This window comes from Pseudomonas saponiphila (assembly GCF_900105185.1).
GTDB classification, from domain to species: Bacteria; Pseudomonadota; Gammaproteobacteria; order Pseudomonadales; family Pseudomonadaceae; genus Aquipseudomonas; species Aquipseudomonas saponiphila.
In genome coordinates this window covers 1437513-1532500 of sequence record NZ_FNTJ01000001.1, presented here as the reverse complement: position 1 = coordinate 1532500, position 94988 = coordinate 1437513, and the positions used below count along the sequence as shown (strand labels likewise).

The window sequence follows — 94988 nt, the reverse complement described above, 5'->3', positions numbered from 1 at the left end:
GATACAGGCGGCGACTATAAATAGGCAGAGAGAGGGGTACTCGGAGAAAAATGGTGTCCCAGGGCAGGTTCGAACTGCCAACCTTCCCCTTAGGAGGGGGATGCTCTATCCAATTGAGCTACTGAGACAAAACAGCAAACGCCCGACGATGCCAGGCGCAAAGAACGGCGAGCATGTTAACGGCCGAGGCCACGTTTGTCATGTCATCCACAGGGCTTTTTGCACAAACTGCCAGAAGCGACTTGTTAGCTAAAGATCCCAGCACGCACATTGCACCACCAAAAGCCATCCTTGCAAAATGCAATTGGCCGCGCGCTCATCACCAGGCCAAGCCTTTGCCTTTTAAAAACTCATATCGAGAGCTGCTTGAGTAAGCGGATGAGGACTGCGGAGATAAAGGCTGTACACAGCGCCCTGCTTCTATTGAGTATGATCGCCATCATCGTGCTTGCGACTTTTCACTTTTAACCAGCAGCCAACGCCACCTGATTACAAGCAAAGCCTTAAGCCGCACCTGGCGAGGCTTTCTGACAGCATCATCAGCAACCCAGCACCAAACAAAACATACGCTGGACTCTCTAAAAAGCTTCAGAAGCCTGCTTGGCGCCATTTCCGCCTTGCTACTACCTGACGACTCACTAGAAAATACTGCGCTGATTATCTGCGACTCAATGCTCGGCCTGTCCCTGCTAGCACTTCTCGCCGGACGCAAGATCAAGTTTGACCCGGCACTGGGTTGACACCCTGCTCACGGAGTATGGCTAACAGACGCACCAGAGTAGCCTCAAGCTCACCCGAATTATCCAAGCGTATGACACGCTCTTCATCCAGCCAGGTAGCACTGACAAACTGCTGGTTGCGCTGCAGACGACGCTCAATCTCCGGCAGGCTTTCCCTGGCACGACGCAGCAAACGCCGGCGCAGCACTTCGTTATCGACCGTCAGAACGATCGGAATCAAATCGGGATAGCGTTCTCGCGCCTGACGCAAATGCCCTCGGGAACCATTGACCAGAACATTTCGCCCCCGTGCCAGCCAAGTATCAATCTGCCTGGGAATGCCATAACCCAGACCGTTGGCACGCCAGAACAAAGCAAACTCCCCCAAAGTCACACGCCGCTCAAACTCCTCGAACGTAACTTCGAGCGCCTCCTCACCCACAGACTCAGCCGAGCGGGTGATCACTCTTTTTGCCACCTCACACCCCAATCTACGGATAGGCTGCCTGGCGGCATCAATCAAGCTATCCTTGCCAGCCCCAGAGGGCCCCATCAGATAAATCACTCTACCCGGCATAGGTCGCCGTCCTGGGCAGCCCAACTAGTAAATCGGCCATTTGCCACTATCCTCTAACAAGTAGGGATTACGCTTTCACCCGCATAGCATGCACGTTCGCCCGTGCACTGACACTCCCGTCGGATGAGAGAATGCGGCCCACAATGTGGAGTCGGCGATCTTTTCAAACCAGTCCGCATTTCTGATAATTGGTGCTGGCATAACGCCTTTATCCAGTTCAATATTTGTCACAGAATTGACGCCAAGGATCTGGCAATTTTGAGGCATGATGCGGGCCTCTTAACAATTCAGGTTGAACATTTGGCAATGCGGCTTGTCCTAAAAGACAGCTCGCGGCCAATTCCGAGAACCGCTCCCCTGAACTAACCGGTTAAAAATATGCGCCCATTGAAACAGGCAATTTATTCCAGCCGTACGGCTGACAAGTTCGTCGTACGTCTACCCGACGGGATGCGTGAACGCATTGCCGAGGTGGCTCGCAATCATCACCGCAGCATGAACTCCGAAATCATCGCGCGCCTGGAACAGAGTCTTATTCAGGAAGGCGCCTTGGGTGAAGAGCTGAGCATGCGCCTGGACAGCCCAGAGCTGTCCTTGCATGAGCGCGAACTGCTTCAACGTTTCCGCCAACTTTCACATCGCCAGCAAAACGCGCTGGTTTCACTGATAGCCCATGACGCTGAAATGGCCGCAGACGCCAACTGACTGCTCCCAGAATGCTCAAGCCAGCCTAGTTGCTGGCTTTTTTTTGCCTGCGATAAAAACAACGAAGCGCCATTAAAGGCGCTTCGCGGGGTTCCCCATATATAAAGGAGAGTCAAAGCAGGAAGATCGTCGCCAGACCGAGAAAGATAAAGAAACCGCCACTGTCGGTCATTGCCGTAATCATCACGCTGGCACCCATTGCCGGATCACGCCCCAGGCGCGCCAGAGTCATGGGAATCAGAACCCCCATCAAGGCTGCCAGCAACAGGTTCAAGGTCATCGCGGCAGTCATCACCACTCCCAGCGACCAACTCCCGTAGAGCATATAGGCAACCGCACCGATCACCCCTCCCCAGACCAGACCATTGATCAGAGCCACCGCCAGCTCCTTGCGCATCAGGCGCGACGTATTACCGGTACTCACCTGATCCAAGGCCATGGCCCGCACGATCATGGTGATGGTCTGATTACCCGAGTTGCCGCCAATACCGGCAACAATCGGCATCAAGGCTGCCAGGGCTACCAGTTTCTCGATGGAACCTTCAAACAGACCAATCACACGCGACGCAACGAACGCCGTGATCAGATTGATGGCCAACCAGGCCCAACGGTTGCGTAAGGATTTCCAGACCGAGGCGAAGATATCTTCCTCCTCGCGCAGACCCGCCATATTGAGGACTTCGGTTTCACTTTCCTCGCGAATCAAGTCGACCATTTCGTCGATGGTCAAACGGCCGATCAACTTGTCATTCTTATCGACCACAGGAGCAGAAATCAGGTCATAGCGCTCAAATGCCTGAGCCGCGTCATAGGCATCCTCATCAGGATGAAAGCTCACCGGATCGCTGGCCATGACCTCAGAGACTTGCTTATCCGGATCATTGACCAACAGGCGCTTGATCGGCAGCACCCCCTTGAGCACACCGTCGTAATCCACCACGAACAGCTTGTCGGTATGACTTGGCAGCTCCTTGAGCCGACGCAGGTAACGCAGCACCACTTCGAGACTGACATCCTCGCGGATCGTCACCATCTCGAAGTCCATCAACGCACCGACCTGCTCCTCGTCATAGGACAGCGCAGAGCGAACACGCTCACGCTGCTGACCATCGAGAGCCTCCATCAGCTCATGGACAACGTCTCGCGGCAGCTCGGGAGCCAGGTCAGCAAGTTCGTCAGCGTCCATCTCCTTGGCCGCAGCCAGGAGTTCATGATCATCCATGTCGGCGATCAGGGTTTCACGAACGGAATCGGATACTTCGAGAAGAATGTCGCCATCGCGCTCGGCCTTGACCAATTGCCAGACGGTCAGACGCTCTTCTAGCGGTAAGGCTTCAAGGATGTAAGCAACGTCGGCAGAGTGCAGATCATCAAGCTTGCGCTGCAACTCGACGAGATTTTGCCGATGAACCAGGTTCTCGACCCGATCGTGGTGGTGACCTTCCTGACGATGCGTCAGATCTTCGACCACCCGCTGGCGCTGCAGCAGCTCGACGACTTGAGCAAGACGGTCTTGCAGGCTTTCCTGCGTCTTCTTTACTTCTACTTCGGTCATAGGCGAACTCCACTCCCAGCAGAGGAGCACGCCGGAAGGATCAATCAGTCAGTTCATGATTGTGAAAACGGGATACTGAATAACTACTGGGTAAGTCCATGGAGGTATTCCACAAGCCCCGGCGGGGCTGACGGGCGCAATGATACACCCCTTGGCAGCTTTAAACGTTAAAAAATCGTGGCAAGAACAAGCGCTTGCGGCACAAACCTAAGCAGCGTCCGAATCTGTGAAACTGCGACGCCCCAGCAAAAAAAGAAAACACATGCCAACAGAAAAAACCTTTAGGCAGGCGCGTCATTCGACTGCCGGCGAAGCAAGCCGTTCCAGCCCCAAAAACCATAAGAAGAGAGATAGATGGATAAATCGCACAAAGCAAAAAGCCCGCATCTTTCGATGCGGGCTTTCTGTTGTATGGTGCACTCGACAGGATTCGAACCTGTGACCGCTCGGTTCGTAGCCGAGTACTCTATCCAGCTGAGCTACGAGTGCATTTTGTGTTTTTAGACCAGACCACAACTGGTTGAAGCGGAGTTAACTACATCACTGCAACTAACTCTTAAATGGTGCACTCGACAGGATTCGAACCTGTGACCGCTCGGTTCGTAGCCGAGTACTCTATCCAGCTGAGCTACGAGTGCATTTGTTGCCGCGCATTATAGGCCGTTAAATCTCTTTGTCAAGCACTTTTTCTAGTAATTTCAACAACTTACAGAAGAAGCCAGATTACAACGTACTAAGCAAATAATGGCGGAGAACGGGGGATTCGAACCCCCGACACCCTTTTGAGGTGTACTCCCTTAGCAGGGGAGCGCCTTCGGCCACTCGGCCAGCTCTCCGCAACACGGGGCGTATATTAACCAGCTTTCTCCCCGTTTGCAAACAAAAAAAACGATAAAAATTAATGGCTTGGTTCTTCGTCCTTCTCTTTCTTTATCCGCAGGTAAATTTCCTCACGGTGAACCGCCACTTCTTTGGGGGCGTTGACACCAATACGCACTTGATTACCTTTGACGCCGAGCACGGTCACAGTGATCTCGCCATCACCAATGATCAGGCTTTCTGCGCACCGACGAGTCAGAATCAGCATACCTATCTCCTCACGCATTACATTTTCAGGGACTACAGTCTGCAAAAAAAAGGGTGTCGGCCTACAACCATGGCGGCTGCAGTCCTACACGCCTAAGTATTGACTAGCACGGGCAAAAGAACAGTTTTCTCCCGTGCCGATCAAAAACACAAAGGGCGCGGTCAGACCGCGCCCCTTTCAAACACGCATCACTCGCCCTGTCGGGCCGGAGCGTCGAGCTCAAACGCAGTGTGCAGCGCACGTACCGCCAACTCCAGGTACTTCTCTTCAATCACCACCGACACCTTGATTTCGGAAGTGGAGATCATCTGGATGTTGATGCTTTCCTTCGCCAGGGCTTCAAACATCCGGCTGGCTACACCCGCATGAGAGCGCATGCCAACGCCAACGATCGAAACCTTGGCAATATCGGTATCACCGACCACTTCACGAGCACCGATCTCGCGTGCGGTGTTTTCCAGCACGGTCTGGGCAGCCAGGTAGTCGTTGCGGTGAACGGTGAAGGTGAAGTCGGTGGTGTTATCGTGCGAAACGTTCTGCACGATCATGTCGACTTCAATGTTCGACGCGCTGATCGGGCCGAGAATCTTGAAGGCCACGCCAGGATTGTCTGGCACGCCACGGATAGTCAGCTTGGCTTCATCGCGGTTGAAAGCGATGCCGGAAATGATCGGCTGTTCCATGGATTCCTCTTCATCAATAGTAATGAGGGTGCCCGGACCCTCCTGAAAGCTGTGCAACACGCGCAGCGGAACGTTGTACTTGCCAGCAAACTCGACCGCACGGATCTGCAACACCTTGGAACCGAGGCTGGCCATTTCCAGCATCTCTTCAAAGGTGATCTTGTCCAGGCGCTGAGCCTTGGGCACCACGCGCGGGTCAGTGGTGTAGACGCCGTCCACATCGGTATAGATCTGGCACTCATCAGCCTTCAGGGCCGCCGCCAGCGCCACGCCGGTGGTGTCGGAGCCGCCACGTCCCAAAGTGGTGATGTTGCCGTGCTCATCCACGCCCTGGAAACCGGCAACCACGACCACACGACCCGCCTTAAGATCGCTGCGAATCTTCTGATCATCAATCTGCAGGATTCGCGCTTTATTGTGAGCACTGTCGGTGAGGATACGCACCTGATTCCCGGTGTAAGACACCGCAGGAATACCGCGCTTGATCAATGCCATGGCCAGCAAAGCGATAGTCACTTGCTCGCCAGTGGACACGATCACATCCAGCTCACGGGGAACCGGTATGGCTTCGCCACTGATCTGCTTGGCCAGATCGATCAGGCGGTTGGTTTCGCCACTCATCGCCGACAGCACAATCACCAGGTCATCGCCGGCTTCGCGGAACTTCTTCACCTTGTCGGCGACCTGCTCGATCCGCTCCACAGAGCCGACCGAAGTGCCTCCAAATTTCTGTACGATCAAAGCCATTTTCTAAGCCGCCTCAGCCCGTAAAGGGGCGCCCGTTAAACAATCAAACTGCACAGCGCAAGGACCCGCCACTAGACGACGGGCCCGGTTCGGCGCCTTAAATGCCCTGCTCGACAAATGGCACGGTCAAGGCCAGCGCGGCATCCAGTGCAGCAGCATCAACACCACCACCCTGGGCCATGTCTGGACGACCGCCGCCCTTACCGCCCACTGCCGCAGCGGCTTGCTTCATCAAATCACCGGCTTTGAGTTGGCCAGTCAGGTCCTTGGTTACACCGGCAACCAGTACGACCTTTTCCTCATGGACACTGCCGAGCAGGATCACTGCGCGGCCGAGTTTGTTTTTCAACTGATCCACCAACGCCAGCAGCGCCTTGCCGTCCTGGCCGTCGAGGCGCGCAGCCAGCACCTTCACGCCCTTGACGTCTGCCGCCTGAGCGGACAGATCGTCACCGGCAGCGCTGGCAGCCTTGGCCTGCAACTGCTCAAGCTGCTTCTCCAGCAGACGATTGCGCTCCAGCACCGCCGACAGCTTGTCGATCAGGTTGTCACGGCTGCCCTTGACCAGGGTCGCCGCTTCCTTGAGTTGTTCTTCCGCAGCGTTCAGGTACGCCAGGGCCGCAGCACCGGTGACCGCTTCGATACGCCGCACACCGGAAGCCACGCCGCCTTCGCTGGTGATCTTCAGCAAGCCGATGTCGCCAGTACGATTGGCGTGGATACCACCGCACAGCTCCACCGAGAAGTCGCCGCCCATGCTCAGCACGCGCACGCTGTCGCCGTACTTCTCGCCGAACAGCGCCATGGCGCCCTTCTTCTTGGCGGTATCGATGTCGGTTTCTTCGGTTTCCACCGCCGTATTCTTGCGAATCTCGGCGTTGACGATGTCTTCCAGGGCCTTGATCTGCTCAGGCTTGATCGCTTCAAAGTGACTGAAGTCGAAACGCAGGCGCTGACTGTCCACCAGCGAGCCCTTTTGCTGAACGTGCTCGCCCAGTACCTGGCGCAGCGCGGCGTGCAGCAAGTGGGTGGCCGAGTGGTTCAGCGAAGTGGCGTGACGCACATCGGCGTCGACCTGGGTTTCAACTGGAGCGCCTACGATCAGGCTGCCCTTGGCCAGCACGCCGTGATGCAGGAAAGCACCGCCGGTCTTGGTGGTGTCGCGCACATCAAACCGTGCACTGCCGGCCTGCAGGTAACCGCAGTCGCCGATCTGACCGCCGGATTCAGCGTAGAACGGGGTCTGGTCAAGCACCACAACGCCTTCTTCGCCTTCATTAAGGATGTCTACCGACTGCCCTTCCTTATAGAGGGCAACCACTTTGGCCGAACCGCTGGTGGCCTGATAGCCGGTGAACTCGGTGGCTACATCAACCTTGACCAGGCTGTTGTAGTCCATGCCGAAGGAGCTGGCGGAGCGTGCACGCACGCGCTGAGCTTCCATTTCGCGCTCAAAACCTTCCTCGTCGAGGGTCAGGTTGCGCTCGCGGGCGATATCGCCAGTCAGGTCCATCGGGAAGCCGTAGGTGTCATACAGCTTGAACACCACGTCGCCCGGTACCACCGAGCCCTTGAGCTCGGCCAGGTCCTGCTCGAGAATCTTCAAGCCCTGCTCCAGGGTCTTGGCGAACTGCTCTTCCTCGGCCTTCAGCACGCGCTCGATATGCGCCTGCTGGGATTTCAGCTCAGGGAAGGCTTCACCCATCTCGGCCACCAGGGCGGCAACGATCTGATAGAAGAAGCTGCCCTTGGCCCCCAGCTTGTTGCCGTGGCGGCAAGCACGGCGAATGATTCGACGCAGCACATAACCGCGACCTTCATTGGACGGCAGCACACCATCGGCAATCAGGAAGCCGCAGGAGCGGATATGGTCGGCCACCACTTTCAGCGAGGCCTGGGCATCGTTGGTGCAGCCGATGGCCTTGGCCGCGGCATCCAGCAGGCTCTGGAACAGGTCGATTTCATAGTTCGAGTGCACGTGCTGCAGCACTGCGCTGATCCGCTCCAGGCCCATGCCGGTGTCCACCGACGGCGCAGGCAGCGGATGCAGAACGCCATCGGCGGTGCGGTTGAACTGCATGAACACGTTGTTCCAGATTTCGATGTAGCGGTCACCGTCCTCTTCCGGCGAGCCGGGTGGGCCACCCCAGATATCGGCGCCGTGATCGTAGAAAATCTCGGTACAAGGACCGCAAGGACCGGTATCACCCATGGTCCAGAAGTTGTCCGAAGCGTAAGGCGCGCCTTTGTTGTCTCCGATGCGCACCATGCGCTCGGCCGGCACCCCGACCTCTTTGGTCCAGATGTCATAGGCTTCGTCGTCGCTAGCGTAAACCGTGACCCAGAGTTTCTCTTTCGGCAGGTTCAGCCACTTCTCGGACGTCAGGAAGGTCCAGGCGAAGGTGATGGCATCGCGCTTGAAGTAGTCACCGAAGCTGAAGTTACCCAGCATTTCGAAGAAGGTGTGGTGGCGAGCGGTGTAACCGACGTTTTCCAGGTCGTTGTGCTTGCCACCGGCGCGGACGCACTTCTGGCTGCTGACAGCGCGGGTATAGGCGCGCTTTTCCTGGCCCAGGAAGCAGTCCTTGAACTGGTTCATCCCCGCGTTGGTGAACAGCAAGGTTGGGTCGTTGCCTGGGATCAAAGAGCTGGAGGCTACACGGGTGTGGCCTTGCTCTTCGAAGAAGCGAAGGAAGGCTTCACGGATTTCTGCGCTTTTCATTAGGATCTTCCACGGAGACTGCGGCCAAAGGCCTGTGCGCAACGTCAACAGACGAAACGACGGCAAAGGGCCGCATTATATCGGCGTTAATCACTTGGTACAGCGTGTTTGTACGATACAAACAGTCAATTGGACGGAGAACACTGTCAGTTACGGGAAAACTCGGCAAAAGTGCCCACCACCTGCTCGATTTGCCCGGCATCAACGTCCAGATGGGTCACCAGGCGCAAGCGTGACGCCGCACTGAGCCTGATCCCCCGCTCGGCGGCGAACGCCTTGAGGGCTTCGGCCCGCTCTCCCAGCTCTACGTACACCATGTTGGTCTGCACCGGCTCGACACTGTAGCCGGCCCGGCTCAACCCCTGAGCCAGCAACTGTGCATGCGCATGGTCATCCGCCAGTCGCTGCACCTGATGCTCCAGGGCATAGAGTCCCGCCGCCGCCAGCCCACCCGCCTGGCGCATCCCCCCTCCCAGCATCTTGCGCAGGCGCCGTGCCTTGCCGATCAGCGCTGCGGAGCCGCACAACACCGAACCCACAGGCGCGCCGAGCCCTTTGGACAGGCACACCGATACCGAGTCGAAGTGCTCGGCGATCACCCGGGCATCCACCCCCAACTTCACCGCCGCGTTGTACAGCCGCGCGCCGTCCAGGTGCAGGGCCAACCCCCGCTCACGGGTGAAGGCCCGGGCCCGGGCCAGGTAGGCCAGGGGCAGCACCTTGCCCTGCATGGTGTTCTCCAGGGCCAGCAAGCGCGTGCGGGCAAAATGAAAGTCGTCCGGCTTGATCGCCGCCGCCACCCGCTCCAGGTCAAGGGAGCCATCGGCCTGCAGCTCCAGCGGCTGGGGCTGGATCGAGCCCAATACCGCTGCGCCACCGCCTTCATATTTGTAGGTGTGGGCCTGCTGACCAACGATGTACTCGTCGCCCCGCTCACAGTGGGCCATCAATGCCAGCAGATTGCTCATGGTGCCGGAAGGCACGAACAGGGCCGCGGCAAACCCCAAGCGCCCGGCCAGTTCGGCCTCCAACTGATTGACCGTCGGGTCTTCACCGTAGACATCGTCTCCGGTACGGGCGCGCGCCATGGCATCGAGCATGCCCGGGGTCGGCTGGGTCACGGTGTCACTACGAAGATCGATCAGGCTCATCACATCAGGCTCCGGCTACAGGGGGACATCAGGGCCCTGGCTTGGACAGGGGGAATTCCCTGTCAAAGCGAATTACTGCGGCCCTGTGGACGATTAATCAAGCAGCAACTGTAGAAAACCTTGCGCCACAGGATGAAAAATCCGATGAACATTATCCAAAAGGCGCGATGCTTCCCCGCCAGATCTGTGTTAAAAACTCACCGCCCGAGAAAACCCTCGGGCAATCGTTCTCAGGGCGGGGTGCAATTCCCCACCGGCGGTAATTGCACGCAATGTGCATAGCCCGCGAGCGCTTGGTGACACCCGTGGCAAGTCCACAGGTGCCGACAAGGTCAGCAGACCCGGTGTGATCCCGGGGCCGACGGTCATAGTCCGGATGAAGAGAGAACGGGATTGGCGCCAAAGGGCCGTTGCCGGGCAGACGTGGATCATCCACGCGGGCTCTGCGCGTACCCTTAAATCCCATTCGATTCATATACGCCCTGTTTTTCATACAAACAGGAGTCAGAACAGATGCAACCCACCGCAATCGATAGCAAAGGCAAACACCACCCCAACGAGCGCGTCGCCTTCATCCAGGCTTGCTGGCACAAGGAGATCGTCGACCAGAGCCGTCAGGGCTTCGTCGCCGAAATGCTCGCTCAGGGTTACCAGGAATCCGATATCGACTTCTTCGAGGTCGGTGGCGCCTTCGAAATCCCCCTGCACGCCAAGCTGCTGGCCAAGACCGGTCGCTACAGCGGCATCGTGGCGGCGGGCCTGGTGGTGGACGGTGGTATCTACCGTCATGAGTTCGTCGCCCAGTCGGTGATCAGCGGCTTGATGCAGGTGCAACTGGAAACTGAAGTGCCCGTGTTTTCGGTAGTGCTGACCCCGCATCACTTCCATGCAGGTGAAGAGCATCAGAAGTTCTTCTTCGAGCACTTCGTGCACAAGGGCCAGGAAGCGGCGAAGACCTGCGCCGACACCCTGCACAAGCTGCGCGCCCTGCGCCGCAATGAGCAGCGCGCGGTCGCGGTTTAAGCGTTAGCCTCACCGACAAGCCGGTCCCTGCGAGGGGTCAGCTTGCCGGTGAACCTCAGGCCAGGCCGTCGGCCGTGGTCGGCACGATCAGAATCCCGGCACGCAAGCCGTTCTTGACCTTGGGGTTGGGAAAAATGATCCGCGCCCCCTTCTCCTCGATGACCCAGCGAGTCTGAGCAATATCCTCGGCCAGCAGGTAACCCACTTCCAGCTCGGAAAAGTTCTCGACGTCCGCCGGCAGGTGCAGGTGGAAGCTGTCGCTGTGCTTGATGACTTCCCGCGCCACGCTGAACAGTTGCAGGCCGTCGAGGCTGTCCTGCTCTTGCTCGGGTTCGCTGCCGTCGATGATCTGCTTGAGGCGGGTTTCCAGGCGCTCGACATTGACCCCCTGGTTCTGCCCGAACGGCCGTGCCTTGCCCAACTCCAGGGTGAAGGATTCGGCCCCCAACTGATCATAGGTGTAGGCGCTGAAGACAATGGATGGCTTGTTCTGCAACAGCACCGCTTGCATGCCGGCCGCTCGCAGGCGCGCCAGCTCACGCCGCGAATGCTGGCGGCCCTGCTTCCAGGGATACAGGGCGAACTGCTCGATCTTCGAACCACGGATCGCCGTGTGCAGGTCGTAGTGCAGGCGCTGGCGCTGCGGCAGACTGAAAAAACTTGCCGCCAGGCGCTCCAGTTCGCAGGCACGCAGGGCTTCGACACCACTGCTCGACTCATGTCGGCCATTGAACAGCCGGTTGACGTCCTGCTCGACAAAACGCTCGCCGCGGCGCATGGCCTCGGGGTTGCCGAACAGGAACAGGATACGGGCGCGGGGCTTCAGGTCGCCCCGGGCGATGTCGTGCAACAGACGGTCGAGCAGCTCGATGGGAGCCGTCTCGTTGCCATGGATGCCCGCTGACAGCAGCAGGTCCAGACCGTTGTCGCGAGCTTCGGGCGGCCGCACTTCCAGCGCGCCCTCGCTCAGCCAGCGCATGCGCACGCCGTCGACAGTCAGTTGAGTCTTCTCCGCCGGTTCACGGCCGGCGAGGGTCAGTTCAAGCAGTTTGCCGAGGGCGAGCATAAGGCGGCTTCCTTAGTGAGCGTGGCCGCAGTCGGGGCCATGCACGTGATCATCGTCACCGGCGTCGGCCGGCTCCATTTCCAGTTGCAGGCTGACCAGGTTGGTCGCCAGCGGGCGCAGCAGCAGGCTGGCGTATTCGTCGTCACCCTCCTCCACATCCACGCCGATCAGCAGTTGGCCGCGGCCGTCCTGTTGAATCCATACTTCCTTGCCCTGCCACAGCACCGCGAAACGGGTGCAGGAGGTTTGCAGTTGGGTGCCGTCGCTGTCTTCAAGGATCAGCTGCAGGGTATCGCTCATGGGGGTCGTTCTCGTCTGGGGTGAAGCGGCACGCCCGGCCGAGTAGGCCGGGCGTGGGCTTTCAATTGATCTGGAAGGGATAAACCGCGCCCAGTTTAAGGATTTGCGTCAGTTCATCCAGTGCCGTCCGGCATTCAAGCAGCAGTTGCGGGTCCGCCAGATCGCTTTCGCACAGACGGTCGCGGTAGTGCTTGCCAACCCATTGGGTCAGGGTGTCGTACAACGGCGCGGTCATGATAACCCCGGGATTGACCGCCGCCAGCTCGGTTTCATTGAGAGCCACCCGCAGGCGCAGGCAAGCCGGGCCACCGCCATTCTGCATGCTCTGCTTGAGATCGAAGACCTTCACTTCACGGATCAGCCCACCGGAGCTGGTGAGGCTTTGCAGGTACTGCCAGACACGCTCGTTGCCGCGGCACTCCTCGGGCACGATCAACAGCATCGAACCATCGGCGCGGGACAGCAGCTGGCTATTGAACAGGTAGGAACGCACAGCGTCTTCCACCGTCACCTGCGCGCGCGGCACGCAAATCGACTGGAAGTTGCCGCCGCGCTTGCCCAGCTTGCCCTGCAGTTCGGCCAGCATCTTGTCGGTCTCGAGGAATGCATCCTCGTGATAGAACAGCACCTCGCCATTGCCCACCGCGATCACATCGTTGTGGAACACGCCCTGGTCGATCACCGCCGGGTTCTGCTGGGCGTAGACCACGCCCTCCTCGCTCAGGCCATGCAGGCGAGCCACGGCTTGCGAGGCTTCCAGGGTCTGGCGTGCCGGGTATTTCTGCGGCGCCGGGTAACGGGTATCGAACGCGCTGCGACCGAAGACGAAGAACTCGACACCCGCCTCGCCATAGTCACGGCAGAAGCGCGTGTGGTTGGCCGCGCCCTCATCGCCAAACTGCGCCACCGCCGGCAAGGCCGCGTGATGAGCGAAGTGCTTCTGGTCGGCGAACATCGCGCCCAGCACGCGACTGGTGGTCGGGTGCTCGATGCTGCGGTGGTATTTGCAGTTCAGGTTGGCGGCGGTGAAGTGCACGCGACCGTCGGCGGTATCGGCACTCGGGCTGACCGTGGCGGCGTTGGCCACCCACATGCTCGACGCCGAGCAACTGGCGACCAGCAAGGGCATGGCCTGCTTGGCGGCTTGCTGGATGACCTGCGCGTCGCTCCCGGCAAAACCCAGGTTGCGCAGAGCCGCCACATCCGGGCGCTCTTGCGGGGCAAGCACACCTTGCTGGAAGCCCATGTCCATCAGCGCTTTCATTTTCGCCAGGCCTTGCAGCGCCGCTTCCTTGGGGTTGGAGCCCTGCTGGCTGTTGCTCTGGGAGGCCACGTTGCCGTAGGACAGGCCGCCATAGTTATGGGTCGGCCCCACTAAACCGTCAAAATTGACTTCATAGGATTTCATCAGCGAGGCTCCACGAATCTGTTTGTTATAGGCATCGATATCTACACAGGGCGAGCGTTTCGCGCTCGTTCGCCGGCCAGCCAACTCCTACCCAAATCTGTAGGAGCCGGCTTGCCGGCGAAAAGGCCCCGCAAATCAGGACAAGCGCACACCCGGCGTCAACGCGCTCGGCAGCACCAGGCTCGGGGTTTCCAGGGAAGCCACCGGGTACGCGCAGTAATCCGCCGCGTAATAGGCACTGGCCCGATGATTGCCCGAAGCGCCCACACCACCGAAAGGCGCGCTGCTGGCGGCGCCGGTCAGCTGCTTGTTCCAGTTGACGATGCCCGCCCGGCTTTCCAGCCAGAACTGCTGGTAACGCTCGGCGGAATCCGACAACAGGCCGGCAGCCAGGCCGTACTGAGTGTTGTTGGCCTCGGCGATCGCCGCATCGAAATCAGCGTAGCGGATCACCTGTAGCAGAGGCCCGAACAGCTCTTCATCGGGACGCTCAGCCACCGCCGTGACGTCCAGGATCCCCGGCGTCAGCAAGGCCGCCTGAGCCTGGGGCTGGGTCATTTCCAGCAAGGCCACGGCGCCATTGGCCAGCAGTTGCCGTTGCGCATCCATCAGCGCGCGAGCAGCGCCCAGAGAAATCACCGACCCCATGAACGGCGCCGGCTGCTGGTCATAGGCACCGACATCGATGCTCGCGCTGACCGCCACCAGGCGCGCCAGCAACGCATCACCCCAGGCGCCTTGCGGCACCAGCAGGCGGCGGGCGCAGGTGCAGCGCTGGCCGGCCGAAATGAAGGCCGACTGGATGATGGTGTACACCGCGGCGTCCAGATCAGCGACCTGATCCACCACCAGCGGGTTGTTGCCGCCCATTTCCAGGGCCAGGATCTTGTCCGGGCGCCCGGCGAACTGCTGGTGCAGATGATTGCCGGTACGGCTGGAACCGGTGAAGAACAACCCATCGATACCCGGATTGGCGGCCAGGGCGATGCCGGTTTCCCGGGCGCCTTGCAGCAGGTTGAGAACCCCTGCCGGCAAGCCGGCTTCGATCCAGCACTGCACCGTCAGCTCGGCGACTTTCGGCGTCAGCTCGCTGGGCTTGAACAGCACGCTGTTACCGGCCAGCAACGCGGGAACGATGTGCCCGTTGGGCAGATGCCCGGGGAAGTTATAAGGGCCGAACACCGCCACCACGCCGTGGGGCTTGTGTCGCAGCACAGCGGTGGCGTCGCCCAGCGGGCCGCTCTTCTCGCCGGTGCGCTCGCGGTAGCTCTGCACCGAGATGGCGATCTTGTTGACCATGCTGGTGACTTCGGTGGCGGCTTCCCACAGCGGTTTGCCGGTTTCCTCACCGATGCAGCGGGCCAGTTCGTCGGCCCGCGCCTTGAGACTGGCGGCAAAGGCTTCGAGCACGCCGATGCGCTCTTCCAGGGAACGCTTGGCCCAGGCTGGAAACGCTTGGCGGGCGGCCTGCACGGCGCTCTCCACTTGCGCGGCCGTAGCGCCGTTGCCGGACCAGATAACCGCCTGGGTCACCGGATTGACTGAGGTGAAGGCTTCACCCTGGCCTGCCAGCCATTGGCCAGCGATGTACAGCGTGCTCATTATTTCGACTCCCGAGAAGCAGACAGCGGAACCGCGCGGACCTGGTCGCCGGCGTTGAGTTGCAGGCGCTTGGCGGTCAGGGGATCGACCACCAGGGTGCCCGCGGCAAAACGTGCCGGCGCCGCGGTGATGCGGCAGTCCTCGCGCTTGCGGTTGTGGATCAGGAACGGCGTGGCGTCGTCGCCCGGGGTGCCGATGGCCAGCACCAGCGCCTGGCTGTCACGCACCGCGCGGATCTTGCTGGTTTCGCACTCCACCGCCGGACCGGCATCGAAGATGTCGACATAGCCCTGGTAACTGAAGCCTTCGCTCTTGAGCATGGCCAGCGCCGGCTCGGTGTCGGTGTGGACCTTGCCGATCACGTTGCGCGCATCCTCGGACAAAAAGCAGGTGTACAGCGGGAACTTGGGCATCAGCTCGGCGATGAACGCCTTGTTGCCAACCCCGGTCAGGTAGTCGGCCTGGCTGAACTCCATCTTGAAGAAGTGCCGGCCCAGGCTTTCCCAGAACGGCGAGCGGCCGTTCTCATCGGACATGCCACGCATCTCGGCAATGATCTTGTTGCCGAACAGTTGCGGGAACTCGGCGATGAACAGCATCCGCGCCTTGGCCAGCATGCGGCCGTTGAGGCCAGTGCGGTAATCGGCGTGAAGGAACAGCGAGCACAGCTCGGAGTTGCCGGTCAGGTCGTTGGCCAGGAACAGCGTGGGGATCTCGCGGTAGATGTTCAGCTCCTGGGAGGCGCTGACCGTCAGGCCGACCCGGAAGTTGTACCAGGGCTCGCGCAGCCCGACGGCACCGGCGATGGCGGAAATCCCCACCACCCGGCCGTTGTCGTCTTCCAGCACGAACAGATAGTCCGCATCGCCGCGCTCGGCTTCGCCGCGAAAGGTCTTTTCCGCCCAGCCGACCCTGTGGGTCAGGCGCTCTTCGTTGGCCGGCAAGGTGGTGAGGCCGGTGCCGGTGCTGCGGGCCAGGTCGATCAGCGCGGGTAAATCGCTGCTGCGTACGGGACGAACGATCATGCTATCTCCTCAGACGCAGGCCGCTGATGGCCTGCGCGAAACTCGCTGCTTTCCAGGCATGCTTTCCAGGTCGTGGAAGCAGGCTTTAAACCGCCACCAGACGCACGCTGGCACCTTCACCGACGCCCAGGGCTTCGGCCGTTTGCAGATCCAGGGTTACCGGTTTGCCCGGGGCGTAATCCAGCTCCAGCAGTACCGCGCGGTAATCCTGCAGTTGGCCGTTGGACACTAGGTACTGACGACCGCCGCCCTTGAGGGCCTCGCCGATCTTCACCGGCACCACGCGGCTCTGGGCAATCGAACGAATCCCCGAAACCCGTGCATGCAAGGTCGGGCCACCGTCGAAAATGTCGATGTAGTGATCGGTTTCAAAACCTTCGCGCATCAGGATGTCGAAGGTGATCTGCGCCCGCGGGTGCACCTGGCCCATGGCTTCCTGGGCCGCGTCCGGCAGCAGCGGCACGTAGATCGGGTAATGCGGCATCAGCTCGGCGAGAAAGGTCCGGCTCTTGAGGCCGCACAAGCGCTCGGCCTCGGCGTAGTTGAGGTCGAAGAAGTTGCGCCCGATGGCGTCCCAGAACGGCGAATCACCGTGTTCATCGCTATAGCCGACGATCTCGGTCACCACCGAATCGGCGAAACGCTCCGGGTGACTGGCGACGAACAGCAGGCGACCGCGGGAGTTGAGCTCCGACCAGGGTGAGCCCACCAGCTCCGGCACCACGTAGAAACTGGTCAACAGGCTGTTGCCGGTCAGGTCGTGGCACTGGGACAGGACATGAATCTTGTTGTGAATCTTCAGCTCGCGGGAGGCGTGGACGAAGGTTTCATTGCGGAAGCTGTAGAACGGCTCGGAATAACCGGCGGACGCGACGATGGCAGAACAGCCCACCAGCTTGCCGCTGTCGGTATCTTCGAGGACGAAGAAATAGCTTTCCTCACCGTTGAAGCTCACCTCGGCGGCAAACGAAGCCTCGCTCGCGGCGATCTTGTCGCGCAGGCGATCCACATCATCCGGCAAGGAGGTGACACCAATCGGGCTGTCTGCAGCCAGACGCTGTACCTCGCCCAGATCAGCCATTTGCGCGGGGCGCATCACCAGCATGGTGTCACTCCTTACTCTAAAACAGGTCGGAAACCGTCCGACGCAGGGAAAAAAATGCCGGGACAGCCCGGCACAGGAATTGGGCTCGACACCGGCTGCAAAAGCCGGCGCCGAGGAGTACTGCAACCTGGATCAGGCTTGAGTCAGTTTCGCCACGGCACGCTCGAAGCGATCCAGGCCCTCGTCGATATCGGCGTCTTCGATCACCAGGCTCGGAGCGAAGCGCACCACGTCCGGACCGGCCTGCAGGATCATCAGGCCTTCTTTCTCGGCGGCGTTGAACACGTCCTTGGCCTTGCCTTTCCAGGCTTCGCTGAGCACGCAACCGAGCAACAGGCCCAGGCCACGGACTTCGCTGAACAGGCCGTACTTCTCGCCGATCTGCAGCAGGCGAGTCTTGAAACGATCGTGCTTGGCTTTCACGCCATTGAGCACTTGCGGGGTGTTGATCACGTCGATCACCGCCTCGGCCACCGCACACGCCAGCGGGTTGCCGCCGTAGGTGGTGCCGTGGGTGCCGACCACCAGGTGCTTGGCCAGCGCTTCGGTGGTCAGCATCGCCGCGATCGGAAAACCGCCGCCCAGGCTCTTGGCGCTGGTGAGGATGTCCGGGGTCACGCCGTAATACTGGTAGGCGAACAGCTCGCCGCTGCGGCCCATGCCGGTCTGCACTTCGTCGAACACCAACAGCGCGTTGTGCTGATCGCACAGCTCGCGGGCGCCTTGCAGGTAGGCCAGTTCGGCCGGCAGCACGCCGCCCTCACCCTGGATCGGCTCCAGTACCACGGCGCAGGTCTTGTCAGAAACCGCGGTTTTCAGGGCTGCAAGGTCGTTGTACGGCACATGGGTAATGCCGGTGATTTTCGGGCCGAAGCCGTCGGAGTACTTCGACTGGCCGCCAACGTTCACGGTGAATAGGGTACGGCCGTGGAAGCTGTTGAGCGCGGCGATGATTTCGTACTTCTCGGCACCGAAACGATCGTGGGCCACGCGACGGGCCAGCTTGAAGGCGGCCTCGTTGGCTTCCGCACCGGAGTTACAGAAGAACGCGCGCTCAGCGAAGGTGGCGTCGATCAGCTTGTGGGCCAGGCGCAGGGCCGGCTCGTTGGTGAAGACGTTGGACACATGCCACAGCTTGTTGGCTTGCTCGGTCAGAGCTCCCACCAGTGCCGGATGGGCGTGGCCCAGTACGTTGACCGCGATGCCGCCGGCGAAGTCGATCAATTCCCGACCCGACTGATCCCAGACTCGGGACCCCGCGCCGCGCACAGGAATGAAGGCCGCAGGTGCGTAGTTGGGAACCATCACCTGGTCGAAATCGGCGCGTTGCACCGGAGCTTGCTCAACGGACATCGGAGTCTCCTGAAGAGGAACACCCGCCTGGAACTGGCGAGCGATGGAGGGATTGTAAGGACAGTTTTGTGCCCGGCCTTGTCGCCAAGCGACAACTTCTTATAGCGCCAACCCCGGTTTTACGCGGGTTTATGGCAATGCGACAAATAGCGTCGCAAAGGCGCAGTTTAAACTGCGCAGGGCTCTAGCGGCAGATTCAGCGGGCATTTCGCCCAAGGTAATTATCCAGGTAGTTAGACGGCAACCCGGCACCATTTCTGTAGCGGCTATCGAGATTTAGAAGGGCGTGGCGCACGGGCGCGCTGCACCGGGCATAACGAGCTGCCCGCGCGATTCGCCGGCAAGCCGGCTCCTACAGGGCCAGGTCAGCCGCGTTCGGAGGGAACCGATGAGAGTTCGAACGGGCTGCTGCTGCGCCGTTGATTGCGATCTTCACGCGGGGTAGCGCCAAAGAAGTTGCGGTAGGCGCTGGAGAAGTGCGGGCCGGAGGAGAAACCACAGGACAGGCCGATCTGAATGATCGACTTGCTGGTCTGCATCAGCATCTGCCGGGCCTTGTTCAGACGCAGCTCCAGGTAGTACTGGCTAGGCACGCGGTTCAGGTATTGCTTGAAGATCCGCTCCAACTGACGACGGGATACACAGACATGCTGGGCAATCTCGTCGGTGGTCAGCGGCTCCTCGATATTGGCTTCCATCAGCAACACCGCCTGAGTCAGCTTCGGATGGCTGGAGCCCAGGCGATTCTGCAGCGGGATGCGCTGGCGCTCGCCACCTTCGCGGATGCGCTCCACCACCAGCTCTTCCGACACAGCCCCCGCAAGCTCGGCGCCGTGATCACGCGCCAGCACCGCCAGCAACAGGTCCAGCACCGACATGCCACCGCACGCGGTCAGGCGATCACGATCCCAGTCGAACAGGTGACTGGTGGCGATGACCTTGGGAAAACGCTCGGCGAAATCATCCTGCCAGCGCCAGTGCACCGCCGCCCGATAACCATCGAGCAGACCCAGTTGCGCCAAGGGATAAACCCCGGCAGACAGCCCGCCAATCACACAGCCGGCACGCACCAGCTGCTTTAGCGCGCTGCTGAGGCCGGCGCTCATCGGCGCGGGCGGCTCGTCCGCCAGCAGGAACAGTTTCTGGCAGCCTTCCAGCTTGCCCGCCCAAGGCTCGCCCGGCAGTTGCCAGGCGCCTTCGGCCGGGGCTTCGGCCTGCAGGAACGCCAGCTCATAAACCACTTCCGGATGCACCCGCTGAGCAACACGCAAGGCCTCCTCGGCCAGCGCCAGCGTCAAGGCTTTAGTGCTGGGCCAAATCAGGAAACCAATTCGATGGGCAGTCATGGCGGGCAATCCGAAACGAAAACAGTGTTAGAAGCCAAGGGTGACAGCACCAAGTTAGATCATCTGGCGCGCGGTGCGCAGCATGACCTAATTTGGTGCACAACGGCAGTGATTACTTGAGGCTACCGGAGAGGAATTGTTGCAAACGTTCTGATTGCGGGTTCACCAGCACTTCCCGCGGGTTGCCGCTCTCTTCCACCACCCCCTTGTGCAGGAACACCAGCTGGTTGGAGACTTCACGGGCAAAGCCCATTTCGTGAGTCACCACCACCATGGTCCGGCCTTCCTGGGCCAGGGCCTGCATGACCTTCAACACGTCGCCCACCAGCTCCGGGTCCAGGGCTGAGGTCGGCTCGTCGAACAGCATGACTTCCGGCTCCATGGCCAGGGCCCGGGCAATGGCCACGCGCTGCTGCTCGCCGCCGGACATGTGCCCCGGGTAGGCATCCTTGCGGTGCGCCACACCCACCTTGGCCAGGTAATGCTCGGCCTTCTCGCGAGCTTCGGCCTTGGACACACCCAGCACGTGCACTGGCGCTTCCATGATGTTTTCAATCGCGGTCATGTGCGACCACAGGTTGAAATGCTGGAATACCATCGACAGGCGCGAACGCATGCGCTGCAACTGCTTGGGATCGGCAGCCTTGAGCGCGCCGTCCTTGTTGGCCACCAGCTTCAACTCTTCGTTGTTCAGCAGGATCTTGCCGGCATGGGGCTGCTCCAGCAGGTTGATGCAGCGCAAAAAGGTGCTCTTGCCCGAGCCACTGGAGCCGATGATGCTGATCACATCGCCGGCGGCGGCCTTCAGGGACACGCCCTTGAGCACTTCGTGACTGCCATAGCGCTTATGCAGGTCTTGGACTTCAAGTTTGTACATGCGGTCGGTTCTCACAAAAACAGTCAGTCGTTGAGCAAGCGCCCGTGACGCAGCGCTTCGCGCCCCGCCACCTTGGCCAGCCAGAAACCGGGTTGGGCATAACGCAGCCGCTCAACGGCGAACAACACGCCGCTGGTGCCAGCACACACCGTACTGACCCGATCGGATAGGGGATCAATCACTTCAAAAATCGGCTCGCCGACTTCCACCCAGCTCCCGGCCGGACGTAGAAAGCTCACCACGCCGGGGTGCGGCGCATACAGCCACTCGGTGCCTTCAAAGGGCATGGCCTCGCAGGCATCGCGCCCGGGTGCCGGCCACTCACCGGCAATCAGCCCCTGCTCGGCCAGGAACGCCAGAATGCCTTCGGCATGCGCCTGGGCCTCAACGCCCCCGGTATCCGCCTGACCGCCCAGTTCCAGCGTCGTGGCCAGGCAGGCCAGAGGAATCGCCGCCTCAGGGAACTGTTGCGACAGACGCAACCAGGGCAGCGAACAGGCTTCATCGAACGAACTGCCACCGGAATCCTCCGCCAGCAGGCCAACCTTCACATCCAGATGCGCAGCCAGCGAGCGCCACTGCGGCCAGTGCTGCGGCAAGGCATACATGTGCAGGGCCGCCTCGGTATCGCAATGCAGGTCCAGCACCACATCGGCCGTGCAGGCATGGCTCAGCAGCACCCGCTGCATGCCCTGCAACTGACTGGCAGCTGGGGGCAGCTCGGCCAGCACCGCGCTCATGGCCTGGCGGATCAAGCGCACGTTGGCGTGGGGGTCATCCCCCAGAGCGCCTGCCAGACGCTGGGCCACGGGCGCGCTCAACTCGACGAAATCACGGTTGAAATTCTTGCCGCTGCCGGCCTCGAAACGCCCCTGGTGATTGCCTTGCAGCAACTGCCCCAGACCCAACGGATTGGCCACGGGGACCAGCTCGACAACACCGTTGAGGGCGCCCTGGGCCTCCAGCTCGGCCAGGCGCTTTTTCAGCTCCCAGGCGGTGCGCATGCCCGGCAGTTCGTCAGCATGCAGGCTGGCCTGGATATAGGCCTTGCGCTCGCCGCTGCCGAAACGGAACACCGAGATGCTGCGCTCGCAGCCCAGATGGCTCCAGGGCAATGGATGATCGATACGCTGCATATCAGTGCTTCCGCGGTGCCAGGTAGCGCAGCCAGCGGCCTTCGGCCAGCTTGAACAGGCGCACCAGGATAAAGGTCAGGCACAGGTAGAACACGCCGGCAGTGATATAGGCCTCGAACGGCAGGTAGTACTGCGCGTTGACCGTGCGCGCCGCACCGGTGATGTCGATCAGGGTCACGATGGACGCCAGACTGGTGGTCTGCAGCATCATGATCACTTCGTTGCTGTACTGCGGCAGCGCACGGCGCAGGGCCGACGGCAGGAGAATCCGGCGGTACATCTTGTAGCGCGACATCCCCATGGCCTTGGCCGCCTCGATCTCGCCATTGGGCGTGGCCCGCAGGCTGCCGGCGATGATCTCCGCGGTGTAGGCGCTGGTATTGATGGCAAAGGCCAGGCAGGCGCAGAAGGTTGCGCTAGACAGCCAGGGCCAGAGGAAACTCTCGCGCACCGCCTCGAACTGGGCCAGGCCGTAGTAAATCAGGAACAGCTGCACCAGCATCGGCGTGCCGCGGATCACGTAGGTGTAGAGCCAGGCCGTCATGTTCACCAGCGGCTGCTTGGAAACCCGCATCAGCCCCAGAGGCAAGGCCACCAGCAAGCCGAAGAACAGCGACAGGGCCAGCAGTTTCAAGGTGGTCAGCAAGCCGCTGAAGTACAGCGGCAAGGCGTCATAGATGACGTTGTAGTCGAAGATCATAGATCAGCCGCCCTTACGCCTACCGAGTAGCGCTTCTCAAGGTGACGCAATGCCAGCAACGAGACACTGGTGATCACCAGGTACATGGCCGCCACTGCGAGGAAGAAGGTGAAAGGCTCACGGGTGGCATCCGCCGCCTGCTTGGCCTTGAACATCATGTCTTGCAGGCCCACCACCGAAATCAGCGCGGTGGCCTTGGTCAGCACCAGCCAGTTGTTGGTGAAGCCGGGAATCGCCAGGCGAATCATCTGCGGCACCATCACCCGGAAGAACACCTGGAAACTGCTCATGCCGTAAGCCATGCCGGCTTCCGCCTGCCCCTTGGGGATCGCCATGAAGGCGCCACGGAAGGTTTCCGACAGATAGGCACCGAAGATGAAGCCCAGGGTGCCGATACCGGCCGCCAGCGGATTGAGGTCGATGTAGTCGTCGTAGCCCAGCAGCGGCGCGACACGGTTCAACAAGTCCTGGCCGCCGTAGAAGATCAGCAGGATCAGCACCAGATCGGGAATGCCACGGATCACCGTGGAATACAGGTCGCCAAGCCAGGCCAGCCAGCGCACCGGCGAGAGACGCAGGGCGACCCCGATCAGACCCAGAACGATGGCCAGGGCCATGGACGACAAGGCGAGCTGAAGCGTCAGCCAAGCGCCATCGAGGATGACAGCCCCGTAGCCTTTCAACATGATTCAGGTCCTCGAAAATTGGGATGAAAAAATGGCGCAAACTTCAGAGATTCTGCTGCTTGCGCCATCTCGGACTGACTGTTTCGACGGTCTTACTTGCCGTAGATGTCGAAGTCGAAGTACTTGTCCTGGATTTGCTTGTACTTGCCATTCTCGCGAATGGCAGCGATGGCAGCGTTGATCTTGTCCAGCTCGGCCTTGTCGCCCTTGCGCACCGCGATTCCTATGCCGTCGCCGAAGTATTTGACGTCGGTGAACGACGGCCCCACGAAGGCGAAGCCCTTGCCAGCGTCGGTTTTCAGGAAGCCGTCACTCAACAGGGTAGCGTCCGCCACGGTGCCGTCGAGGCGGCCGGCGGCCACATCCAGGTAGATTTCGTTCTGCGAGCCGTAAGGCTTGATCTGTGCGCCCTGGGGAGCCAGCACTTCACGGGCGAAACGCTCATGGATCGAACCGCGCTGCACACCGATGTTCTTGCCCTTGAGCTCGGCCAGGCCGTCGCTGACCTGAGTACCGGCCTTCATCACCAGACGCGCCGGGGAGTTGTAGTACTTGTTGGTGAAATCCACGGATTTCTTGCGATCGTCGGTGATCGACATCGACGAGAGGATGGCGTCGATCTTGCGCACCTTCAGTGCCGGGATCAGGCCATCGAACTCTTGCTCGACCCACACGCACTTGACCTTCATCTCTTCGCACAGCGCGTTGCCGATGTCGTAGTCGAAACCGACGATGCTGCCATCCGGCGCTTTGGAGGCAAACGGAGGGTAGGCCGCTTCGATACCAATTTTCAGAGGCTTTTCATCGGCGAAAGTCGGCAGGGAGAGCACGGACAGTGCCAGGGCGCCAAGAAGCACGAGTTTCTTCATCTTAGAACTCCATCGGTAAAGGGCGAAAACGGCAGAGTGAGCGACAGCCCAATATGCGAATGGGTAAAACTGCAAAGACGGCGCTGCGTCCTGAGAAGCCCGGAAGAGGACTCACACACAGGCAACGACGAGCGAGTGACCGGCATTCTAACGACAGGCTGGAAGCCGATATTTCCTCAATGCGACAACAAATTACAGAAGCATCGAGAATACCGGGGGAGCACATTGACAGCTCTTCAAAACTATGCAAGAGCAAATGACAGGGAACCGATCTACGCTGCAAATTGCGGGCCTATTATTGGCAAAGCCTTCTATTCCGGCAAGCGCAGCGTGATGACTTATTTTTTATATGGATATAAACAGCCCTGAAATGGGGCTCGGCGTTTCCCATTGCCCCGAAAATGGGCGCCGGGTTACATCTTCAACGGCATCGGTAACATTCGAACCCGGCAGATGGATAAATCCGATATTTATTCGCTCGCCTGCAGCGGCAAGCGGGCCTCACAACTGGCCCGCGGAGGCTGTAGCGAGCGGCTTGCCGGCGAATCGCCCCGGCACAAAAAAGCCCCGCCCGGCGCAAGGCCGGGCGGGGCTGGGTGACTCGGAACCCGCCTCAGGCGACGTTCATGGTCTTGTGAGTGTCGATCAAGTGTTGCACCACGCTTGGGTCGGCCAAGGTAGAGATATCTCCCAGACCGTCGTACTCCGCAGTCGCGATCTTGCGCAGAATCCGCCGCATGATCTTCCCGGAACGGGTCTTCGGCAGTCCCGGCGCCCATTGGATGACATCCGGCGAGGCGATCGGACCGATTTCCTTGCGCACCCAGTTCTTCAGTTCCAGACGCAGGGCTTCGCTCGGCTCTTCGCCACCGTTGAGGGTTACGTAGACATAGATGCCCTGGCCCTTGATGTCGTGAGGCACGCCCACCACCGCCGCTTCGGCGACTTTCGGGTGCGCAACCATGGCGCTTTCGATCTCGGCGGTGCCCATGCGGTGCCCGGAAACGTTGAGCACGTCGTCCACCCGGCCGGTGATCCACCAGTAGCCGTCTTCGTCGCGACGAGCGCCGTCACCGGTGAAGTACATGCCACGGAACGTCTTGAAGTAGGTATCGACGAAGCGGTCGTGGTCGCCGTACAGCGTGCGCGCCTGACCTGGCCACGAATCGAGGATCACCAGGTTGCCTTCGGCGGCGCCCTCGATGATGTTGCCCAGGTTGTCCACCAGGGCCGGCACCACACCGAAGAACGGACGCGCGGCAGAACCCGGTTTCAGGGCGTGCGCCCCCGGCAGCGGGCTCATCAGGGTGGCGCCGGTTTCGGTCTGCCACCAGGTGTCGACGATCGGGCAACGGGATTGGCCGACGTTCTTGTAGTACCAGTCCCAGGCTTCCGGGTTGATCGGCTCGCCCACCGAACCCAGCAGGCGCAGGCTGCTGCCATCGGCGCCTTCGCAGGCTGCCGTGCCCGAGGCCATCATGGCGCGGATCGCGGTCGGCGCGGTGTAGAGGATATTGACCTTGTGCTTGTCGACGATCTTCGCCACCCGGGTCACGTCCGGATAGTTCGGCACGCCTTCGAACAGCACCGTGGTAGCGCCGTTGGCCAGCGGGCCATAGACGATATAAGTGTGGCCGGTGACCCAGCCGACGTCGGCGGTGCACCAGTAGACTTCACCCGGACGGTAGTCGAACACCCGCTCATGGGTCAGCGATGCATAGAGCAGGTAGCCGCCGGTGGTGTGCTGCACGCCCTTGGGCTTGCCGGTGGAGCCGGAGGTATAAAGGATGAACAGCGCTTCCTCGGCGCCCATCTCTTTCGGTGCGCAGACGCTGCCGGCGACCTTCATCAGGTCTTCGTACCAGATGTCGCGATGCTGGTTCCACTTGATGTTGCCACCGGTGCGCTTGCACACGATGACCTTCTGGATGCTGCTGGTTTCCGGGTTGGTCAGGGCATCGTCGACATTGGCCTTGAGCGGAACCTTTTTACCGGCACGGATGCCCTCGTCGGCGGTGATCACCACTTTCGAACGGCAGTCGATGATGCGCCCGGCCAAAGCTTCAGGGGAGAACCCGCCGAATACCACCGAGTGGATCGCACCGATACGGGTACAGGCCAGCATGGCCACCACCGCCTCGGGAATCATTGGCATATAGATAGTCACCACGTCGCCACGGTGCACGTCCTGGCCACGCAAGGCGTTGGCGAACTTGCAGACTTCTTCATGCAGCTCGCGGTAGGTGATGTTGCGGCTTTCGGAAGGATCGTCGCCCTCCCAGATGATCGCGATCTGATCGCCACGCTCGGCGAGATGTCGATCCAGGCAGTTATAGGAGACGTTCAAGGTGCCATCGGCAAACCACTTGATATCGACATGGTGATCGTCGAAGGAAGTCTGCTTCACCGTGGTAAAAGGCTTGATCCAGTCGAGACGCTTGGCCTGTTCACGCCAGAAACCGTCCGGGTTCACGACCGACTGCTGGTACATGGCCTTGTAGGTCGCCTCGTCAGTCAGCGTATTGGCCAAAACCTCGGGACGAACGGGATACAGAGAAGCCGCACTCATCTTTCTTACCTCGGTGACATAGTTGTTTTTGTATGACCCCGTTGTAGCCCGGGGGGCGCCTATAGAACCATTCGACGATGGTAGTAACAACCCCCTGCGAAATGCCCGGCTATTTGCCTCCCCCCTTCAAGAACGCTGGTTACAGCGACATTCACCCTCGGCAAAAATGCTCAAGCGGGCACCCGGCCAGGCCTTTTTCGGCGATTGTTACAAAAACTGTCAAAGGTGTTTATCAAAAGTGCACCTATATGAGCTGCCACCCCGGGCCTAAAATCTGTCTCGCCAAACAGGCAATCTGATTAACCAAGTTGCAGCCCCCACGAAGGCAGTTAATCAATCGTTTACTCAAGCTCCACACGCAGCCTCATAAAGGCTGCGTGACCCCACACGACCTTAGAAAGGTAAAACGCAAATGAAAGCTTTATTAGTTCTGGCCCTCAGCAGTCTGTGCGTTACCGCGATGGCTGATGAGATCCCGACTGATGTCGCACAGCAACAAGTACCGGTAGAGGAATACACTTACTCCACTGATCTGGATATCGCCAAAGTTATCTCCATGAGCGAAGTTCCAGAAGTCTGCGAAGTTGTACCAGCGCGTATGGAATATGAAGACTCCCACGGTCAACGACATATTCTTCAATACCGTGTAATGGGCAACGGTTGCTCTAACGGTTAATAGCCAAGTTCATTGCATAGACCTTGATGACTGCCGGCCGCAAGAAATCCCTCTTGCGGCAAAGATGCCTCGCCAGCTCCCGTTCGGGGTCCGGCCAGAAGCATCGCTCCCACGACGTGCGACCACGGCAATCGCACGCAACCTTTTCGCCGCCGCCGAGGCCGGTTCCCAGCCCCTTACCTGGCCCAATCCGGGTCGATTTGAGTTGTGTTCAAAACAGTGAAATGGCTTGCAAAAACACAACATCTAGTAAAATTGGCTATTTTTTGGCCATTTCCGGCTGATTTTTTCCAGCCCGAAAAAAAATCTTCCGCGGTCAAAGCCTTGTAAACCCGCGCTTTGCTCTGGGTCCCCTGCCTTCCTTGGCCCGCCTGCGCCCATCGGTCACCCCACGAGCCGGAAAATATCCTTATAATGCGTCCTCAAAACGGGCCTGCAACATTCCCTTACCGGATGAAAACGACCTGCTGATTCCCGCGCCGGAACCGAAAGCCTCAGTTCCGCCCGACAGCAGCCTCAAGGCACCCGGACACATATTTCTGTTTATTGCCTGCGTTCACAGCTGCAACAAACGATTTCTATTGATTTAACGCGGCCAGTAGCGCCGTGTGAAAAGCCAACCCTTTTGTTTTCACACGGGCATCTGGCCCTCGAGCAGGAGACGACACGTCATGCTGAGCTGGGACGAATTCGACAAAGAAGAAGGCGAAGTTGCAGTCAAAGGCGCCAACGCCGGCCACGCCACTGAAGCCAACATGGACCGCCTCGACAGCGCCGGTGGTGCCGCAGCTCTGGAAGCCCGCGCCGTGACCGCCAACGACTCCGCTGCCGTTGCCCGGGCCAAGGCGTCCCTGGACCAGCTCGACATCGCCGAGGGCCTGGCCGAGCTGGAAGGCTCTTCCGCCCGCGTCGCGGTTGACGAAAAGCGCATGATCAACTGCCGCGCCGACCTCAACCAGCTGGTGCCGTTCAAGTACGACTGGGCCTGGCAGAAGTACCTCGACGGTTGCGCCAACCACTGGATGCCGCAAGAGGTCAACATGACCGCCGACATCGCCCTGTGGAAAAACCCGGAAGGCCTGACCGACGACGAGCGCCGCATCGTCATGCGCAACCTGGGCTTCTTCTCCACCGCCGACTCCCTAGTTGCCAACAACCTGGTACTGGCCGTGTACCGCCTGATCACCAACCCGGAATGCCGCCAGTACATCCTGCGCCAGGCCTTCGAAGAGGCGATCCACACTCACGCCTACCAGTACTGCATCGAATCGCTGGCCATGGATGAAGGCGAGATCTTCAACATGTACCACGAGATTCCATCGGTCGCGAAGAAGGCCGCCTGGGGCCTGAAGTACACCCGTTCGATCTCCGATCCGAAGTTCGAAACCGGCACCGTCGACACCGACAAGGAACTGCTGCGCAACCTGATCGCCTACTACTGCGTGCTTGAAGGCATCTTCTTCTACTGCGGCTTCACCCAGATCCTGTCCATGGGCCGCCGCAACAAGATGACCGGCGTCGCCGAGCAGTTCCAGTACATCCTGCGCGACGAATCCATGCACCTGAACTTCGGCATCGACGTGATCAACCAGATCAAGATCGAAAACCCGCACCTGTGGGATGCCGAGATGAAGGAAGAAGCCACCCAGATGATCCTCCAGGGCACCCAACTGGAAATCGAATACGCTCGCGACACCATGCCTCGCGGCGTACTGGGCATGAACGCGGCGATGATGGAGGACTACCTCAAGTTCATCGCCAACCGTCGCCTGTCGCAGATCGGCCTGAAGGAAGAGTACCCAGGCACCACCAACCCGTTCCCATGGATGAGCGAGATCATGGACTTGAAGAAAGAGAAGAACTTCTTCGAGACTCGCGTGATCGAGTATCAAACTGGCGGTGCACTGAGCTGGGATTGATTCCCGGGTCAACGCAACCAATAAGAAGCCCTGACGTGTTCAGGGCTTTTTTATTGGCCGTGGAAACAGACAGCGCAGCCGGCCCATTAAATTGCGTGCAGGCTGCAAGAGCTGTGGTTATAAAGACCCCTCCCCCGCTTAAGGATCAAAGCGCTCATGAAATTCGATACCGCCTACTGCATCAGCCTCGACGACAAGTTGTCGATCTATGACGTGCGGGATCTGAATTTCGATGAAACCGTGGCTTTCGATTCCGCCCAGGAAAGCTTCCAGTGCCCCAACGATGAATGTCGCGCCGCCTTCGATGCCGCCAATCAGTTGGGCACCTTCAATGCCAAGAACGTCAATTACCTTCGCACCCCGCACTTCAAGAACCTGCCCGGCACGTTGCACATAGAAAGCTGCCCTTACCGACTCAGTAAAGGTGCCGGCAGCATCGAAGGCGCAGCCGCCGAGGATGAGCGCGAGGAACACTTCCCCTCGGAACTGCTGTTGACCCGCCGCGAGTACACACGCCGACCGAGCAGCCCGACCGCGGCGGTAGAAACACCCAGAGATAATCCGCCCGTTGCGCCAGCCGGCCTGCAAAACAACCACGCCGGGCGCGATAGCACTCCGGACAAGACCTGTGTCTTCGCCCACCCGGTGGAATGCTTCGTGTCGAACATCGACGACAAGGAACTGCTCAAGCGCATGCCGCTGAAAATCGGCGAGCACACCGCGTCCTACGCCTCGTTCTTCAAGAAGATCGAGTACCTGCTGGACAACAAGGGGCTGATCTACTGGGGCAAGATCAAGCAAATCAAGGACTACACCCAGAGCTTTCGCATCGATTTCGAGCAGAAGGTCTGGTTCAAGGCCGCTGACGAATCGAAGAAGAAGCCCTACTCGGTCAACGTCTACCTGAGCAAGAAGCTGGTCGACAACTATCGCAAGCGCAAAGCCTTCCTCGAAGAGATCAAGAGCGCCATCGACAGCCAGCGCGAGTTGTACTGCTTCTTCTACGGCGTCACCCCGACACTCCAGCAAGTACCGAGCAAGAAAAACCCCGAAGCGACCTTCGGGGTCTTCAGCGCCAACATCGAGAACCTGGACCACTTCGTGATCCGCGAGGCACCGGGGCTTCACGCACAGTAGCTGCAGCCTCCATCAACTCCTGCCCGAGCGATGCCTCTGTCACGTCAGGCACAGGCTGATCAGCACCGCCAGCAGCAGGCCGATATACACCCGCGCATGCACCCGATCCGGGATGCGACCGATCCAGGGCGTGGCCAGACGGATGCCCAGCAACGAGCCAAGGGACAATACCGAGAACGCCAGCAGGTCCACATAGCCGATGAACCCGGGGCCCAAATCGGATGGACTGAAGCGCGCCAGGGCCAGGTAGGTTGCGGTTCCGGCCAGGGCCACCGGTACGCTCAAGGGATTGGCCATGGAGGTGGCCTGGGTCATGCTCAGACCGCAACGACGTAACAGAGGTACTGTCATGACGCTGCCCCCCACCCCGAGAAAAGTCGCGATTACGCCTATTCCTACACCACCCAATAGCGTTTCGCCGGTCCCCAGGCGACGAGCATGACCCTGCTTCACCTGCTCAAGAAAGCCGCGCCGCAGCAGGCAATCGGCAATGGTGATGCCCAGGTAGGCAATGAAGGCATAGCGAATCACCTCGCCGCTGACCCAAATAGCCGCGGCCGCACCGAACATCGCCCCCAGGGCGATGTAGGCGCCCAGAGGCCACAGGTAATGGCGGACAAGATTGCCGGCCCGCTGATGCCGCCAGCTGGCCAACAGAGCGTTGACGATCATCACGCAAGTCGAAGTGGCCACAGCGACATGCATGGCCGAATGCCCCGCCGCCGAGTCCGGCCCCTGGCTACTCAGCAGCATCCAGTACAACAGCGGCACTACCACAAAACCGCCGCCGAAGCCGAACAGCACCGCACTGACGCCGGTCATGCAGCCAAAAAAAGCCAGCAGTAGATAGAACATCGAGCCGCATCCGTCCGAGAGAGAAGCTGCGGACAATAAGAGATCGAGCCCTGGCCGACTTCAGCATGCCAGCCAATAATGTTTGCGTTTACGCCAGCCAGGAATCTCGTCGCATGCGCAATATCTCCATCGACTCACTGGACCGGACACCGCGCCCGGTCGTGGCCATCGGCACCGACTATGCCGACGGCCAGTGCCTGCCGCGCCACAGTCATCGCCGGGCGCAACTGTTGTATGGCGCCACCGGAGTGATGCAGGTGGGCACCGCCCAGGGGAACTGGGTGGTGCCGCCGCAGCGGGCGGTGTGGATTCCGCCCGGGGTGGAACACGAGGTGCTGATGCTCGGGGTCAGCACCCGCAGTCTGTACATCGAACCCGCAGCAGCGCCTCTGGATAGCGACGGCTGCCAGGTGATCAGCGTCTCGCCCCTGTTGCGCCAGTTGCTTCTGGAAGCGGTGGAGCTTCCTCTGCAATACCCGCAACACGGGAGGGACGGACTGCTGATCGACCTGCTGCTGCATGAGTTGCAGCGCAGTCGCCCGCTACCGCTGCATATTCCCCTGCCGGCCGCCGGTGCACTGCTCGGGCTGTGCCAGGCCTTCCTCGCACGCCCGGATATTCACCAATCCCCGGAACACTGGGCAGGACAGCTGCATATCAGTTTGCGGACCTTCAACCGCAGCTTCCGCCAGCAGACGGGCATGAGCTTCATTCAGTGGCGACAACGGGCCTGCGTAGTCCTGGCCCTGGCCCGGCTGGCCGCGGCCGAACCGGTGACCCGCATCGCCCTGGACTTCGGCTATGAGAGCCCCGGGGCGTTCTCCACCATGTTCCGCCGGGTATTGGGGCAATCCCCCAGCACCTACCTGAATCAGGAGGCTGCGTTCCCAGGTAAAACCTTGTGACCAAAAGCTCGGGGGTTGGCAGTAATTGAATTTGATCAGCACGCAAAACAACTGTACAAATAAACAGTATCAAGTCAACGCGCTGCCTAACCTCCCGGAGAAAACCATGGCCTCTCTAGCGATGAAAATAACCCTGGAACGTATCGCCCTTTATCAGTTCACTCCGCAGCACTGTGCTCAGGCCCGCGACATGCTGGGCTGGGACATGGACCAGTTGTCCCGCGAGTCCAGCGTCTCGGTGCAAGCCATTCAGCGCTTTGAGGCCGGCTACGAGGTGCGCGACGTCACCCGGCTGGCCCTGGCGTTCTGCCTTGAGGCGCAAGGCCTGGTGTTCTTCCCCGGCTTCACCCCCGGCCGCGGCATGAACATCCGCGGAGCGACCCCCAATCCGATGGAGCGCCCTGACTACGCCATGATCGAATGATCGAGGGCCCCGGACAGTCACCGACATCGGACCGGCGCTCAAGGACGGGGTCCAAACCCGATGTATCAGGCAACTGGTCACCCTCGTGGCCAGTCCTGAAATTACGCGGACTCGATGCCCATCTGCTCCAGAACGCCATCCACCTCCAGCCACCAGGCGCTGCCCCGCTGAGGTTGCGCCAGGCTGAAGGCTTCGCCCATCTGCGGCGTGGTGATGTTGATGCTGCGTTCCCAGGCCAGGGCCAGGATACGGTCGAAGGGTTCATGCCAGGCATGCATGGCCAGGTCGAAGGTGCCGTTATGGATCGGCAGCAGCCAGCGGCCACGCAGATCGATATGGGCTTGCAGGGTTTGCTCCGGCTGCATGTGCACGTGGGGCCATTCGACGTTGTAGGCCCCGGTTTCCATCAGTGTCAGGTCGAAGGGACCGTACTGCTGGCCGATGCGCTTGAAGCCGTCGAAGTACCCGGTATCACCGCTGAAGAAGATCCGCGTCGGCCCATCGATCATCACCCAGGAAGCCCACAGGGTGCGGTTGCCGTCGAACAGGCCGCGACCGGAAAAATGCTGCGACGGCGTAGCGACAAAACGTATGCCGTCGACGTCGCACCCCTGCCACCAATCCAGCTGCCGCACCTTGCTCGCCGCTACGCCCCATTTGATCAGGGTGTCACCCACGCCCAGCGGAGTCAGGAAGTGTCGGGTCTTGTCCGCCAGGCTCAGCACCGTCTGGTGGTCCAGGTGGTCGTAATGATCGTGGGACAGGATCACCGCCTCGATCTCCGGCAGCGCCTCCAGGCTGATGGGCGGCTGATGAAAGCGCTTTGGTCCGGCCCATTGCACCGGTGAGGCCCGCTCTGCAAACACCGGGTCGGTGATCCAGAACTTGTCGCGCATCTTCAGCAACACGGTGGAGTGGCCCAGGCGAAACACGCTGTGATTGGGCGCTGCCAACAATTGTTCAAGGGTCAACGTCTGCACCGGGATCGCCCCTGCTGGACGGGTGTTGCGCGGTTTGTGGAACAGCATGTTCCAGAAGATCTGCAAGGTTTTGCCGAAGCCGGCACGACGCACCGGAGCATGGTTGCGAAAGGCGCCCTGCTCCTGACGAGAGGTTGGCTGACCAGAAGCGCGGGTCAGGCTGGACGAGACATTAGCCATGATTGAAAGGACTCCGTGGAACGCGGCAAGGTTCCGAGGTGGTTCTACGGGACGATCTACAGGCCAAGGCACGCAAGCATCAGCCGCCAATCATCGTTCTGAAGGAGAACTACACTACACAGTGTAGTTTCTAGATTGCAACAGGATTAAGACGAAGTAGACTGCCGATTGATTTAGCCGCCCACCCTGATCGAACCCAACTTATGACAGCTCCAAAGCGCCTCACCGACCTTAAACGCAATGCCATCATCCAGGCGGCGATCAGCGAATTCCGCACCAGCGGCTTCGACATCACCAGCATGGACAAGATTGCCGCCACGGCAGGTGTATCCAAGCGCACGGTGTACAACCACTTTCCGAGCAAGGAAGAGTTGTTCGCCGAGATCCTGCACAAGCTCTGGGCCAGCATCAGCGCTCAAGCGGAAGTCGCCTACCGCCACGACCAGCCCCTGCGCGGGCAACTGGAAGCACTGCTGCGGGCCAAGCTGCAACTGCTGGCCGACGACAATTTTCTTGACCTGGCCCGAGTGGCGATTGCTGCGGCCATCCACTCCCCCGAACGGGCTCAGGACATGGTGGCGCGGCTCGGTGAACGGGAAGAAGGCCTGACCCTGTGGATCCGCGGCGCCCTGGCCGACGGCCGCCTCAAGCCGCTGGACCCGGAGTTCGCAGCCCAACAGATGCACGGGCTGCTCAAGAGCTTCGCCTTCTGGCCGCAGATCACCCTGGGCCAACCGCCCCTGACAGCGGACCTGCAGACCCGGGTCATCGAATCGGCACTGGACATGTTTCTCTGCCACTACCAGGCCTGATTCAGGTCGATCTGCCAGCATGCCCTGCCCCTGCCACCGTGAAATGGCTTCGAAGGACACTGATTATTCCTAGTGGAATAAATGACAATATTCATCAGACTGATCCGATAAACGGCAATGCCGCAAAAACACCAAAAAGTGTTTCAGTGCAAAATCTGGTGCAGGAATTTATGGAAAACCAACGCGGCAAAGGGCTGTCATTTGCCCGACGCATCTATTGGCCAAGGATCATCGGCCTGGGCATCGGCGGCATCAGTGTCCTGGCGGCACTCGCTACCCTGGCACTGCCGGACTGGATATGGGGCCTGCTGTTGTTCAACGGCCTGATCTGGCCCCACCTGGCCTATCAACTGTCCGCCCGTTCGGCGTTTCCCTACCGGGCAGAACGCCGCAATCTGCTGTATGACTCGTTGCTGGGCGGTTTCTGGGCAGCGACCATGCAGTTCAACCCGCTGCCGGCGGTCACCATCCTCTCGATGATGGCCATGAACAACGTGGCCGCGGGTGGCCTGCGCCTGTTCATTCGCGGCACTCTGGCCCAATGCACCGGGGGGCTGCTGTCCTGGGCCCTGTTCGGGCCACACTTCACAACCCTGATCAACCCGCTGCAGATCTACGCCTGCCTACCCATGCTGACTCTCTATCCCCTGGCGGTGGGCATGGTCTGCTATCGCCTGGCAATCAAACTGTCCGAACACAAGCGCGCCCTGAGCGCCCTGAGTCGCACCGACAGCCTCACCGGCCTGCTCAACCACGGTTCCTGGAAGGACCTGCTGCATATCAAGTTCCACAAATGCCGACAGCAGCAGATGCACGCCTGCATCGCCCTGATCGACATCGACCACTTCAAGGCGATCAACGACACCTACGGCCACATCATTGGCGATACCGTCCTGCGTCACTTGAGCAACGAACTGCGACGCAACCTGCGCCACGATGACCTGGCCGGCCGCTACGGTGGCGACGAATTCTGCGTGATCCTACCGCGCATGAGCCAGCAGCAGGCGCTCGATATCATGGAGCGCCTGCGCCGGGTCTTCAGCCAGTACCGGCACCCACAAGTGAGCGAGTTGAATGTCAGCCTGAGTATTGGTCTGGCTGCCTTCGATGCCGGCTTCGAGGATCCGGCCACCTGGCTCAACGCCGCGGACCAAGCCCTGTACCAGGCGAAAAAAAACGGACGCAACCGGATAGCCAGCAACGACGCCAACGGCTACGTGCCACGATCGCAATTGGCATAAAACCGAAAAAACTTATACAAAAAGGAAGTAAAAAACATTTTTGTACAAGTTTATTTGGATTTATCCAGGCAGTTGCCATCATAATGCCGCCACTTCGTTGCAACGGATGCCCACAACCGCAACTGCCGCCACCGAAGCCAGTCACTCCAACCCAATCGATTCGCAGCCGCTACGTCTCCCTTGACGCGGCCACCGACGCGCGCCTGAAGCGTCCCCGTCGCATTGCTGCGAATGTATCTTCTGTCAGTCATGGAACGCTGACATTGAGCAGATAATGCCGAGCGCCGGGGAGCATTCGGCGTACCGGCGCACTCAATAGGGATCGACGCAACGTTTCTCCCACAGAGCACCTGCCCACATGCTATTCAACCGCCACAACAAGACCATCGACGCCCTGAACCGGACCGTTGCCGAACAATCGAGCTTGCTGGAAGCCATCGACCGCTCCATGGCGGTGATCGAGTTCGATCTGCAAGGCTGCGTATTGCGCGCCAACGACAATTTCCTCAAGACCCTGGGCTATCGCGAAGACCAGGTACTCGGCCAGTCGCACCGCCTGTTCTGTACCCCGGAGTACGCGCGCAGCAGCGACTATCAGCAATTGTGGGCACGCCTCAGAGAAGGTCAGTTCCAGTCCGGAACCTTTGAACGGGTCGGCAGTGCCGGGCAGAGCCTGTGGCTGGAAGCCAGCTACAACCCTATCCGCGACGCCTCGGGCGCGGTGTACAAGGTGGTCAAGTACGCCCTGGATGTCACCACTCGAATCCAGGAAGAAGCCGAGGCGCGCAACAAGCTGGATGCCATCGATCGGGCCATGGCGGTGATCGAGTTCAACCTCGATGGCAGCATCATCAGCGCCAACGCCAACTTCCTCGGTTGCATGGGCTACAGCCTGGCGCAGGTCCAGGGCAAGCATCATCGGATGTTCTGCAAGCCCGAACTGGTCAACAGCAGCGCCTACCAGGACTTCTGGAATCGCCTGAACAAGGGCGAGTTCTTCAGCGGTCGCTTCGAACGGATCGACAAGCACGGCCGCACGCTGTGGCTGGAAGCCAACTACAACCCGGTCTACGACGCCAGCGGACGCCTGTGCAAAGTGATCAAGTACGCCGCCGACGTCAGCCAGCAAGTGGAGAAACACGAGCAGGATGCCCAGAGCGCGAGCCAGGCTTATCACATCTCGGTGCAGACCCGGAAAGTCGCCGAGCAAGGCACCGGCGTGATCCAGCAAGCCGCCAGTGAAATGCGCCAGATCGCCCACAACATCGAGGACTCCTCCACCCTGATCGCCCGCCTTGGCGAACGTTCGGAACAGATCACCGCCATCGTCAACACCATCCGCGGGATTGCCGACCAGACCAACCTGCTGGCCCTCAATGCCGCCATCGAGGCCGCCCGGGCCGGCGAACAGGGGCGCGGCTTCGCCGTGGTGGCCGATGAAGTTCGCCAGTTGGCGGCGCGCACCAGCGGCTCGACCGCGGAAATCGCCAGCATGATCGACATGATCCAGAACGAAACCCTGCAAGCCATCAAGAGCATGGACGGCACCCGGGAACGGGCGGCCAAGGGCGTGCAACTGGCGGATCAGGCCGGCACCGTGATCCTGCAGATTCGCGATGGGGCCAGTGACGCGGTGCAAGCCGTGAGCATGTTCGCCAACGAACGTGATGCGCTGTAGGGGAGGGTTTTCCCGGCGTCGACAATGACGTCGGGGACAGCCTCGAGGACTATAGTGGCCAGACGTCCCAGTGCCTGGCGGAGGCCATCATGAGTTCCAGCGACACCCCCAAAGAAACCACCCCAGTCACCGATCACCTGCGCTTTCACCGCGCCCATGCCCACCTGGCCCCTACCTTCGGCAACGATGCCTTTGCCTTGAAGGCCGAGGCCTTTGCCCGTTTCTTCGGCACCCCGACCTTTCTCGGGGCACAGACCCTGATCGTGGCGATCTGGATCGCCCTCAACCTCAGCGGCGTCACTCAGTTCGACGTCTATCCCTTCATCCTTCTGAACCTGGCCTTCAGCCTGCAGGCAGCCTACGCCGCGCCGCTGATCCTGCTGGCCCAGACCCGCCAGGCCGCCCGCGACAAGGCCCAGTCCGACGCCGACGCCCAACACCGCGAGGCCCTGGCCATCGTCAACAGCGAACGCCAGGCCCAGGCCGCGCAAACCACCGGGCAACTGCTGGAGTTGCTGGAGCAGAACACCCGCCTCACGGAGATGACCAAGCAACTGAGCGAACGCATCGAAAACCTCACCAGCGAGATGCACGCGCACTTCGTCCGCAAGGAACCACCGGCGGCCTGAGGTATTCAGGGCCAGCGCAGATGACGCCCCAGTTCATCGAACAGCGTCACCACCGAGCGCAGGGCCCGACAGTCCGGGCGGGTCAACAGCCACAAGGCGGTTGCATGCTCCAGGGGCTCGCCCAGCGCCTCCAGGTCGCCACCGCCCAGGAGAAAGTCCGGCAACGCCGCCACCCCCAGGCCGGCCCGCACCAGCTCGGTCGCCGCCAGCATGCTGTTGCAGCGATAACTGGGCTGCACACCGGGCCACTGCTGACGGCGCCAGACCACCGTGGGGTGATCCGGCAGAAAGTCATCCGGGGCAATCCAGGCCACCCGTGCCAGATCGGTGCAATCCACCCGGTGCCGATACGCCGGGCTGGTGCATACCCGATACGCCACCGTCCCCAGGCAGCGCCCCACCAGATGCTCCGGAGGAGTCGCGGTGAGGCGCACGGCGATGTCCGCATCGCGACGGTTGAGGTTGGCGAAATCATTCGAGGTGCACAGTTCGATGACCAACGCGGGGTACTTGGGCATGAACTGCGCCAGGGCCGGTAGCAACAAGCCCTGCAATACCGAATCGGTACAGGTCAGGCGCACCGTACCGCTGATGACCTCGCCGCCCTGGGCCACACCGATCCGCGCCGCCTCCAGGGCCTGTTCCGCCTGTTCGGCCTGCAGTGCCAGGGCCTGGGCCAGGCTGGTGGGCAGGTAGCCGGCACGGCTCTTGTCGAACAGTTGCTGACCGAGCCCGGCTTCCAGGCGACGCACGGCACGAAACACCGTCGAAACATCCACCTTGAGCAGGGCCGCGGCACGGGCCAGGGAGCCGCCACGGACCAGGGCCAGGACCAGCGACAGATCGGGGTAGTCCAGCTGATAGTGCACTGCTGCATTGATCACTTGGGTAAACGCCAATATTGATTGCGTGGACGCCAATCTATAGTGGCCCCAGGCAATCGACAAGTCAGCGCCCTTACCGGAGAAGCCCATGCAAGCACCCGCCTCGACACCGCCCCTGCGCATCGCCCTGGTGGGGGATCACGACCCACTGATCACCGCGCACCAGGCCATTCCCCTGGCCCTGGATCGGGCCGCAGCCGACGCCGCAATCACCCTCGACGTGCAATGGCTGGCCACTGCCGATCTGACTCACGAGCACCTGTTGCAAGGCTTCGACGCCATCTGGTGCGTGCCCGGCAGCCCCTACCGGAACATCCACGGCGCGCTGCTGGCGATCCGCGTGGCCCGGGAGCAACAGCGCCCCTTCCTCGGCACCTGTGGCGGCTTTCAGCATGCGGTCCTGGAATACGCGCGCAACGTGCTGGGCTGGGCCGATGCCGAACACGGCGAGATCGCCCCCGATGCCGAGCGCGCACTGCTCACCCCTTTGAGCTGCGCCCTGGTGGAGGCCCGTGAGCGCATCGAACTGCAACACGGCAGTCGAATCGCCAAGGCCTATGGCACCCGGAGCATCGAGGAAGGCTATCGCTGCCGCTACGGCGTCAATCCAGACTTTGCCGGCCCCCTGCTCGCAGGCACCCTGCGCGCCAGCGGCCACGACAGCCTGGGAGATCTGCGCGCCGTGGAGCTCGCCGATCATCCATTTTTCGTCGCCACTCTGTTCCAGCCCGAACGCGCGGCTCTCAAGGGCCGCACGCCGCCCCTGGTCAGCGCCCTGCTCAATGCCTGCCTGGAGGCCCGAGGATGATCGGCCAGACACCCGCCCCGCCCTACTACGCGGTGATCTTCAGCTCCCAACGCGGTGCTGCGGACCCCGACTACGATCAGGCCGCCGAGCGCATGCTGGAACTGGCGCGTCGGCAACCGGGCTTTCTCGGGGTCGAATCGGCCCGGGGCGCGGACGGTTTCGGGATCACCGTGTCCTACTGGAGCAGCGAGGCGGCCATCCTGGCGTGGAAGCACCACGCCGAACACAGCGCCATCCGCGAGCGCGGACGCAAGGATTGGTACCAGTGCTTTCATACCCGGGTCGGCAAGGTCGAACGGGCCTATGCCTTCAGCCCTCAAGCCCAGGCCTGAACCGCGGGCCACAGCGGTTCAGGCCGGCCGCCGGATCAATCCTGAGCCGTCGGCAACAGACTGCGCACGGCCTGGATTTCCGGCAGATCGCTACGGCGCATATAGACCCGCAACGGTTCACTGATGTTGATCCGGTCGTCGATGTTCTGGTCCAGCAATAACTGGATCTGCTCGCGCTTGAGGCTCATGGCCTGATCGGACACCGGCGCCCAGACAAATTCGCTGGCCGGCACTATGGCGTCGTCGGCCACATCCATGCCGAAGGAGTCTTCGCTGAAACGCACGATGTAACGGCCGGTCTTGCGATTGAAGCCGACAAAACCCTTGAGCTGGTCAGCGGCCTGGCAGATGAGTTCAGAGGTGATGCTCATGGTAAACCTCACGGTAAGTCCCACGGGACTGGGTGATCGATGGTCTACACGCGAGGCAAGGAAAGGGCTGTTCTCAGGCTTCCCTCTGCTGGGGAAACTGCGCGGCCAAGAGTACTGCAAAGCGCCGGAAAAAAACCTGAATGATGCGCATGAGAAGGATTTATGTCGCCCTCGAGATAGCACAAGCGTCATTGTGTTGCTAAAAGATAGGTCCTTGCCCCCGCCTCCACGAAAGGATTTCGAGCATGCCAGCGACCTTCCCCCCTCGCGCCCTGATGTTGAGCCTGATGCTCGGTTGCGGCCTGGCCCAGGCCGCTGAACAGGCGGATCCGAATGCCCTGGCGGCGCGCCTGGGCATCCCCCAGCCCGCCGTGATCGCCCACCGTGGCGCCTCCTTCGATGCCCCCGAGTCCACAGCGGCGGCCTACCGGCTGGCCCGGGATCTGGGGGCGGACTACCTGGAACTGGACCTGCAGCGCAGCAAGGACGGCGTGCTCTTCGCCCTGCACGACAACAACCTGCTACGCACCACCGACGTGGCGCAGAAATTCCCCGAGCGCAAGGACAGCCCGCCCAACGCCTTCACCATGGCCGAGCTCAAGCGCCTCGACGCCGGCAGCTGGTTCAACCAGGCCCACCCGGATCGCGCCCGGCCGGGCTTTGCCGGCCTGAAGATCCTGACCCTGGACGAGATCATCGACATCGCCCAAGGCAGCACGCAGCACAAACCCGGGCTGTACATCGAAACCAAAGAGCCGCAGCTGTTCCCCGGCATCGAGCACGAACTCAAGGAAAAGCTCCAGGACCGCGGCTGGCTGAGCCCGGCGGGCTCAAAGCTGGCCAAGAGCGAGCTGGCCGTGGGCCAGGGCAAAGGCAAGGTGGTGCTGCAGACCTTCGACAGACACAGCCTGGAACTGCTGCACAAGGAAATGCCTCAGGTGCCCAAGGTGCTGCTGCTGTGGGTCGGGGCCGGCAGCATCGAACCGGCGTCCAGCGTCACCTTCGCCAACAGCGGCGAAACCGACAAGGCGGCCTTCTACGCCAAGCAGCAGCCCAAGGACCCGGGCGAATTCAAACGCTGGATCGGCTACGCCAAGGCCCAGGGCGCGATTGGCACCGGTCCCTCCACGGCGCTGGCAGCGGGCGGCGAGCAAAGCTACGCGGATCTGGTGCAACCCTGGATGAATCAGTACACCCACGATCAGGGCCTGCTGGTGCACGCCTACACCCTCGACGAGCCGGTGGACTTCAAGAAGGTCATGGACGCCGGGGTCGACGGTATCTTCACCAACCGCAGCGCCGAGCTGCTCAAGTACTTCAAGCGTCCGGCCAACGCCAGCGTGGCCCAACTGCTGGAGGCCGGCGGTTACTGAATGTCTGTCTCGCACTGGAGCGGCGAGCTCTGGCTGGGGCATGACTTCGGCCTGATTCAGGGAGCCATGGGGCGCACCGCGCCCCATGCCCACTACGCCCATCAATTGATCATCGCCCCCGAGCAAGCGGTGACGCTGGAACTCGACGGCAAGCGCCACAGCGGGCACTTCCTGGTGATCCAGGCGCTGCAGCGGCATGCCATTCTCCAGGCGCCCGACAACGCCTTCACGGTCTATGCCGAGCCATTGTCGATCGCGGCCGCAGACCTGCAGGCCTGTGTCCACAACCTGTGCCCCTCGTTGCCCGCACTGGAGGCGGCGCTGCGCGCCTGCCCGCGCCTGCCCCTGGCCGACCGGCGTGTGGCGCGGGCCCTGCAGGCCCTGGACGCAGCGCTCACAGGCAAGGTGGTGGCGAGCCAACTGGCGGCCCGGGCCCACCTGTCCCTGAGCCAGCTGGAGCGCCTGTTCGCCCGTGACGTAGGCTTGCCGGTGCGGCGCCTGGTGCTCTGGCGGCGTCTGCGCCTGGCCATGGCCCTGTTGCTCGACGGCCAGCCCGTGGCCCAGGCGGCCCACGGCGCCGGCTTTGCCGACAGCGCGCACTTCTCCCGCACCCTGAAAGCGTTGTTCGGGGTCACCGCCGGCCAGGCCCTGAAAACCCTCAGGCCTCGCCTGCTGGCTTGACTGGCCGGCGCAACGCGGCAGGCACCTTGGGCTCGGCGGCATAGCGCTGGACCTTGAACGGCTCCAGCAACTGCGACCAATACCCCAGCGGGTAGTCGGGACGGCTGCCGATACCCAGATCGCCCTGGCGCATCGGGTAGTCGTCCCGATAGAACCCGGTGCCCAACAGCCAGTCCCAGAGGTTGAAGAACAGCCCGAAGTTCACATCGCCGGCGCGGCCATACTTCATGTGATGAAAGCGATGCACCGGAGCCCAGGCAAACACCCGCCGCAGCGGCCCCATGCGCATATCGACGTTGGAATGCTGCAACAGCAAGGCAATCCCGATGGCCAGGGCCAGCAGTTGTGCCACCGGCAACGTAATGCCCAGCAGCACCAGCGGCAGCAATCCCGCCAAGGCCTCCAGCATCTGGTGCAGGGGGTGCTTGAGCAGTCCGTTGAAACCGTACAGGCGCTGCACACTGTGGTGCACCGCATGCAGGCGCCAGAGCCAGGCCCAGCGATGGCTGGCGTAATGGGCCAGGCTGATCCCGCCATCGGCGATCACTATCGCCAGCAGCAACTGCCCCCAGAGCGGCCAATCCCGAGGCCACAGGCCCTCGCCACCCAGCAGGGCCACCAGCCCCGGCAAGGCCAGCAGCCCCAGCGCATTCAGGCTTTCATTGACCAGCGCGTGCAGGCTATCGCGCAGCCGGTCGCCCTGGGAGCGGTTCCAGGCCGGCTCGTAGGGCAGCGCCCACTCCGCCAGGAACGACACCAGCAGCGCCCCGGCGAACAGCACGAGCAAACCCAGGGCCGAAGCCTGCCCGTCACTCATCCAACACAGCCCGCCGGCGATGAATCCGCCAAGCATCAAGGGGCCATACAACCACGCCAGCATGCGTTTCATTCATGGTGTCTCCGATAAAGGGAGAGGCCAGCTTGCCGGTGCCACCCGGCCCCCGGCTTGAACAAACGACGCAAACACTGCGCTGAATTAAGGGTGAATTAAGTTGCACTGGCTAACCTGTGCCCATCGAAAGCCATCACCTCAAGGAATCAACACCATGACCCGTTTCTCTGCACTGTTCGCCGCTGCCGCCCTGACCCTGACCGCGGGCCTCGCCCAGGCCGATGTCCGTCCGGACCTGATCCCGGGCCTGCTCAAGTCCGGCGCCATCATGGACCTGGAACAACTCAACCAGGCCGCCCTGGCCCAGCACCCCGGCACCACCGCCGCCAGCATCACCGACACCGAGCTGGAGCAGACCGCCAGCGGTGCCTACGTCTACCAGGTGGAACTGCGCGACAGCAAAGGCATCGAGTGGGACGTGGACCTGGACGCCAAGACCGGCAAGGTCCTGAGCAACAAGCAAGACAAGTAAGCCTGCGCACACAGCACAAGGCCGCGCCCCGTTACGGGAGCGCGGCCTTGTGCTTTTGGGCCCGCATACAGGGTGAGCGTTATCAGGCGCCGAGACGCGCCGTGACCTCGTTCAACTGTCCCGACAAGCCGTGCAAATTGCGGCTCGCCGCCTCGGTACGCTGGACATTGTCGAGATTGGTACTGGCAATCGAGGTGATCTCGGTCAGGTTGCGGGAAATGTCCTCGGCCACCGAGGTCTGCTCTTCGGCGGCGGTGGCGATCTGCCGGTTCATGTCGCGGATCGCCTCCACGGCCTCGGTGATGCGTTCGAGCATGGCCCCGGCCTCGGTCACCTGCTGCACACTCTGCTCGCTGCGGGACTGGCCGCTCTCGATGGCCTGGGCCGCGTCCACCGCGCCGGTCTGCACACTGTGGATGATCTGGTTGATCTCGATGATCGACGCCGCAGTGCGTTGCGCCAGGCTGCGCACTTCGTCGGCAACCACGGCGAATCCGCGCCCGGCCTCGCCGGCCCGGGCCGCTTCGATGGCGGCGTTGAGCGCCAGCAAGTTGGTCTGCTCGGCAATCCCCTGAATCACTTCCAGCACCTTGCCGATACGTCCGCTGTCGGCTTCCAGACGACGGATCACGGTGGCGGTGTTGGCAATCTCGCTGCGCATCTGGGTGATGCTGTGGATGGTGCTCTGCATCACCTGCTCGCCCTGCTGCGCCGACTGGTCGGCATCATCTGCGGCGCGCGCGGCGTCGGCGGCATGCCGTGCCACTTCCTGGGCGGTGGCGGACATTTCGTTCATCGCCGTGGCCACCTGATCGGTACGGCTGAACTGTTCGTTGGTGCCCTGGGACATCAGCGTGGCGATGGCATTGAGCTCGCCGCTGGAGCGGTCCAGGTCCGAGGCGCTGCGCTGCAGGCTGCTGAAGGTCTGGGCCAGGAAGTCGCGCAGGGTGTTGGCGGCGGCCGCCAGCTTGCCCAGTTCGTCCTGACGCTGGCTGGCTACCCGCTCGGCGAACTGGCCGCGGCTGAGCTGGGCGACGTAATCGATCAACTGGCGGATCGGCTCCACCAGGCTGCGGTTGACCAGCCACAGGCTGAGCAGGCCGATCAGCAGGCCGGACACCAGCATCACCAGGATTCCCATCCACACCGTGCGGTCGGCCGCGGTGCTGATCTCCCGGGACTGCTGTTCGCCGTGCTTGCGCAATTCGGTCACCAGTTCGCTCATCTGCTCGCTGGCGGCGCGGTCCACGCCCTTCACCGCGGCGTCACCGGCACTTGGATCGGCACCGCCAGCCACATAGGCATCGCGGCCCTTCTGATAGGCCGCCCCCAACTGCCGGTGCTCATCCGCCAGGCGCTGCACCCGGCTCTTGAGCGATGCATCCAGCCCGGGAGTCTGGGCCAGCTGGCCGAGAATGTTCTGCACATCCCGCTGACGGTCCTCGAACTGCTGCCAGTACTTGTTCAGTTCCTGGGGCTGCTTGCCCCGCAGCAGCACGTTCTTCCACTCCTGCACCTGGCTCTTGAACTGCAGGTTGGCCTCGTCGATCAGCTGTGAACTGCGCAGCGGCCCGTCGATCAGCTCGCGGTAGCTCTGCACGCCACCGGACAGCAATTGAAAACATGCCAGGGCGATCAACAGCATCGCCAGCAGGCTACCGCTCAGCAGGGCAAGAATTTGCGCTCTCAGGGATTTTTGCAAAAACATCGAGAAGATCTCATGACAGGGATAGAGCAGGCCCATTCAAGGGCATGCGTAGGTCCGAACTTCCCTGTCAGGCACATTCGAACCGGGTCGAATGCGTGTTGCATGTGAGCGTGATCGGCATTCGTGCTGCATTCTTGAGTGCCGCCGACCACCGGTAGAGCGCTGCGGATTGTGCACTTGCAAACGTCACAAAACTGTCAAAAAGCCTTGCCATGATGAGGCCCAAGTGAACCTGTGAAACCCGCGCCAGGCACTGTCCCTCCTGCGAGACTCCATGAACCACAGCCTTGACCAGATTCACCGCGATTCCGATCTGTTTGGCCTGCTCTACGGTTTCAGCTTTCGCCCCGGCGAACGCGGTCATGAACTGGATTCAGCCAAGGCCCTGCAAGCCCTGCAACACCCGAAGGACAGTGATGAGTTCCTCTGGCTGCACCTGAATCTGGCCCACGCCGCCTGCGAGCGCTGGATGAAGGCCCACCTGCAACTGCCCGAGGAGTTCTTCGAAGCCCTGCACGAAGGCTCGCGCTCGACCCGCATCGAACACGTCGACTCGGCCCTGCTGGCGGTGGTCAACGACGTGGTGTTCAACTTCAGCAGCATGGTGTCCTCGGACATCTCCACCCTGTGGGTCTGCGTGCGCAGCAACCTGATCATCAGTGCCCGCCTGCAGCCCCTGCATTCGGTGGACAAGCTGCGCTCCTCGGTCAAGGCCGGCGAACGCTTTCGCTCCCCCCTGGAGCTGCTGGTGCACCTGCTGCGCGACCAGGGCGAGGTACTGACCCAGATCGTGCGCAAGACCAGCCTCAGCGTCGACCAGATCGAGGACCAACTGCTGGCCGCCCGGGTGTCCAGCAACCGCGCCGAGCTGGGAGCCATGCGCCGAGTGCTGGTGCGCCTGCAACGCCTGCTGGCCCTGGAACCGGGCTCCTTGCTGCGCCTGCTCAACCGCCCGCCGCAATGGTTGCAGAAGGAAGACGTCAAGGAGCTGCGCAAATCCACCGAAGAGTTCGCCCTGATCATCAACGACCTCACGGCCCTGGGCGAGCGGATCAAACTGCTGCAGGAGGAGATCGCCGCCAACCTCAACGAACAGACCAACCGCACCCTGTTCACCCTGACGGTGGTCACGGTGCTGGCGCTGCCGATCAACATCATTGCCGGCTTCTTCGGCATGAACGTCGGCGGCATTCCGTTTTCCGGCGACCCGGAGGGTTTCTGGATCCTCGTGGCGCTAGTGGCCACCTTCACCCTGATCGCCGGGCGCTGGGCCTTCCGCAAGCGCCAGGACTACTGACCTCGCCTTTTGGGGAGCTGGCTTGACGGTGAAGGTGTCCGCCAAGGTCGGCGCTTGGCTTGAGGGCCTCTTCGCCGGCAAGCCGGCTCCTACGGGATGAGTGGGATGGCGGGATGGCGGGATGAGTACGCTGATGGCGCGGACTGGATCGGATCAACGGAACGCGTCAATCGCGCAAACCATGATCTGAGGCAGTCTGTCTGTAACATTTGGCTACGATCATGGGCGACATTCCTTTCCCGCAACAGGATTGTCCGGCAATGGCCACCCCGTCACTGACTGCCGCGTCTCCCAGCCCCGACGTCAAACCGCAACTGGATAAAAAACCCGGTGCCTTCACCCTGGTGATCTTCTTCGCCGTGCTGGCCATGGGCTTGCTGTTCACCGCCTACAGCCTGGTGCACGACATGCACGAGCTGGGCACCACGGTCACCACCTGGACCCCGTTCCTGCTGCTGGGCGTGGCCCTGCTGATCGCCCTGGGCTTCGAGTTCGTCAACGGTTTCCACGACACCGCCAACGCCGTGGCCACGGTGATCTACACCCACTCCCTGCCGCCGCAGTTCGCGGTGGTCTGGTCCGGCCTGTTCAACTTCCTTGGCGTGCTGCTGTCCAGCGGCGCGGTGGCCTTCGGCATCATCGCCCTGCTGCCGGTGGAACTGATCCTGCAAGTGGGCTCCTCCGCCGGCTTCGCGATGATCTTCGCCCTGCTGATCGCCGCCATCCTGTGGAACCTCGGCACCTGGTGGCTGGGGCTGCCGGCCTCTTCGTCCCACACCCTGATCGGCTCGATCATCGGCGTCGGCGTGGCCAACGCGCTGATGCACGGCCGCGACGGCACCAGCGGCGTGGACTGGAGCCAGGCGACCAAGGTCGGCTACGCCCTGCTGTTCTCGCCACTGATCGGCTTCGTGTTCGCCGCCCTGCTGCTGTTAGCCCTGCGCCTGTTCGTCAAGAACCGCGCCCTGTACAAGGCGCCCAAGGGTGACGCGCCACCGCCGTGGTGGATTCGCGGCCTGCTGATCCTGACCTGCACCGGGGTGTCCTTCGCCCACGGCTCCAACGATGGCCAGAAAGGCATGGGCCTGATCATGCTGATCCTGGTGGGCACCCTGCCCATGGCCTACGCGCTGAACCGCACCATGCCCGCCGACCAGTCGCTGCAGTTCGCCGCGGTGGCCGAAGTCACCCAGCAGGCCCTGGTCAAGAGCGCCCCGCAACCGGCGCCGGCCGATCCTCGCGCGGTGCTCTCGGAGTACATGCGCAGCAAGCAGGCGACCGCCGAACTGATCCCCGCCCTGGCCGCCCTGACCGGAGCCATCGGCAGTGAAGTGAAGGGCTACGGCTCCCTGGCCAAGGTGCCCGCCGAAGCCATGGGCAACGTGCGCAACGACATGTACCTGACCAGCGAAGCGATCCGTCTGATGGACAAGCACCAGGTCGGCCACTTCGACCAGGACACCCGGGACAAGCTGCAACTGTTCAAGCAGCAGATCGACAACGCCACCCGCTTCATCCCGCTGTGGGTGAAGATCGCCGTGGCCATCGCCCTCGGCCTGGGCACCATGGTCGGCTGGAAGCGCATCGTGGTGACCGTCGGCGAGAAAATCGGCAAGACCCACCTGACCTATGCCCAGGGCGCCTCGGCGGAAACCGTGGCGATGCTGACCATCGGCGCGGCGGACATGTTCGGCCTGCCGGTGTCGACCACCCACGTGCTGTCCTCGGGGGTGGCCGGGACCATGGTGGCCAATGGCGGCGGGTTGCAGATGCGCACCATCCGCAACCTGGCCATGGCCTGGATCCTGACCCTGCCGGCGGCGATCCTGCTGTCCGGCAGCCTGTACTGGCTGTTCACCCAACTGTTCTGAGCAACCAGGGCCTGCGCCGTCGCCCGCTCAGCCGGCGGCGGGCAGGCGCTGGTGCAAGCGAGCGGCGAGCCCGGCCTGCAAGGCAAACGCCAGGACCCCGGTCAGCGGCGCCGAGAAACTCGCCAGACCGCCCCCCGCCCACATCAGCATCAGGCCCAGGGCCGTGCCACCGAACCAGGCCGCCAGCCCCACCGGGTTGAAGGCCGCCACACGATCAATCGCCGCCACCTCGGTACGCCCCGAGAGAATCTGCGCCAGGGCCACGCCGACCCAGGCCACCACGAAGATCCCCTGATAGGCCAGGGCCTTGAGCAGGTAGGCGAACACGTCCGCCAGCATCAGGCCATAGACGATGATGCCCACCGCCACCGCCCACATCAGGTAGGAACCGCGCAAGCCGAAGCGGCCGAAGAACGCCTGCATGTTCAGGGTCGCCAGGTAGTAGTTGGCGGTGTTGATCCGGGTCTGGGTGGCCCAGACGAACAACAGGCCCCAGAGCCCCATCAACTGCAGAATGGCCATCACCACCGAGACTTCATTGAGCGCGCCCTCGTGGGGAATGCTGCTTACCAGGTAGATCCCCGCCGCGCCGTTGAGCAGGAAGGTCACCGCGTAGAACGGCATGCCGAAGTTCCAGCGACCGTGGTAGCCGGCGTCTTCGGGCTTGCCGAAGCGCGCGTAGTCGAAGGTGAACAGCATCAGGATCCACACTCCCATGTAGGCCACGAAGCAATCCCACCAGCCGCTGCCGCTGGGGCTGGCCGGGCCGAAATCCAGCCATTGCGGCTGATAGCCATAACGGGCGATCGACAGGCCCACGGCGAACAGCAAGCCTCCCAGGTACACCGGCAGCAGCACGCCGTTGAGCTTGTCCAGCCAGTGCTGCACGCTGCCCAGGATCAGCGGCACGCTGTACAGCACCACCAGCAGGGCCGCCAGCGGGTACAGCAGTTGCGGGTACAGGTGATTGAGCGCCACGGCAATCACCGAACCCTCGAACACCGCGTAGTAGATGGCCGTGGAGAAAAAGATCAGGGTCGCCAGGCAAGCCCCGGTGCTGCCGAACAGCAACCGCGAGAACAGCGCCACCGAGAGCCCGCTGCGCATGGCGAAGCGGCTGAGCACGCTGTTGACCAGGCCATAGCTGAGCACCGACAGGAGCATGCCGATCAAGGCATTGCGGGTGCCATAGGACAAAGCCAGGGAGGCGCCGACGACGATGTAGAACATCGCGCTGCACACCGCCCACCAGGCCATGGTCAGGGACAGTCGACCCATGCGGGCCTCGCTGGGAAGGGCCAGGTTGGCCGGGGTCTGCCCGGTTTGATTCGCTTGCGATAAAGCTGCCATGTGCGTGAACTCCAGAACCGATCAAGGGTTGAAGCGCGGGCAGCCGTCACCGCACCGAAGTGCGGCGTTGGCCTACCGTTTGGCATGGCCCGCGCGATGCGGCGGGCAGAATCAGGAAGGAAAGAGCTTGCTCAGACAGCTGAGCTTTTTCTTGTAGGAGCGCCGGGCCTCCAGCGCTTCTTCGAGGGTCACCGCGACAAAGCGGGCCTTCTGGTTGGGCTGCATCTGGCCGATCAGATCAAGGTCGGCGCTGATCACCGTGCCGATCATGGCGTAGCCGCCACCGGACACCGCGTCCCGGTGCAGGACAATGGGCTCCAGCCCCGCCGGCACCTGGATCGAGCCGATCGGGTAGCAGCTGTCGACGATGTTCGAAGGGTCGGAACCGGCGCCGAACGGCTGCTCCCGAGGCTGGAAGCTCAAGGCACTGCCACCCTTGAAGCGATAGCCGATGCGGTCCGCTTCCGAACCCACGGTCCAGGGTTCGGCAAAGAAGCTGGCCTTGGCCGCCTCGCTCAAGCGTTCGTAATACAGGCCCGGCACCACCCGCAGGGTGACTTCACCCCCCAGGGATTGGCGCAGCGCCATGGGCAGACTGGCGCCCGGACGGCCCTTGCCGCTGGCAACGCCCACCGGCAGTTCATCCCCGGCCGCCAGACGCCGCCCCTGGAAACCACCGAGGGCGCCCAGGGCGTAAGTCGAACGGCTGCCCAGCACCAGCGGCACATCGATGCCACCGGCCACTGCCAGGTAGGCCCGGGCCCCGGCCTTGGGAAAGTCGAAACGCAGCACTTGCCCGGCCTTGACCGCAAAGGCGGTGTCCAGGTGCATGTCCACGCCATCGAGCTTGGGGGTCATGTGTGCACCGCAGACCGCCACCAGGGCATCGCTGGCGAATTCCAGCTCCGGTCCGAGCAAGGTGCATTCCAGCCCGGCCACGCCTGCCGGGTTGCCCACCAAGTGGTTGGCCGCGCTCAGGGCGTACTGGTCGAGGGCGCCGGAGGGCGGAATCCCCAGGTGATAGAAACCTTCGCGTCCCAGATCCTGCACCGATGTGGCCAGGCCCGGTTTGATGACCTTGATCATGCCAGCACCTCCTGCAGCGATTTGGGATAGCCGACCGGGTCGGCGAGAAAGGCATCCAGGGAAAACTCCACCTCGCGGATGCGCAGGTCGAAGCGCCCGGCCTCGACCTCGGCCACCGCCAGGTCATAGGCCTCGCGGTCGATGGGCTTGAACTGCACGATGTCCCCCGGGCGGAAGAACACCATGTGCGCCTTGAGGTAAGCCAGTTGCTGCTGCGGGTCGTAGATCGGCGCCGGAGTGACGCCGAACATCTGGTAGCCACCGGCGCCGCGCACCGAGTAGATGCAGCCGAAGCAGCCGCCGTGACCCAGGGTCAGCCTTGGCGTATCGGTGCGTGGCCGCAGGTACTTGGGCACCTGCAACTGCCGCTGGCGCTCGACCATCTGGAACATGAACGGCAGCCCGGCGACGAAGCCCACCATGGAGACGAACCAGGGCGCGCCGCTGTGGGCGGCAATGAAGGCCTGGACGTCCGCCAGCCCATTGATCCGCGCCGCGTATTCAAGGTCGGTGGCGCTGGGGTCCTGGTGCCGGTCGCGAAAGCGCATCAGGGTTTCATGGGTCCAGGGGTCGTTGTACAGCACCGGGATCTCGATGATCCGCGTGTGCAGGCTGCGCTCGGCCACGGCCCCGGCCTCGGCCTGCTGCACCGCCTCCAGCAGGGCCTGCGGAGCGATGCGATCCGGGTCGAAACGGATCTGGAACGAGGCGTTGGCCAGGCACACATCCAACACCCCATCCAACTCCAGGCGCTGCACGGCGCGGGTCACCGCCATGCCCTTGAAGAAGGCTTCCAGGGACATGCTGTCGCTGACTTCGGCGAACAGGTGCTCGTCGGCACCAAAGCTGTAGCGGATCGGCTGGTTCATGCGACACCTCCGGCGCGGCGCGCGGCCAGCCAGGTTTCCAGGGTTCCCGTGTGAAAATCGGCCTGCTGCAACCAGGGTTCGGCCAGCAGTTCACGGTGCAGCGACAAGGTGCTGGCCATGCCGGTCAAGGTGGTCTGCTCCAGCGCCTGCCGTGCCCGGGCCAGGGCCTCGCCCCGGTCACGCCCGTGAACGATCAGCTTGGCCAGCAGCGAGTCGTAATAAGGCGGCACAGCATAGCCCGGGTAAAGATGGCTATCGACCCGCACCCCCGGCCCCTGCGGCCAGATCAGTTGCTCGACCTGGCCCGGACTGGGGAAGAAATCCCGCGCCGGGTCTTCGGCATTCAGGCGCATCTGCAAGGCCGCGCCGTTGAGTTGGATATCGCTCTGACGCAACCCCAGGGGCTCGCCCCCGGCAATCCTCAACATGGCCTGGACCAGATCGATACCAGTGATCAGCTCGCTGATGGGGTGCTCGACCTGGATCCGCGTGTTCATCTCGATGAAGAAGAACTCGCCGGTGCTGTCGTCATACAGGTATTCCAGGGTGCCGGCGCCCTGGTAACCCAGGGCTTGGGTCAGGCGCACGGCGCTGCTGCACAACTGCTCACGCTGGGCGGCGCTGAGCACCGGCGACGGCGCTTCCTCGAAGATCTTCTGCCGCCGCCGTTGCAGCGAGCACTCGCGCTCGAACAGGTGCACCGCGTGCTGGCCATCGCCCAACACCTGGACTTCGATGTGCCGCGCACGGCCAATGAAACGCTCCAGGTACACCGCGCCATTGCCGAACGCGGTCTGGGCTTCGCGTTGCGCCCGGGGGAATTCCTCGGCCAGTTGCGCCGCGTCCTGGGCCAGGCGGATCCCGCGCCCGCCGCCACCGGCGCTGGCCTTGATCAACAGCGGAAAGCCCACGCCTTCGGCAGCCTTGAGCGCGGCCTCCAGGTCGAAGAGTTCGCCCGCGGAACCCGGTACCACCGGCACCCCGGCCGCCTGGGCGGTGCGCCGGGCTTCGGCCTTGTCCCCCATGCGGCGGATGGTTTCGGCGCTGGGCCCGACGAAAATCGCCCCCGCCTCGACCACCGCCTCGGCGAAACCGGCGTTCTCGGAAAGAAAGCCATAGCCCGGGTGCACCGCATTGGCACCGCTGGCCTGCAAGGCGCCGAGCAGGGCCTGGACATTCAGGTAGCTCTTGTCGGCCCGGGCCGGGCCGATGATCTGCACTTCATCGGCCAGGCGCGCGGCCATGGAATCGGCATCCGCCTCGCTGCACGCGGCCACCGTGGGAATGCCCAGGGCCTTGGCCGCGCGAATGATACGCACGGCGATCTCGCCGCGGTTGGCCACCAGCAACTTGTTGATCGCTTGAGTCATGCCCCGGCCCTCACTGCTTGAGCGTCGCGACGACCTGACCCGGTTCCACCGGATCGCCATCTTCCACGGCAAAGGCGCTGACCTGACCCGCGCTCCCGGCGGTCAGTTCGGAGAACTGCTTCATGACTTCGATCAGGCCGATCACGGTATCGGCGCTGACGACATCGCCGACCTCGACAAAAGGCGCCGAATCGGGGGTGGCCTTGCGATAGAAGGTGCCCGGCAAAGGGGTGATAACACTGTGTTCGGCCATGTCTGTTCCTCTTGGAATAGTTGTAGAAAGGCAGGCAAAAATTCAAAACCCGGGTGAGGCCCGCGTCTGTGCGCGGTGCTTCTGGTCGATGTGATTGGCGTCGATGGGCTCAGCGCGGTGCGCGCACCTCGATGCCGGCCTGGTCCAGCGCGGTACGGGTGGCCTCGACCAGGTCCAGGGCACCGGGGGTGTCGCTGTGTAGGCAGATGGAATCGAATTCGATGTGCAGATCCTCGCCTTCAACGGTGCGCACCAGGCCGGTCTGGCAGGCGCGCAGCACCTTGGCCGCCACGACGCCCGGGTCCAGGGCCCTGACGTTGCGGGTAAACACGATGGAGCCGCTGAGGTCGTAGTCGCGGTCGGCGTAGAACTCGCGGATCACCGGCTGGCCCAGTTCCCGGGCCACCTGCCAGATCACCGAATTGGGCATGCAATACAGCAGCAGCTCGGGCTCCAGCAGGCGCAGGTTTGCCACCAGCAGTCGCGCCGCTTCTTCGTCCCGGGCCAGGTGCATGTAGAGCGCGCCGTGGGGCTTGATGTGTTGCAGCTTCACGCCTTGTACCCGGGCCAGTTCACGCAGGGCGCCTAGCTGATAGAGCATGTCGTCCACCAGTTCCTGGGCCGGGGCATTGATATGCCGGCGCCCGAAACCCACCAGGTCGCGAAACCCCGGGTGCGCACCGATGGCTACGCCCCGGCGCTTGGCCTGCTCGATGGTGCGGCGCATGGTGCCGGGGTCACCAGCATGAAAGCCGGTGGCGATGTTGGCCGAGCTGATGAAGCCCATCAGTTGGTCGTCGACACCATCGCCGATGGTCCAGGGGCCGAAGCTCTCGCCCATGTCCGAATTGAAATCCACTGCCTGCATCACTGTTGCTCCAACTCTCGTGACTTCGTGCAACGGAAATTAGAGCGGCCTTGACCCCTTGGGAAGATCTATTATCAGATAGATCTTCTTCTGAAAAACAGATAAAGCTAAAGAGCAATGCCGGATTTGGCGGCAGCGGCGTTCGCACCATCGCTTTCGCCGGCAAGCCGGCTCCTACAGGACAAGAGGGGAATGGGTCATGTCGTTGACCTTGCGCCAGGTGCGCTATTTCGTGGCCACGGCCGAGATCGGGCAGATCTCCCAGGCGGCGATTCACTTGAATATCTCGCAGTCGGCGGTGACCACGGCGATCAAGGAACTGGAGGCCATGCTCGCGGTGCAGTTGTTCGTGCGCTCGGCCCAGGGCATGAACCTGACCGATGCCGGGCGGCACTTTCTCAACCGCGCCTACGTGATCCTGCGCAGCGTCGAGGATGCCCTGAACAGCCCGTTGCCGGACTACCGGGCCAGCGGCGTGCTGCACCTGGCGGCCAGCTACACGGTGATCGGCTACTTCCTGCCGCACCACCTGCAGCGCCTGGAACACTGGCACCCGGACGTCACCATCGAGCTGCATGAACAGGAACGCCAGGCCATCGAACAAGGCTTGCTGGAAGGCCGCTTCGACATGGCGGTGGTGCTCACCGCCAACCTGACCCACCCGGACATCGTCTCGCAGACCCTGTTCAACTCCGAGCGCCGGCTATGGCTGCCGGCCCACCATCCGCTGTGCGAGCGCACCAGCATCAGCCTGGCGGACGTGGCCGCTGAGCCGTTCATCCTGCTCACCGTCGACGAAGCCGAACAGAGCGCCATGCGCTATTGGGAACAGGCCGGCCAGCAGCCCAACGTGCGGGTGCGCACCAGCTCGGTGGAAGCGGTGCGCAGCATGGTGGCCAACGGCAGCGGCGTGGCGATTCTTTCCGACCTGGTGCACCGGCCCTGGTCCCTGGAGGGCAAGCGCATCGAGACCCTGAGCCTGAGCGACGCGGTCACGCCGATGAGCGTGGGGCTGGCCTGGCATCGCGAACGCACCTTCACCCCGGCGATGCAGGCCTTGCGTGCCTACTTCCACGACGCCTTCCTCGCGCCCCAGCAACACCTGGCGCGACGCTGAGCCCCCTCGTAGCCGCTGCCGAGCCCCGGCGAGGCTGCGAAAAGGCCCACAGGGCCTTGCCTGGCGATCGCCTGCCAAACCAGCAGCGGCCTCAGGATTCTTGCGTCTGCTGCGTCGCAATGCCGCCTAAGCCGTTCGCCGCCTGCGGCAGCGGCTACAGGGCTGATTCAGGGGCAGGTCCAGCGCTGCGCGGCGGCGGCGATCTGCCCGGCCAACTGGGCGATGGCCTGCTGATGGGCCTGGACCAGGCTGCTCAGTTCGATACCCGCCGGCTGACGGATCTGGCTGCTGCAGGTCAGGTGGCGGGCCGGGCCGCCCTCGCCCCGTTGACGCAGGCTCCAGACCACATCGATCAATGCATAACGTCCGGGCAGGGATTCGAAACGCCGCACATCGGTCTGCAACGACAGCACCGGCCGCCCGGGCTGCTTGGGCAGCCCTTCAAGGTTGCGGGTGCCGAGTTTCTGCTCCATCTGGCTGGCCAGCGCATCGTGGAATTCGTCCACCAGCGGCGCGCTCCAGCGCTGGGTTTCGAGGATCGCCAGGCTGCCGCTGTCCTGGCGCACCACCAGTTGCGGCTGGTCCACCTGCACCGGAATGCGCACCGTGGACATCTCGAACTGCAGATTGCCGGTGCGCGCCGCAGCGCTGCCCTCGGGCACCGGCGGCAGCAAGGTGTAGTAGCGGGTGGGCGCGGAACTGCAGGCGGCCAGCCCCAGGGTCAGGCAGAGCAACAGGGCACGGGTTTTCATGGCTGAGCTTCCGGTACGGATTCGCGAACAGAGGAGGATGGCGACTGGTAGGCATCCGGTTGGTTGTCTTTGAGGCGCCCGCGGATCAGCGCCTCCGGATGACGCCCGAGGAAGTCGCTGAGCACCCGCACCGAACGCGCGGTGCGCTGCACTTCTTCCATGGCCTGGCTAAGCTTCTGCCGTTGTGGCGAGTCCTCGGAGAAACTCTCGTTGGCGCTGGCCAGGGTCTTCTTCGATTGCTCCAGGGTGTCGCGCATCTGCGGCAGCACTTCGCCGTTGACCTGCTTCAGGGTCTTCTGCATTTCCACCAGGCTGCCGTTGAGGTTAGCGGCAATCGAATCGATCGGCAGCTTGCTGATCTTGTCCACCACCGCCTGCAATTGCTCCTGCAACTTGTCCATGCTGCCCGGCACGGTGGGGATCTCCAGCGGTCGTGCCGCGGCGTCGAAAGCCACCGGCTTGGCATTGGCGACAAAGTCCAGGGAGATGTACAGCTGCCCGGTCAGCAGGTTGCCGCTGCGGGGCTGGGCCCGCAGGCCGTTCTTGACGAAGGCGCCAATCAGCTTGGCCGAGCGCGCATCGTCCTCGCCACCGGCCTGCTTCAGCAGTTTTTCGTGGGCCTTGCCCAGGCGGTCGGGATAGATCACCGCGCCGACCAGGGTCGGGAAATACTTGCGCTGCTCGTCGTAGTCCAGGTCCATGGACACCACCTTGCCGATGTTCACCCCGAGGAACTCCACCGGGGCATTCAGCGACAACCCGCGCAGGGCCTGGTCGAAACGCATGCGAATGTAATAGGGCGCGCCGTCCGGCGGGGCCAGGGCGGTGTCCTGGTCGCCGAACAGGGTGTACTCGGCATTCTCCTCGGCCGGCTGGGCATTGGGGCTGTACTTGGGCTCGACGAAGGCAATGCCGCCGGCGAGGATCGACGACACCGACTCGGTGTTGACCTTCAGGCCGTTGGCGCCGAGGGTCACGTCGACGCCGCTGGCGTTCCAGAAGCGAGTGTCGGTGGTGACGTACTTGTCGTTGGGCGCGTTGACGAAGATCTTCACGTCCACTCCCTTGCCGCTGTTGGCCAACTGGTAGGACACCACCTGCCCCACTTCGATGCGCCGGTAGTAGACCGGCGAACCGATATCCAGCGAGCCCAGGTCATCGGTGTGCAGGGTGAAGCGCTTGCCCTTCTGCCCATAGGTGATGGGCGGCGGGGTCTCCAGGCCCTTGAAGCTATCCTTGCGTTTTTCCGAGCGGCCGGCGTCGGCACCGATAAAGGCCCCGGACAGCAGGGTATCAACCCCGGAAACGCCATTGGCGCCGATCCGCGGGCGCACCACCCAGAACATCGAGTCGTCGGCGGTAAAGGGTTCGGCGGACTGATCCAGCTCGACCTTGGCCAGCACCTTCTTGCGGTCGTCGCTCAAGGCAATGGCGGTCACCTTGCCGATCACCACGTTCTTGTACTTGACCTGGGTCTTGTTGGCCTCAAGGCCCTCGGCGGTCTGGAAGCTGATGGTGATTTCCGGCCCCGCCGACAGCGACTTGTGCACCACCATCGACAACCCCACCAGGGCCGCGACGATCGGCACCAGCCACACCAGCGAGACATTGAAGCGCCGCGTGCGCAGCGCCGGAGCACCAGGCGCGGGCCGGGAATTTGCTGCGTTGGAACCTGGATGCTCAGACATCTTCAACCTCTGCGTCCCAGATAAGCCGGGGATCGAAACTCATGGCCGCCAACATCGTCAGCACCACCACCAAACCAAAAAACAGAATGCCCATGCGCGGATCGATGGAGCTCAGGGCTCGAAACTGCACCAGGGCCGCCACCAGGGCCACCACCAGCACGTCGAGCATCGACCAGTAGCCGATCAGCTCGATGAAGCGGTACAGCTTGGCCCGCTCGCGCTGGGCCCAGAGGCTGCGGCGCTGGCAGGTCACCAGCAGCGTGCCGAGGACAAAGAACTTGCTGCAGGGCACCACCACGCTGGCAATGAAGATCAGCAGGGCGATGTCCCAAGAGCCATGTTTCCAGAACTCCACCACGCCGCTCATGATGGTGTTTTCACTGGCGCTGCCAAAGATGCTGGTGTGCATCACCGGCAGCAGGTTGGCCGGGATGTAGAAGATCAGGCTGGCCAGGAGAAAGGCCCAGGTGCGCGCCAGGCTGTTGGGCTTGCGCGCATGCACCACGGCATCGCAGCGCGGGCAGCGGTGCTCGAAGTCCTGGCAGACCTGGCCGCAGGTATGGCACAGCATCAGTTGGTAATCCCGGGCGTAGGGCGGCGCACTCATCAGTAGCGGCCCTCCAGGTCATCCCAGAGGTAGCGGATGTCCTTGCCGGAAATCAGGATGATCAGCACCGTGAGCATCGCCAGGGCCCACAGCCCCATCCCCGGGTGCACATCGAGCATGCCCGCCAGCTTGACGATGGCCACCAGGATGCCCAGCAGGCACACCTCGAGCATGCTCCAGGGGCGCAGGTGTTCCAGGGCCCGCATGCAGGCCTTGAAGCCCGGCGCCGCGCGGCCGACGTTGGCAAAGCCCAGCACCCAGCACAGCAGGATGATCTGCAGGCACGGGGCGAGAATGATGGTCAGCCCGGTGATCGCCGCGATCAGGCTGATGCGGCCCTGGGCCAGGGCCTCCACCGATTGCCAGAGGGTCGCCTCGTTGCTCAGGCCTTCGAGGCTGATCTTGATCACCGGAAACAGGTTGGCGAAGACGAACAGCAACCCGGCGGTGATCGACAAGGCGAACAGCTGCTGCACGCTCAGGTGCCGGGCACGGGCCAGCAGCGCACCGCAGCGCGAGCATTGGGCGGCCTGGCCTTTGCCGAGCGGCACGGATTCGTACAGCGAATCGCAGTGCTCGCAGATGATCCAGTTGCGGGAAATAGTCATGGTCTTCAGATAGTCGGGAGGGCGGCAGGTTCAGTGACAGGAACCTGCTGACGCATATTTTCAGAAAAACCCCGGGACAGTGTCCAGTTTTCTCTGCTGCTGCGCCGCCGCTGTCCTAGCCATGATAGGCGCCCCGGAGATTTTCGCCGCCCGCAAGCCGAGGCGGTCGATCCCGGAGCGCCTTTGCGCTCAATGGGCCAGACGCGCTTGCAGCCACTTGTCCCGCAGCACGTCGTAGGCCCAGTGGTAGAGGTAGGTGTAGGGCAGGAAGAACAGCAACACGCCGATGTCCAGGATGAAAGCCTGCAACAGGCTGATATCCAGCCACCAGGCAATCAGCGGTACACAGAACGCCACCAGCCCGCCTTCGAACAGCAAGGCATGCAGGACCCGGGTCCTGGCGCTGTGTTCAAGCCCCAGGCGCTTGAGCAAACGATCGAACAGACCGTTGAACAGCACGTTCCAACCCAGGGCCAGAAGGCCGATGGCGAGGGTCACCAGGCCCATGTCGGCCATGGGCTTGTCCATGATCCAGGACAGCAACGGAGTACAGATCGACACCGCCAGCAGCTCGAAGGCTACCGCCTGGAAAATACGTTCGGTAAGGGATTTGGACAGGCTCATTGGCGTACTCCTGAAGTGAAGGTGCTGGCGATCATCCAGGAGCAGGCCGATACTTGATAATCAATAACCATCGATCAAGGCGATAGTCCATGGCCTCACATGAAGTACTCCTGGCGTTCGTCCAGGCCGCCACCCAGGGTTCGTTTTCCGCGGCCGCACGCAAGCTGGGCAAGAGCCAGTCCACCATCAGCGCGGCGGTGGCGAGCCTGGAGATCGACCTCGATGTACAGCTGTTCGACCGCAGCAGCCGCAAGCCCGGGCTGACCCCGGCCGGACATGTGCTGCTGCAGCGCGCCGAAGAAATCCTCGCCGCCACCAGCCGCCTAGAAATGGCCGCCAGCCAACTGTCCCGGGGGATCGAAGCGAAACTCACCATTGCCCTGTCCGACACCTACCAGTCGGATCGTTTTGAAAGCTGCCTCAGCGCCTTCGAGCAGCGCTACCCGGACCTGGAGCTGGAATGCCTGATCGCCGAATGCGATGACCTGATCGCCCTGGTGCAAAGCGGCCGGGCGCACATCGCCTTTGCCGAGAAGCAGGACCATTACCCGGCGGACCTGGAGCACCAGACCCTGGACGAACGGGGTGAAATCTCTCTCTACGTATCGCGCAAGCATCCCCTGGCGCAGTTGGATCTAGTCGATGAACAAGCCCTGCGCCAGCACCGGGAACTGCGCCTGGCGACCGTGCTCAACCCCTACGAGAGCCGCAGCCAGGGCCGGGTCTGGTCGGCCCCCAGCTACCTGATGCTGCTGGAGATGGCCCAGGGCGGCTTTGGCTGGGCGCCCCTGCCACGCTGGCTGGTGGAAGGCTTCGGCGCCGGCAGGTTGCAGGAGCTGCAGGTCCGTGGCTGGCCGCGCAGCGTGGCGGTGGATGCGCTCTGGTCGCGCCTGCATCCACCGGGTCCGGCGGGCAGCTGGTTGCTGGCGCGGATGCTGCAATGACCGCGCCTCGCCAGCCGCCCTGAATCGCCAGGGTCTAGCAGGCGCCGAGCTGGGCCAGGCGCTGTTCGAGAAAGCGCCGCTCGGGGTCTTGCCGGGCCAGGGCCAAGGCGTGCTGGTAGGATTCGCGCGCGGCGGCGATCTGCCCCAGTTGCCGGCAGAAATCGGCCCGCGCGGCATGGGCCAGGTGGTAGTCCTGCAAGTCGCCACGGTCCAGGATGGCTTGCACTTGCTCCAGCCCGGCAGCCGGCCCGTCGCGCTTGGCCAGGGCCACGGCGCGGTTGAGCTGGATCACCGGGGAAGGCTGCAAACGCAGCAGGACGTCATACAGACCGACGATCTGCGCCCAGTCGGTGTGTTCGGCACTCGCGGCTTCGGCATGCACCGCGGCAATCGCCGCCTGCAGGCAGTAAGGCCCAGCCTGGCCACTGCGCAGGCCGCGCTCCACCAGGGCGCAACCTTCCTCGATCAAGTCCTGCTGCCACAACGAACGGTCCTGCTCATCCAGCAGGATCAACTCGCCAGTGGCGGATATCCGTGCCGCGCGCCGTGACTCGTGCAGCAGCATCAGCGCCAGCAGGCCCATCACCTCTGCCTCGGGCAACAGCTCCAGCAACAGGTGGCCCAGGCGGATGGCTTCGCGGGTCAGCTCATCTCTGGTCAGTTCGGCGCCCATGGAGGCCGAGTAACCCTCGTTGAATACCAGATAGATCACCCGCAGCACGCTCTCCAGGCGCTCGGGCAATTCACTCAGTTGCGGCACCTGATAGGGAATCCCGGCGTCGCGGATCTTCGCCTTGGCGCGCACGATGCGCTGGGCGATGGTGGCCGGGGCGACCAGGAAGGCCCGAGCGATTTCCTCGGTGCTCAGGTCGCAGATCTCGCGCAGGGTCAACGGCACCTGGGCATCCGCCGCCAATGCCGGGTGGCAGCAGGTGAAGATCAGGCGCAGGCGGTCATCCTGCACATCCTCGACGCTCCAGTCGTCCTGTTCGAGCTGTTCCAACTGGCTGAGCAGCGCCGCCTGGGAAGCCGCGAAGCGCGCCCGTCGGCGCAGAGCGTCGATCGCCTTGAAGCGGCCGACCGACACCAGCCAGGCCCGGGGGTTGTCGGGCACGCCATCGGCTTGCCAGCGTTCGACGGCCACGAAGAAGGCCTCGTGCAGCGCCTCCTCGGCCAGGTCGAAGTCCCCCAGCAGGCGGATCAGGGTGGCGAGGATGCGCCGCGACTGCTCGCGATAGACCTGCGCCACCTGCCTCGCCAGCGCCTCCCGGTCCGGCTCGGCCATCAGTCCGGCAGGCCCTGGGTCACCAACGCCACCAGGCGCTCCAGGCTCTGCCCCCAACCGTCATGAAAGCCCATGGCTTCGTGAGCCTTGCGGTCGGCTTCGCTCCAATGCATGGCCCGGGCGGTGTAGAGGGTCTTGTCGCCCTGCTCCTCGAAGGTCACCTCAGCGGTCATGAACGGCTTGCCCGATGGGATCCAGCCCGGCAGGTAGGCATCGGTAAACACCAGCCGCGACGGGGCGTCGATCTCCAGGAACACCCCCATGGTGGGGTACTCGCTGCCGTCCGGAGCGCGCATCAGGGTGCGAAACCGGCCGCCGACCCACAGGTCCATTTCGCACTCAGGGGTGGTCATGCCATGGGGTCCCCACCACTGGGCCAGCAAGGCCGGCTCGGTCCAGGCGCGAAACACCTTGTTGCGCGGCGCGTCGATCAAGCGGCTGATCGACAGTTCATGCTCGGCGGGCCTGCGGCCCGCGGTTTGGAATGTCATCGCCAAACTCCTGTTTATCGTTGTTTTCAGGGATTCAACTCACGTACCGGACGCACTTCGACGCTGCCGACCCGGGCGGCCGGAATATGCCCGGCGACCTGGATCGCTTCATTCAGGTCCCGGGCTTCGATCAGGTAGAAACCCGCCAGCTGTTCCTTGGTTTCGGCGAACGGGCCATCGGTGATCGACAGCTTGCCGCCGCGCATGCGTACCGTGGTGGCGCACTGCACCGATTGCAGCGCCTCGGCGGCGAGCATCCGCCCACTGCCCTGCACCGACTCGGCATAGGCCAGGCATTCGGCGTCCTCGGGACTGTCGGGCAGGCTGTGCAGCAAGCGCTCGTCGCTGTAGACCAGGCATAGGTATTTCATGGGCACCTCCGGACTCGGGCTGAGCAACTATGGTCGCTGTTTGGCGCTTTGGCGAACCGCGCGCTGTTCAGGGTTGCAGGTCGAACAGGGTGGTCCCGGTGAGCATGTCGAACGGCGCCGACCAGTGTTCGTGCACCACCTGCCACTGGCCGTCGCGACGTTGATAGGCGGCGCTGACGCGCATCCAGCAGGCCTTGGTCACGCCCTCGGCGTCGGTGCCGCCGCAATGGGCCAGCCAGTGGGCGAAGGCCAAGGTTTCGTCGGCCCGCACCTGCAGTTGGTGAAACTCGAAAATGCCCGGGCCGGGGCAGACCTGCATGCACGCCTCCCAGTGCGCGCGATAGGCGGCCTTGCCCTTGAATTGCAGGGCACCGACCGCATCGAAGGAGGTGATGTCATCGGCGTAATAGCTGACGATGCGCTCGATATCCCGGGCCAGCACCGCCTGCTGCCAGTGATCGATCAGGCTACGCACCTGCGCTTCGTTGGATGAATTGAGCATGGCCAAACTCCTCAAGAGTGAAATCAACCGCGGTTGAACAGCCACTGCCCAGGTAGCCTTGACTGTTCGGTTCACCCCTAGTCGCCTGGCCATGGGCGCAATCGACACGCCACGGAAAAAATTTATCCGCTGGGCAAAATCGCTAGAATCCGCCCCCTCCTCCCGATCGGATCGCCCTGCCCGTGACCACACGCCTCGTGCCTTATGAACAGCTCGACAGTCACCAACATGCGCGCTTGCTGAAGCTTGAGGTGCGACCCGGGCAGAAGGCCTTCAGCGGCGACATTCACGGCGCGCTGCACACCCTGGCCAATGCGCCCCAAGGCGCGATCAAGGGCTTTGCCCTGCTCAACGACGAGTGGCCAGTGGCCTTTGTGCTGCTCAAGCGCCCGCCCTGCCTGCCGGCCTGGGCCGACGCCGACAGCGCCAGCCTGCACGCCCTGCAAGTGGACCAGCGGTTCCAGGGCCGGGGCTTCGGCCAGGCCTGCCTGCAAGCCATTCCCGCCGCCGCGCGCCTGCAGTGGCCCGGGCTCAAGGGCCTGAACCTGGCGGTGGACGACGACAACCAGCCAGCCCTCAAGCTGTACCGCAAGCTCGGCTGGGTGGAGAACGGCAAGGCCTGCAAGGGCCGGATCGGCTATGAGCGGCGGATGGTGCTGGCGTTCTGAGTCACCCGCATGGGCGCGCAAAGCCGCAGATCCGCCGCGTTGCGCTTCAGTAAACCAACGCTTTCAAGGCATCAGCGCGCAAGACTCAGCACCATCTCATGCCAGGCCATGCCGCCGTGGTCCGACTCCGACGCCTTGACGTAGACAAAACCAAAGCGCTGGTACAGCGCCACGTGGCGTTCCTTGCACATCAGGTGGATACGCGCCTTGCCCAGCTCGCCCATGCGCGCGATGAAGGCGTGCAGCAGTTGCCGGGACAGGCCCAGCCCCTGGAAGTCCGGGTGCACCACCACCGACATGATCACCACTTCGGAACCGGCCGGGTCGTGACCGATCAGCTCCTTGAAGGCTTCATCGGCCATCTGCACCTCGAAGGTGGCGCCGGAGTTGATGAAACCGGCCACCACGCCCTCCACCTCGGCGACGATAAAACCCTCGGGCCAGGTGGCGATGCGGGTGGCGATCTTCTCCCGGGTCGCGGCTTCATCGCCTTCGTAGGCCAGGGTTTCGATGGCGAAGCAGCGCTCCAGGTCGCAAGGCAGTACGGTGCGGATCAGCGGGGTCGGGGCAGTCATGGGGCGGCAACCTGAAGTCGGTGAAGGGGGGACGGATTCTAGCAAGAGTGGCGCCGCGCAGAGCCTGGCGTATGCAGCGCATAGGGATCATCGGGGGTGCCGTAAAGCTTTCATATAAACCCTGGCAAGCGCGGCGCCCAGGGATTATCTATCAGCTCCCCGACGCCTGCTGACCGGCCCTGTCGAGCCGGTCGGGCCGCGTCTTGCCCACAGGACCTTCCCCATGAGCAACATCCAGATCGGCCTGCTTCTGCTGTTCGGCATCGCCACCTTCGGCTGCATCACCCTGTACATCGACTTCGTGCATGAGCGGCGTCGCGGCGAAAAATCCCTGAGCGGCGCCACGCGCCGGGATCAGAGCCCCACCAGGCGATAACCCACCTGCAACTCGGTGATCAGATGCTGGGGCTGCGCCGGATCGGCCTCCAGCTTCTGCCGCAGATGGGCCATGTGCACCCGCAGGTAATGGGCGCGGTCGACATAGTCCAGGCCCCAGACCTCCAGCAGCAGCTGGCGATGGGTCAGGACCCGGCTCTGACCGCGGATCAGCGCACAGAGCAGGCGGTATTCGATGGGAGTCAGGTGCACCAGTTGCCCTTCGCGGCGCACTTCATGGGTCGCCAGGTCGACCTCGATCACCCCGAAGCTCACCTTGCTGGTGGCCGCTGCCGCGCCGCTCTGGCCATGACGGCGCAACTGCGCACGAATCCGCGCCAGCAACTCCGGCACACCGAACGGCTTGACCAGGTAGTCGTCGGCCCCGGCATCCAGGGCGGCGACTTTCTCGTCTTCGCGGTCCCGGGCCGAGAGCACCAGGATCGGCACCGCCAGCCAGCCACGCAGCTCGCTGATCAACTGCTTGCCGTCGCCGTCCGGCAGGCCCAGGTCGACGATCACCAGGTCCGGCTGACGACTGGCGGCATGGATCAGCGCGCGCTTGACGCTGTCGGCCTCGAACACCTGGAAGCCTTCGTCCTCCAGGGCTATGCCGACAAAGCGGCGGATGTTGGCTTCGTCCTCGACGATCAGGATGCGTGGGCTGCTCATAGGGCTTCCAGGGAAGGCGGTTGTCCCGCCGGCAAAGTGATGACAAAACTCAACCCGGCGTCGGCGTGAGGCTGGGCCTCGATGCGCCCGCCATGGGCTTCGACGATGCGTTTGGCCAGGGCCAGGCCCAGGCCGATGCCGGCCACGGCGGACTCCTGCTGGCCGCGGCTGAAGGCTTCGAACAGGCTGTCCGGGGAGCTGCCCTTGGGGCAGCCGGGGCCGGAATCGCTGACCTGCAAGATGATCTGCTGGTCGACCTGGCGGGCGCTGATCTGCACCAGGGTGCCGGCCGGAGTGTACTTGGCGGCGTTGTCCAAAAGGTTCACCAGCACCCGTTCCAGCAGCAGCGCGTCCACTTCCACCAGGGGCAACTGCGGCGCCATGGCCACTCGCAACTGATGCTTGGCCAGGGGCTCGCGCAACTGGCGCAGGGCGCTGCCGACAATTTCCTCCAGGGAGTTCCACTGGCGCTTGAGGCGCACGCCCCGCTCCTGCATGCGCGCCATGTCCAGCAGGTTCTCGATCAGGCGCTGCATGGACGAGGCCTGATCGTGGATACCCGCCAGCAGGTGCTTGAGCGGGCCCTCGGTGGCGTGGGGCAAGGCGGCGTCGGCGGCGCCGATGATGGTGGTCAAGGGCGTGCGCAGGTCGTGGGAAATGGCCGCCAGCAGGGTGTTGCGCATGCGTTCGCCTTCCATCTGCACCACGGTGCTCTGGGCCACTTCGACGTAATGCACGCGCTCCAAGGCAATCGCCAGCTGGCTCATGCAGGCTTCCAGCAGGCGCCGCTCCTCCGGTTCGGCCAGGCGTTCGGCATCCGCCAGTTCCAGCACCAGCACCCCGCGCACCCGCATCGGCGCCTTGAGCGGCAGGTAGCAGCCCTTGGCCGCCGCCAGGGTGTCGGTGCCACGCCCCGCCGGCTGGGCGTGGTCATAGGCCCACTGGGCGATGCTTTCGTCGATGGCCAGGGCATTGGCGCTCAAGGCCCGCACGCGATTGTCGGCATCCGGTAGCGCCAGCCCGACCCGGGCCTCGAACACCCCGCTGAAGGTGCGCAGGGCCACGGCGCAGATCTGCTCCTCGGTCAGCGCCGCCGACAGTTCCCGGGCCAGCCCGGCCAGGGAAGTGGCGCGGCGCTCGCCCTCGGCGGCGGTGCGCGCCTGGTGGCGCAGGCGCGCGGTGAGCTGGCCGGTGATCAGGGCAATACCGAGCATCAGGGCGAAGGTGAAGAAGTACTGGGTGTCGTTGACCGTGAACGACCACACCGGCTGGACGAAGAAAAAGTCGAAGCACAACACCGCCAGCATCGCCGCCCAGACGCCCGGGCCACGCCCAAAGCGCAAGGCCACCAGCACCACGGTGAGCAGGAACAGCATGACCACGTTGGCCGGGTCGAACACCTGGAGCAGCAGCGCCGCCACCGCGGTGGCGGCAAAGCACGCCAGGCTGGCCCACAGGTAGGCCGGTACGCGGCTCGGCGGCAGCCCGGCCTCGGGTTTGTCCGCAGCTACCGGACGCCGGCTCAAGGGGCCGTTGGCGATCACGATCTGATCGATTTCCGGGTGCTGGCGGCTGATCCGGTCGCTCACCGACTGGTGCCAGAATTGCCAGACCTTGCGCGGGTAATGGCCCAGCACCAGGCGGTTGGCATTGTGCTCGCGGGCACAGGCCACCAGTGCCTCGGCCACGTCCAGGCCCGGCAACGTCGCGGTTTCGGCGCCGAACTCGGCGGCCAGGGCCAGGGTCTTCATCGCCGCCGCATAACGGCTGGAGCCCTGGCCACGGCGCTGCGCCGAGGCCACGTGCACCACCATCCAGTCGGCTTCGAGCTTTTGCGCCAAGCGCGCCGCCTCACGCACCAGGCGTTCGTCCGCCGGATCACCGGCCACCCCCACCAACAGGCGCTCGCGGGCCGGCCACAGGGCATTGATCGAGCGTTCGCGGCGATAGTCGCGCATCTGCGCATCGACCCGGTCGGCGGTGCGGCGCAGGGTCAGTTCGCGCAGGGCCAGCAAGTTGCCCTTGCGAAAGAAATGCCGTGAAGCGCGCTCGGCCTGCGGCCCCATGTAGACCTTGCCGTCCTTGAGGCGACGCAGCAGGTCATCCGGCGGCAGGTCGATCACCAGCACTTCGTGGGCTTCATCGAACAGGTGATCGGGCACCGTCTCGCGCACACGGATGCCGATGATGCCGCTGACGATGTCGTTGAGGCTTTCCAGATGCTGGACGTTGAGGGTGGTCCAGACATCGATCCCGGCCCGCAGCAGTTCTTCCACGTCCTGCCAGCGTTTGGGGTGACGCGAGCCGGGGACGTTGCTGTGGGCCAGCTCGTCCACCAGCAGCACTGCGGGACGCCGCGCCAGGGCCGCGTCCAGGTCGAATTCGGGCAAGGCATAGTCGCGGTGCATCAAGCGGTGACGCTCCAGCACTTCCAGGCCTTGCAACAGCTCGGCGGTTTCCCGCCGGCCATGGGTTTCCACTACCCCGGCCACCACGTCGCGGCCCTGGGCCACTTCGCTGCGGGCGGCGGTGAGCATGGCGCAGGTCTTGCCGACCCCGGCGTTGGAACCGAAGTAGATCCGCAGCTTGCCGCGCTGGGCCGCCTGCTCTTCCTGTTGCAGCTTTTCCAGCAGCGCATCGGGGTCGGGGCGCCCGTCGCGGGACGGGGAACTCGCATCGAGCACAGTCATGAGCTTCCTTAAAATGAACAATGCGGCGCTCCGGGAAGCGCCGCATTGTCAGTCCTTGCCTCAGACCAGGCCAAGCCCGGCCAGCAGCATGTCGATCAGCTTGATCCCGGCAAAGGGCACCAGCACCCCGCCCAGGCCATAGATCAGCAGGTTGCGGTTGAGCAGGGCCGCGGCGCCGATGGACCGGTACTTCACCCCCTTGAGCGCCAGGGGGATGAGGAACACGATGATCAGCGCATTGAAGATCACCGCACTGAGAATCGCCGAGTTCGGGCTGCTCAAGTGCATCACGTTGAGCGCCGCCAACTGCGGGTAAGTGGCGACGAACGCGGCCGGTACGATAGCAAAATACTTGGCCACGTCGTTGGCCACGCTGAAGGTGGTCAGGGCGCCGCGGGTCATGAGCATCTGCTTGCCGACTTCCACCACCTCGATCAGCTTGGTCGGGTTGCTGTCCAGGTCGACCATGTTGCCCGCCTCTTTCGCCGCCTGGGTGCCGCTGTTCATCGCCACCGCGACGTCGGCCTGGGCCAGGGCGGGGGCGTCGTTGGTGCCGTCGCCGGTCATGGCCACCAGCCGGCCCTTGGCCTGGTAGTCGCGGATCAGTTGCAGCTTGTCCTCGGGACGGGCCTCGGCGAGGAAATCATCGACTCCGGCTTCCACGGCAATCGCCGCCGCGGTCAGGCGGTTGTCGCCGGTGATCATCACGGTCTTGATGCCCATGCGCCGCAGCTCGGCAAAGCGCTCCTTCATCCCGCCCTTGACCACGTCCTTGAGTTCCACCACGCCCAGGGCCTGGGCGCCGTCGCTGACCACCAGCGGCGTGCTGCCGCGCCGCGAGACTTCATCGACCTTGGCCTGCAAGGCCGGCGGGAAGCTGCCCCCCAGGGCTTCGATGTGCCGGCGAATGGCATCGGCGGCGCCCTTGCGGATGCTGCGGCCGTCCGGCAGGTCGACGCCGCTCATGCGGGTCTGCGCGGTGAAGGGCACGAAGCTGGCGCCCAGGGCCTGGATGTCGCGGCCACGGATGTCGAACTTCTGCTTGGCCAGCACCACGATGCTGCGGCCCTCGGGGGTTTCGTCCGCCAGGGAAGCCAGTTGCGCGGCGTCCGCCAGCTCGCTGTCCTTGATCCCCGGTGCCGGCACGAAGGCGCTGGCCTGGCGATTGCCCAGGGTAATGGTGCCGGTCTTGTCCAGCAGCAGCACGTCGACGTCGCCCGCCGCTTCCACAGCGCGCCCGGACGTGGCGATGACGTTGGCCGACATCATGCGGCTCATGCCCGCCACGCCGATGGCCGAGAGCAGGCCGCCGATAGTGGTGGGAATCAGGCACACCAGCAACGCCACCATCACCGTGGCGCTGATCACGCTGCCGGTGCCGCTCATGGCCACGGCGAAGATCGAGTACGGGCTCAGGGTCACGATCACCAGCAGGAACAGCAAGGTCAGGCCCACCAGGAGAATGGTCAGGGCCACCTCGTTGGGCGTCTTCTGGCGCTTGGCCGATTCCACCATGGAGATCATGCGGTCCAGGAACGACTCGCCGGGGTTGACGCTGATGCGCACCACCAGCCAGTCCGACAGCACCTTGGTGCCGCCGGTGACCGAGGAAAAGTCGCCCCCGGCCTCGCGGATCACCGGCGCCGACTCACCGGTAATGGCGCTCTCGTCCACCGTGGCCACGCCTTCGATGACCTCGCCATCCAGCGGCACCAGGTCGCCGGCTTCGATCAGCACCACCATGTCCTTGCGCAACTCGCTGGCAGCCATGGGCAGCCAGGCCGCGCCATGCCTGGGCTGCTGCAACAGCTTGGCCAGGGTCTGGCGCTTCATGCCCTTGAGGCTGGCGGCCTGGGCCCGGCTGCGGCCCTCGGCCAGGGCTTCGGCGAAGTTGGCGAACAGCACGGTGAACCACAGCCACAGGGTGATGCTGAGGATGAAGCCACTGGAGGCCTCGCCCGCACCGCCCAGGGACTGGAACCAGAGCAGGGTGGTGAGGATGCTGCCCAGGTAGACCACGAACATCACCGGGTTCTTCCACTGCGCCTGGGGCAACAGTTTCTTCACGGCATCCAGGCACGCGGTGAGCAATAGCCCACGGTCGAACAACGCTATACGAGGGTTGCTACTCATGATCGACGTCTCTTACTCACTGGCCGCAACGGGCGAGGAATGCAGGGGCGCTTGGGCATCCAGCGCCAGGTTGAGTTGCAGCACATTGACCCGGGGCTCGCCGAGCAGGCCGAAGGTGCGGCTTTCGCTGTGCGCCTGCAGCAGCGCCTGCAGCTCGGCCGGCGGCAGGTTGCGCAGGCGGGCCACCCGGTTCAATTGCAGCTGGGCGTTGGCCAGGGAGATGTGCGGGTCCAGGCCGGAGGCCGAAGCGGTCACCGCGTCCACCGGCACCGGGATGTCCGCCGCCAGGCCGTTGAGCTGGCGATAGGCGCTGACCCGCGCGGCCACGCTGTCCAGCAGCTTCTGGCTGGTGGGGCCCAGGTTGCTGGCACCGCTGGCCCCGGCGTTGTAGGGCTGGGGCACGCTCTTGCTCGGGTCCAGCGGATCGCTGCCCAGGGTCATGCTCGGGCGGCCCTGGAAATACTCCGGGCGATTGAAGGACTGGCCGATCAGCTTTGATCCCACCACCAGGCCGTCACGCTGCACCAGGCTGCCCTGGGCCTGGAACGGGAACAGCAGGTTGGCCAGCAGCGTGGTCGCCAGCGGATAGGCCAGCCCGGTGAGCAGCATGAAGAACACCGCCGACACCAGCACCGGGCGCAACAGGCCCTGGAACAGCACCACAGGGGTGTCTTGGGTTTGCATTTGCGTAGTCATCACAACCCCTTATTTGTAGGTCTGGCCGGCCAGCAACTGCAGTTGCTCCACCAGCGGGCCGAGCGCGAGGGCCGGCAGGAAAGTCAGGCCACCGACCACCAGCACCACGAACACCACCAGCAACATGAACAGCGGCGTGGCGGTGGGAATGGTGCCGGCACCGGCCGGGATGTTCTTTTTCGCCGCCAGGGAACCGGCCACGGCCAGCATCGGCAGCATGGTGAAGAAACGCCCCATGAGCATCGCCAGGCCGATGGTGGTGTTGAAGAACGGCGTGTTGGCATTGAGCCCGGCAAACGCCGAACCGTTGTTGGCGGTGCCCGAGGCGTAGGCGTAGAGCACCTCGCTGAAGCCATGGGGACCAAGGTTGTTGAGGCTGTTCATGGTGTCCGGCCACAGCGCTGCCAGGGCGGTGAAACCGAGGATGCAGATCGGGTGCGCGAGCACCGAGAGCATCACCAGCTTGATCTCCCGGGCCTCGATCTTCTTGCCGAGGAATTCCGGGCTGCGGCCGATCATCATGCCCACCAGGAACACCGTCAGCAGGGCGTACTGGATCAGGTTGATGAAGCCCACGCCGTCTCCGCCGAACACACAGTTGAGCATCATCTGCGCCAGAGGCACGAAGCCGCCCATGGGGGTCAGCGAGTCATGCATGGCATTCACCGAACCGGTGGTGGCACCGGTGGTGGTGGTGACGAACAGCGCAGTGTCGGCGATGCCGAAGCGCAGTTCCTTGCCTTCCATGTTGCCGCCGCTCTGGGTCGCCGACAGTTGCTGGTCGACACCAATCTGGGTCAACAGCGGATTGCCGCCCTGCTCCGCGCTGAAGACGATGGCCAGGAAGCCGACGAACATCACCAGGAAGGTGCCGAAGAACACCCAGCCCTGACGCCGGCGCAGCAGCATGCTGCCGAAGGCGTAGGTCAGCGCCGAAGGGATCAGCAACATGCTGAGGATGTGCAGGACGTTGGTCAGCGGCGTCGGGTTCTCGAACGGGTGGGCGGCGTTCATGCTGAAGAAGCCACCGCCGTTGGTGCCGATGTGCTTGATCGACTCGAAGCTGGCCACGGCGCCGACGATCAGCTGCTGCTGGGCGCCTTCCAGGGTGGTGGCCAGGGCCTCGGAATCGAGGGTCTGGGGCATGCCCTGCCAGACGTAGACCAGAGCCATGACCAGGCACAGCGGCAACATCACCCGGTACAGGGTGCGGGTGAAATCGACCCAGTAGTTGCCGATATCCGCCGAGCTGGAACGGCTCAGGCCGCGAATGAAACCGGCCGCCGCGACAACCCCGGCGGTGGCGCCGACGAACATCAGGAAGGTGATCACTGCCATCTGGCTGAAGTTCGACAGGCTGCTTTCCCCGGAATAGGCCTGCCAGTTGGTGTTGGTGATGAAGGACGCGGCGGTGTTGAACGCCAGGTCCGGGGTCTGCGCCGCCAGCCCCAGGGGGTTGAGGGGCATGACGCTTTGCAGGCGCAGCACCAGGTAGCCCAGGAGCATCATCGCCGCGTTGGACAGCAACAGCGCCGAGCCATAGCGGGCCCAGCCCATGGTTTCAGCGGGGTTGATCCCCAGCAGGCGATAGGTGGCCCGCTCCGGCAAGGCATGGCCACGGCCGCTGAAGACCCGGGCCAGCCATTGGCCCATGAGTACGGCGAGCCCGGTCATTACCCCGAGGATCACCGCGTATTCCAGCACAGTACTCAACATGTCGATGCTCCGTTCAAATCTTGCCCATGGCGACGATGACCAGGGCCGTCAGTACAAAGAACCCCAGGGACAGGCCCACGAAGATCAGGTCGTACATGGCTGGTTTCCTTTCTCGTAAATGCCCGGACGGGCGAATGAAAATGCCGGGGTAGCGCTGGGTGCGGTCATCAGAATTTCTCGGCACGGATCAGCGCGTAACCCAGGTAGACGAACAGCAGCACGGCGCAGAAAGCGCTGGCGCCGTAGATGAATTCCAGTGTCAGCAAGGCTTTTCCCCTCAATTCATTGAGGCGGCGCCGCAAGCGCAGCTAGCGGCCCGCAGCGCAACCGGTCAGAGCGCCCGGGAACGGGCGCCGGCAGGGAGTCGGGAACACCTCGTCCACCGCTCTCCTCTGCGCCACGCAGGTTAGGTGAGGGCGTATCAAGGTCGGGCACTGATTGCCGGGGGCGGTATTAAGACGGCGTATAGATTGCGCGGCAGGCGGGGAAAATCGGGGGCCGGACCGCGCCCCCGAGGGGATCATGCACTTTTGAGGGGCAACCAGACTTCCACCACGCCAGTGCCGGTGTCAGGGTTGAAATCGGCGCTGTAGCGCTCGAACTCCGGCGCATCGGCGGCCTCGCGGCCAGACTGGGGCAGCCAGGTGTTCCAGATGTAGTTGAAGGTCTGGGGCAATTCCTGCAGGGAACCACCATGCTCGAACACCGCGTAGTTCTGCGGCTGCACTTCGATCCAGCGATAGCGCTCGGGCAGATCATCGAGCTTGCTGATCTCGACCCCGGCCAGGTATTCGAAGCTGCCCTGGCCATCGGGGTTGCAGCAGACGCCGTAGGTCACCTCATCCACCTGCCCCGGCACCCGGCCGATGTGGGGGATGAAACGCTGCCACAGCTGGCCGATGTCCTGGCCGGCGCCTGGGGTAAACCGCTCGCTGAAGCCGGCGATCAGCAGAAAACGCTCTCTTTCGAAGCGCGGTTCGGGACCTGCGCCCTGTTTTTGCTCATCCATGAATGCCACTCCTGCCGCAGAAATGATGGGTTCGACAGCAAGTATAGAAGCCAATCGCCAGGGCCTGGATCAGAGCGCCGGAAGGTCGGTCACGCCGGCGCCGACGATGAACTCCTGATAACCGGATAGAATCACGTACACCGCGAAATAGCAGAAGATCGCCGCAGATGCCAGGTAGGAATAGCGCAGCAGCTTATCCCCCAAGAGCTTGCCGCCCTGGGTCGCGGCCAGGCACAGTCCCAGGGTCCAGAGCAGCCCGGCACAGAAGAAACCGGCGAGGAACAGCCCGGAATTGGCGATCCCGCCGCCCCCGGATCGGGCAATCAGGGTGCCACCCACGGCGGCGAACCAGAGGATCGCGCTGGGCGAGGACATGGCCAGGAAGATCCCGCGCAAGAACTCCTTGCGCGGCGAGCCGCGCTCCGCCTCCCCGGCCGTGGCCAGCACCGCGCTGTGGTGGAGCGCGGCGTAAATCATCTTCGCGGCGAAGTACACCAGCAGCGCCGAACCGCCGATCCACAGCACCCAGCGCACGCTTTCGTACTGCAGCAGCACGGTCATCCCGGCCAGGGCCAACAACGCGTAGATCAGGTCGCCGACGCAGGTCCCCAGGCCCAGGCAGAAGCCCTGGAAATAGCCGCGCTGCATGGCCAGGGTGATCATCGCGATATTGGCCACGCCGATGTCCAGACACAGTGAAAGGCTCAGCAAGAAGCCGCTGGTAAACTCCATCATTCATCCCGTTTGACGTTGTTGTTCGAAGAGCTGCCGAGGTCTGCCGAGCCCTTGAAAATCAAGCCGGCAGAGCTGGTTCGCAGCCCTTTCAGGCAAAAAGCGTGCACGTTATAGCGGCAAATCATCGGCCCTCGCAAATCCCCCCGGCGTCGCGAAAATAATTTTCCGCCCCTCTGGACAAGCCGCCGGCGCCGCCCTTATCGTCTGCCCCGCAGGCCACCGCAGTGGCCAACGTCGCTCGGACGGTTCCGGGCGCTTACGTCTTTCCGAGGCAACAATGGCCGAACAAGGTTCGCCGCGCCGCTTTGCGCGCATCGATCGTCTTCCCCCTTACGTTTTCAATATCACTGCCGAGCTGAAGATGGCTGCGCGTCGGCGCGGCGAAGACATCATCGACTTGAGCATGGGCAACCCCGACGGCGCGACTCCGCCGCACATCGTCGAAAAGCTGGTGACCGTTGCCCAGCGTGAGGACACCCACGGCTACTCCACCTCCAAAGGCATTCCACGGCTGCGCCGGGCGATTTCCCGCTGGTACAAGGACCGCTACGAGGTCGACATCGACCCGGAAAGCGAAGCCATCGTCACCATCGGCTCCAAGGAAGGCCTGGCGCACCTGATGCTGGCCACCCTGGACCAGGGCGACACCGTGCTGGTGCCCAACCCCAGCTACCCGATCCACATCTATGGCGCGGTGATCGCCGGCGCCCAGGTGCGCTCGGTGCCACTGGTGCCCGGGGTGGACTTCTTCGCCGAGCTGGAGCGGGCCATTCGCGGTTCGATCCCCAAGCCGAAGATGATGATCCTGGGTTTCCCCTCCAACCCCACCGCCCAATGCGTGGAGCTGGACTTCTTCGAACGGGTGATCGCCCTGGCCAAGCAGTACGACGTGCTGGTGATCCACGACCTGGCCTACGCCGACATCGTCTACGACGGCTGGAAAGCCCCGTCGATCATGCAGGTGCCGGGAGCCAAGGACATCGCGGTGGAGTTCTTCACCCTGTCCAAGAGCTACAACATGGCCGGCTGGCGCATCGGCTTCATGGTCGGCAACCCGGAGCTGGTCAGCGCCCTGGCGCGGATCAAGAGCTACCACGACTACGGCACCTTCACCCCGCTGCAGGTGGCGGCGATTGCCGCCCTGGAAGGCGACCAGCAGTGCGTGCTGGACATTGCCGAGCAGTACCGGCAGCGCCGCAACGTGCTGGTCAAGGGCCTGCATGAACTGGGCTGGATGGTGGAGAACCCCAAGGCCTCGATGTACGTCTGGGCCAAGATTCCCGAAGCCTATGCGCACCTGGGCTCCCTGGAGTTCGCCAAGAAGCTGCTGGCCGAGGCCAAGGTCTGCGTGTCGCCGGGAGTGGGTTTTGGTGAATACGGCGACGATCACGTGCGCTTCGCCCTGATCGAGAATCAGGACCGGATTCGCCAGGCGGTGCGCGGTATTCGCGGCATGTTCCGCGCCGATGGCCTGGTGCAGAAAAGCTGAGAGTCTTTCAGCCACAAAAAAACCGCAGAGATGCGGTTTTTTTGTGGCCGTGCTGGCGGTTTTTCGCGGGCAAGCCCGCTCCTACAGGCGAAGCTCTTAAACCACCAGCGACAACAGCAGGATAAAGATCAGGCCCACCACCGAGAGGATGGTTTCCATGGCCGTCCAGGTCTTGAAGGTTTCGGCCACGGTCATGTTGAAGTACTGCTTGACCAGCCAGAAACCGGCGTCGTTGACATGGGACAGGATCAAGGAGCCGGCACCGGTGGCCAGCACCAGCAGCTCGCGGTTGACCCCGGGGATCATCCCCACCACCGGCACCACGATGCCCGCGCCGGTAATGGTGGCCACGGTGGCCGAACCGGTGGCGATACGAATCACCGCCGCCACCAGCCAGGCCAGGAGGATCGGCGAGATCTGCGCGTTGACCGCCATGTGGCCGATCACATCACCCACGCCGCTGGTCACCAGCATCTGCTTGAAACCGCCGCCGGCACCGATGATCAGGATGATCGCCGCGGTCGGCGCCAGGCTGGCGTCGAGCAGGCCGAGAATCTGCTTGGAGCCGATGCCCTGCTTGTAGCCGAAGGTATACAGCGACAGCAGCAAGGCCAGCAGCAAGGCGCTGATCGGGTGGCCGATCATGTCCATCCACAGGCGGAAGAAGTGCCCGTCCGGCAACGCCACGTCGGCGAAGGTCTTGAGCAGCATCAGGAACACCGGCAGCAGCACGGTGAGCAGGGTCACGCCGAAGCTCGGCAGGTTCTGCGAGGTGTTTTCACGGGCCAGCTGGTCCACCAGCTCCTGGGACGGATGACCCGGGATGTACTTGGCAATGAAGGTGCCGTAGATCGGACCGGCAATGATGGCGGTCGGCAGGGCAACGATCAGGCCGTAGAGAATGGTCTTGCCGATGTCGGCGCCGAACACGCCGATGGCCAGCAGTGGCCCCGGATGCGGCGGCACCAGGCCGTGCACCGCCGACAGGCCGGCCAGCAGTGGAATGCCGATCTTGATCAGCGACACCCCGGTGCGCCGGGCGACGATGAACACCAGCGGGATCAGCAGCACGAAGCCGATCTCGAAGAACAGCGGGATGCCCACCAGGAAGGCGGCGAACATCATCGCCCATTGCACCCGCTCCTTGCCGAACGAGCGGATCAGGGTCTGGGCGATCTGATCGGCGCCGCCGGACTCGGCCATCATCTTGCCGAGCATGGTGCCCAGCGCCAGGATGATGCCGACAAAACCGAGCACGCCACCAAAGCCGTCCTGGAACGCCTTGATGATCTTGTCCACTGGCATGCCCGAGGTCAGGCCGAGGAACCCCGCGGCGATGGTCAGGGCAATGAAGGGATGCAGCTTGAATCGGGTGATCAACACGATCAGGCCGATGATAGTGACCACTGCATCAACCAGCAGATAGGTCTCTTGGGACATGCCAAACATGGGATTGCCTCCGGTTTGTTGTTTTTATTTAAGCGTTAAAAACAAGGGCCGAGTGGGATAGCGCTACCTATTTCGAACCGACGCTTAGCGCGAAGGTTCAAGGCCATGCTCCAGCCACCATTGGTTGGCCAGTTCGGCCAGGCGCTGGACGCTCAGGGTGCTGGCATCCAGGGCCAGGGTGAGCGGCTCCCCCACCGGGGATTCGAGGGTGGCGAACTGACTGTCGATCAGGGTCGAAGGCATGAAGTGCCCTGGCCGGTGTGCCACGCGATCGGCGGCGACTGCCGGCGTCAGTTCGAGAAAGATGAAACCCAGGCCGGGGGTGGCGGCGCGCAGGCGTTCACGGTATTTGCGCTTGAGCGCCGAGCAGGTCAGCACCGGACGCTGGCCGGCAGCCAGGGTACGGCGCAACTCCTCGCACAGGCTGTCGAGCCAGCCGGCGCGGTCTTCGTCGTCGAGGGGAATGCCGGCACTCATCTTGGCGATATTGGCGGCAGGGTGGAACGTATCGCCTTCAATGGCCGTGGCGCCGCTGCGCTGGCACAGGGCCTGGCTGACGCTGGATTTGCCACAGCCGGCAACACCCATGATGACCAGGGCGGTAATTGGTTGACTCATGTAACACCTCAGCGCGCAGACAGCGCTACCTTCGCTAGTTCTAGTTCTAGTACAAAAACAGTGTCTGCCGACGCCTTCTTGTCATTTTTGTGGGTTGCCGCGTATATAGTCCGCCAAACCAAAGAGCGAGGGTCAGGCACACCTCGCTCACGCATTGCAGCTGTTTCAGGACAGCGCTACCTTAGTGACTTGAATTTTGTTTGGCAAGCCGTCTGATGACCCCTCATAAAAACGATAAAAGCTCCCGTACCACGGGGCGCCCTACCCTCAACGAAGTGGCGCGACTGGCCGGTGTCAGTCCGATCACCGCCTCCCGGGCGCTGCGCGGCGTCAGCAGCGTGGCCACCGAGCTGGTGGAAAAAGTGCAGAAGGCCGCGCAGGAGCTGAACTACGTGGTCAACTCCGCCGCCCGCGCCCTGGCCTCGGCCCAGAGCCAGTCGGTGGTGGTGCTGGTGCCGTCGCTGTCCAACCTGCTGTTCATCGAAACCCTGGAAGCCATTCATCAGGTACTGCGCCCCAAGGGCTTCGAAGTGCTGATCGGCAACTATCACTATTCCCGGGACGAAGAAGAAAACCTGCTGCGCAACTACATGACCTACCAGCCGCGCGGGCTGCTGCTGACCGGTTTCGACCGCACCGAAAGCTCCCGGCGGATGATCGAGGCCAACAACATTCCCTGCGTCTACATGATGGATCTGGACTCCGGCGCCGGACTCAACTGCGTGGGCTTTTCCCAGTTGAACGCGGGGGAGACTGCGGCCCGGCACCTGATTTCCCGTGGCCGCAAGCACCTGGCCTACGTCGGCGCACAACTGGACCAGCGCACCCTGCTGCGCGGCGAAGGCTTCCGCCGCGCCCTGCAGGAAGCCGGGCTGTACAACCCCGACCTGGAACTGCTGACCCCGCGTCCGTCTTCGGTCGGCCTGGGCGGCGAACTGTTCCTGCAACTGATGCAGAGCCAGCCGCAAGTGGACGCCATCTTCTTCGGCAACGACGACCTGGCCCAGGGCGCCTTGCTCGAAGCCATGCGCTGCGGGATCAAGATCCCCGAGCAAGTGGCAGTGCTGGGTTTCAACGACCTGCCGTCCTCGGAACACATGGTGCCGCGCTTGAGCAGCATCAGCACCCCCAGGGAGGCCATCGGCCGCCGCGCCGCCGAGCAGATGCTGACCCTGCTGGCCGGCAACAGCGTGACCGAGCCCGTAGTGGACATGGGGTTCGAACTGCGGATCCGCGAAAGCACCTGAGGGTTCAGGGCTGCACGCCAAGCACACTGAGCAACAGCCCGAAGCCGATCAGTACCACCCCGAACAGCTGATCGATACGGCGCTTGTAGCCCAACAGCCGCTCGGCAATGGCCGGCGCCGAAAAAAACAGCGCCACGGCCACGAACCACAGCACGTGGGCCAGGACGATGATCGCCCCGTAGCCGATCTGTACCGCCAGCCCCGTACCCGGCTGGATCACCTGCATGAACAGGCTGAGGACGAAAATCATCGTCTTCGGATTCAGCGCATTGGTCAGGAAACCGCTGCGCAAGGCCGCCCAGGACGACACTTGGCCACGCCCCGCCACTTCCTGCGGCCCCTGGGCGGGACTGCGCAGTAAGCGAATGCCCAGGTAGATCAGATACAGCGCCCCGGCAAGCTTCAGCCCGGTGAACCACAGCGGCGACTGCTGCAACAGCAGCCCCACCCCCAGCAGGCTGTAGCCGATATGCAGCATGACCCCGAGCCCGATCCCCAGTGCGGTCAGCACGCCATGACGGCGCGAGAGCATCAGGCTGTTACGGGTGACCAGGGCAAAATCGGCCCCGGGGCTGAGTACCGCGAGAATGGTGATGGTGATTACGACTAACAGTTCTGTCACGTTGCCAACGCCTTGGTTATACAATCCGGCGCTACTGTATGGGGATCTTCTGGTTCAAGACCAACGATGAAAACTGACACTCTTGGTGATAAAAACTCACAGACACCGCGCCGACGCCTGCCCCCCCTCGGCGCCCTGCGCTGCTTCGAAGCGGCCGCTCGCCTGGAGAGCTTTACCCTGGCCGGCACCGCCCTGCATCTGACCCACGGCGCCATCAGCCGCGCCGTGCGCAGCCTGGAGGAAGACCTGGGCACCGCCCTGTTCGAGCGGCGCAGCCACCGGGTGTTTCTCACCGCGGCCGGGGCCGAACTGCTGCACAGCGTGACCCAGGCCCTGGACCTGATCGAAAACACCACGCGCCGCCTGCGAGCTCCGCCCCCTGGAGCTCCGCTGGTGCTGTCCTGTGAACCGACCCTGCTGATGCGCTGGCTGATTCCGCGCCTGCCGGCCTTCCAGGCCGCCCACCCCGACCTGTCCATCCAGTTGCTGGCCGGCGGCGGGCCCTTCTCGTTCAGCGCCGGCATCGACCTGGCGATCCGCCGCAATGATTTCGCCTGGAGCGACCAGATCCACGCCCACTGGCTGTTCGACGAAGCCATTGGCCCGGTGTGCCGTCCGGACCAACAGCCTGACTGGGCGCCGCAGTCAAACCAGCAGGCAGTCCTCGCGGACCACGCCCCGCGCCTGCACAGCGCGACCCGGCCGCAAGCCTGGGAACACTGGCTGCAGTTGCACCCGATGCCGCTGCCTCAGGCGTCTTCGGAGCAGGTCTTCGAACATTTCTACTTCAGCCTGCAAGCTGCGGTGGCGGGCTTGGGGCTGGCCATCGCCCCTTGGCAACTGGTGCGCGACGATCTGCGCGACGGACTGCTGTGCGCCCCTTTCGGCTTCGTCGCCGACGGCAGTGCCTACTACTTGCTCTCGGCCCAAGCGATCAGTGACGGCTCGGCGGCCGGTCTGTTGCTGCGCTGGTTGCGCCAGCAGGCCCTGGCCTAGAACCCAGGGCCGGGCCGCGGCCCCAACGCCGGATCTTCGCCACTGAGCAACTGCACCAGGGCCAGAGCGCCCTTCTGCAGCGGCCGGCTCTTGAGCCACACCGCATGCACCGGCAACGACAGGCCGTTGTCGAGATTCTTGAACTTCAGGCGCTGCAAGCGACCTGCCGCCAGCAGCGGCTGGATCACCGACAGCGGGAAATTGCCCCAGCCGATCCCGGCCTCCACCATGTGCAAGGCCATGGCCAGGCTGTCGGTGCGCCACCGCGACTCGCCCACCAGGGGCCGGGTATCGCTGATGGGCAGGTCGCGGCTGGCCACCACCACCTGGCGCACGCGGATCAACTCCTCCAGATACAGCGCCCCATCACTGGCCACAAACAGCGGATGCCGGGGTGAAATACAGGCAATGATCCGTTCGCTGCCGGCGTACTGGAAATATTCCAGGGCATTCACGCTCAGGCCGGCAAACGCCACGCCCACGCTGACCCGTCCGCTGTGCAGCAGTTGCAGCACGTCATCCTGAGGAGCGCTGAGCACTTCCACATCCAGCAGCGGATAGCGCTCGGCCAGCAGCTTGATGGCTGCTAGCAGCCGCTGCTTGTCGATGTCATCCACCACCGCGATCGAGAGTGTGCTCTCCAGCCCCAGGGACAGCTCGATGGCATGCACCTGCAACTGCTTGAGCTGGTCGGCAATCAGCCGGGCATGGGGCGCGAGCGACAAGGCCAGGGGCGTCGGCACCGGCTCGCGATGGCTGCGATCGAACAGGGCATAGCCCAGTTCGGCCTCAAGGTTGGCAATGCCCATGCTCACCGCCGAGGGCACCTTGCCCAGCGCGCGGGCCGCCGCAGAAAAGGAACCGCGCTCAAGCACGGCGAGAAACAACTGGATGCTGTCGCTGGAGAAATTCATGGGCACAACCTATCAGCAAAACTGAAAGCTTCCGACTTTTTCTGTCATCGACATTGAAGCTATCTTTCGCGCCCCGTGCCAGCCCAGCCCTGGCCACCTGTATTCAATACCGAGGAATTCCCATGCAAGGCGTGAAACGCAAACTGCTCTATGTATCCCTGTTCGAGGTGTTCGGCATGACCTTCTCGGCCCTCGGCCTGGCCCTGCTGTCCGGCACCTCGCCCAGCAGTACCGGCCCACTGGCGGTGGTGATCACCAGCATCGCGGTGACCTGGAACTTCATCTACACCAGCCTGTTCGAACGCTGGGAAAGCCGCCAGCCGTCACGCACCCGCACCGTCAAGCGACGCATCGCCCACGCCGTGGGCTTTCAATTGACCCTGATCGTGTTCCTGATCCCGCTGATCGCCTGGTGGATGGGCATCAGCCTGGTACAGGCCTTTCTCCTGGACCTGGCGCTGATCCTGTTCATCCCTTGCTACACCTTCGTCTTCAACTGGCTGTTCGACCGGGTCTTCGGCCTGCCGGCCTCGGCCTTGCCCGACCCGGCCTGAAGCGCGGACAAACATCCAGAGGCACATTGGCCATCGCCGAGGACCGGGCACACTGATAGATTCCCATGGCCCGCTTGAGCCACGAACAAGGAAGCATCATGGGAACCCCCTACAGAATTCTCGGCAAAGCCTCGTCCATCAACGTCAGAAAAGTCTTGTGGACCTGCGAGGAGCTTGGCCTTTCCTACCAACAGGAAGATTGGGGCAGCGGCTTCCAATCGACCCACACTCCCGAGTTCCTCGCCCTCAACCCCAATGCCCAGGTTCCGGTGCTGATCGATGCCGCCGGCGCCCTGTGGGAGTCCAACAGCATCTGCCGCTACCTGGCCAACCTGCATCCCGGCAGCGGCCTGTTGCCGATCGCTCCACGGGCCCGGGCCCTGGTGGAACAGTGGATGGACTGGCAGGCCTGCGAACTCAACCCGGCCTGGAGCTACGCCTTCATGGGCCTGGTGCGCCAGCATGCGGACTACCAGGACTCTCGGCGCATCGACGCCAGCCTGCGGGCCTGGAACGCCAAGATGGCGATACTCGAACAACAGCTGCAGCGCTCCGGAGCCTATGTCCTCGGGGAGCAGCCGAGCCTGGCGGACATCGTCCTCGGGCTCTCGGTCAACCGCTGGAAGATGACGCCCATGGAGCACCCTGATTTCCCCGCCATAGAGGCCTACTACGAACGCCTCAGCCTGCGTCCGGGCTTTCGCCTGCACGGACGCAATGGCACCCCCTAGCCTGAGCCACGCCCTTACCTGGCCACCGGAGATTGGACATGGATGGACTCAATGTATTGCTGACCGGCGCCTGTGGCCGGATCGGCAAGGTATTCTTCCAGGGCTCGCAGGAGCGCTACCGCTTCACCCTGACCGACCGCGTCGAACCGGACTTCGAGATCCCGGCGCCCCACCGCTTCGTGCGCCTGGATCTTGACGACCCGCAGACCATCGGCCGTCTCCTGCCGGGCATCGACGTCGTCGTCCACCTGGCCGGCATCCCCCATGCCAGCGCCAGTTTCGAGCAACTGCTGCCCAACAATATCCTCGCCACCACCTACCTGTTCGAGGCCGCCGTTAACGCCGGCTGCCGGCGCCTGGTGTTCGCCAGCAGCGCCCAGACCATGGAAGGCTACCCGGTGGATCGACAGATCACGGCGAACATGCCGGTGATGCCGGCCAACCTGTATGGGGTCAGCAAGTGCTATGGCGAGGCGCTGTGCGCCTTCTATGCCGCCAGACGCGGGCTGTCCTGCATTGCCCTGCGCATCGGCGCCTTCGAGTTCCCCGAGCATCATGAGCTGACCAGCACCCGCGACCTCAGCGCCTGGCTCAGCCCCCGAGACGCCCTGCAACTGCTGCAACGGGCCGTGGAAGCCCCCGGGGTGCAGCACTTCATCGGCCACGGTATCTCCAACAATCGCTTCAAGCGCCTGGACCTCAGCGAAACCACGCGGGTCCTCGGTTATGAGCCGGTGGACGATGCCTTCCAGGAGGACTTCGGCATACCCATCACCTACTGAGCGCGGCCCTCGGCAAACCCGGGCGGCGCTTGCCAGAAAGCGGCAAGACTTGTCCGCCCGCGGACCGCCCGGCAGCACTCGATGGCGTCAATCCATTGATATTAAAGGGTGATTTTATTAGGCATGGATCTTGCTGGAATACTCGCCTAGTTCTCTCACACAGGTTCCCGATCATGTTGGTCAACGCCCAGAAATCCGTTTCGGTGCAGCCCACCTCGCGCACCGATATGGACCCGACCACTGCAGCCGCCAGCGCGCTGTACAGCGGCATGCTGCAACAGGCCCAGAACTCCGTCACCGTGCCGACGTCCCAGTCCAGCCTGCAAGGCAATACCGTGGACGACAACGTCAATGCCGCGTTCGCCAAGACCCGTGTCCTGCTCCAGGCCACACCACCGACCGCCAGCACGCCACAGGCCAATAGCGCCACCGAATCCAGCGCGTTGAGCGAGTTCAAGGACTACATGAGCAAGACGCCCGAACAGCGTCTGCGCGACAACATCCTCAAGGATATGGGCCTGACCGAAGAAGACCTGAAAAACCTGCCGCCGGAACGCCAGCTGGCAATCAACCAGGAAATCGCCCAGCGCCTGAAAGACAAAATGCAACTGGCCAAGGAAGAGGCTGACACCAAGACCAGCGCCAAGCCGATCGACGAGAAATTCCTCGCCTCGCTGTAATGGCGCACGACGAAAAAGGGTTCCCAGCGGGAACCCTTTTTTGTGCCTGACGCAACCCGATCACTGCAACTGCAAGGTCGAGTTGAACTGGCTGATGGCATCCACCACATGTCGCGAGCCTTGCTGGATTTCCAGGATCACCTCCCCCGCCTCGTTGGCCAGTTCGACCCCGACGCCGGTGCGGCTCAGGCTCGATTGCATGCTGGTGACCGCGCTCATCGACAGGTCGTGGTTCTTGCGCACCACTTCGACGATTTCCACCGTGGCCTGACTGGTTCGCGCCGCTAGGCTGCGCACCTCGTCGGCCACCACCGCAAAGCCTCGCCCGTGCTCGCCGGCCCGAGCCGCCTCGATGGCCGCATTGAGCGCCAGCAGGTTGGTCTGGTCGGCGATTCCGCGAATGGTCTGGACGATGCTGCCGATGATCTCCGACTGCTTGCTCACGGCATCGATGCTGCGCGCCGCTTCGTTCAGGTCGTGAGAGATCTGCTGGATGATCTGCACCGTCTGCTGCACCACCTGCGAGCCCTTCTGGGCGCAGGCGTCGTTCTGTACCGAGGTGCTGTGGGCGGATTCGGCGGCGGACTGCAGGCTGGTCATCTGCTGGGTGATATCGCTGGCGAACTTGACCACCTTGTACAAGCGGCCCTTGGTGTCGAACAGGGGGTTGTACGAAGCTTCAAGGAACACCGTCTGGCCGTACTTGTTTTCCCGCTCGAAACGATGGGAGTGATACTCGCCACGGTTCAACGAAGCCCAGAACTGCTTGTACTCCGATGACTCGGCTTCAGCCCGGTGACAGAACATGCTGTGGTGCTGACCAAGGATTTCATTCAAGGGGTACTGCATAGTCTTGAGGAAGTTGTCGTTGGCCTTGAGGATCTTGCCGTCCGGACTGAACTCGATGATCGCCATGGAACGGCCGATGGCATTCAGCAGGCTCTGGTTTTCATGTTCGACATGGATGCGTTCGGAGATGTCCGAAGCCACCTTGATCACGCTCTTGACCCGGCGATCGGCATCGAACACCGGCATGTAGCTGGCTTCGAGCCAGATCTCTTCGCCGCGCTTGTTCAGCCGCAGGAAAGTGCCGCTGACCGGTTCGCCCCGCCCCAGGTCGCGCCAGAGCTTGGCGTATTCCTCGCTGCGGTAGAACTCTTCCTCGCAAAAGATCCGGTGATGCTTGCCACGTATCTCTTCAGCGGAATAACCCATGGTCTGGCAGAAGTTGTCGTTGGCATCGAGCACGATGCCATCGGGAGAAAACTCGATCATCGCCATGGAGCGGCTGATTGCCGCCAGCTTGGCGTTGGCCTCGGCCAGCGCACAATTGAAACGCTCGATCTCTTGCAGGTCAGCCTTGTGATGTAGGTTAAACATGGTTGTATCACCTTCAACGCTGTCTTTTGATTGACGGAAGTTCCTAGTCTTTCAACTGAGCCACTACAACGTTCGATAAAACACGGCAACCCCCCCCCTTCAATATGAGAGAGGAATTGTCAGGTGATCAATGATGTTCAATCGGAGAGTTCATATTGCAACGCTCTTATCAAGCCATCCTTTTCTTGATGCCCTATAAACGGGCCGACCTAACAAAGAAAAGAAACTCCATCTAATTAATTACTCCTGAACCTCTGGTGCCTCTAGTTGCGCACTCTCGTCTTTGTTCATGCTTTCGGTGCCGCCCTCGGGCAAACAATGTGCAAACAACCGGTACAAGGGCAAACATCAGGGGGTGAGAAACAGTACCGGACAGCGCAATCCATAGGTTTTTTCACAACTGAGCATAGACAGCCGCGCCCCCTATGCAAGGCCACCAGTCAGTCGGTTTTCACAACTTTCAAAATCATTGGAAGCATTCTCAAAAAGTACCCAACAAGACATTAAAGAATGTTCTGACTAACCTCCCTCAAGTATCTGCACGAACGCCTGAACCATACCGTTGCTCTCACGACCCGGTGCCGCTACCAGGGCAAACTGACGCTCGACGGGCCGACTCAACGGCAACACCCGCAACCCCTGGCGCTGCTCCGGCAGGGTGCTTTCCGGTACCAGGGTCACCCCCAGCCCTTCACGCACCAGACTGAATGCGCTGTTCCACTCCCGCACTTCGACTCGCACGTCCGCCAGTGGCAGGCCGGCGTCGGCAGCCAGACTGCGGGCGTTCACCGAGCAACCGCCAGTGGCCAGGACAAAGGGTTGGGCCAGCAAGCTCGCAAGATCGATGCTCGCCGCCCGCCAGGGGTGCTCCAGGGGCAATACCGCCACCCACGAGTCCAGCCCCAGCAACCACGAACGACGCCCGGCCGCGGGATTCAGCACCACCCCCAGGTCCACCAGTTGCGCCTCCAGCAGGGCTTCGACCTCATCGTCGCTGACCTCCAACTGCACCACCTCGATCCCCGGGTGCAACTGCCTGAAGCGTCGCAGCAAGGGTGGCAGAACCTGCGCCAGGACCATGGGAAACCCCGCCAGGCGCAGGCTGCCGTGGGGCATGCCCCGGGCCGCGTCGACCTGGCGCCGCACCTGGGCCAGCGCACCGAGCATCACCCGCGCCTGCTCCAGCACCTGCAGGCCGATAGCCGTAGGCAGCGCCTGACGACGCTCGCGGATGAACACCTGTACGCCAAGCATGTCCTCCATCTGCGCCAGAGCCTGGCTGGCCCCGGACTGGGTCATCCCCACTTGCTCGGCGGCACGGGTAATAGTGCCGCATTCGGCGATCGCCACCAGCAGGCGCCAGTGCATCAGATTCATCACGGCAGTAGCTATCCTTATGGCAGTTTTCTGAAAAATGAATTTTACCCATGCCCACAGCCTCGCCGACACTGCTTCGAACCTTCACTCGAGAGCCGCCGATGAAACTCTACTACGCCCCTCAAGCCTGCTCCCTGGCCTGCCATATCGTGCTGCGGGAATTGCAACTGCCATTCGAAGCGATCCGTGTCGACAATCGCAGCAAGCGCACGGCCGAAGGTGAGGATTTCCTCGCCATCAACCCCAAGGGCTACGTTGCCGCCCTGCAACTGGACAACGGTGAAGTGCTCACCGAGGGCCCGGCAATCCTGCAGTACCTCGCCGACCTCAAGCCCGAGGCCGGTCTGGCGGCACCACAGGGCAGTTGGCAGCGGGTACGGCTGCAGGAAACCCTGAACTTCATCACCAGCGAGGTTCACGGGATCATGGGCTGGCTGTTCAATTCAGCGCTGGATGACCAGGCCAAGGACCTGTTCCGGCAAAAGCTGTTTAAGCGTTTGGCTCTGCTGGAACAGATCCTGGAGCGACAGGACTACCTGCAGGGTGGACAGTTCAGCGTTGCCGATGCCTACCTGTTCACCGTGCTGCGCTGGACCGCGGTGTTTGCCATCGACCTGGCCGCCTGGCCAGCCTTGCTGAAATACCAGGCACGAATCGAGCAGCGCCCGACCGTGCGAGAAGCACTGGCGCTAGAGCTGGCATAGAGGAGCAGGAAAGACCCGGGGCGTGCTCAAGGGCAGACAAGACCAGGCCCGCCGTGCGGGCTTGGTCAAAGCGATCAATGGCCGAAGATGTTCACTTCGGTTTTCTTGGCCTTTTTCTCGGCGCGCTTCTCGTGCGCGCTCTTGGCCGGTTTCTTCTTGGCGTTTTTCTTGGCGTTCATACCTTTGGACATGACTGCGACTCCACTGATGCCGGATAAGCTTCAGGTATAGCACCTAGGGGCAGCCGGGGTTCCTCTATAATCCGCCGCGCCCAGTCACAACCCCGGAAACACCATGCCCTGCCTGCAGATCGGCCCGCTCGACGAGGCCTCTCGTCCCTTGCTGAACAAGTTCTACCGCCAGCACCGTTCGTCCATGCGCGCCTCGGCCGAGGGCCAGCTGTGGGTGATAAGAGAGGGCGAGATCATTGCCGGGATGAGCCTGACCCCGGTGGCTCAGGGGCATTGGCTGACGGGTTTGTTCGTCGCCCCATCGCTCCGTGGCCAGGGGCTGGCGGCGCAGTTGGTGCGGCAAGCCCGACAGGCAGTGCCAGGTCCGCTCTGGCTGTTCTGCCACCCGGACCTGGAAACTCTGTATCAACGCATGGGCTTCACCCGTGCCCCCCACCTGCCGGCGCCCCTGGCCGAGCGCTTGGCCCGCTACCAACGCAGCAAGCCTTTGCTGGCCATGGGCGCCCCGGCCTTCGACCAGACCCCGTGAGCCGGGGCCGCAAGATCAGTCGTCGGCGTTGGGATCGAGATCGGGAAACAGCACCTCAGTGAAGCCGAATTTGCTGAAATCACTGATCCGCGACGGATACAGCCGACCGATCAGGTGATCGCATTCATGCTGCACCACCCGGGCGTGAAAGCCCGACGCCACGCGCACCACCGGCTCGCCCTTGGGATCGAAGCCCTCGTAGCGAATATGCTGGTAGCGCTGCACCGCTCCCCGCAGACCGGGAACCGAGAGGCAGCCTTCCCAGCCTTCTTCCAGCACCGGGCTCAGCGGGGTGATCAGGGGATTGATGAGGATGGTCTGCGGGACCGCTTCGGCGTCCGGGTAACGTTCGCTGTGCTCGAAGCCGAAGATCACCAGCTGCAGGTCGACACCGATCTGCGGCGCCGCCAGCCCCACACCACCGACACTTTCCATGGTCTGGAACATATCGTCGATCAGCTCCCACAACTGCGGACTGTCGAACATCTCGGGCGGCACTGGCGGGGCAATACGCAGCAGGCGTTCATCGCCCATCTTGAGGATTTCACGGATCATGTTCAGGCTTCGTCAGTAGTGGGATGGCGCGAGTGGTCCCGGCCCAGTCCAGAAACGTGTTGTTTATCGCCGAGCCCGTCAAAGTCCTTTTCGCCAGGGTCCTTGCCTTCGGCCGACATGTGTTCGATCACCGCATTCATCTCCGCTCCCAGCAACAGCACGGCCGAAGAGATATAGAAGTACAGCAACAGCACGATGATCGCGCCGATACTGCCATACATGGCGTTGTAGTTAGCAAAGGTTTTCACGTAGTAGGCGAACCCCAGGGACGCGACGATCCACACCACCACCGCCAACACCGAACCGGGGGTGATAAAGCGGAATTTCTGCTTCACATCCGGCATCACGTAATACATCAGCGCCACGGCCACCATCATCAGCAGCACGATCACCGGCCAGCGCAGGATGGTCCACAAGGTGACGATGAACGCTTCCAAGCCCACCTGCCCGGCCAGCCAGGTCATCACCTGCGGCCCCAGCACCATCAGTGCCGCAGCGGCCAGGAGCATGCCGGCGATCCCCACGGTGTAGAAGATCGACAGCGGAAAACGCTTCCAGATCGGCCGCCCCTCGACCACATCGTAGGCCGCGTTCATCGCGCTCATCATCAGGCGCACGCCCGCCGAGGCGGTCCACAGCGCGATGACGATACCCACGGAAAGCAGCCCGCCCTTGGACTGCTGCAATTGGTCGATCACCGGATTGACCTGCTCCAGTGCCTGGGGCGGCAACACCAGTTCCGATTGCAGGCGCAGCCAGCTGAAAAAGTCCGGCAAGTGCAAGAAACCGATCAGGGCGATGAGAAACAGGATGAAGGGGAACAGCGAGAACAGCATCTGGTAGGCCAGTGCCGAGGCGTAAGTGGACATCTCGTCCGCGATGAATTCATGCACCGTGCGAATCAGCACACGATGCAAGGGCAAACCTTTGAGGTCCGGAAAAATCATAGCGTCTCCTTTCGCCGCAAAAAGGTTGAAGTCGAAAGCGACTCAGGGGGCGTTTTCTACAACAAATTAGCTCAGTTGGCGAACCGCAACCATGACAACACGTGGATTGGCTGATCGCTTCCCTGGGCCGGCACATGAAAACGGCCATCCTGGGATGGCCGCTGCCGTGCATCATCGATCCCGAGGTTTTCAGGCTTTGTCGATGGTTTTCTTCACCGCATCCTTGGCTTTGCCCAAGGCTTGCTGGGCCTCACCCTTCTTCTCCTGCAGCTTGCCTTCTACCTGCAGTTTGGTGTTGTCGGTGGCCTTGCCGATACCTTGCTTGACGTTGCCGATGGCTTCGTTGGCCAGACCTTTTGCCTTGTCCGCTGCGCTGCTCATGGTATTTCTCCGTTGAACATGGATTGATCGAACACAGTGAGTTGCATCGTTACCCAAGGTTGACCCGCGGCTTTCGCGCAGAGTTTCAATTTTTTTCGGCGGGCATTTCATCGCCGTTGCCAGGTTGCGCTTTATGTTTGCCGGGCAACCCGGGAGAATGCTCGACCTGTTCAGGCCAAGCACTGAAGATCCAATCCCCGTAGGAATGTTATGAAACTCGATAAAAAGCTGCGGATTTCGGTGAACGTGACCGAGCGTTTCGCTAATACGTGACCGGTGCTTCCACCCCGGTTGCGCGGGTTCTGGATTGTAATCGCATCGGTCACGATGCGGCTTGTTCCTCGGCTTTTTTTCGGCGCAGCGACTCGCCTTTCATCGTCAGTCGGTAGGCGTTGTGCACCAGGCGGTCGAGGATGGCATCGGCCAGGGTCGGGTCGTTGATCCAGCCGTGCCAGTGCTCGATGGGCAGTTGGCTCGTCAGGATGGTGGAGCGGCTGCCAGCGCGGTCGTCGATCACCTCCAGCAGGTCATGCCGGGCTCCTTCCTCCAGCGGGGCTAGCGCCCAGTCGTCCAGCACCAGGACGTCGACCTTTGCCAGCTGTTGCAGGGTACGGCCGAAGCTGCCGTCGCCATGAGCGATGCGCAGTTGTTCCAGCAGGCGCGGGGTGCGCAGGTACAGGGTGCTATAGCCCTGGCGGCAGGCCTGGTTGCCCAGGGCGCAGGCCAGCCAGGTTTTGCCGGCACCGGTCGGGCCGGTCAGCAGCAGGTTGTGCTGCTGGCGGATCCAGTCGCCACTGGCCAGGGTGGCGATCAGACGCTCGTCCAGGGCGCGTCCGGTGCGGCGGTCGAGATCTTCCAGGCAGGCGTTGGCGTACTTGAGCTTGGCCTTCTTGCGCAGCCGTACCAGGCGCTGGTTGTCACGCCAGGCCAGTTCGCGGTCGAGCAGTAGGCCGAGGCGTTCATCGAAGCTCAGGCTGTGGCTGGCCGGCAGCGTCCATTGCTCTTCCAGGGCGCGGGCCATGCCGTCCAGGCGTAGCTGGTGCAGTTGATTCAGGGTGTGTTGCGGCATCATCGAACAGCTCCTGTTGCGGGGGTTGGTAGTAGTCGGCGCCACGGACGTTCTCGTGGTCGCCGGGTAAGGTCGTTTCGGCGGCACGCTGGGGCAGCGGCTGTTGATCCAGGCCTTGCTGGAGCAGGTTGCGCACGCTGCGCCCGGTGAAGGCGCGCAGGTGTACGGCACGTTCGGCAGCGGCTTCCAGGCGTGCATTGCCATAGCGCCGGGCCAGCGAGAGCAGGCCGAGGCAGGCGCGGTAGCCCATCTCCGGGTGCGGCTTGTGGGTCAGTTGGTGATCGATCAGTTGGCGCGTGTAGGGGCCGATCCGCGCGCCCCAGTCGAGCAGGCGTTGTGGCGTCCATTCGCGATGCGCCTGGTGCGCCGCGGGCATGTGCTCGCGCTGGGTACTGTAAGCGCCGCGTCGCCCCAGCAGCAGGTGGCTGGCCACCCGCCGGTTGCCATGCAGCACTTCCAGGGTGTGTGCCGTCAGTCGCACGTCCACGTTCTGCCGGGCCAGGGCGGAGGGCACGCTGTAGAAGCTGCCATTGACCTCGATGTGGTAGTCGATGCTGACCTTGCAGCGCTTGAAGGTGGCGACCTCGTAGGGATGCACCGGCAGCGCTCGCAAGGCCGGGCGATCCAGGCGCTCGAACCAGTCGCGCCGGCAGCCATCGAGCCGCTTGAACGGGCGCCGATTCAGATCCTCCAGCAGCTCGGCGATGGCCTGGTTAAGCGCATGCAGGCTGAAGAACTGCCGATGGCGCAGCCGCGCCATGATCCAGCGCTCGACCACCTGCACCGCCACCTCGGCCTTGGCCTTGTCCTGAGGCTTGCGTGGCCGTGCCGGCAGGATCACCGTCTGGTAATGACGCGCGCACTCCAGCGTGGCCCGGTTCAGGCCCGGCTCGTAGCGATCCGGCTGGGCGACCAGGGCGCGCGGATTGTCCGGCACAACCATTTCCGGCACGCCGCCAAAGTAGGTCAGAGCCTGGCCCAGCGAGGTCAGCCAGTCCACCTGGGTTTCGCCTGGCGTCGCGCAGGCATAGGTGTAATTCGAGGCGCCCAGGGCGGCGACGAAGATGTGCGCCCGGCGCACTTCGCCGGTGGCCGGGTCGACCACCGGCAGCGTCGGCCCGGCATAGTCGATGAATAGCTTCTCGCCCGCACGGTGCAGCTGACGCATCGAACGTTTGAGCGTCTGGGCGTAGCGCCGGTAGTGCTCGACGAACTGGGTGTAGCGGTAGGTCGGCTGGCCCGCATGCGCGGCGAGATATTCCTCCCACAGCAGCTGCAAGGTCACGCCCTTGCGTCGCAACTCGCGGTGGATGCTCAGCACATCGGGCAGCACTCGCTCACCGCGCGGCTTGTTCGTCGACGTCGGTGCAAACAAGGCGGCCGCCAGCGCGGCCTCGTCCATGGCCACCAGCGCCGGCCAGTCCAGCCCGGCCACCCGCGCCGCCGCGATGTACTTGCTAACCACGCCCTTGGACAGCTGCAAGGCACGGGCAATCTTCTCGTGGGACAAGCCGGCCTCAAACTTGAGGCGCAGACATTCTTTGATGTTTCGCATGGCTACTCGCGGCGCCGCCATCTTCCTCTCCCGAAATCGGTCGAGGATGGCGGCGCATCAGGTCATGCGCAACGAAGGGGAAGGCTTTCGCTAAGTCGTGACCGGCGATTTCGGTAAGCCGTGACCACCTGTTTCGGAACAGGCGGAAAATCGGTCACGTTGCTACCGAAATGAGCGGTCACGCGTTAGCGAAATGACCGGTCACGATCAACCGAAACGGCCGGTCACGGTGCTCCGAAATCCGCAAAAAAGCAGGCCATCGCCCGCAGAAACCAGGAACTGGGCGGTGCGGTGCTGGGCGTCAACAACTGCCATTTCGCGGAGCTGAACCGCAATCGCAACATCTGGTGGTTCGATATCCTGGTCACCCGCCTGGCCATCGGTCAGTACGAATGGGTCCACCTGCTGCTGCACACCCCGGACACCGACCAGTTGCTGCACCTGAAAGTGCCGACGGTGTTCCTGCGGGAAAAACTCGAAGGCCTGGTGATCCGCAACCAAGGCAAGCGCAAGGCCGCCCTGAGCCTGGAGCTGAGCGCCGACAAGGACTCCTTCCTCAAGGACGTGCGCCCCGCCGGCACTGGCGTGAGCTTTGCCCAGTTCCAGCAGTAAGCCGCTCCTGGCGCGCGCCCATGAAAAAGCCCCGCACTGGCGGGGCTTTTTTTTGGACGCTGCGGCCTACTTCTTCACGCCGAGCTTCTTCAACTCTTCGTCACGCAGTTCGCGGCGCAGGATCTTGCCAACGTTGGTGGTCGGCAGGGCATCGCGGAACTCCACGGCCTTGGGCACCTTGTAGCCGGTGACATTGGCGCGCATGTGCTCCATCACCTGCTCCTTGGTCAGGTTCACCCCTGGCTTGGCGACGATGAAGATCTTGATGATCTCGCCGGATTTTTCATCCGGTATGCCGATTGCCGCGCACTGCAGCACGCCCGGCAGCGAGGCCAGCACATCTTCCAGTTCGTTGGGGTAAACGTTGAAGCCCGACACCAGGATCATGTCCTTCTTGCGGTCGACGATGCGGATAT

The 94988-nt window shown here is 62.8% G+C and carries 94 protein-coding genes, 4 tRNA genes, 4 pseudogenes and 1 riboswitch (1 of these 103 only partly in view); of the genes and pseudogenes, 33 read left to right on the top strand and 69 right to left on the bottom strand.

The genetic code is table 11. The annotated features are described in order from the left end of the window. Positions 1 to 51 precede the first annotated feature (51 nt). Positions 52 to 128, bottom strand: a tRNA-Arg gene (locus tag BLV47_RS07355). 586 nt (positions 129 to 714) lie between these two features. Beyond that, the gene (gene phnN / locus BLV47_RS07350) at positions 715 to 1296 is read right to left on the bottom strand and encodes a phosphonate metabolism protein/1,5-bisphosphokinase (PRPP-forming) PhnN (RefSeq protein WP_092311627.1); all 582 of its coding nucleotides are present in this window, start codon (positions 1294 to 1296) and stop codon (positions 715 to 717) included. A gap of 378 nt (positions 1297 to 1674) precedes the next feature. Here phnN and BLV47_RS07340 point away from each other — a divergent pair, with 378 nt between their 5' ends. Then, on the top strand, positions 1675 to 2001 hold the full coding sequence (locus BLV47_RS07340) for an Arc family DNA-binding protein (RefSeq protein WP_016968184.1): 327 nt from the start codon (positions 1675 to 1677) through the stop codon (positions 1999 to 2001). 112 nt (positions 2002 to 2113) lie between these two features. Here BLV47_RS07340 and mgtE read toward each other — a convergent pair whose 3' ends face one another. The 8 genes from mgtE to ltaE form a co-directional block, all read right to left on the bottom strand. After that, complete coding sequence (mgtE, locus tag BLV47_RS07335; protein ID WP_092311621.1) at positions 2114 to 3556, bottom strand: magnesium transporter; 1443 nt, start codon at positions 3554 to 3556, stop codon at positions 2114 to 2116. Between the two features lie 412 nt (positions 3557 to 3968). Next, positions 3969 to 4045 (bottom strand) — tRNA-Arg (locus tag BLV47_RS07330). Positions 4046 to 4117: 72 nt separating this feature from the next. Continuing rightward, positions 4118 to 4194 (bottom strand) — tRNA-Arg (locus BLV47_RS07325). Between the two features lie 107 nt (positions 4195 to 4301). Continuing rightward, positions 4302 to 4392, bottom strand: a tRNA-Ser gene (locus BLV47_RS07320). A gap of 62 nt (positions 4393 to 4454) precedes the next feature. Beyond that, a complete protein-coding gene (csrA, locus tag BLV47_RS07315) occupies positions 4455 to 4643 on the bottom strand; it encodes a carbon storage regulator CsrA (protein ID WP_002554426.1) in 189 nt (62 codons plus the stop codon). A 188-nt stretch (positions 4644 to 4831) separates the two neighbouring features. Next, a complete protein-coding gene (locus BLV47_RS07310; RefSeq protein WP_016968182.1) occupies positions 4832 to 6073 on the bottom strand; it encodes an aspartate kinase in 1242 nt (413 codons plus the stop codon). Between the two features lie 97 nt (positions 6074 to 6170). Then, positions 6171 to 8795 carry an alanine--tRNA ligase gene (gene alaS, locus BLV47_RS07305; RefSeq protein WP_092311617.1) on the bottom strand — a complete coding sequence of 875 codons (2625 nt, stop codon included), beginning with the start codon at positions 8793 to 8795 and terminating at the stop codon, positions 6171 to 6173. Positions 8796 to 8941: 146 nt separating this feature from the next. Continuing rightward, positions 8942 to 9946: a low-specificity L-threonine aldolase gene (ltaE, locus tag BLV47_RS07300; RefSeq protein ID WP_092311614.1), complete on the bottom strand. Its 1005-nt coding sequence runs from the start codon at positions 9944 to 9946 to the stop codon at positions 8942 to 8944. A 222-nt stretch (positions 9947 to 10168) separates the two neighbouring features. Then, a riboswitch (FMN riboswitch) is annotated at positions 10169 to 10339 on the top strand. A 120-nt stretch (positions 10340 to 10459) separates the two neighbouring features. Between ltaE and BLV47_RS07295 the strand changes: the two genes are divergently transcribed. Beyond that, a complete protein-coding gene (locus BLV47_RS07295; protein ID WP_016968180.1) occupies positions 10460 to 10969 on the top strand; it encodes a 6,7-dimethyl-8-ribityllumazine synthase in 510 nt (169 codons plus the stop codon). A 55-nt stretch (positions 10970 to 11024) separates the two neighbouring features. On the opposite strand, the gene astE is transcribed toward BLV47_RS07295, so the two are convergent. From astE to acs, 14 genes are all read right to left on the bottom strand, one after another. Beyond that, complete coding sequence (astE, locus tag BLV47_RS07290; RefSeq protein ID WP_092311611.1) at positions 11025 to 12035, bottom strand: succinylglutamate desuccinylase; 1011 nt, start codon at positions 12033 to 12035, stop codon at positions 11025 to 11027. A 12-nt stretch (positions 12036 to 12047) separates the two neighbouring features. Continuing rightward, complete coding sequence (locus BLV47_RS07285; protein ID WP_016968178.1) at positions 12048 to 12335, bottom strand: hypothetical protein; 288 nt, start codon at positions 12333 to 12335, stop codon at positions 12048 to 12050. 61 nt (positions 12336 to 12396) lie between these two features. After that, complete coding sequence (astB, locus tag BLV47_RS07280) at positions 12397 to 13743, bottom strand: N-succinylarginine dihydrolase (protein WP_092311608.1); 1347 nt, start codon at positions 13741 to 13743, stop codon at positions 12397 to 12399. 135 nt (positions 13744 to 13878) lie between these two features. Next, a complete protein-coding gene (astD, locus tag BLV47_RS07275; protein WP_167365685.1) occupies positions 13879 to 15348 on the bottom strand; it encodes a succinylglutamate-semialdehyde dehydrogenase in 1470 nt (489 codons plus the stop codon). Next, positions 15345 to 16370 (bottom strand): arginine N-succinyltransferase, encoded by a 1026-nt coding sequence (astA, locus tag BLV47_RS07270; RefSeq protein WP_016968175.1) that lies wholly within the window; start codon positions 16368 to 16370, stop codon positions 15345 to 15347. The genes astD and astA overlap by 4 nt, the downstream gene beginning before the upstream one ends. 85 nt (positions 16371 to 16455) lie before the next feature. Beyond that, positions 16456 to 17475 (bottom strand): arginine/ornithine succinyltransferase subunit alpha, encoded by a 1020-nt coding sequence (aruF, locus tag BLV47_RS07265; protein WP_092311601.1) that lies wholly within the window; start codon positions 17473 to 17475, stop codon positions 16456 to 16458. A gap of 132 nt (positions 17476 to 17607) precedes the next feature. Continuing rightward, positions 17608 to 18828, bottom strand: a complete 1221-nt coding sequence (locus tag BLV47_RS07260; RefSeq protein ID WP_092311599.1) for an aspartate aminotransferase family protein — start codon at positions 18826 to 18828, stop codon at positions 17608 to 17610. A 365-nt stretch (positions 18829 to 19193) separates the two neighbouring features. Continuing rightward, positions 19194 to 20174 (bottom strand): transcriptional regulator ArgR, encoded by a 981-nt coding sequence (gene argR, locus BLV47_RS07255; RefSeq protein WP_092311596.1) that lies wholly within the window; start codon positions 20172 to 20174, stop codon positions 19194 to 19196. Between the two features lie 112 nt (positions 20175 to 20286). Then, the gene (locus tag BLV47_RS07250) at positions 20287 to 21051 is read right to left on the bottom strand and encodes an ABC transporter ATP-binding protein (RefSeq protein WP_011062773.1); all 765 of its coding nucleotides are present in this window, start codon (positions 21049 to 21051) and stop codon (positions 20287 to 20289) included. A 23-nt stretch (positions 21052 to 21074) separates the two neighbouring features. After that, the gene (locus BLV47_RS07245) at positions 21075 to 22187 is read right to left on the bottom strand and encodes a succinylglutamate desuccinylase/aspartoacylase family protein (RefSeq protein ID WP_092311593.1); all 1113 of its coding nucleotides are present in this window, start codon (positions 22185 to 22187) and stop codon (positions 21075 to 21077) included. A 1-nt stretch (position 22188) separates the two neighbouring features. Continuing rightward, on the bottom strand, positions 22189 to 22887 hold the full coding sequence (locus BLV47_RS07240; protein WP_016968103.1) for an ABC transporter permease: 699 nt from the start codon (positions 22885 to 22887) through the stop codon (positions 22189 to 22191). After that, positions 22884 to 23573 (bottom strand): ABC transporter permease, encoded by a 690-nt coding sequence (locus BLV47_RS07235; protein WP_016968104.1) that lies wholly within the window; start codon positions 23571 to 23573, stop codon positions 22884 to 22886. The genes BLV47_RS07240 and BLV47_RS07235 overlap by 4 nt, the downstream gene beginning before the upstream one ends. A gap of 92 nt (positions 23574 to 23665) precedes the next feature. Further along, complete coding sequence (locus BLV47_RS07230; RefSeq protein WP_092311590.1) at positions 23666 to 24442, bottom strand: ABC transporter substrate-binding protein; 777 nt, start codon at positions 24440 to 24442, stop codon at positions 23666 to 23668. Positions 24443 to 25055: 613 nt separating this feature from the next. After that, positions 25056 to 27011: an acetate--CoA ligase gene (gene acs / locus BLV47_RS07225; RefSeq protein WP_092311587.1), complete on the bottom strand. Its 1956-nt coding sequence runs from the start codon at positions 27009 to 27011 to the stop codon at positions 25056 to 25058. A gap of 412 nt (positions 27012 to 27423) precedes the next feature. On the opposite strand from acs, the gene BLV47_RS07220 reads away from it, so the two are divergent. From BLV47_RS07220 to BLV47_RS07210, 3 genes are all read left to right on the top strand, one after another. Beyond that, positions 27424 to 27687 carry a DUF2790 domain-containing protein gene (locus BLV47_RS07220; RefSeq protein ID WP_016968107.1) on the top strand — a complete coding sequence of 88 codons (264 nt, stop codon included), beginning with the start codon at positions 27424 to 27426 and terminating at the stop codon, positions 27685 to 27687. A 671-nt stretch (positions 27688 to 28358) separates the two neighbouring features. After that, positions 28359 to 29606: a ribonucleotide-diphosphate reductase subunit beta gene (locus BLV47_RS07215; RefSeq protein ID WP_060840605.1), complete on the top strand. Its 1248-nt coding sequence runs from the start codon at positions 28359 to 28361 to the stop codon at positions 29604 to 29606. Positions 29607 to 29762: 156 nt separating this feature from the next. Beyond that, a complete protein-coding gene (locus tag BLV47_RS07210) occupies positions 29763 to 30743 on the top strand; it encodes a hypothetical protein (protein ID WP_092311584.1) in 981 nt (326 codons plus the stop codon). Positions 30744 to 30782: 39 nt separating this feature from the next. Here BLV47_RS07210 and BLV47_RS07205 read toward each other — a convergent pair whose 3' ends face one another. Then, positions 30783 to 31598 (bottom strand): sulfite exporter TauE/SafE family protein, encoded by an 816-nt coding sequence (locus BLV47_RS07205; protein ID WP_092311580.1) that lies wholly within the window; start codon positions 31596 to 31598, stop codon positions 30783 to 30785. 113 nt (positions 31599 to 31711) lie between these two features. On the opposite strand from BLV47_RS07205, the gene BLV47_RS07200 reads away from it, so the two are divergent. Continuing rightward, entirely contained in the window at positions 31712 to 32503 is a 792-nt protein-coding gene (locus BLV47_RS07200; RefSeq protein WP_092311577.1) for an AraC family transcriptional regulator, read from the top strand. Between the two features lie 106 nt (positions 32504 to 32609). Further along, complete coding sequence (locus BLV47_RS07195) at positions 32610 to 32927, top strand: helix-turn-helix domain-containing protein (RefSeq protein ID WP_092311574.1); 318 nt, start codon at positions 32610 to 32612, stop codon at positions 32925 to 32927. A gap of 101 nt (positions 32928 to 33028) precedes the next feature. On the opposite strand, the gene BLV47_RS07190 is transcribed toward BLV47_RS07195, so the two are convergent. Further along, entirely contained in the window at positions 33029 to 34087 is a 1059-nt protein-coding gene (locus tag BLV47_RS07190; RefSeq protein WP_092311571.1) for an MBL fold metallo-hydrolase, read from the bottom strand. Positions 34088 to 34290: 203 nt separating this feature from the next. On the opposite strand from BLV47_RS07190, the gene BLV47_RS07185 reads away from it, so the two are divergent. From BLV47_RS07185 to BLV47_RS07170, 5 genes and pseudogenes are all read left to right on the top strand, one after another. After that, complete coding sequence (locus BLV47_RS07185; protein ID WP_092311568.1) at positions 34291 to 34899, top strand: TetR/AcrR family transcriptional regulator; 609 nt, start codon at positions 34291 to 34293, stop codon at positions 34897 to 34899. Positions 34900 to 35069: 170 nt separating this feature from the next. Further along, complete coding sequence (locus BLV47_RS07180) at positions 35070 to 36140, top strand: diguanylate cyclase (RefSeq protein ID WP_092311565.1); 1071 nt, start codon at positions 35070 to 35072, stop codon at positions 36138 to 36140. A gap of 358 nt (positions 36141 to 36498) precedes the next feature. Further along, positions 36499 to 37272 (top strand): annotated as a pseudogene (locus BLV47_RS36950) (PAS domain-containing protein); the annotation flags it as partial. After that, positions 37270 to 37818 carry a methyl-accepting chemotaxis protein gene (locus BLV47_RS36945; protein WP_371920248.1) on the top strand — a complete coding sequence of 183 codons (549 nt, stop codon included), beginning with the start codon at positions 37270 to 37272 and terminating at the stop codon, positions 37816 to 37818. The pseudogene BLV47_RS36950 and the gene BLV47_RS36945, both read left to right, overlap by 3 nt. A gap of 89 nt (positions 37819 to 37907) precedes the next feature. After that, positions 37908 to 38447, top strand: coding sequence for a DUF1003 domain-containing protein (locus BLV47_RS07170; protein WP_092311558.1), 540 nt, complete (start codon positions 37908 to 37910; stop codon positions 38445 to 38447). 5 nt (positions 38448 to 38452) lie between these two features. On the opposite strand, the gene BLV47_RS07165 is transcribed toward BLV47_RS07170, so the two are convergent. After that, positions 38453 to 39421 (bottom strand): LysR family transcriptional regulator, encoded by a 969-nt coding sequence (locus tag BLV47_RS07165; RefSeq protein ID WP_208605249.1) that lies wholly within the window; start codon positions 39419 to 39421, stop codon positions 38453 to 38455. On the opposite strand from BLV47_RS07165, the gene BLV47_RS07160 reads away from it, so the two are divergent. Continuing rightward, positions 39420 to 40139 carry a CTP synthase C-terminal region-related (seleno)protein gene (locus tag BLV47_RS07160; RefSeq protein WP_092311555.1) on the top strand — a complete coding sequence of 240 codons (720 nt, stop codon included), beginning with the start codon at positions 39420 to 39422 and terminating at the stop codon, positions 40137 to 40139. The genes BLV47_RS07165 and BLV47_RS07160 overlap by 2 nt on opposite strands. Next, positions 40136 to 40471: an antibiotic biosynthesis monooxygenase family protein gene (locus BLV47_RS07155; RefSeq protein WP_092311552.1), complete on the top strand. Its 336-nt coding sequence runs from the start codon at positions 40136 to 40138 to the stop codon at positions 40469 to 40471. Before BLV47_RS07160 ends, BLV47_RS07155 begins: the two co-directional genes overlap by 4 nt. A 35-nt stretch (positions 40472 to 40506) precedes the next feature. Here the strand turns inward: BLV47_RS07155 and BLV47_RS07150 are convergent, their stop codons facing one another. After that, positions 40507 to 40842 (bottom strand): DUF2025 family protein, encoded by a 336-nt coding sequence (locus BLV47_RS07150; RefSeq protein WP_016968120.1) that lies wholly within the window; start codon positions 40840 to 40842, stop codon positions 40507 to 40509. A 245-nt stretch (positions 40843 to 41087) separates the two neighbouring features. Between BLV47_RS07150 and BLV47_RS07145 the strand changes: the two genes are divergently transcribed. Further along, a complete protein-coding gene (locus BLV47_RS07145) occupies positions 41088 to 42215 on the top strand; it encodes a glycerophosphodiester phosphodiesterase (protein WP_092311549.1) in 1128 nt (375 codons plus the stop codon). After that, positions 42216 to 42896, top strand: coding sequence for an AraC family transcriptional regulator (locus BLV47_RS07140; RefSeq protein WP_092311546.1), 681 nt, complete (start codon positions 42216 to 42218; stop codon positions 42894 to 42896). Here BLV47_RS07140 and BLV47_RS07135 read toward each other — a convergent pair. Then, entirely contained in the window at positions 42874 to 43785 is a 912-nt protein-coding gene (locus BLV47_RS07135) for a sterol desaturase family protein (protein WP_092311543.1), read from the bottom strand. The genes BLV47_RS07140 and BLV47_RS07135 overlap by 23 nt on opposite strands. Before the next feature lie 157 nt (positions 43786 to 43942). On the opposite strand from BLV47_RS07135, the gene BLV47_RS07130 reads away from it, so the two are divergent. Next, positions 43943 to 44260, top strand: a complete 318-nt coding sequence (locus BLV47_RS07130) for a PepSY domain-containing protein (protein ID WP_092311540.1) — start codon at positions 43943 to 43945, stop codon at positions 44258 to 44260. A gap of 82 nt (positions 44261 to 44342) precedes the next feature. Here the strand turns inward: BLV47_RS07130 and BLV47_RS36940 are convergent, their stop codons facing one another. Together BLV47_RS36940 and BLV47_RS36935 are read right to left on the bottom strand one after the other, a co-directional pair. Beyond that, entirely contained in the window at positions 44343 to 45047 is a 705-nt protein-coding gene (locus BLV47_RS36940; protein ID WP_425272166.1) for a methyl-accepting chemotaxis protein, read from the bottom strand. Positions 45048 to 45275: 228 nt separating this feature from the next. Next, positions 45276 to 45386: pseudogene (locus BLV47_RS36935) on the bottom strand (hypothetical protein); the annotation flags it as partial. 856 nt (positions 45387 to 46242) lie between these two features. Between BLV47_RS36935 and BLV47_RS07120 the strand changes: the two are divergent. Together BLV47_RS07120 and BLV47_RS07115 are read left to right on the top strand one after the other, a co-directional pair. Next, positions 46243 to 47265, top strand: a complete 1023-nt coding sequence (locus BLV47_RS07120; RefSeq protein WP_092311538.1) for a transporter — start codon at positions 46243 to 46245, stop codon at positions 47263 to 47265. Between the two features lie 260 nt (positions 47266 to 47525). Beyond that, positions 47526 to 49136 (top strand): inorganic phosphate transporter, encoded by a 1611-nt coding sequence (locus tag BLV47_RS07115; protein WP_092311535.1) that lies wholly within the window; start codon positions 47526 to 47528, stop codon positions 49134 to 49136. A gap of 27 nt (positions 49137 to 49163) precedes the next feature. Here the strand turns inward: BLV47_RS07115 and BLV47_RS07110 are convergent, their stop codons facing one another. From BLV47_RS07110 to BLV47_RS07085, 6 genes are all read right to left on the bottom strand, one after another. Then, positions 49164 to 50486, bottom strand: coding sequence for a purine-cytosine permease family protein (locus BLV47_RS07110; protein ID WP_092311532.1), 1323 nt, complete (start codon positions 50484 to 50486; stop codon positions 49164 to 49166). Between the two features lie 111 nt (positions 50487 to 50597). Further along, a complete protein-coding gene (locus BLV47_RS07105) occupies positions 50598 to 51572 on the bottom strand; it encodes a 5-oxoprolinase subunit C family protein (RefSeq protein WP_092311529.1) in 975 nt (324 codons plus the stop codon). Then, on the bottom strand, positions 51569 to 52441 hold the full coding sequence (locus BLV47_RS07100; protein ID WP_092311527.1) for a 5-oxoprolinase subunit B family protein: 873 nt from the start codon (positions 52439 to 52441) through the stop codon (positions 51569 to 51571). Before BLV47_RS07100 ends, BLV47_RS07105 begins: the two co-directional genes overlap by 4 nt. After that, positions 52438 to 53811: an acetyl-CoA carboxylase biotin carboxylase subunit gene (locus tag BLV47_RS07095; protein WP_092311524.1), complete on the bottom strand. Its 1374-nt coding sequence runs from the start codon at positions 53809 to 53811 to the stop codon at positions 52438 to 52440. The genes BLV47_RS07100 and BLV47_RS07095 overlap by 4 nt, the downstream gene beginning before the upstream one ends. 10 nt (positions 53812 to 53821) lie before the next feature. After that, positions 53822 to 54064 (bottom strand): acetyl-CoA carboxylase, encoded by a 243-nt coding sequence (locus BLV47_RS07090; protein WP_092311521.1) that lies wholly within the window; start codon positions 54062 to 54064, stop codon positions 53822 to 53824. A gap of 109 nt (positions 54065 to 54173) precedes the next feature. Then, the gene (locus BLV47_RS07085) at positions 54174 to 54932 is read right to left on the bottom strand and encodes a 5-oxoprolinase subunit PxpA (protein WP_092311519.1); all 759 of its coding nucleotides are present in this window, start codon (positions 54930 to 54932) and stop codon (positions 54174 to 54176) included. 199 nt (positions 54933 to 55131) lie between these two features. Between BLV47_RS07085 and BLV47_RS07080 the strand changes: the two genes are divergently transcribed. Then, on the top strand, positions 55132 to 56049 hold the full coding sequence (locus tag BLV47_RS07080) for a LysR family transcriptional regulator (protein WP_092311516.1): 918 nt from the start codon (positions 55132 to 55134) through the stop codon (positions 56047 to 56049). A gap of 167 nt (positions 56050 to 56216) precedes the next feature. On the opposite strand, the gene BLV47_RS07075 is transcribed toward BLV47_RS07080, so the two are convergent. The 5 genes from BLV47_RS07075 to BLV47_RS07055 all read right to left on the bottom strand — a co-directional run bounded on the left by BLV47_RS07075 (position 56217) and on the right by BLV47_RS07055 (position 60328). Next, entirely contained in the window at positions 56217 to 56801 is a 585-nt protein-coding gene (locus tag BLV47_RS07075; protein ID WP_092311513.1) for a PqiC family protein, read from the bottom strand. After that, positions 56798 to 58489 (bottom strand): PqiB family protein, encoded by a 1692-nt coding sequence (locus BLV47_RS07070; protein WP_092311510.1) that lies wholly within the window; start codon positions 58487 to 58489, stop codon positions 56798 to 56800. The genes BLV47_RS07075 and BLV47_RS07070 overlap by 4 nt, the downstream gene beginning before the upstream one ends. Continuing rightward, on the bottom strand, positions 58482 to 59096 hold the full coding sequence (locus BLV47_RS07065; RefSeq protein ID WP_060840632.1) for a paraquat-inducible protein A: 615 nt from the start codon (positions 59094 to 59096) through the stop codon (positions 58482 to 58484). Before BLV47_RS07065 ends, BLV47_RS07070 begins: the two co-directional genes overlap by 8 nt. Next, positions 59096 to 59704, bottom strand: a complete 609-nt coding sequence (locus BLV47_RS07060) for a paraquat-inducible protein A (protein WP_092311507.1) — start codon at positions 59702 to 59704, stop codon at positions 59096 to 59098. The genes BLV47_RS07065 and BLV47_RS07060 overlap by 1 nt, the downstream gene beginning before the upstream one ends. Before the next feature lie 189 nt (positions 59705 to 59893). Further along, positions 59894 to 60328, bottom strand: a complete 435-nt coding sequence (locus BLV47_RS07055; protein WP_092311504.1) for a multidrug/biocide efflux PACE transporter — start codon at positions 60326 to 60328, stop codon at positions 59894 to 59896. A gap of 89 nt (positions 60329 to 60417) precedes the next feature. Between BLV47_RS07055 and BLV47_RS07050 the strand changes: the two genes are divergently transcribed. Continuing rightward, positions 60418 to 61272 carry a LysR family transcriptional regulator gene (locus BLV47_RS07050; protein WP_092311501.1) on the top strand — a complete coding sequence of 285 codons (855 nt, stop codon included), beginning with the start codon at positions 60418 to 60420 and terminating at the stop codon, positions 61270 to 61272. A gap of 34 nt (positions 61273 to 61306) precedes the next feature. Here the strand turns inward: BLV47_RS07050 and BLV47_RS07045 are convergent, their stop codons facing one another. The 4 genes from BLV47_RS07045 to BLV47_RS07030 form a co-directional block, all read right to left on the bottom strand. Then, positions 61307 to 62557 (bottom strand): RNA polymerase sigma factor, encoded by a 1251-nt coding sequence (locus tag BLV47_RS07045; protein ID WP_092311497.1) that lies wholly within the window; start codon positions 62555 to 62557, stop codon positions 61307 to 61309. Beyond that, positions 62557 to 63048 (bottom strand): SRPBCC family protein, encoded by a 492-nt coding sequence (locus BLV47_RS07040; protein WP_092311494.1) that lies wholly within the window; start codon positions 63046 to 63048, stop codon positions 62557 to 62559. The genes BLV47_RS07045 and BLV47_RS07040 overlap by 1 nt, the downstream gene beginning before the upstream one ends. A 26-nt stretch (positions 63049 to 63074) precedes the next feature. After that, complete coding sequence (locus BLV47_RS07035) at positions 63075 to 63419, bottom strand: YciI family protein (RefSeq protein WP_016968142.1); 345 nt, start codon at positions 63417 to 63419, stop codon at positions 63075 to 63077. Positions 63420 to 63486: 67 nt separating this feature from the next. Beyond that, complete coding sequence (locus BLV47_RS07030; RefSeq protein WP_092311491.1) at positions 63487 to 63921, bottom strand: YybH family protein; 435 nt, start codon at positions 63919 to 63921, stop codon at positions 63487 to 63489. 182 nt (positions 63922 to 64103) lie between these two features. Here BLV47_RS07030 and BLV47_RS07025 point away from each other — a divergent pair, with 182 nt between their 5' ends. Continuing rightward, the gene (locus BLV47_RS07025) at positions 64104 to 64589 is read left to right on the top strand and encodes a GNAT family N-acetyltransferase (RefSeq protein ID WP_092311488.1); all 486 of its coding nucleotides are present in this window, start codon (positions 64104 to 64106) and stop codon (positions 64587 to 64589) included. Positions 64590 to 64660: 71 nt separating this feature from the next. Here the strand turns inward: BLV47_RS07025 and BLV47_RS07020 are convergent, their stop codons facing one another. After that, positions 64661 to 65164 carry a GNAT family N-acetyltransferase gene (locus BLV47_RS07020; protein WP_092311485.1) on the bottom strand — a complete coding sequence of 168 codons (504 nt, stop codon included), beginning with the start codon at positions 65162 to 65164 and terminating at the stop codon, positions 64661 to 64663. A 223-nt stretch (positions 65165 to 65387) separates the two neighbouring features. Here BLV47_RS07020 and BLV47_RS36090 point away from each other — a divergent pair, with 223 nt between their 5' ends. After that, positions 65388 to 65540, top strand: coding sequence for a hypothetical protein (locus BLV47_RS36090; protein ID WP_167365627.1), 153 nt, complete (start codon positions 65388 to 65390; stop codon positions 65538 to 65540). On the opposite strand, the gene BLV47_RS07015 is transcribed toward BLV47_RS36090, so the two are convergent. From BLV47_RS07015 to BLV47_RS06980, 9 genes are all read right to left on the bottom strand, one after another. Beyond that, entirely contained in the window at positions 65519 to 66211 is a 693-nt protein-coding gene (locus BLV47_RS07015; protein WP_092311482.1) for a response regulator, read from the bottom strand. The genes BLV47_RS36090 and BLV47_RS07015 overlap by 22 nt on opposite strands. Next, the gene (locus BLV47_RS07010) at positions 66208 to 68901 is read right to left on the bottom strand and encodes a sensor histidine kinase (RefSeq protein ID WP_092311479.1); all 2694 of its coding nucleotides are present in this window, start codon (positions 68899 to 68901) and stop codon (positions 66208 to 66210) included. Before BLV47_RS07010 ends, BLV47_RS07015 begins: the two co-directional genes overlap by 4 nt. Positions 68902 to 68961: 60 nt before the next feature. Further along, positions 68962 to 71034, bottom strand: a complete 2073-nt coding sequence (gene kdpB / locus BLV47_RS07005; RefSeq protein ID WP_092311476.1) for a potassium-transporting ATPase subunit KdpB — start codon at positions 71032 to 71034, stop codon at positions 68962 to 68964. Positions 71035 to 71046: 12 nt separating this feature from the next. Further along, positions 71047 to 71730, bottom strand: a complete 684-nt coding sequence (gene kdpC / locus BLV47_RS07000; protein ID WP_092311473.1) for a potassium-transporting ATPase subunit KdpC — start codon at positions 71728 to 71730, stop codon at positions 71047 to 71049. 9 nt (positions 71731 to 71739) lie between these two features. Continuing rightward, positions 71740 to 73446 (bottom strand): potassium-transporting ATPase subunit KdpA, encoded by a 1707-nt coding sequence (gene kdpA / locus BLV47_RS06995; protein ID WP_092311470.1) that lies wholly within the window; start codon positions 73444 to 73446, stop codon positions 71740 to 71742. Between the two features lie 13 nt (positions 73447 to 73459). Next, positions 73460 to 73630 carry a hypothetical protein gene (locus BLV47_RS36085; protein ID WP_167365626.1) on the bottom strand — a complete coding sequence of 57 codons (171 nt, stop codon included), beginning with the start codon at positions 73628 to 73630 and terminating at the stop codon, positions 73460 to 73462. Further along, positions 73614 to 73712: a K(+)-transporting ATPase subunit F gene (gene kdpF, locus BLV47_RS06990; protein ID WP_092311467.1), complete on the bottom strand. Its 99-nt coding sequence runs from the start codon at positions 73710 to 73712 to the stop codon at positions 73614 to 73616. Before kdpF ends, BLV47_RS36085 begins: the two co-directional genes overlap by 17 nt. Positions 73713 to 73966: 254 nt before the next feature. Then, positions 73967 to 74455 carry a GyrI-like domain-containing protein gene (locus BLV47_RS06985; RefSeq protein ID WP_092311464.1) on the bottom strand — a complete coding sequence of 163 codons (489 nt, stop codon included), beginning with the start codon at positions 74453 to 74455 and terminating at the stop codon, positions 73967 to 73969. Between the two features lie 69 nt (positions 74456 to 74524). Beyond that, entirely contained in the window at positions 74525 to 75187 is a 663-nt protein-coding gene (locus tag BLV47_RS06980; protein ID WP_092311461.1) for a LysE family translocator, read from the bottom strand. A 280-nt stretch (positions 75188 to 75467) separates the two neighbouring features. On the opposite strand from BLV47_RS06980, the gene alaC reads away from it, so the two are divergent. Beyond that, complete coding sequence (gene alaC, locus BLV47_RS06975; RefSeq protein ID WP_092311458.1) at positions 75468 to 76679, top strand: alanine transaminase; 1212 nt, start codon at positions 75468 to 75470, stop codon at positions 76677 to 76679. Positions 76680 to 76775: 96 nt separating this feature from the next. On the opposite strand, the gene BLV47_RS06970 is transcribed toward alaC, so the two are convergent. Together BLV47_RS06970 and BLV47_RS06965 are read right to left on the bottom strand one after the other, a co-directional pair. Next, positions 76776 to 78128 carry a GntP family permease gene (locus BLV47_RS06970; protein ID WP_092311455.1) on the bottom strand — a complete coding sequence of 451 codons (1353 nt, stop codon included), beginning with the start codon at positions 78126 to 78128 and terminating at the stop codon, positions 76776 to 76778. An 84-nt stretch (positions 78129 to 78212) separates the two neighbouring features. Continuing rightward, a complete protein-coding gene (locus BLV47_RS06965) occupies positions 78213 to 78746 on the bottom strand; it encodes a gluconokinase (protein WP_092311452.1) in 534 nt (177 codons plus the stop codon). Positions 78747 to 78961: 215 nt separating this feature from the next. Here BLV47_RS06965 and gntR point away from each other — a divergent pair, with 215 nt between their 5' ends. Continuing rightward, positions 78962 to 79993, top strand: coding sequence for an HTH-type transcriptional regulator GntR (gene gntR, locus BLV47_RS06960; RefSeq protein ID WP_060844403.1), 1032 nt, complete (start codon positions 78962 to 78964; stop codon positions 79991 to 79993). Positions 79994 to 79997: 4 nt separating this feature from the next. On the opposite strand, the gene BLV47_RS06955 is transcribed toward gntR, so the two are convergent. Continuing rightward, positions 79998 to 80615 carry a LysE family transporter gene (locus tag BLV47_RS06955; RefSeq protein ID WP_092317080.1) on the bottom strand — a complete coding sequence of 206 codons (618 nt, stop codon included), beginning with the start codon at positions 80613 to 80615 and terminating at the stop codon, positions 79998 to 80000. A 66-nt stretch (positions 80616 to 80681) separates the two neighbouring features. Here BLV47_RS06955 and BLV47_RS06950 point away from each other — a divergent pair, with 66 nt between their 5' ends. Then, complete coding sequence (locus BLV47_RS06950) at positions 80682 to 81611, top strand: LysR family transcriptional regulator (protein WP_092311449.1); 930 nt, start codon at positions 80682 to 80684, stop codon at positions 81609 to 81611. Here the strand turns inward: BLV47_RS06950 and BLV47_RS06945 are convergent. Continuing rightward, entirely contained in the window at positions 81608 to 82525 is a 918-nt protein-coding gene (locus tag BLV47_RS06945) for a LysR family transcriptional regulator (protein WP_092311446.1), read from the bottom strand. The genes BLV47_RS06950 and BLV47_RS06945 overlap by 4 nt on opposite strands. Positions 82526 to 82647: 122 nt before the next feature. Here BLV47_RS06945 and BLV47_RS06940 point away from each other — a divergent pair, with 122 nt between their 5' ends. The 4 genes from BLV47_RS06940 to BLV47_RS06925 all read left to right on the top strand — a co-directional run bounded on the left by BLV47_RS06940 (position 82648) and on the right by BLV47_RS06925 (position 85272). Continuing rightward, complete coding sequence (locus BLV47_RS06940; protein ID WP_016967280.1) at positions 82648 to 83079, top strand: PACE efflux transporter; 432 nt, start codon at positions 82648 to 82650, stop codon at positions 83077 to 83079. Between the two features lie 98 nt (positions 83080 to 83177). After that, positions 83178 to 83810, top strand: coding sequence for a glutathione S-transferase family protein (locus BLV47_RS06935; protein ID WP_092311443.1), 633 nt, complete (start codon positions 83178 to 83180; stop codon positions 83808 to 83810). 38 nt (positions 83811 to 83848) lie between these two features. Then, on the top strand, positions 83849 to 84592 hold the full coding sequence (locus BLV47_RS06930; protein ID WP_092311440.1) for an NAD-dependent epimerase/dehydratase family protein: 744 nt from the start codon (positions 83849 to 83851) through the stop codon (positions 84590 to 84592). Between the two features lie 173 nt (positions 84593 to 84765). Continuing rightward, on the top strand, positions 84766 to 85272 hold the full coding sequence (locus BLV47_RS06925; protein ID WP_092311437.1) for a hypothetical protein: 507 nt from the start codon (positions 84766 to 84768) through the stop codon (positions 85270 to 85272). 60 nt (positions 85273 to 85332) lie between these two features. On the opposite strand, the pseudogene BLV47_RS36930 reads toward BLV47_RS06925, so the two are convergent. The 3 genes and pseudogenes from BLV47_RS36930 to BLV47_RS06915 form a co-directional block, all read right to left on the bottom strand. Then, positions 85333 to 85761: pseudogene (locus tag BLV47_RS36930) on the bottom strand (methyl-accepting chemotaxis protein); the annotation flags it as partial. Between the two features lie 123 nt (positions 85762 to 85884). After that, positions 85885 to 86652 (bottom strand): annotated as a pseudogene (locus BLV47_RS36925) (PAS domain-containing protein); the annotation flags it as partial. 519 nt (positions 86653 to 87171) lie between these two features. Next, positions 87172 to 88032 carry a LysR family transcriptional regulator gene (locus BLV47_RS06915; RefSeq protein ID WP_092311430.1) on the bottom strand — a complete coding sequence of 287 codons (861 nt, stop codon included), beginning with the start codon at positions 88030 to 88032 and terminating at the stop codon, positions 87172 to 87174. 98 nt (positions 88033 to 88130) lie between these two features. Between BLV47_RS06915 and gstA the strand changes: the two genes are divergently transcribed. Together gstA and BLV47_RS06905 are read left to right on the top strand one after the other, a co-directional pair. Beyond that, positions 88131 to 88733: a glutathione transferase GstA gene (gene gstA / locus BLV47_RS06910; RefSeq protein WP_092311427.1), complete on the top strand. Its 603-nt coding sequence runs from the start codon at positions 88131 to 88133 to the stop codon at positions 88731 to 88733. 294 nt (positions 88734 to 89027) lie between these two features. Further along, a complete protein-coding gene (locus tag BLV47_RS06905) occupies positions 89028 to 89453 on the top strand; it encodes a GNAT family N-acetyltransferase (RefSeq protein ID WP_092311424.1) in 426 nt (141 codons plus the stop codon). A 15-nt stretch (positions 89454 to 89468) separates the two neighbouring features. On the opposite strand, the gene def is transcribed toward BLV47_RS06905, so the two are convergent. From def to istA, 5 genes are all read right to left on the bottom strand, one after another. Next, the gene (gene def / locus BLV47_RS06900) at positions 89469 to 90008 is read right to left on the bottom strand and encodes a peptide deformylase (protein WP_047305712.1); all 540 of its coding nucleotides are present in this window, start codon (positions 90006 to 90008) and stop codon (positions 89469 to 89471) included. Between the two features lie 2 nt (positions 90009 to 90010). After that, entirely contained in the window at positions 90011 to 90955 is a 945-nt protein-coding gene (locus tag BLV47_RS06895; protein WP_092311421.1) for a YihY/virulence factor BrkB family protein, read from the bottom strand. A gap of 189 nt (positions 90956 to 91144) precedes the next feature. Beyond that, positions 91145 to 91336 carry a CsbD family protein gene (locus BLV47_RS06890; protein WP_092311418.1) on the bottom strand — a complete coding sequence of 64 codons (192 nt, stop codon included), beginning with the start codon at positions 91334 to 91336 and terminating at the stop codon, positions 91145 to 91147. 322 nt (positions 91337 to 91658) lie between these two features. Continuing rightward, positions 91659 to 92408: an IS21-like element IS1474 family helper ATPase IstB gene (gene istB / locus BLV47_RS06885; RefSeq protein WP_062838242.1), complete on the bottom strand. Its 750-nt coding sequence runs from the start codon at positions 92406 to 92408 to the stop codon at positions 91659 to 91661. Then, on the bottom strand, positions 92296 to 93981 hold the full coding sequence (istA, locus tag BLV47_RS06880) for an IS21 family transposase (RefSeq protein WP_062838241.1): 1686 nt from the start codon (positions 93979 to 93981) through the stop codon (positions 92296 to 92298). Before istA ends, istB begins: the two co-directional genes overlap by 113 nt. 237 nt (positions 93982 to 94218) lie before the next feature. On the opposite strand from istA, the gene BLV47_RS06875 reads away from it, so the two are divergent. Then, positions 94219 to 94572 carry a hypothetical protein gene (locus BLV47_RS06875; RefSeq protein WP_092311415.1) on the top strand — a complete coding sequence of 118 codons (354 nt, stop codon included), beginning with the start codon at positions 94219 to 94221 and terminating at the stop codon, positions 94570 to 94572. 66 nt (positions 94573 to 94638) lie between these two features. Here BLV47_RS06875 and fadD1 read toward each other — a convergent pair whose 3' ends face one another. Further along, positions 94639 to 94988, bottom strand: the end of a protein-coding gene (gene fadD1, locus BLV47_RS06870; RefSeq protein ID WP_092311412.1) for a long-chain-fatty-acid--CoA ligase FadD1. 1342 nt of this gene lie beyond the right edge of the window; only the last 350 of its 1692 coding nucleotides appear in the window; its start codon lies off the right edge, out of view; it ends in the stop codon at positions 94639 to 94641.

Bases quoted from the DNA above. Each gene is read 5' to 3' on its own strand.
- BLV47_RS07140 (WP_092311546.1), top strand. From the start codon at position 42,216: ATGTCTGTCTCGCACTGGAGCGGCGAGCTCTGGCTGGGGCATGACTTC.
- BLV47_RS07035 (WP_016968142.1), bottom strand. From the start codon at position 63,419: ATGAAATACCTATGCCTGGTCTACAGCGACGAGCGCTTGCTGCACAGC.
- gstA (WP_092311427.1), top strand. From the start codon at position 88,131: ATGAAACTCTACTACGCCCCTCAAGCCTGCTCCCTGGCCTGCCATATC.
- BLV47_RS07205 (WP_092311580.1), bottom strand. From the start codon at position 31,598: ATGTTCTATCTACTGCTGGCTTTTTTTGGCTGCATGACCGGCGTCAGT.
- BLV47_RS07060 (WP_092311507.1), bottom strand. From the start codon at position 59,704: ATGACTATTTCCCGCAACTGGATCATCTGCGAGCACTGCGATTCGCTG.
- BLV47_RS06895 (WP_092311421.1), bottom strand. From the start codon at position 90,955: ATGATTTTTCCGGACCTCAAAGGTTTGCCCTTGCATCGTGTGCTGATT.
- BLV47_RS07135 (WP_092311543.1), bottom strand. From the start codon at position 43,785: ATGAAACGCATGCTGGCGTGGTTGTATGGCCCCTTGATGCTTGGCGGA.
- BLV47_RS06930 (WP_092311440.1), top strand. From the start codon at position 83,849: ATGGATGGACTCAATGTATTGCTGACCGGCGCCTGTGGCCGGATCGGC.
- BLV47_RS07080 (WP_092311516.1), top strand. From the start codon at position 55,132: ATGTCGTTGACCTTGCGCCAGGTGCGCTATTTCGTGGCCACGGCCGAG.
- BLV47_RS07145 (WP_092311549.1), top strand. From the start codon at position 41,088: ATGCCAGCGACCTTCCCCCCTCGCGCCCTGATGTTGAGCCTGATGCTC.
- BLV47_RS07090 (WP_092311521.1), bottom strand. From the start codon at position 54,064: ATGGCCGAACACAGTGTTATCACCCCTTTGCCGGGCACCTTCTATCGC.
- BLV47_RS07245 (WP_092311593.1), bottom strand. From the start codon at position 22,187: ATGCAGCGTATCGATCATCCATTGCCCTGGAGCCATCTGGGCTGCGAG.
- BLV47_RS07260 (WP_092311599.1), bottom strand. From the start codon at position 18,828: ATGTCCGTTGAGCAAGCTCCGGTGCAACGCGCCGATTTCGACCAGGTG.
- kdpC (WP_092311473.1), bottom strand. From the start codon at position 71,730: ATGACTACGCAAATGCAAACCCAAGACACCCCTGTGGTGCTGTTCCAG.
- alaC (WP_092311458.1), top strand. From the start codon at position 75,468: ATGGCCGAACAAGGTTCGCCGCGCCGCTTTGCGCGCATCGATCGTCTT.
- BLV47_RS07050 (WP_092311501.1), top strand. From the start codon at position 60,418: ATGGCCTCACATGAAGTACTCCTGGCGTTCGTCCAGGCCGCCACCCAG.
- BLV47_RS07095 (WP_092311524.1), bottom strand. From the start codon at position 53,811: ATGACTCAAGCGATCAACAAGTTGCTGGTGGCCAACCGCGGCGAGATC.
- BLV47_RS07170 (WP_092311558.1), top strand. From the start codon at position 37,908: ATGAGTTCCAGCGACACCCCCAAAGAAACCACCCCAGTCACCGATCAC.
- BLV47_RS07075 (WP_092311513.1), bottom strand. From the start codon at position 56,801: ATGAAAACCCGTGCCCTGTTGCTCTGCCTGACCCTGGGGCTGGCCGCC.
- BLV47_RS06950 (WP_092311449.1), top strand. From the start codon at position 80,682: ATGAAAACTGACACTCTTGGTGATAAAAACTCACAGACACCGCGCCGA.
- BLV47_RS07190 (WP_092311571.1), bottom strand. From the start codon at position 34,087: ATGGCTAATGTCTCGTCCAGCCTGACCCGCGCTTCTGGTCAGCCAACC.
- BLV47_RS06965 (WP_092311452.1), bottom strand. From the start codon at position 78,746: ATGAGTCAACCAATTACCGCCCTGGTCATCATGGGTGTTGCCGGCTGT.
- BLV47_RS07210 (WP_092311584.1), top strand. From the start codon at position 29,763: ATGAAATTCGATACCGCCTACTGCATCAGCCTCGACGACAAGTTGTCG.
- alaS (WP_092311617.1), bottom strand. From the start codon at position 8,795: ATGAAAAGCGCAGAAATCCGTGAAGCCTTCCTTCGCTTCTTCGAAGAG.
- aruF (WP_092311601.1), bottom strand. From the start codon at position 17,475: ATGCTGGTGATGCGCCCCGCGCAAATGGCTGATCTGGGCGAGGTACAG.
- kdpA (WP_092311470.1), bottom strand. From the start codon at position 73,446: ATGTTGAGTACTGTGCTGGAATACGCGGTGATCCTCGGGGTAATGACC.
- BLV47_RS06970 (WP_092311455.1), bottom strand. From the start codon at position 78,128: ATGTTTGGCATGTCCCAAGAGACCTATCTGCTGGTTGATGCAGTGGTC.
- BLV47_RS07015 (WP_092311482.1), bottom strand. From the start codon at position 66,211: ATGAGCAGCCCACGCATCCTGATCGTCGAGGACGAAGCCAACATCCGC.
- astB (WP_092311608.1), bottom strand. From the start codon at position 13,743: ATGAAATCCTATGAAGTCAATTTTGACGGTTTAGTGGGGCCGACCCAT.
- BLV47_RS06980 (WP_092311461.1), bottom strand. From the start codon at position 75,187: ATGGAGTTTACCAGCGGCTTCTTGCTGAGCCTTTCACTGTGTCTGGAC.
- BLV47_RS07235 (WP_016968104.1), bottom strand. From the start codon at position 23,573: ATGTTGAAAGGCTACGGGGCTGTCATCCTCGATGGCGCTTGGCTGACG.
- istA (WP_062838241.1), bottom strand. From the start codon at position 93,981: ATGGCGGCGCCGCGAGTAGCCATGCGAAACATCAAAGAATGTCTGCGC.
- BLV47_RS07105 (WP_092311529.1), bottom strand. From the start codon at position 51,572: ATGATCAAGGTCATCAAACCGGGCCTGGCCACATCGGTGCAGGATCTG.
- BLV47_RS06940 (WP_016967280.1), top strand. From the start codon at position 82,648: ATGCAAGGCGTGAAACGCAAACTGCTCTATGTATCCCTGTTCGAGGTG.
- istB (WP_062838242.1), bottom strand. From the start codon at position 92,408: ATGATGCCGCAACACACCCTGAATCAACTGCACCAGCTACGCCTGGAC.
- BLV47_RS07250 (WP_011062773.1), bottom strand. From the start codon at position 21,051: ATGTACAAACTTGAAGTCCAAGACCTGCATAAGCGCTATGGCAGTCAC.
- BLV47_RS06905 (WP_092311424.1), top strand. From the start codon at position 89,028: ATGCCCTGCCTGCAGATCGGCCCGCTCGACGAGGCCTCTCGTCCCTTG.
- BLV47_RS07340 (WP_016968184.1), top strand. From the start codon at position 1,675: ATGCGCCCATTGAAACAGGCAATTTATTCCAGCCGTACGGCTGACAAG.
- kdpB (WP_092311476.1), bottom strand. From the start codon at position 71,034: ATGAGTAGCAACCCTCGTATAGCGTTGTTCGACCGTGGGCTATTGCTC.
- BLV47_RS07110 (WP_092311532.1), bottom strand. From the start codon at position 50,486: ATGGCAGCTTTATCGCAAGCGAATCAAACCGGGCAGACCCCGGCCAAC.
- BLV47_RS07030 (WP_092311491.1), bottom strand. From the start codon at position 63,921: ATGCTCAATTCATCCAACGAAGCGCAGGTGCGTAGCCTGATCGATCAC.
- BLV47_RS07285 (WP_016968178.1), bottom strand. From the start codon at position 12,335: ATGAGCGATACCCTGCAGCTGATCCTTGAAGACAGCGACGGCACCCAA.
- BLV47_RS06890 (WP_092311418.1), bottom strand. From the start codon at position 91,336: ATGAGCAGCGCAGCGGACAAGGCAAAAGGTCTGGCCAACGAAGCCATC.
- BLV47_RS07230 (WP_092311590.1), bottom strand. From the start codon at position 24,442: ATGAAGAAACTCGTGCTTCTTGGCGCCCTGGCACTGTCCGTGCTCTCC.
- BLV47_RS07185 (WP_092311568.1), top strand. From the start codon at position 34,291: ATGACAGCTCCAAAGCGCCTCACCGACCTTAAACGCAATGCCATCATC.
- BLV47_RS07070 (WP_092311510.1), bottom strand. From the start codon at position 58,489: ATGTCTGAGCATCCAGGTTCCAACGCAGCAAATTCCCGGCCCGCGCCT.
- astA (WP_016968175.1), bottom strand. From the start codon at position 16,370: ATGATCGTTCGTCCCGTACGCAGCAGCGATTTACCCGCGCTGATCGAC.
- BLV47_RS07115 (WP_092311535.1), top strand. From the start codon at position 47,526: ATGGCCACCCCGTCACTGACTGCCGCGTCTCCCAGCCCCGACGTCAAA.
- BLV47_RS07195 (WP_092311574.1), top strand. From the start codon at position 32,610: ATGGCCTCTCTAGCGATGAAAATAACCCTGGAACGTATCGCCCTTTAT.
- BLV47_RS07295 (WP_016968180.1), top strand. From the start codon at position 10,460: ATGCAACCCACCGCAATCGATAGCAAAGGCAAACACCACCCCAACGAG.
- BLV47_RS06935 (WP_092311443.1), top strand. From the start codon at position 83,178: ATGGGAACCCCCTACAGAATTCTCGGCAAAGCCTCGTCCATCAACGTC.
- BLV47_RS07215 (WP_060840605.1), top strand. From the start codon at position 28,359: ATGCTGAGCTGGGACGAATTCGACAAAGAAGAAGGCGAAGTTGCAGTC.
- BLV47_RS07065 (WP_060840632.1), bottom strand. From the start codon at position 59,096: ATGAGTGCGCCGCCCTACGCCCGGGATTACCAACTGATGCTGTGCCAT.
- astE (WP_092311611.1), bottom strand. From the start codon at position 12,035: ATGCTCGCCCTCGGCAAACTGCTTGAACTGACCCTCGCCGGCCGTGAA.
- BLV47_RS07150 (WP_016968120.1), bottom strand. From the start codon at position 40,842: ATGAGCATCACCTCTGAACTCATCTGCCAGGCCGCTGACCAGCTCAAG.
- BLV47_RS07165 (WP_208605249.1), bottom strand. From the start codon at position 39,421: ATGGGCTTCTCCGGTAAGGGCGCTGACTTGTCGATTGCCTGGGGCCAC.
- BLV47_RS07055 (WP_092311504.1), bottom strand. From the start codon at position 60,328: ATGAGCCTGTCCAAATCCCTTACCGAACGTATTTTCCAGGCGGTAGCC.
- def (WP_047305712.1), bottom strand. From the start codon at position 90,008: ATGATCCGTGAAATCCTCAAGATGGGCGATGAACGCCTGCTGCGTATT.
- gntR (WP_060844403.1), top strand. From the start codon at position 78,962: ATGACCCCTCATAAAAACGATAAAAGCTCCCGTACCACGGGGCGCCCT.
- BLV47_RS07180 (WP_092311565.1), top strand. From the start codon at position 35,070: ATGGAAAACCAACGCGGCAAAGGGCTGTCATTTGCCCGACGCATCTAT.
- acs (WP_092311587.1), bottom strand. From the start codon at position 27,011: ATGAGTGCGGCTTCTCTGTATCCCGTTCGTCCCGAGGTTTTGGCCAAT.
- BLV47_RS07220 (WP_016968107.1), top strand. From the start codon at position 27,424: ATGAAAGCTTTATTAGTTCTGGCCCTCAGCAGTCTGTGCGTTACCGCG.
- mgtE (WP_092311621.1), bottom strand. From the start codon at position 3,556: ATGACCGAAGTAGAAGTAAAGAAGACGCAGGAAAGCCTGCAAGACCGT.
- BLV47_RS07045 (WP_092311497.1), bottom strand. From the start codon at position 62,557: ATGGCCGAGCCGGACCGGGAGGCGCTGGCGAGGCAGGTGGCGCAGGTC.
- BLV47_RS36940 (WP_425272166.1), bottom strand. From the start codon at position 45,047: ATGTCCGCCACCGCCCAGGAAGTGGCACGGCATGCCGCCGACGCCGCG.
- BLV47_RS07130 (WP_092311540.1), top strand. From the start codon at position 43,943: ATGACCCGTTTCTCTGCACTGTTCGCCGCTGCCGCCCTGACCCTGACC.
- BLV47_RS07310 (WP_016968182.1), bottom strand. From the start codon at position 6,073: ATGGCTTTGATCGTACAGAAATTTGGAGGCACTTCGGTCGGCTCTGTG.
- BLV47_RS07020 (WP_092311485.1), bottom strand. From the start codon at position 65,164: ATGACTGCCCCGACCCCGCTGATCCGCACCGTACTGCCTTGCGACCTG.
- ltaE (WP_092311614.1), bottom strand. From the start codon at position 9,946: ATGAGCCTGATCGATCTTCGTAGTGACACCGTGACCCAGCCGACCCCG.
- argR (WP_092311596.1), bottom strand. From the start codon at position 20,174: ATGACTGCCCATCGAATTGGTTTCCTGATTTGGCCCAGCACTAAAGCC.
- BLV47_RS07085 (WP_092311519.1), bottom strand. From the start codon at position 54,932: ATGCAGGCAGTGGATTTCAATTCGGACATGGGCGAGAGCTTCGGCCCC.
- BLV47_RS07155 (WP_092311552.1), top strand. From the start codon at position 40,136: ATGATCGGCCAGACACCCGCCCCGCCCTACTACGCGGTGATCTTCAGC.
- BLV47_RS07240 (WP_016968103.1), bottom strand. From the start codon at position 22,887: ATGATCTTCGACTACAACGTCATCTATGACGCCTTGCCGCTGTACTTC.
- BLV47_RS07120 (WP_092311538.1), top strand. From the start codon at position 46,243: ATGAACCACAGCCTTGACCAGATTCACCGCGATTCCGATCTGTTTGGC.
- BLV47_RS06945 (WP_092311446.1), bottom strand. From the start codon at position 82,525: ATGAATTTCTCCAGCGACAGCATCCAGTTGTTTCTCGCCGTGCTTGAG.
- BLV47_RS07100 (WP_092311527.1), bottom strand. From the start codon at position 52,441: ATGAACCAGCCGATCCGCTACAGCTTTGGTGCCGACGAGCACCTGTTC.
- BLV47_RS36090 (WP_167365627.1), top strand. From the start codon at position 65,388: ATGAGCAACATCCAGATCGGCCTGCTTCTGCTGTTCGGCATCGCCACC.
- BLV47_RS07040 (WP_092311494.1), bottom strand. From the start codon at position 63,048: ATGACATTCCAAACCGCGGGCCGCAGGCCCGCCGAGCATGAACTGTCG.
- BLV47_RS07010 (WP_092311479.1), bottom strand. From the start codon at position 68,901: ATGACTGTGCTCGATGCGAGTTCCCCGTCCCGCGACGGGCGCCCCGAC.
- phnN (WP_092311627.1), bottom strand. From the start codon at position 1,296: ATGCCGGGTAGAGTGATTTATCTGATGGGGCCCTCTGGGGCTGGCAAG.
- BLV47_RS06925 (WP_092311437.1), top strand. From the start codon at position 84,766: ATGTTGGTCAACGCCCAGAAATCCGTTTCGGTGCAGCCCACCTCGCGC.
- BLV47_RS07160 (WP_092311555.1), top strand. From the start codon at position 39,420: ATGCAAGCACCCGCCTCGACACCGCCCCTGCGCATCGCCCTGGTGGGG.
- BLV47_RS07200 (WP_092311577.1), top strand. From the start codon at position 31,712: ATGCGCAATATCTCCATCGACTCACTGGACCGGACACCGCGCCCGGTC.
- csrA (WP_002554426.1), bottom strand. From the start codon at position 4,643: ATGCTGATTCTGACTCGTCGGTGCGCAGAAAGCCTGATCATTGGTGAT.
- BLV47_RS06985 (WP_092311464.1), bottom strand. From the start codon at position 74,455: ATGGATGAGCAAAAACAGGGCGCAGGTCCCGAACCGCGCTTCGAAAGA.